Genomic DNA, 115,343 nt, shown 5'->3' with positions numbered 1-115,343 from the left:
TTCCACTCTATGAAAATCTAAAATGAAAACCAGAAAATTCTCTCCAGGAAGCGAATGGATCTATTTGAAAATATATTGTGGAGTAAAAACTTCCGACATTATTTTACAGGAAGCTATAACTCCTTTAATTGGCGACTTAAAAAAACAAAATCTAATTGAAAAATGGTTCTTTATTCGGTATAATGATACCAAACCACATTTAAGATTTCGAGTTCGATTATTTGATAAAGTCAATTATCATATAGTTTTGGATTTAATAAATTCAAAACTAAAAGAATTTATAGATTCCGGAGAAATATCAAATATTGTCATAGATACTTATAGCAGAGAATTAGAACGATATGGTATAGATACAATAGGATTTGCAGAGGAATTATTTTTCAAAAGCAGTGAGTTGGTTCTGAATTTTTTAGATTATGATGATGAAGAGAAGATTATGGTTTCACTGTTTTATATTGAACTGATACTTTCGGAGTTTAAAATATCCGAAGCAGGAAAATTAAAATTGTTTACCAATTCTAATGATGCTTTTAAAAAAGAGTTCAATTCAGATAAAAATCTAAATAACCAGTTGAAGAAAAAATTCTTAGAGTTCAAACCAGAATATGAGGAGTTTATTAGTTCTGACGAATTTGCAGAGATTAGAAATTTAATTCTTGAAAATGCTTCAATGATTAGACTTATCTCAGAAAAAATAATAGGATATGATTTCAACTTTTTGGATTCTTTTTTCGCAAGTATTTTCCACATGCACATTAATAGAATGTTTATTTCTAATCAAAGGTTGTTTGAAATGCTTGTTTATGACTATTTGGTTAGATATAATAATATGAAGATGTTAGAAAACAAAATATTGACATAATTCATTAGTTATTAGCAATTTGTAAAATGAAATCATGCTGTAGATTTATAAATATAAAAAGTAAATGTTATGACTTTTAAAGTCTTCATCATAAGTTTGTTAAGTAAAATAAAAAGCGGAATCCGAAAAGCTAACGAGTAGGAAAAAATAATTGTTTTATTTACTTATGAAAACAACGAATGAAAACAAAAAGAAAGTTATTGAAAGCCTGTTGAAGAAAAAAATCAAAGGTTTAAAAGAAGTTTATGGTGGAACCGCTTGTACTGTTCGCCCAAAGCCAATAGTTCTTTCACAGTGTTATATATGCACGGTAACTCCTCCACAGAATCCTGGTGGTGGCACTACAGGTCAAGCGTAATAATTTCATCAAACTAAAAAGGAATGGTAGTTTTCCATTCCTTTTTTTTAAATAGAAGAATATCAAACTATGAATAAATCCTTATCTGATGTACTCGCTTATAAAAATGTAGATATTGTCGATCGTTTTTTGGTAATGTACAATATGGAACAAGAAGAAGCAGAAAAAATTTTTAACGAAACTTTAAAATGGCTTTGGTTAGGTAACAAAATGGACGGTGTTTTTATTGACGACTCAACATTGATTATTGATGAAATGTGGCATAACTTTATCCTTTTTACCCAAGATTATGAAATTTTTTGTTTACAAAATTTTGGAAGATATATTCATCATCAACCAGAAAAAAGAAAACAACAGAATTGGTATAACAATTCATTTAATATTGAAGAGCATAAAGATAGGTTAGAAAAATTATATGAAGGAGTGTATGATAACCTTGGAGAAGAAACTTTGCTGACTTGGTATGAAGAGTTTCCAAAAAAATATTCGATAGAAAATATTAAAAAAATGAGAAGATGAAAAAAATATTTTATGTTTACTTATTACTATTCTCAGGACTGTTTTGTGCTCAAAATTCATCAGTTAATTTAGAACAAACCTTTCCTGGAAAAATAGAAGGATATACTATAAAAAATAAAAACGGACAATCCGTTTTCAAAGATGAATACAAGTATCTGGATTCCGTAAATATTTACGGCTATAATTATTCCTCCTATGACAATCTTACAATCAGAGGATTTCTAATTGAGCCAAAAAAGAAAGGAACATATCCTGTGATTATTTTTAATCGTGGAGGGAACAAAGAATTGGGAGCAGTTACGATACCTGTGTTGACTAATTTTCTCTCAAAAATTGCAACAAAAGGATTTATTATTATTGGTTCACAATTACGTGGAAGCGGTAGAAGTGAAGGAAAAGATGAATTTGGAGGAAAAGACATCGGAGATGTGATGAAGTTATTTGAAATCATTGATCATCAAAGTAATGCTGACCCAAAAAGAATCGGAATGCTGGGGGTAAGTCGTGGCTCTATGACCAATTTTTTGGTTCTGAAAGACACGGATAGAATAATGGCAAATGCTACCATTGGTGGAATTGCTGACTTAAACCAAAAAGACAGACCGGAAATGTATGAGTTGTATAAAGAACTCATTCCCGATTTTGAAAAAAATCCTAAAAAGGAGTTAGATAAGCGTTCATCATTACTTTCAATTCCATTAATAAAAAATAAAAATTTGAAGAATTTTATCATTCACGGAGCCAATGATGAACGGGTCAATGTAGATAATGCTTTCCTCTTATTTAATGCATTGAAATCTAATAATTTTTCGACAAGATTATTGATTTATGAAGATGCTAATCATGGCATCAACAATAATACAAATGACCTTATTAGCCAAATAATAAGTTATTTCAGAATCTATTTATATGTAAAATAGTATTAATTACAGGTTTTCGAAAATATTCACGTAACCAATTGATTATAAATATTTTAAAATCGTGTTTCGAACCATCAATTTATAAATCTATAAAGTAAATACTATGAATTTTGTATTTCGTTACATAGGTTTGTGAGTGAAAAATCAAAATAAGCGGAATCCGAAAAGCTAATGAGTAGGAATATTTAATACATTATTTTATGAAAAAGTTAGAAAGTTTAAAGTTGAAAAAATTCAAAATGCAAAAAGTAAAAGGAGGAAAGTTAGCATTTGATCCTTATACTTATGGAGCTGACACTACCTTTAACGGGACAGTTTATGTTACTGACACTGTTATAAAAGATGTGAACACAGCTGGTGTGTAAAAATTAAAATAGGCTATTTGTAGCAAAAATACAAATAGTCTAATTTTATGATTTGACATTATGATAATTATTTTTAGTAAAAATTACGGAGAGAATACAACAGATGATGTTTTAAATTGGTTGTATCATCATAAAAAAAACAATGAAGTAATAGTTCGAATAAATGGTGATGATTTACTAAATAAAGACTTTTATATTGACATTTCCAATTCTGAATTTAATTTTAATAATCAAAAAATTGATAACCAAATTGTAAATACTATTTGGTTTAGACGCAGTTTTGATGAAGATTTTATAAACATTGAACCTAAAATTTTTAATGAATTTGATAATAATAAAACTCTACAAAATCATTTATTATCCGAATTAGGAACAATATATAGGTTTTTAGAATCGTTTTTAGACAATTCAGTTTGGATAAACAAATACAGTGAAAGTATAAATAAGTTGAAAACTCTTAAACTCGCTGAGAAACATGGTCTAAATATTCCTCACACATATATAACTAATAAAATAGAGATTATCAACAAATTAATAATAGAAAACAATCTAATTACAAAGCCAATAAGCGATGCTGTAACATTTTATGATAGTGATTCTCATTATATGATGTATACAAGTGAAGTAAGTGAAATCAAAAAAGAGGGCTATATTTTTCCTACCAAAGTTCAAAATAAAATTGAAAAAAAATTTGAGCTTAGAATATTCTACCTAAATGATATTTTTTATTCTATGGCTATATTTTCTCAAAATGATAATAAAACTAGGGTGGATTTTAGAAATTACAATAGACAAAAAGGAAATAGAAATGTACCTTATCAACTACCAATAAATATAGAATCAAGTTTAAGAGAAATTGTTAAAGATTTAAATCTGAAAACTTGCTCGATAGATATGATAGTTTCAAAAGATGAAAAGTATTATTTTCTTGAAGTAAATCCTGTAGGGCAGTTTGGAATGGTTTCCAAACCATGTAACTATTATTTAGAGGAACAAATGTCATTGTTTATATTAAAAAATTATGAAAAAAGTAGAAACGAAATTAAAAAATAAAAAACTACCTCTTTGCTATTGGAACATACAAAAAAAAATGTCAAATAAAAATTTGAGTGATATTGCTATGATGTATTCTAATTCAGATTTTTATCAAACGAGAGGTTATATTGTTGAAAGCTCCAGAATAGTTATATCTAAAATTATCAGTTAATAATGAAAAATAATATTATTTATTTTGTTTTATTTTTATTTTTTACTGCTTGTATAAAGACCAGTAATACACCATTAAATTTAGTAACTGTAATGCAAAAGGCAGATAGTTTGAATTTACTATCTGATAGTGCAACCATTTCAAACTATACCCGTAAAAATTTAATTCCATTATTTCATTTATATAATAATTCTAAAAAAGCTATAATTTTAAAATATCTAACAAAATCAAAAGAAAAAAATAATCTTTTATTAGCTGAAGAACTTATAAAAAAAAATTATAATAAAATAAATAAATGTGATTTAGGAACCATAGAACTAATACAATTTTATAATCAATATAGTAAATGCAATAAAAACAGTGAATTGAGCCAAATTAATTGGAATAAAATTTATGAAGATGATCAAATGTACAGAAGATTGTTTAATAAATACAATAATGATCCTCAAAAACTAGATAGTATAGGTCGTTTGACTATTAAACAAGATTCAATAAACAGGGGATTTGTAAAATTTTTAATAAAAAAACATACTTTAGATACAATACTTGATGATGATTGTGATTGTTTAGCAAGCAAAAGTATTTTTTATATTGCTCAACATAGTGATATGGAAATTAATTTTAGAAAAGAAATATTGGAATATGTTTTAAAATCAAACTCCTATTCTTTAAATAATAAAGCTCTTCTAATAGATAGAGATCTAACGAGTGAAAATAAGAAACAAAAATTTGGCACACAGCTCCAATTTAACTCTGATACAAAAAAATTAGGGTCATCTCCAATAGAGGACATGAAAAACCTGGACTCTTTAAGATACGAATATAATTTGCCAAAGCTAAGTATTTATTTAAAATACGTTAATAAAATAAAATGACTTATTTCAATAGATTTGCTTGTTGCTTGGTAAATTATGGGCATACAAGGAGTATAATTTGCGATACACAAAGAAATAATTATTACTTTATTCCAAATTCTCTCTATATTTTACTTACTGAAGAGTTTCCAAATTTTTCCATTGAAGAAATTTATGACAATTATGGAGAAGAAAATGAAAAACACTTAAAAGATTATTTAAATTTTTTATTAGTAAATGAAATAGGGTTTATAGATACCCAAATCATAAAAGAACTAATTCCTTTAAATTTAAATTATAAGGTTGCTGAACCAATTTCTAGTATAATAATTGATTTAAGTAAAGAATCTTTTTTTCTTGAAGATTCATTTCAAATTGCAAAATTTATTGATACAAATAGAATAAAACAATTACAAATTAGATGTTATGATTTAATTGATTTAAATACGTTTTTTAAATTTTTGAATAACCTATCTAAAACAACTCTAAAAGGTATTGAAATAATCCTACCTTATGAAATGAAATTAGAAAATAGATTAATAAGTAAAAACATTATTAAGTCAAATGATAAAATTAATACATTGATTTATTTTGGATGTGATAAAAATAAACAAGATAAATATTTGAATAGAATTATAATTTATGTTGAGGATAAAATTATAAATAAAAAAAATTGCGGATTGATTTCTTCAAACTATTTTAATTCTAATCTCGAAACATATACTTTATCCAACAACCACAACTCCTGTCTCCACAAAAAAATTTCCATAGACTCTGAAGGTAACATTAGAAACTGCCCTTCCATGCCTCAAAGCTTTGGCAATATAAAAGATACTACGTTAGAAGAAGCTCTCAATCACAAAGATTTCAAAAAATATTGGAATCTTACAAAAGACAACATAGAAGTCTGCAAAGATTGCGAATTTCGTTATATCTGCACAGATTGCAGAGCTTACACAGAAAGAAAACATACCAACAAAGACGGTTTAGACACTTCAAAACCGCTGAAATGTGGCTACAATCCTTACAACGGAGAATGGGAAGAATGGAGTAAAAATCCGTTAAAAGAAAAAGCCATAAACTATTATGGAATACAGGAACTGGTAAAAAAATTGTAATTCAAAAGTCGTACAAAGTAATTTGAAAAAAAAACTTTCCCTTCTATAAACAACCTGATGCCAAAGACCGTGGTCCCACTTGCTTTAGAATAATTTCCTAATTCTAATCGTAAAATCATTTCGTTATTGTAAGCTTAATATTTACTTTATAGGCAACGAAGTTCACTAATAAGTTAATTCAGAACCTATTTATATGTAAGAAAACATTAATTACAGGTTTTTGAAAACATTCATGTAACCAACTGATTATAAGTGTTTTAAAATCGTGTTTTGAGCTATTAATTTATAAATCTATAAAGTAAATACTATGAATTTTGTATTTCGTTACATAGGTTTGTGAGTAGAAAATCAAAATAAGCGGAATCCGAAAAGCTAATGAGTAGGAAAATTAAAAACAAGGTGTTTTATGAAAAAATTGACATTAAATGAACTTAAGAAAGGAAAACTTTCTGAAAAAGTTGTTGGTAATTTAAAAGTAATCAATGGAGGACTTTTACCGGATACAGAAGAGTATTGCCATCCAACCAAATGTACTGTTGATGATCCAAATGGGACAAGAGGATACGGTAAAATTTAATATTTCTTAATTACAAAGAGGCTGTTCAAAAGTACTCTCTCGGATTCTTGTATGACAATCTTTGTTATTTAGGAGATTCTTAGAGTGTTAATTTACCTTTTGAGACAGCCCCTTTTTTATTAATTCAGGTGATTTTTATGAAAATTGACAATTTTATAATAGATGTTGACAAAGCAAGTGATGAGTTAAATCAACTATCGGATACACTGAAGTATTTGTTGTATGAGAATGATGAAAAAGTTTTTGATCAATTTGAATTTGACAAAGAATATTTAGAACCCTCATTGTTTTATTATTTTTTTAAGAATAAAGGACAAGATCAAAAGCTTAATTATCGGCAATATATTGTCAATAATTACATAGGGAATTTACCTTTGAAATTTGATATTGATATAGATTGTTTTAAAAACGCTCGCATTCCGGAAGCTGGTTTTGTAGTGTCTCCTAAACAAACCTCTATTATTTATGATAATGAAAAATATTATTTTCAAAATGGAGAACAATTACATATAAACGAAGATAGATATTTAAAAAATTCAAACATTCGTATCAGTTCAGTTGTTCCGAATATCCTACATCAATACCATCCGTCTGGTTTTGAGCATAGCATTATAGAAATACAAAAAGATGTATTAAAAGATTTAAATAAAGCTTATGATAATCTCTCTAAATGTTCACCTGGATTTACACAATTATTAAATATGACTACAAAGGAGATTTCTGTTTTTAATCTACCTAAAACGCCATCATTTGCTTCTATAAATTATTTTGGAACTTCGTTCATTAACATTCACGAAAGAAAACATAACGATATTCTTTTTATGGATGAAATTGCTCATCAATCAGGACATTCCATATTTACTTTATTAACGAGAGATAGTGATAGCTATTTCCTATTTCCACCTCAAACATTATTAAAAGAGTTTACTGGGTTTTCCGGAGAAGGTAGAACACTTTATGGAGCATTTCATAGCATGTTTACCCTCTGTACAATAATTCATACTTTGAATGCTTTTTTATTAAATGGTAATCCAAATGAATACGAAAAAATTGAATTATATGGCAGAATTGGGTTTTACTTGGATAAATTGATATATGATGTTGAAATTATATCAAAACTTGAAATTTTCACTCCTAAAGGAAAGCAAATATATCAAATGCTTGCAGAAAATATGGCTGATTATCAAAAATTAGAGAACGGAATATTTTTAAAATTTAATTATGACAATCAAGATTACTTGTTCTCCCCAAATCGTTTCCTATTCTCAAATCAATCTATCCTTAATGAAGCCCAAATATCTTAAATTATTTTTTTTAATTATTAGTATAAATTTATTTTCTCAAGAAGAAAATAAAGAAGAAATATATAATAAATATTTGCGAAACGGAGCATATAAATATTCATATTACAGACCCGAATATCAAACATATATAGATTCTGCTTTGGTATTACTTCCTAAGAATGCTTTCTTGTGGCAACAAAAAGCAATGCCATATTTTAAAAGAAAAAAATATGAGTTAGGAATGCAGTACATTGATAAAGCAGTATTGTATGACGATAAATATGATAAATACTTATCATATCGAGCTTTCATCAAATGTATTTTTCAGAAAAATTATAATGATGCATTAACGGATTTCGATGTTTTAATTAGCCATTATAATAAAGGATTAATTATGGATCATTATTTTTATTTCTACAAAGCATTGTGCCTGATACAACTAAATAGGTATGAAGAAGCCCCAAAATACATGAACTTGTCTATGGAATTGAACATTCAAAATGGAGGTACCCCTCATTATCTTGAATTATTCTATATGGGCATTATTTTTTATGAAAAAAGACAGTATACAGAAGCTATTCAATATTTTGACAAAAGTTTAGAACAATATCCCAACTTTTCTGATGCACAATTTTACAAAGCCGAAACTTATTATTTTATGCACCAAAAAAAAGAAGCATTAGAATATTTTATAAAAGCAAAAGAAAATTTAGATAAAGGATATAGTATAAATGAAGATAATGCATTCTATGAAGATTATCCTTATCAAATTAAGAAATGGATGATAAAAAATTATTTTGACATTTTAGATTACCATCAGTAGATTTTTATTTTGAAAAAAAACTTTCCCTTCTACAAACAACCCGATGCCAAAGACTGTGGCCCTACTTGCCTTAGAATAATTTCCAAATTCTATGGTAAAACAATTCCATTACAGCAAATCCGAAATCTTTCTGAGACGACAAGAGAAGGAAGTTCATTGCTTGGCTTAAGCGAAGCAGCAGAAAATTTAGGATTCAGAAGTCTTGGTGTACAAGTTGATTTCAATACTTTACAAGAGGAAGTTCCATTGCCTTGTGTTGTTCATTGGAATAAGCAGCATTTTGTAGTGGTTTACAAAATTGATAAATCAGGAAAGGTTTACATTTCTGACCCTAGTTATGGTTTAATCACTTATACCAAGGTAGAATTCATAAAACACTGGATTGGTGAAAATGCTGATGAAACCACAGAAGAAGGAATTGCCTTATTATTAGAAACTACACCAGCTTTTTATAAAAATGAATTTGATGAAGATGAGAAAAAAATGACCTTTTCTTTTCTTTCAAAATACTTACTAAAATACAAATCATTAGTTATTCAGCTTGCAGTAGGATTATTAGCTGGAAGTTTACTTTCGCTTATTCTTCCCTTTCTTACCCAAAGCATCGTAGATGTTGGAATTCAAAATCAGGATTTGAACTTTATCTATCTTGTTCTAATAGCACAAATAATGCTTTTTCTTGGAAGAATGGGTATTGAAGTAATACGAAGCTGGATCTTGTTACATCTTTCTACGAGAATCAATATTTCTATTATCTCCGATTTCTTCATTAAATTAATGAAACTCCCAATCAGTTTTTTTGATACGAGAATGACGGGAGACATTATGCAGCGTATCAATGACCACACGAGAATAGAACAGTTGCTTACAAGCTCTTCGCTCAATACTTTATTTTCATTAGTCAATCTAATTATTTTCAGTATCGTATTGCTGTTTTATGATTACAGATTATTTTTGGTGTATTTGGTTGGAGCTATTCTTTACATAGTTTGGATTACTTTTTTTCTAAAAAAAAGAAAAGAACTGGATTACAAAAGGTTTTCCCAAATATCCCAAGAGCAAAGCAAAGTCATTGAATTGGTAAACGGAATGCAGGAAATCAAAATGCACAACGCAGAAAAACAAAAACGTTGGGGCTGGGAATTTTTGCAGGTCAAATTGTTTAAACTGAGAATAAAATCTTTGTCATTAGAGCAATGGCAATCTGTTGGTGGAAATTTCATCAATCAGATGAAAGATATTTTAGTAAGTTTTCTTTCTGCTAAGTTGGTTTTGAGTGGAAACCTTACTTTGGGAATGATGCTTTCCGTTCAATATATCATCGGACAATTAAATAGCCCTTTAATGCAATTAGTTGAATTTATAAGACAATCGCAGGATGCAAAAATATCGCTGGAACGTTTGGGAGAAATTCACGATAAGGAAGACGAAGAGAATAAAGATGAACAATATGTTTCAGAAATTCCACAAAATAATATAGAGGTTAGTAATATGTCTTTTAGATACATCGGTTCAGACCAATATGTTTTTGAAAATCTCAATCTTTCAATTCCTTATCAAAAAACTACTGCTTTCGTTGGAGCCAGCGGAAGTGGAAAAACTACACTTCTCAAATTATTAATGAAATTCTATGAACCCACCAATGGAGAAATTAAAATAGGAAATACCAACCTGAAGAACATTTCTCCTAAAATATGGAGAGACCATTGTGGAGTTGTAATGCAAGAAGGTTATGTTTTTAATGATACAATTGCCGGAAATATTGCAATAGGTGAAGATTACATTGATAAACAAAAGCTAAGAAAAGCTGTAGAAATAGCAAATATCAAAGATTTTATTGAAGGACTTCCATTAAGTTATAATACTAAAATCGGAAACGAAGGACTTGGTGTTAGTGGAGGACAAAAACAAAGATTATTCATTGCAAGAGCCGTTTACAAATCTCCGGAATACATTTTTTTTGATGAAGCGACCAGTGCGTTGGATGCCAATAATGAAAAAGTTATCATGGAAAATCTTGAAAATTTCTTCAAAGGAAAAACGGCTATTGTGATTGCGCACCGATTATCAACCGTAAAACATGCCGATAAAATTGTAGTGTTGGATAGAGGAAAAGTTGTGGAAGAAGGAAATCACTCAGAATTAGTGGCAAAAAAAGGAGAATATTATCGACTTGTTAAAAATCAATTGGAACTTGGCTCATAAAACTAATAAAATGATACAGAAAAAATTAATAATATTCGTTTGTCTATTCGCAATTATTATGGGATATGCTCAGAAAAAGATTCCTGTAATAAAATCTAATACATTAAAGGTTTCTATTATTGAAGATGGGTTAGCAAAAACGGTGTGGAACTTAGATTCGACTATAAAACCTGATATTTATAACACTGGAAAAATAACTAAACGAAAGAATGTTAAGCTGATAACAGATATTGATTCTATTGAAATTAAATTAAGACCAGAACAGAAATTTGATTTCATTGTTTTATATAAACATAAAGATTCCTGTTATACAAGGTTTCAAGCACCCAAAAGAAAAAGTATAGTAAATACTAAAAAAGATATTGATACAATTTCTTTCGTTCTTACAGATAAAAACAATATCGTATTGAAAACCATTTTTAATAAGAAAGACACTTTAAATCTGGTATTCGATACTGGTGCTTCGGGTTTTCATTTAACGAAAGAGGTAATAAAAAAAGAGTACAATCCGAATGATTCCAAAGAAAAAATAACAATGAGTGATCTTGCTAAAAATCAATTCCAAATTGGAAATATGATATGGAATGATCAGCAGATTTACCCAATTGGCGAAATTCCTGAAGGAGCTTCTGGACTATTGGGATGGGATATTTTCGATGAAAAAATTGTTGAAATTGATTATGATAAAAATAGATTGATTTTGTACAATAAAAAAAGCAAAATAGATAAAAAATACCAATCCTTTAATCTAAAATTTATTCGGGAACATTTTTTCATTACTACTCAATTACAAATTAAGAAGCAAAAATTTGAAAATATTTTTCTATTTGATAGTGGTTATCAAAGGACTGTTCTAATAGATAAAGATATTGCTAAAAAGCAAAAATATCCAGAAGAAAAACTTCCTATTATCGCAAAAACAACCTTGAAAAATTCTAGAAATGAAGATGTCAAGGTAGTTACCTTATTAAATGAACGAATTAATTTCGGGAAATATAGTCTTACAAATGTCCCCGTACAGTTGCTTTCTACTTCTAATCCTCTCGGATTTAATGCTCATTTTTTGGGAAATGAAGTATTAAAGCGGTTTAATACAATTTTGGATTTTCAGCAGAATGTGGTCTATTTGGTACCTAACAAATATTTTTATCAGGAGTATGCTGAAAAAAAATAACACTATTTAAATATGTTCATTTTAAAATGAGGGCGGTCGCCATGTCCTAACTGATGGCAATAGTATTAACCAAAATTCAACTCTTATGAAAAAGAAAGTAAAATTAGTTTCTGATTTAGAGAATAAAACTCTTGTTAAGAAAGCTATTAAGACTTCCGAAAATGAGAAAATGGATCTGTATAAATCAATTTTTGGCGGAAACACAGCGTCAGATAACTGTAATGTCGCAATTTCCAAAATTGATGGAGCATCTGCTGCTTACAATAAAACAGATCAGTTTTTAAGAGTTTAACTCTTTCTCATTTCATTCTCCGTCAGTTTTTTTTGCTGGCGGAGTATTATTCAATTTTTAATATGAAAAAAATAACATCTTTTGTTCTGAAAGTAGCCAGCCGTTGCAACTTAAATTGTTCTTATTGTTATATGTATAATTTAGGAGATAATACTTATTTATCACAACCTAAATTTATGTCAATTGAAACGATTACAATATTCGCAATGAAACTGAATGAATATTGTATAAGAAACGATGTAAAATATTTACAAATAGTTTTTCACGGTGGAGAACCGTTATTGTGGTCAATGGATAACTATAAGAAGTCTGTCGAAATTTTCACTAAAACAATTAAAAATGTGACATTCGATTTCGCATTGCAGACTAATGGAGTAACTCTTGATGATAAATGGTGTCAACTTTTTAAAAATCTCAATATAAGAGTTGGGATAAGTATGGATGGCCCTAAAAAACATCACGATAAATATCGAGTCTTCCATAATGGAAAGGGGTCTTATGATAAAGTAATGACAGCAATTGAAAGGGGAAAGAAATATGGATTTAATAGTATTTTATCTGTTGTTAATTTAGACATCTCTCCAGAAGAGTTTTATGATGAGCTGAAAAACTTGGATGTCCAGAATTTCAATTTATTATTACCTGATGGTCATTATGATAATTTACCTGATGGTTTTCATAGTGATAAGGTTAATACAATAGATCATACCCCATACGCTGATTGGCTTATTGAAGTGTTTAAAATATGGAAAACTGATACCAATAGACCTATGATCCGTTTCTTCCGAACACTGATAGAGCTTATTATGGGAGAACAAATTGGAGATCAAATGTTAGGAACATTAACAAATGGTGTTGCAGTATTGGAAACAAATGGCGCTTTGGAGGTTTCAGACTCTATCAGGGCTTGTTATGAGGGAATTACTAGAAATAATCTCAATATTTTTAATAATAGCATTGAGGATTTGCATGATGACCCTCTATTCGAAATATATTTTAATAGTCATAGTATGCTGAATGAAAAATGTATAAACTGTTTGCTCTCAAACATATGTGGTGGCGGGTTTTTAGGAAATAGATATTCTAATGAAAATGGATTTGATAACCCTACTATATATTGTTATGATACTATCAAACTTGTTTCATTTATACAAAATGATATTCTGTCTTCTCTACCAAATGATATAAACAATTCATTGGAAATCCATTCTTTGGATTATGCAGAAATGGTACACGAGATTAATATCTCTACTTCTTCTAAAATTGATAAAAGCATTAAAAATAAATTAAATTCTTTTAAATCAAATGTTAAAGAAAGGAATATTACTTGTTAATCGGATTGAAGAAAATTTCAGAAATCAATTACTAATTAATTCTGGAGTCCAACGGAGCTGTGAAGTCAGTGATTTAAATTATCTGAAGAATTCCTTTATTCCCAAAAAAGATTGGAGACCAATTACTGATAGTGAATTCAAAAAACTAGTAACCAATAATTTTAGTAATCCTTTTCACAAAACAATCGCAATTGGAAATATTCCTAAGGATATTGTCTCTACAATTCACAAATTGGAATTATCGAATTGTAAGAGTTTATTTGATATTGACTCTACATTGAGGAGTAAAGAAAAATCGATTACAGAGCTTAATAATAAACTGGAAATTTTTCTCGGGACAAAATCGTCAATTCCAAAATTTCGATTTCACAGGATTACAAAAGGACAACCTAATCACGAAACAACCACATTTCATTTTATTAATAAAGAATTTGTTCGTTATACTGGATTGCATATTGATGAAAGTCGAATTTTCACACCGTATTCGGCATATAAATCTGATAATCGAATTTCTATAAATATCAGTGAGGAATCACGATATCTGTTTTATGTCAATCTATCATTAAGACAAATTTCTAATTTGATAAAAAATACAGAAATCACAGCAAGTAATATTGTTGAAAAATTTTTTGAACAAAATCCTAATTATCCAATAATAAGATTGGAAATTAAACCCTACCAATATTATATCGCACCTACGGATAATTTTATTCACGATGGGAGCACATTGGGGAATGAAAAACACGACATTACAATTGTTTATACGGGAATTTTTGATAAATATTAATATGAAGCTAAAATCAGGAATAAAATTATTACACCACTCGATTGATTTCAGCGATGCTATCGAAATTAATTTGGGGATTATTCATCATAAAGATTTGATTTCTTTGAAAGTCCCTTTAATTGATGAAGAAATTGAATGCCATTACGAAGATGATGCTTATCTCCCTAAACGTGAATGGAGATGCCTTTCAAATGAAGAAAATAAAATAATAAGCACAGAAGCATTTAATAAAGATTACAATACAATTTATTTAGGAATACTTCCTCTTCGCTTACAAAATCTATTCAAAGAATTAAACTTGATTAATTGTAAAACTGAGAAAGAAGTATTTGAACAGTTTATTATTAATAAAAATAAAGTACAAGAAACAAATTCGCTTCTTAACGAATTTGTTGGCACTATGTCAAATACCCCCGTAGAGTTCTTGAGCATTGCAACAAATTTTGCTAACTGCGAGAGCGTTTCAGTAGATAAAAGAAAATTACCAGAGAATCACACATTTAGTGATTTAAAATTCATTGGACTTCACAAAGACAGTTCCAACATAGAGATGACAATATATACATCAAACAAATTTGGAAATAGATTAACAATCAATCTTGGAGCAGATCATAGATATTTTCTTTTTGTAAATCTTACAATCCTACAAATATATAATATGCTAAGGCAGAAAAATGTTGGAAAAGAAAATATAAATAACAAAAATATATGTAAATTATTTTTTGAATATTTCCCAGATTATCCAATCTTAAAAATAAAACAAAAACCTTATGAATTCTATATTGCACCTACAGATAATTGTATTCATGACGGAGCAACAATACAAAAACAATCTTTAGATATAGTCTTAACGTATTTAGGTCATTTTAAAATTTAAGTTTTTACAATGGAATCCAAAAAAGATATATTAGATAATATTGAACTACGCAGCGAAAGTGTTCAAGACATTCTTTCACAACCACCCCATTGGATGATTCGGTGGGGAAATACTATTATTTTCATTATTTTACTATTGATTCTCGTAATGAGCTATATCATCAAATATCCGGAATTTGTCCCGGCAAGTGTTATCATCACTTCCCAAAATCCACCGGAAAAGTTAGAAGCCAGAACCAATTCTAAAATTGAAAAAATTTTAATCAAAGACCATCAAAAAGTAAAAACAGGACAGGTAATGATGGTACTTCAATCTACGGCAAATTATCACGACATTTTGGAATTGAAAGATATTACCGACTCATTATCAACCAATCAGTTACAATCTTTCCCACTTCAAAAAGTATCGACTTTTAAATTGGGAGAAATACAGAGCGATTACAATAGTTTTGCAAAAGCTTTTCAAGATGAAAGATTATTTACAAGATTACAACCTTATGCCCCGGAAAACCTTGCCGCAAACCAAAGCCTTTCTGAATATAGAGGAAGAATCGCCAATCTTCAACAGCAAAGGAGCATTGAAGTTGCCAAATATGAATTAACAAAAAAGAATTTTCAGCGTTCGCAAGAGCTATTTAATCAAGGCGTTATTGCAGCACTAGAATTGGAAAATGAAAAAATAAAATTTCTTCAGGCGGAACAAAATCTTAAAAACATTAATATTTCTCTTTCTCAAATGCAAGAAGCCATTTCTGGTCTGAATAAAACAAAAAGCGGAGCTTCTATCAATACAGAAAAAGATAAGATTAATTATTCTTCCCAAACTCTGCAATTATATGAACAATTAAGAAAATCCTTGCGACAATGGGAACAAAGCTATTTATTCATTTCTTCAACGGACGGTACTGTAAGCTTTCAGCAGTTTTGGGGAGAAAATCAATTTGTAAAACAAGGAGATGTGCTAATGTCAATACTTCCTGAAAATACAGAATCTCTAATTGGAAGAATGCAAATTCCTTCTGCGAATTCAGGAAAAGTACAAACGGGACAGAAAGTTTTAATAAAACTTGATAATTACCGCTTTCAAGAATACGGAATTATCGAGGGAAAAGTCCAAAATATTTCACTTACACCCGATGAAAATGGAAATTATTATGTCGATGTAATTCTGCCAAAACGCTTGAAAACGTCTTATAATAAAACATTGCCATTTGATAAAGAATTAAAAGGCAATGGTGAAATCGTAACGGAAGATTTGCGTTTGATAGAGAGATTTTTCTTTCAAATTAGGAAATTATTAGGCTATCAAACTTAACTATAATTAATGTTTGAGCATGAAAAATATATTCGGTAAATATTTCATAATTAATAATACTTGTATAAAAACTACAACCATATACCAACCTGTTACAAATAATACATGGTACATAATATCACTTAAAATTTTGAGGGAAACCTCATTTTTCAGTAATTCTAGCTGCGTAAAAAGTATCCACCCACTTCCATATCTGTGTAAAGTAAACCCACCTTATTTTATAAAAGGTGTAAAATAATCCCACCCTGCTCACAGAACCTGCACAAAAAAGACCCACTGTAAAAATTCAATTTTATTGCTTTTTTTCTTCAAAAGCAATAATTCTCAAAAACATTGGCTATCAATAATATCCAAGTTTTTTCAGACCTCTGAAAAATCAAAACTTTCATTTAGCAAGATGTGTCTTTGTATATACAAACTTTTGCAAATTTTATATCCAAAGACGATCTTGCCTTTTTTGCAAAAAGGGAGAAAAACTTCGGAACTCGTTTTTCTATTTTATTAGAATTTTTCAAATGAAATGCAGAGTACTATTTTTTATTCTTAGTTTGATAAATTTGCTATGGAAAAAGTATAGGAGTAAGTTATTTTCATTAAAAGATATTTATTTTAATAAATTTGTAATAAACCAAAATGTAATGAAATTTATAGATAAATTAATGCTCCAATTATCAGAGCATAAATGGGTGTTGTTTCTGTTATTTTTCTATTCGTCTTTTCAAAGTTTTATCTTACGTTATTATCAAGAGTATATTGTAAATAAATTTCTAGTATTCTTTTCTGAATCTTGGGTTACTGAATGTACCTTCTATCTAGTCATTTCTTTAATCATAGTTTGGGCTATTAACAAATACATAAAGGGGTTTTATTTTAAACCGAGCACTATCGTCTATTTTGTAATTGCAGTATTTTTTTATTCTTATGTGAGATGGGTTTTTCGTAATGATTTAAAATCATTAGAAACAATACCTGTTCTTAAATATTTTGATCTCATTTATTTTATAATTGGAACTGTTATCTTGTTGCAAATTTTTTTGAAATTTAAGAGAAATGAAAGAGATATTAAGGAAGAAATTCCTTTTTATATAGATGCTCCTATTCGTAATTCGTCACAAGATATTCTCAATAGAAAAGAAAAGGCATTACAAGTTGCCCGATTTATAAAAAGTAATCATTCGGATTCATCTATGGCGATAGGAATAGTAGGGAAATGGGGAGATGGAAAAACTTCTTTTATGAGTTTGATAGAGGAATCATTTATTGACAATAATGACTATATAGTAATTAAATTTCGGAGTTGGTTAAATGTTTCGATCATATCAATTTTTAATGATTTTTTTAGTACTGTTGAAAAAGAAATTAAACCCTATAGCATAGATATTGCAAAAGAAATAAAAAGCTATGGAAAATCAGTTTTGCCTATTTATAAAAATTCAGTGACAGAAATTTTATTAAATTCTTTAAATCTCATATCCGATAAGAGTGTTTCAGATGATTTTGAAAATTTAGATAATCTTCTTAGTAAGTTAGGCAAAAAAGTAGTGGTGTTTTTAGATGATTTAGATAGGCTGCAACCTAATGAAGTATTTGAATTGCTAAAGTTAATTAGAAATACGGCTTCTTTTAAAACATTCAATTATATTGTAGGCTATGAAAAAGATTATCTTATAGAGTCACTCAAAACTAATCAAATCCCAAATCCAAAAAAATATTGTGATAAAATCTTTTTAAATGAATTTTATTTGTTGCCAATTAGCAATAATGAGATAAATCAATATTTACAAGAAAGTTTAAAAAGAGCTTTGAGAAATAATATTTCTGATTTCGATAAAATTTTTGAAAGATATTCTCTTTATTCTCAACACAACTTAGGTGAGGTATTTAATTCAATTAAGAACCTGCGGGATGCAAAAAGATTTCTAAATGAATTTTTCATCAGCGTTGAAAGAATAAAAGATGATGTTGACATTGGGGATTTTCTTATAATAAAGTTATTGAAATTCTGTTATAATGACGTGTATTTTTTAATTTATTCGAATAGAAGTAAATTTATCGGGAGTGATGATAATTCAGGTTATCGTTATTCCGGTGGGGTGAGAAGAATTAGCCTTAAAAAAGATGATAAAAATTGTTCTTACGATTTTGATGAATCAATTTTAAAAAAATATCTGAAAGAAAATAATTTGTATAGTACCGGAGAGTTTGATCATTTAAAGATATTATTCCAAATCCTTTTTATGGAACACTCAAAGGAATCTTTATCATTTGGCTTTAATCATAATTTTTATAAATACTTCAATGATGAAATTGATGATTCTGAAATTCCGACTAAGGAATATGAAACGGTAATAAATTCTGACTGGAACTATATTATAAATAGCATTCAGAAATGGAAAAAGGGTGGAAAATTGTTTGGACTGACAGCTCATTTATATCATACTGAAATCAGAGATTTTGATACCAAAGAAAAATTTGAAAACTATCTAATGCTTTTGTTTTATTTGGGGAATTTAGAGCTAACCGAAAAACAGTTAATTTATTTTCATCTTGATTTTGATTATATTGATCGATGTATTAGTAATTACGAAAATAAAATTACTAAAAGATTTTATGGAGGTGATACTACCAAATATAAAGAGTTTTTGCTAAGTCTTCTTTATGGAGCTAGTTTTCCATACATTTTTGAAATGAGGATTTGTAAATATTTATTTAAAAGAATATATGATGAGGATAAAAATCAAATATTGGCAAAAAAGGATCTACAACATTACATAATTTATGGATTTAAGAACTTTGTAGAAAAAATGGAATATTCTAAAGATGATTTCTTTGGTGCATTTAGTAGAGCGAGCTTATTGAATAATTATCAACAAGATATTAATAGTAATGCTTGGTATGAAAAAGAAATAATTCTTCCTGAAATAAAAGAAATGTCAAAAGAAGTAATTAAAAAATTTCCGGATCAATTTCTTACAGATATTTTAGATGATGGAGGCAGTAGAAAATCCAATAACGATGCTGATCAAAAACAAATTATAGGTATAAATAACATTATATTAAATATCTTTCCTTCCTATGATAATTTTATAGAGTTTGTAAGGAAAGATATAAATAATGAATCGAGTATTTTTAAAAATGAATTTTTAGCATTTGCAGATAAGTTACCAACAAAGGATGACTTTATTCCATTTGAATTTGTTTTTCCGCCATTAAAAAATAAATTGCAGAAAATTAGAAATAAGCAATTTGTATAAGATTTTAATTTGGGTAGCGTCCCATTAACTTACACAGTTAATGGGACGCTACTATTTTTGCTTTTCACTTTTGCAACCTTTGAAAAAATCTCCATTTATTACTTTCAAAAATAGCTAAATCATTTCAGTAAAAAGGTGAAAAGAATGGAGTACTTTAAATAGTTCACGTTAATTCCTCAAAAGCAGTCATATTAAAAACTGCTTTGTGATTTTCAATTCCAAATTTCATAACTCCATAATAGAAAGTAAATGTGAGAAAACTTCCGATCAACGTTCCCATTTCTTACCCGATGGTAAAACAAAACCCTAATTATTAAGCATTGGCATTTAATAAATTTTCAAGTGTCTCGAATTTTATAGAAGCATGATCTTTAATTACATAATAAATTTTGTCAGAGTTCGTAAATTCAGCTTCATTTTTTTTTAAATATCTTATTGTTTCACTAAACTCATTAAAGTGATTCCCTATCTGTATAAAGATACCTGTTTCGAATTGTAATTCAGTTATATACTTACCTAATTTTTTTAAATCTTTTTTAACATTAAATTTCCCATTTGAAGAATTAATACTCTTGACTGTCTTTATTTCACAAGCAATCTTTTGCTGGTTTAAATTATTTTGTTGTTCATGCAAAATTAAGTCTGGATAGACGATATCATTAAAATTATTTCGCAGAACTGATCCATCTTTTCTTATTTCTCCATTGATGAGTAAGTTCTCATAATTAAACTGGTTCGCAATTAATCTCCACTGATGATATAGTTCGTAAGCAAATACTCTTTCAGACATTTGTTTATCAATTCCATACGGCCATATTACATACTCATTAGGAACTTTCAGAAGTGCAAGTAAAAAATCAGTGAAATAAAAGTTTTCATTATTTCTGTTTTGTTCAAATTCGAATATTTGATTATTTGCTATTATTTTCATTTTTTATTCTGCTTTTTAACGCGTAATGTTTCGGGATTTCAGCAAGCCAGCTTTCTCAATTGTTGTTTTATTAAATTTGTTTTTATTGAACCAAAAATAAAATCTTTATAATGGCTTCAAAAAAGGATCTCTGGAGAATTTAAGAATGAACAAAATTTTGAATCGCGGTTGCAACGAAGTTAAAGGTTTTTCGAAACCGCTGCAATGATTCGAAAGGAATATTATAATCCAAGGAAAAAGCCCCAGAAACTTTAAAAATTATGCACGACATCTAGCAGCGATAGCACCGCAATTTAAAATTTATTCACCCAGTGTCACAGATATGTTTCGTAAAGTTGATTTATTAGTTCAAAATTTTCCCAAAAAAAACAGTCCTGCTAAAAAACTGTTTTTATATCCTCAATTCCAGATTCGATAAGTCTATAATTTAACCAAAATTGGAGAAGCTCTGTTCAGCTCTTGTCTGATAGACAAATCGAAATATTAGTTATTAGAAGTTTTATATTATTTCAATCTCATCAAATTTATCTAATGCAAATGGTACGAAACCTTGCTCTTCATCTTCTTCGACTTTAACATCGTCTAAATCAATTACAACTATTTGATTTAATTTTAATTTTACCGATTCTTCTATTAAAAAATAATGTTTGTTTATTTCTTCGGAATATTTAGGCAAATTATCATAAGTCCAATAGTCAGCTTTAAACATTGCATAATCTATATCAGCATTACAATCTATTGATATTGGTACAAAGGCTTCGTTACCAATAATTTTTATATCTGAAAAATTAATTTTTAATTTTGGGTCAGTCATATAATGTATCGTTGCTGAATTATCATCTGATTTTAATTTGTCATCATAAAATTCTAAATAGCTAATGTCATCTATAAACTCAACAACTTCTTCTTCTATTTCTGTTTGATATTTATTTAAATATCGATTTATAAAATCTAGTTTTTTCTCATTATCTATTAGTTTGTTATAAGTTTCTAATATTTTTTTAAATATTTGGTCTTCAAATAAATCAGTAAAACATAAATAAACAGTTGTATTTTCTAATAAGGTTTCAATAGACTCTTTAAATTTTTTGTCATTAGTTATAATGTATAATTTTTCTGTTTCACTGATTTTTTTTATTGTCTGATAAATAAATGCATCTGGAATATCATTGCGATTTTTTAAATATGAAAAAGGTTTATTTCCTGAAAAATAATCTTTGAATACAACTTCTGATTCGTCTTTATCAAATTTGTGTAATATAGATTTTGAATATTTAATAAAATCAATCCATTGATTTGCAATTGAATTTTCGATTTTATTTTCTAGAATTGATAATTGGTTAATGATAAATTCTGAATGTTTGATTTCATTTCTACCTAATCCTAATCTCGGCAGGGAATTTAAAGCTGAAAGAGCTTCTTGAACTTTTTGTTTAGACTCATATACAGTTGCAGTAGTGCATTCTTTAAAGACAAACCAAGGAATATGATTGATTATTAAATTTCTACATCCTAAGTCTTTTATTAAAGACAAATCCTTTTTATTTAGATTTCTGTCTTTTTTATATTCCGTACTATCTATAATTATGTTCATAGGTAATTAAGTTATAGGTTTCTTCGGTTTTGTGACAAAATTTCTGATACTTTTAGTCTGTGTAAAAACCTCCTTTTATTATTTTGAAAAATAGCTAAATTATTTCAATAAAATGGCGATAGGACTGTTATTACACCAAAATAGCTTATGTCAGTTTCATAAAAAAGTACTCATACTAAAAAACTGGTTTAATATTCTCATTTACAGATTCGATAATTCCATCAAAGAACCAAAATTAGTGAAAAGTTCACGAAGGTAAAGTTTATCCTGAGCAATGCCGAAGGGTTCAGGGGTTTTCATCTATTTTTTTTTAGACAAAGCGAAAGCTTATTAACTACAATTTTAAATTCTTAATTAAATCCATCAAATCTGTATGAACTTTAAAAGTTTGTTTGAAATCATCTAAATGAACTCCAATATTTTCTAAGACTATTAAATTCATATTTGTTTGAGGATAATAATACGCTGCTGAAGGAAAACCGGGACTGTATCCAAATGCACCGATTTCGATATTTTGCTGTTTATCTTTGAATAATAATCCATAACCATATTCAATTTCATCAAATATCGGATGAACTCTCGTTGCGAATCTAGTTCTCATTAGATCTAAAGTTGTGGACTTTACAAGTTTCCCAGAATATAGAAGTTTATTCCATTTCAATATATCTTCTACGTTAGAAATTAATCCTCCTGCGGCAATATATTTTACAGGATTTCCTTCGGCATAAATCAATTTTCCATTTTTATTTTCCTCATACCCTTTTACAAGATGTTTATAATTTTTATTATCTGGATGAAAGGTGTTTTTTAATCCATATTCATTAAATAAATTAGTTGATATTTCCTCAAAAGATTTATGATATATTTTCTCAAGTATTTGAGAAAGCAATCCAAATCCTATCTGCGAATAATGGAATTTAGTGCCTACTCCAAATTCAAGAGGTTGGTCAATTTCGACAATTCCATGAGTATGAGTGAGTAAATGATGGATAGTGACCTGATCTGCCCAAGGTTGATTAATAGGTAGATATTTATTGATTTTATCGGTGAGCTTTAAATTACCTTTTTCATACTCTCTAAGAATTAAAACTGCAGTAATTTGCTTACTGATTGATCCTATAAAAAAAAGATCGCTTGTTTTTAATTCCGTTTTGTTGCCTAAATCCGAATAACCAAATGCCTTTTTATATTGAATTGTAGAATCTTTTGCTACTAAAATTACACCATTGAAGTTATTATTTAAAGCAATGCTATCTATTGTAGATGATAAAGAAGAGCATTCTTTAGTATTGATTTTATTAGTCTTACAAGACGACGCTAATAGAAGTAATAGAAAGAGTAAAGCATGATATTTCATATTATTTTTTTTGTTTGAACAACCAATTTGGAATTTCATCATTTAACAATAATGGAATTGTAATATTTCCGTGATTAAGTTCATTATAAGTTTTGAATACCAAGTTTTTATTGCCTTTTAATTTTTCAAATAATTTTAGGCTTCCTTCATAAGGATTTTCAGTATCCTTTTCCCCGTGAATTAAAAAGATATTCTTATTTCTTAAAGCCTTTGAATTGGAGAAATCGGGGACAGCAGCAACAGAAACAATTGCCGCAAATTTATTTGTTGATATACTTATTAAATTTTGAGCAGTTGATGCTCCCATAGAATATCCAACTAAATATATTCTAGATTTATCAATTTTATATTCTTTTTGGAATTTTTCCAATAAACCAAAAATCAAATGAATATCATTGAAAGGTTTTGAAACGAGAATTTCATTTTTATCTTTTGTATAATTTGAAGACCGTTCATTGAATTGTGGTACAATAACAAATGCATGATATTTATTATAAATTTCTTCCCTAATCCAAATTTTTGATAAGGGTTCAAGCTGTTTTTCATTATCATTTCCAATTCTTGATGAATTGTGAAAAGCTATTATGACAGGATAATTTTGTTCCCTATTATAATTTTGGGGAAGTAATAATCTATAAGGTATTTCCCCTTCGTCTTCAGTATAAACGTGTTTTTCAAAAAAATCATTTGATAAATTATTGATTGAATTTCTGTTCTTTACAAAAGTCAAACTATCTACTTTTATATTATCGAAAAGCTGAGTTTGAGCATGAGAAAAGAATGATGTTGTGAAGAATAAAAATGTGATAATTGTTCTAATTTTCTTATACATAGGGTTTTTATAAAATTGTAGCTATCGGCAGTCCGTGTAAAATATCCGTTTATTATTTGCGAAAATAACTAAATTATTTCAATAATAAGGCGGTGAATTCGTGAATTTAATAATGCAATAGATTACTGGAATAGTTCGTAATAAAGTGGTTTTACGAGTTTGAAAAATTCCTATTCTGGGGAGATTCGGTTCGTTTTATTGATGCTTTTGTTGTAGATATCGATTTAAAATTGTTTGGTTTTGAACGATAAATGCTTAAAACAGAAGGACGGCCGAGTTTCAGTACGAAAATATTTCTCAAAATCTATTTATATGGTTATCTGAATGAGTTTTATATCTAGAAAGTCAAAAAAATCAATCATTCTAAAAAGCTGCTTTGTAATCCTAAATTCCAAATTCGATAACTCCAAACGAAAACCAAAATTAGAGCTCCGACGGTTTCGTTCTAAGGGTTTTATTTTATTGTTTCGTTGATTGTTAATTCATTTTACAGGCAAAATGAAAGTTTAGTTATTATTCCTCATTTTTAAATTAACCCTAATTGTTTTGCGATATCTTGTATTAATTTTGACATAGGTCGCTTATGAGTGTCGTTTGGACTGTCATAATTACCTAGAATAAAACGATTAAAATTTGATGTATTCGGAAATAGGCTAGTAAAAGAATCTGAAAGGCTGTCCTTATAACTTTTATTGTATATTTTGGATTTCCAGATTATTTCTTCAACTATGTCTTTGTGTTGATTGTATAATTTTGATATATGAAATAAATTTTCATGGTTTGTTTTTAGATCCAAATCAATACTATCAAATATTATAACCAACTCCTCTTCGTTCTGTGTAAGTAAATAACGCAACATTGACCTTTTATCTAGTGAAAAAGAGAATGGCTCGATTAAATTATAATCGATAACATACAGATTAAATAGTGCGGTATTATCATATTTAGTTTTATTGCAATGTGAGCAGCATAGTATGAGGTTAAAAAATGAAGTTGACAAAAAAGGATATTTAGATTTTGGGTAAAAATGATCCAATTCATACTTACCTGAAAGAGTTCCATTAGTCGATTCTGTGGTAATTGAAAATTGAGCATTACAGTATATGCAGGATTTAATTCCAATTTTTTTTGCGTATGGCAGAAATTCTTTGTCACGCACTGCATCATAACGCATGGCATCCAAAATTAAATCATATAATTGCTTTCTTTCAAATCTGATGTTTCCGACTGGTGGAGTAACTGTTGTAGCTAAATCGTCCTGAGTTAAGCTAAAATAATCATCGTTGTAATTTTGAAAATCATTTGGCTGAAGTGTAATTATCTCAGAATAATTATCTATTATTGTTTGAACATAATCCGCATACTGAGTAAGACCACAATCAACCCTAAGATAATCTTCCAAGACAATTAGATTGCCTGAAGTCCTATCGCTGTTAATAGGTTTCTTAAAGTTAGCTTTTCTCTTTTTAAAAAGATTGTTATGATAATCCTCTGCTAATTGTACAATATTAGAACTTATTAAGATTCTTCTCATTTCTCTCTTTTATAATGTTCAAGTTCTTTTTTTAAATTTTATATCTTTTTCATCCTGCAAATTAAATTTCTCATTGTACAAGCTTTGCAATTGTTTTTGAATAAGTGGCTCACCTACAAATGAAATAGTTTCTTTTATATTTTCCTTTTCATCAATTATTGATTGTAGTGGTTTATTCAGTTGTCCGATAACCTTTAATATTTTTTTACGTGCATATTCTCCAATAAATCCGTTTTCTAAAAAGAAACTTTGATAAAGAATATCATTGATGTTTGCTCCAAATGGATTCTTGAATTGTTCTTTACTTTGGAGAATACCATTTTTGAGATGCAATATATTACACATCGGAATATCTGATAATACAAACGGTGAATGAGTTGCAATTATGATATTAAAAGAACAATGTGTGTTTAGTTTGAGACGTTGTATTGTCCTTATTAAACTATCAACAAATAATCTCTGGTATTCGGGGTGAAAACATAATTCAACTTCGTCAAGTATTAAATTTATGCTACGATATCTTACACGGTTACTTTGTTGGATTGATAAGATGTTTTTGATATGGTAAACGAAAGTACTCATTGTATAAATAAATTGCCTTTCGCCAGAACTCATCCTTTGAAATAAAATAGGTTTATTAGGTTTGCCCTCTTCATTTTCTGTTTTTTCTAATTTTATATTGAAACTAAAAAAAGGAGGTGGTAAATGTTCGGTTATATCGTCAAGCCCTTTTGGTTGCTTATTTAAAGCCAATCCCTCAATGTACTCATCATAAGAAAAATCAAAATTTAAATGTGGAGGAGATTCAGAAGTTTTAGAAGACCAGTCAAGATATTTTAATGTTTGCCGGATTTTTAAAGTTATATGAGATTTATGTTTTTTTATTTCTTTTACAAGTGCGATTAAATCAATATTATCTTTCTCTTCTACAATATCTTCAAACTTATTTATATCACCAAATCTTTCAAATTTATCAAAACTAGGATATTTAGAAGCAATACTAAGTGTTTTATAGACCAAATATAGACATGAAATATTATGTGGTTCCAGTTGCGATGGTGAAGTCTCCCATCCGTATTCCTTTAATATTAGTGATGCAAAACTTTGCTTATCTAAATTTATAAACTTTTTGATAAAATCATCAAAATTTGCATCCTTTTTTTTCCAATAAGCGAACTTTTTTGAAAACAGTAGAGGCTCATAAGTATATTCAATGGTGTTTAATTGATATCCTTCTATAAATTGTCGCTTATTCCGCTTGGATTCAATTAGAATTGATGATAAACGGGAGTTAGTAAGTTGGTATTCTTTTCTTAAATCAATAGTACCATTATGCCTATACGGATTTAGCACTATTGGAGTTAAGTAACCATCGTTCTTATGAAATAAACTATTAATCCAGATTGCGCTTGAATCAATTCCGCTTTTCTCATTTGTATTAAATTGAGTTGAACATTCTGTTTTATAATCAAAATCAATAAATGACTGCAAAGAATAATTCGTTACAATGGAATAGAAGAACATTTTAGCAATCTCTATTAGCTCTTCATTTTTAAGCTCTTCATAAAATGTAAAATCCGAAAATTTAGCATTTTCCTTGCTAAATGAAATTTTATAATTTCCAAAACTAAATCCAATGAATTCGCCTCGACATATTAATGAACCTAAAGTGTTTCCTTTTACAAAATATAAATCTGAATGTACACCTTCAATATGGTATATTACCTTTGCGGCACGCCTTTTCTGTTTTTTTACAAGATGTAAAGCGAAATTATTAATCATTCTATACATTAATTCGAGTATAGAACTTTTCCCACTTCCATTTTTACCTACGATAGCTTGAATACTTATGTTACTACCAAAAAAATTATCTTCAGGTTGCCTATGATCTGATATTTGTACTATACCTTCTTTGACTTCACACCATTCATTAAAAAGATAGTATCCATCTTCTAAGTTTTTTCTTATATGGTTATCACATTCTCTGTCAACATATAAACCTACAATTGAAAATTGTTGATTCGTTTCTTTAATTGACTTTTTTGTGTTTTTTTTCATTTCAGATTTTTGCTTTTTTAAAATGAGGAATAACGATTCGGGTATTTCTGAAGGCGGGGATAAATATACCAAAACTTTATACTTGCAAGAAATTTAATTAAGGACAAAAGATCTCACTGAAACTTCATTCTCTATCAATGTTTATTATTTCGAAAGTTGCCACTTAATATTTTTTTTGATTGAAATAAAATTTTTTGGAAAAAAGACATTCCAGATTATTCTTTTTTAGTCTTTTCAAAATCCAGATGAATCCAGATTGTTCTTATTTAGCCTAAGTCCTTTGATTACTATTGTTTTAGACGGTATTAACGCTCAATTTTGTCTCGAAGTTTTTAATAAAAATACAGATGAGAAAATTGATTTATTTTTTATTGTTAATAGCAATATCCATTGAAGGACAAGTTGGTATCAATACTCAAACTCCGGAGACAACTTTAGAAGTGGTAGGAAAACCAAATGATGTGAATCATTTTGATGGAATTATTCCTCCACGAATCACGGGTGATCAGTTAGGGGAAAAATCTTATTCTTCAACAAAAAAGGGTGCTATCATCTTTGTAACAACTTTACCATCTATTCTCTCGGGACAGGTCATTCATGTAACCGAACCGGGCATATATTATTTTGATGGTAGTCTGTGGAAATCTTTTTCAAAAGAAAAGCAGCCGATTGAATACAAAATTGTATTGACATTTGACCATAACAGCGCCGCAGGTCTTACCACAACCTCTACCTGGTCTGAACCCGTTAACTATTCGGGAAATCCGAACGCCTATTTAACTGCTCTAAAATCTTATACGATAGGAACTAAAAATTATGGTGGTTTAAAAGGATCAGTATTATTTAGAAAAGTTCAAGGAATCGTCAATGTATTTTTTCAAATCTACAGATCAAGTGAATCAGAGCCAATATTGGGTGACGCCTTTATTAATATTGGAAATATTTACAGTGATATCGGATATATTCCTAATCAGATTGTTTTACTGCATACCGAAAATTCAACCCAATTTTTTCCCGCACTACTTGAAAATTTTGCGATACAAATTCCGAAAAGTTCTTTAGAAGCAATATCTAATACCTACTATACCTACGGAGAAATTCAAGGGTACTCCAATTGGACCAAACCCTATTTACCTTAACAATTAAAAATATTATTGGTCTTATTACTCAGAAGAACATTCGGGAATATTTAAAAATAAGATGGTGAAAGAAAAACTGATTATTCTACGAATTCAGAATTCTAAAAAAGAAGATTGGCAAAAATACTGTGCGAAAAGAAATATTTCTCTGACGAGCTTAATCATCAATTCTGTAGAAGGTAGAATTCTGGACGACGAAAGAAGAAAAATAATAGTGTTCATTGAAAAGCAGGATAACCTATTTGTAAAAATAGAAACCAACATCAATCAGGTTGCAAAAATCGTGAATGGGCAAAAATTTATAAGTGAAATAGAATTAAAGAAATTTTCAGAGAAGTTATTAGAAATAGCAATTCTTAAAAAACAGCAAAATGAAATGTTTGAAAAAATTTACTCTTTGCTTGCAAAATGATTGTTAAGGTTATGGCTGCTGCGGGTTCGAGTTTTCCAGGAGTCAATTACAACGATAAGAAAATTGATAAAGGAAAAGGGCAATTAATGCTGATGAAAAATTTTCCATCATTTATTAATAAGTCCAGTAAGAAAGAGCAAGTCAGAGATTATTTGAGAGCGATTTCAATTGGGAATAAAAAAGTACTAAAACCTCAGTTTCATGCCATGATCTCGACCAAATTTCAGGAACATTCAAAAGAGGAGTTGGCGAAGATTGCAGAAAATTTCATGGATGAAATGGGTTACGGAAAACAGCCATTTACAGTAGTTTTTCATAATGATACCGATAATAACCATGTGCATATGGTTACTACAAGAGTAGACAAAACAACCGGGAAGAAGATTAATGATAGCTATGAAAAACTAAAATCACAAAAAGCGTTGGCTCAAGTGATGGAAAAAATATACGGACTCAATGAGGATGAAAAATTAAACAAATTATTGAAATATAAGATCAGTTCTCTTAACCAACTGGAAACTTTACTCGAAAGAAGCGGATACAAAATGGTCAAAAATAAGAAAGATGAAAACGCTTTTGATATTCTAAAAAACGGAGTGAAAAAGAAAACTATTAATGGTAACCAAATCGTTTTCGACCACCAAAAGAATGATAACAGGAAAAATCAGATCAAGGCCATTTTGATAAAATACAAAGAGATCCATTCGAATAAGGTTTTTAAAGTGGAAGATAATAGGAGGCAGGAATCAATGCTACCAGATGAAAAATTATTTCCTCGAGAAAATTATTCAAAAATGAAAATTGAGTTTGAAAGTGAACTTCAAAAAAAGCTGAAAGACATTTTTGGGATTGATACTGTGTTTCATCAAAAAGATGATTTTAAACCATTTGGTTACACCTTAATCGACCATAAAACAGGAAAAGTTTATAAAGGAAGTGAGGTAATGAAAATGAATGATTTGTTTGAATTCACTTCCGATAAAATTGATAAAAAGCTTTTTGAAATATTGAAGGATTACAATATTCCCAATCTAGAGTCAAAAATGATTCTACTTGAATTTTTAAAAATAAAAAATCCAGTAGCCGGACTACAAGATTTTATGCTTTTTGAAAACAGAGGGAAAAAGGATTTGGATACCTATAGGAAAGTTCAAAATGAAGTAAGGGATTTTATTAAAAAGCAGCGGAAAGTGAATGATTGTATTTCTATTGCAAAAAGTGCGGATGGAAAAGTGTACGCAGTTCACACCAGATTCCATTATATCGGAGAACTCCGAGCATTATTAGGAGAAAATGAATACCAAAGATATTTTAATGCAGAAGGAATTTTCAATATGGAAATAGAAAACCGAGCTCAAAATAATGAAAAAAATGAGATTATAAAAGCAGTAGATGAAATGTTATTTGAATTGATGAAGAGTACGACAACTGCAAAAGATCCTGCTGAGAATGAACTTAAAAAGAAACGAAAACGTAGAAAATAAAAAACGGAAAAAATGATTATCACTTTTGCAACTCAGAAAGGAGGAACCGGTAAAACTACACTTGCCATTGCCTTTGCTAATTACATTTCGACAATTTCAAAAAGAAAGCTTAATGTCTTTGATTTTGATTTTCAAAAATCATTTTACCACAAATGGAAGGAAGATGAAGCGCTGAATCTTCCAAAGCTTTACGAAGTTGAAATTATAGAGGAGGAAGTGGAGCAGCCATTTTCCGATTTTGAAACCATTATTGGACTTAAAGAAAGTGAAGATATTAACCTGTTTGATTTGGCAGGAACGCTTGATGAAAAATATATCGATTTATTGATTTATAGCGATTTCATCATTATCCCTTTTGAATATTCTGATGTCTCTGCAAAATCAACTTTAGTATTTGTCAATTTAATGGGACAGTTGGAAAGCCAGGCAGAACGCATTTTTATTCGGTCAAAATATGATAAAGGCTATAAATATCTTAATCAAGAAGGAATGGATTCGGAAATAGTAAAATATGGTATTCTATTGAAGAACCCTGTTTTTAAAAGGAATTGTCTACAAACAATTAGTACGAGAGAACTAACGAAACATCAAAAATATGCAGTTAAAAACTCATTGGATGAGCTCATTAATTGTATCAACGGATCGCTGGAAATTTCGCTTTAATAAAAAATGTTACCAGAAAAAACACTTGAAACAAATGACACAATTTATCATTATTCTACTCGCACTTTATGCACTCTATTACGTTGGGAATATCGTCTATGACCTCTTTCTTAAAAAAGAATCTGCTGTGAATTCTGAAGAGAATGAAGACTTTTATCACCTTGATTTTGAGGAGTTAAACAAAACCGAAGTCACAACTGTAGGTATTGAAGATGTCGAAAATTTAAATACTCCAAAATCATTTAGTCAACGTGAATTTCCAATTGAAACAACGCTGTTAGAAGAAAGACAAAATATGGATCATTGGAGAGAACGGTTTGAATCTGAACAAAACATTGATTCGTTTAATGCTAAAAAATTGATAGAACCAACCGAAGAAAAAATTATTGAAGATTCCGAACTAAAGTTTGAAGAGAAACTTGATTCCGTAATAATCGACGATGAACGAATTCAGAACCAACAAAATGACGAAGTGAATTTAGCAATCAAAAAATTAAATAGTGACCGATGGAAGAAAATGTTAAATCTAGCTGAAACCAATGTTCAATTAATTAAGAACATCGATGGATTCAAAGTTTATCAATCATCCGCAATGTAAATCAATAATAATTTTTAACCCTTAATTTTTTAACATGATGAATCAAGAATTCAAAAAACACAAAATGATGAAAAGAGCAATAACTGTTTTTGCGATTGTTCTGTCCTTAACTCCTGCATTTGCACAATCTGGTGGTAGTGCTGCTTTAGGTGCAGCAGCCTCAACTATTTCCGGTTATATCACCGATTTGGGATTGCTGATTTATGCCATTGGTGCCATCGTAGGAACGGTCGGAGGAATTAGGATTTACAACAAATGGACGAATGGAGACCAAGACATCAACAAAGAAATTGTTGGTTGGGGAGGTGCCTGTATTTTCCTTTTGTTGGTTCCAACATTTATTGCGGCAATATTCTAATGGGATATTTCCTTTATAAGGGGTTGAAAAAGCCCCTTATATTTTTCGGACTAAAAGACAAGTATATCTACTTCGCAATGGGTTCCGCCGTTGGTGGACTTATTACAGTTGCGATACTTTCTTCTTTGTTTGGATTATTCGGAATGATCATCGGCGCAGCAATAGGAGGAACTGGAGTATTTCTCATTTACAAAATGCAGGATAGGAAAGGACTATATAACAAAACAAGGAATGAAGAAGAATTGCACATTATTCCGACAAAATTCAGAAATGTAAAACTTTTACCAAAAAAAGTAAATCATGAACTTAAAGAAAAAAACTTTTGATATTCCTTTTATTGGGTATGATTACGGGAAAGATAATAACTGGAATTTTGATGTGCTCATCGGTCAGTTCGGCAATCCTGTTATCGGAATACAAATCAAAAATAATGTAGAACAATATTCTGCTGACCCTGAAGCTTATCTACAATTTCATACGGTTTTGAATCAAGTTGTTGCGATCATTGGGGAAAATCATATTGTTCAGAAGATTGACATTTTCAGTAAACAAAAATATACTGCTGAAAAATCAAATGAATTTTTACAGCAAAAATATTCCGACCATTTTGAAGGGAGGATGTTCAAAACCATCGATACCCTTTTATTGTTTACGGAGATAGTAGATCAAAATTTAAAGAAAACCAAATACAATTTTTCTGAAAAAGCGTACAAAATATTAAGAGATAAATGCCTTAAAATCTTTATGCTTCTGTCTCAAAATGAGTGCGATCCCAAATTTTTAAAGGAAAAGGATTTCGAACATTATATCAGTGGAATTTTATCAATGAATTTTGCTCAAACGCCCTCTTTTGATAATATTAAAGCCACGCATGAACATCTTAACATCGGTAACAAATTTGTTAAAACGATTAGTTTCGTAGACATAGAAAAAATCGAATTACCTTCAGAAATTGAAACCTATTCCTATTTAGGTGGTAACGGTTCCGCTTCAGAAACAGCAGTTGACAATTTTTCTTTTATCAATGAATTAGACGATTACAAAACCATCGTTTACAATCAGATTATTTCGATTCCACACCAAGCTTCAAAACAGCGTGAGTTAGAAAAAAAGAAAAAAAAGCATGAAGGTGTCGCAAATAATTCACCGTCAAATGCCATCGTTGCAGAAGAAATTGATGAACTGCTTCATAATATAGCGATGGACGGTCAACTCATCGTCGATGCCCATTTTTCTATTTCCTATTCTACAGATTCTCTTGAAAAAATGGAAGAAACTCAATCCTTAATTGAAAATAAATTGTTCATGAAAGGAATTATCGTTTCCCAAAATTCTTACAATCAACTGGAGCTTTTTAGATGTTGCATTCCCGGAAATGCAGTGGAACTGAAATCATACGATTTATTTACAACGACAAGCGAAGCTGCGCTTTGTTTTTTTTTTAAAGAAAGTTACCCCGTAAACGAAGAATCAAATTTTTACTTACGCTTCACAGATCGACAAGGCGTTCCCTTAAAAATAGACCCATCAGATTTACCCATGAAAACCGGCAGAATAAATAACAGAAATAAGTTTGTACTTGGTCCGTCCGGTTCGGGTAAATCTTTTTTGATGAACAATATCGTGGAGCAATATCTCACTTATAATTATGATGTAATTATTGTGGATACCGGCGATTCCTATTCCGGTCTTTGCGCTTACAAGGGCGGGAGATACATTCAATATACGGAGGAAAAACCAATTACAATGAATCCTTTTTTAATGGATAAAGAGGAATTTAACATCGAAAAAATTGAGTTTTTAACCAATCTTATTTTTTTGATTTGGCAAGGTGCAGATGCTTCGATGAGTTCAACTCAAAAATCTATTTTAGATAATGTGTTGATGTCTTATTATCATCAGTTTTTTAATGGTGGCAACAATTGGTACGAAGAGAAAAGTTCTGAAGAACTATTTCAATATTTACGAAAATACAACATTCACGAAGAGGATATTCATGCTGATTTTGAAAGCGAAATTAAAGAACATCAAACCTATTACGATATTCTGGAAATTCCTTTTGATGCTACCACTGCTCATGTTAGAGAAAAGGGACGGAAAATGATTCAGATTTATCATCCCGATAAAAATTTGGATAACCCGGATTACGATTCTTCTAAATTTTTTCAAGTCTTTGAAGCTTACGAAACTTTGAATGATGAAGAACGAAGAAAGATTTATGACGAAACGCAACTCATATTGACCAAAGCAAAATCGGTAATAAAAAGACCGCAGAATACGAAAGAATGGAACGATGCACTACGAAAAGCGCTCATCAAAAGAATTGTTGAGTTAGAGAATAAACTTGCGTTTGCAGAATTATCATTTAACAGTTTCTACGACTATTGTGATCAGTTCTTACCGATTTATCTCAATAATAAAAAGCACCGAATTGATGAAAGTGAATTCAAACTAAGAACATTCTTATTCGTATTAAAAGACTTTTACAAAGGTGGGCGATATGGCACAACGCTGAATGAAAATGCAGATAGTACTTTATTTGATGAGCCCTTTATTGTTTTTGAGATTGATAATGTAAAAGACAATCCGAAACTATTTCCGATCGTCACGCTGATTATTATGGACACGTTCATCCAGAAAATGCGATTGAGAAAAGACCGACGAAAAGCACTCATCATTGAAGAAGCATGGAAAGCAATTGCTTCAAAATTAATGGGAGGTTATATTCTTTATTTGTACAAAACAGTAAGGAAATTCTGGGGTGAAGCGGTCGTGGTAACTCAGGAACTCGATGATATTATCGGGAACACCGTTGTGAAAGATTCTATCATTAATAATTCCGACACTTTTATACTACTAGACCAGACTAAATTCAAAGATAATTTTGATAAAATCGCCTCTTTGCTATCACTAAACAAAGTGGAACAAAACAAGATTTTCACCATTAATAATCTGAATAATAAGTTCGGAAGAAGCCGCTTCAAGGAATTCTATTTAAAACGTGGATCGAAAGGAGAAGTCTATGGGAATGAAGTAGCCTTGGAGCAATATTTAACCTATACGACAGAAAAACCTGAGAAAATTGCCATTGAATATTACGCGCATCAAGCTGATAGTTATGATGAAGCACTGCAACTTTTTATCAAAGATTTTACTGAACTGCAGGACAAAATGGAAAATATGGTTGGTTTAGTCAATCTCTATCAACAACCTCTTGATGAAGATATTCTTGGTTATTATCAGGAAATAAGAAACGCAAACAAAGACCAAAATATTTTGAAAATAATTGGACAGGAAATGCAAGATCGTGGATTGAATTTAAAAGAACTCCTTCATTCTAAAAAGCACGATTATGAAAAAGTTTAGACTTATTCTTTTGTTGATCGTAGGAAATTTCGTCTCGGCGCAAAACACTTACATCGATGTGACAACAACACTTGCGTTAAAATTATATTCGGATAATCTTGAAAATCAGCAGGAAAAAACAATTACGGAACAAACAAAACTGCAACAAGCTCAAGCTTGGGTAGGAACACAGATGGTGGTGGCAAATAATATTCAAAACACCGTTCTCAAAGGTTTGAATGAGGTATCTGGAACATTGAAAAATGGAGTACAGGTGATTGGGATTTATAACGAACTGGACCGCTGTTTACAGTATTCAAGTGATATTTTAATTCTAACAAAAGACAAACCGCAATATGCTGTTTTTGGAGTTAAGGCGTCTCAAAAAGCGTATGAACAGGTCATAAAATTGACCACAGATGTCACAGACTTATTAAAGCCAGGAGAATTAAATCTTGCCACTGCAGGAGATCGTTATAAACTACTTTTTTCGGTTTCTCAAAATGTAATAATGCTTAAAATATGGTTGCTTTCTACCAAACTGAATATCGAAAGAGCTATAAGGTTAGGATGGTTTCAGTCTATTAATCCCTTTCAAGGTTATATCAATACTGATATAAGCATTGTGCAAAACATTATGTGGACTTATAAAAACAGATTCTAATATTTAAAAAAGGCACCATGAAAAAAAGACTATTTCTTTCAATAATGCTTCCAACAGTTTATCTGGTAATTACTTCATCCGGAGGACATGTGACTCCTCCTTGGGAAAAAGAGAATGTTTCATTTCCGATGATGAATCAAGAGATTCGGCACACGATGCAGGAAAATGAAAGACAGAAAGAAATGAAAAATTGGCAAGACACCAATTTAGCAACCGAAGTTGTCAATAAAAAACAATGGGAAAAGTTTAAGGAAACCACGACTAAAATTCAAGACCGATTGAGAATTGTTGATTTTGCAATGCAGGCCATTCCCACCGGTTATGCCATTTTTCTAGAAAGTCAGAAAATACAAGATATTCAATCCAAGATAATTACAGAAATCCAAACTGCACCTTATTCACTCATTGTTGTTTTGCCTGCAGAAATAAAATTTGTTGATGATATACAAATGATTGTGCGATTACTAACGGGTATTGTTCTTTCCTATGGTGCCATTAATCAAATGGAAAAAGCGGAAAGGAAAATTTTATTAGAATTTGCTTTGGAGGAAGTCGCAAGACTTCGAAGAGATTCCTATTTCATGTTGATGAAGATCAGAGATATCAAGCGAAAAGTGGAGTGGACAAAGTTTGTTGTCCTCAATTATATCAATAAGGACAAACAGATTGTAGAACAAATTATCAATCACTTTTAATAGTAAGGACATGAAAAAAATAACACTTGCTCTATTGACTGTTATAGCAGGATTAACTTTTGTAGAAGGACAAACTATTGTGATAAACGACCAACTGTTAGCACAATTGACCAAAAATCAAGCGGTTCGATTGGCTAGCAATGAGTCCTTTTTGAACTCTTATGAAAAGCAGAAAAAGTTATACAACGATATCAATCAAAAAATTGCTCAAGTTGTTGCCATTCAAGAATTCGTCTATGATAAATTAACCAATATAAATTCAGCAATCAAGCAAGGAAAGCAACTTTATTATTTATCTAAAACTTTTGTACAAATCGGTCAAAATGCAAATGACGTTCTCATTCTAACTGCTCAACATCCTGAATTTGCTATTCTAATGAACAGATTTTACATAGCGGCTGTACAGGAACTCCTTAAAATGCAAACAGAATTGACGCAGGATATACTTCATGAAGAAAACGATTTTCTGATGGATCCTTATGATCGCCAAGTACTGATTCAAAATCTTTCTTCCAAAGCTCAAATGATAAATGGTTATCTGATCTGTATTAAAATAAGGCTGAAAAACGCTAAGAAAATTCCATATATCTATCAAATTCCGACCATTAATTCTTATGTAAATCTTGACAGAGCTATTGTTAAAAAAATCATGATCTATTACCAAAACATTTTTAATTAATACGATGAAGAAAAATTACACAAAAAAAATCTTGCTTTTTCTTACAATTTTTGTTGGAAGTTCATTAAGCTATGGGCAAGTCAAAAGATTGAATGATCCTTCAATTGTCGCGCACAATAAGAGAATGGTATTTGAATCATGGGGAGATTTTCGTCCCTATCCAAAATACTTTTTAGGAATACAAACCAATTTCGCTTATGCTACGGTTTGGGGTTGGCTCGCTCCATCAAGAAATAGGGAATACAAGGATGGCGCAGACATTCGACCATTGAAACCAACCGGATTAGAAGTTCAAAGATTCGCTGAGTTAGAATTTCAAAGAAAAGAGGCTGAGAAAATCAAACTTCAAGTCGATACTTTATACACAAGAAACGTACAAGATTTTGCTCACTGGACTTCTGTAACTGTTGAAGCCGATCCTCTTTGGTTGCTCTATTATAAAAGAATGCTCAGACCATTGAAAGAATTCCCCGAAAATCCTCAAAATTATATCCAATGGCAAATAAAGGATGATAAAATTTATCAAAATATGTTGGCTAATGGAGGAATTGCACATCTTGAAAAAGAACTTGCACTACTAAAAGATAAGTACAATAACTCCAGAACTTTGGATATGCCTCGTGGAAAACGCTTTCTAATGTATCACGAAACCTTAATTGGTTGGAGAAGATTTGCAAATCAGTTAAGAGCTTTCGATCAAAAAAATAATTTATTTCTTGACTATAAAAAACTTCTGACGAAATCAAGAACAAAATTAGAATCTGATTGGAGATCCAATGACTTGGCGATTGCTCAAAAAATGATGATTGAATATAAAAATAAATTTTAAAGCATGAAAAAATATTTAACGCTAACGCTTTGTCTCTTACTATTCCTTTTGCCAATGATAATTTTTGGTCAAAATAGCGATCCTATTTTAAGTCAAAATGGCGATACTGATAGTTATAACAAACTGCTACAATTTCTAAAAGGTGATGGTGCTTTTGAAAAATGGTTTATGGAGGCATTTACAAGATTAGACACTACAATGGCAGCTCAGTCGGCAGGTGCGGTAATGCTTGGACAGGCAGTTGGTGGTTTTGGAGCCTTATGTTATATGGGTTATTTGGGTTGGCAAATGCAGGAAGGCGCAAGACCTTGGGAAGTAACACCGATGATCCGTCCTACAATCATTGCTTTTATTTTAATGTATTGGGGTGCTTTTACCAATATGATTCAATATCCACTACAATCTTTGGCAGAACCAGGAATCGCTCTTTTTCAAGATATTGAAAAAGATGCTAATGATTTGAGAGTTGAAAGATTCAAAAAACAAAATCAAATCTTAGAGATTCTTATAAAAACGCAAGCAGAAGAGGAAGCCAAGCAAGAAACCTTGGATAAGTTAGAAAAAAAAGCAGACGACAGTTGGTTCGATATCGATGTAGACAAATTACTGGCACCCGCCAAAGAATGGTATATGAAAATGGAATTTAAAATTCAAAAAACATTATCAGAAATTATTGAAGCAGTTTCTCTTACCATTCTTCGGGTCTGTACCTATCTGATTTTTTTTATTCAGAAAATATGGAGTTACATATTAATTGTTTTGGGTCCTTTTGCCGTAGGAATGTCCCTCATACCAGGATTTGAGAACTCCTTTAATAACTGGGTTACCAAATTCATCAATATTAATCTTTACAGCTTCATCACGTACACGATTATCAATATTGGTCAGCAATTGATTATGTCAGGATATCAAATGGAACTCGATCGATATGCGCTCATGATTGATTCCAGCGGTGTTGCAGATATGAACACGCTTCGGGTTTACGTACAAAACAGCGGTATGATGTACACCGCTCTTTTTCCTGCAGTTGCTTATATCATAACTGGAATTGGAATTTTGATGGTTCCTTCGATTTCCGATTCAATTGTCTCCGCTGGCGGTGCTGGAATTATGAGCAAAGGAAAAGCAGCAGGAGGAACGGTAGCAAGCGCCGGGAAAGCAATTGGGAGAACAGCAACAGCAGCGGCTGCAGGAGGAGTTGCAGGAGCCGTAGTTGCGGCTAAAGAAATTGCAAAAGCGGTCGGTAAAATGAATAACAAATAATGATAATCTAATGTCTGAAGTCTAACATCTACAACTTTAAATCATGCTAGTTAAAAATATAGAACAAAAAATAAAAATAAATAAAGCGGTGTCAATAGCATCGATACTCTTTTCGGTTTTCGTTGTTATTGCAGGATTTGTGATGGCTTACAAAATGGTGCAAGATTCACGGAAATCGCTGTACGTGATTGACAATGGTGTTCCAATTTTGGTTAAACAAACAGACGAATTATTAAACAGACCAGTGGAGTATCAATCTCAGATCGAATTATTTCACCGATTGTTTTTCACCCTAGCACCTGATGACAGATACATCAAGGAAAACGTCGAGAAATCTCTTTACCTCATTGATGATAGTGGAAAAAAAGAATATACGAATCTGCGAGAGAAGGGATTTTATAATCAGATTATCTCTGGAAATTCTCTGGTTACGGTAAGGAACGATTCCATAAAAATAGATTTACCAAATAGAAAATTCATCTATTACGGTACGCAGATGATCAACCGGAAAAAGTCCCTAATCATTCGGAAATTGATTACAGAGGGGAGTTTTGAGGACATGATAAGAAGTCCAAATAATCCACACGGTGTTCTTCTGAGAAACTGGAGAATTTTAGATAATAGCGAACTGTCTAACAAAACAAAATCCAACTACTAATGATCAGTGAAAAATACAACCTTGTTAAAGAACAATTTCGTCAGTTTAAGGACTGGATTATGAAACATCCAAAGCAAGTTTACGGTTACGTAATGATTGTTTTGCTCATTTCTTTTGGTTTGATCTTCATTCAATATTTTTATTTCACTCCGAAATTTTCCTTCAAAAATAACATTCCAAACCTTTATTCAAAAAGCGATCAGATAAAATTTGATATGGATAAAACTGAACAGAAAATGAGTGGCGTGGTGAAGGAACTTCAGCAACTTAAAAACAAAAGAGAAAATGGTCCTTTAACTAAAAGTGACAGTCTCAGAATCGAATATTTATTCAATCAATATCAAACTTTGAAAAATGGACATTAAGAAACTCAATTTTAAACAGCCAAAATATATTTTTCCATTGATTCTTCTGCCAGTTATCCTTTTTCTTGGCTATCAGACGACAAAATATTTAGGGAAAGAAAAACAGCCGCCGAAAGTAACTCAAGATTTATCAATTAATCTGGGAGAAACGCAGGATTCTATATTATCGAAAAATGCAGCCTATGATGATTTCTTCAAAAAAGGAGATGGAAGATCAATGCTTGATGGAATTGATAAAGAAGAAGATAGTTTGCAAAATTTTTCGGATAACCTTGATGATCAACAAAAACGGTATATCGATTCTCTTAAAACAGTTCGATCTCTTAATAATGGAAGTTCAACTGATTTGGGAAAGGGTAGTTACTACAAGCAACAGTCAAAAATAAATTCTGATGAAAAAGATTTTCAGCGTTCCGCAGAAATGATACGGATGCTGAATAATGAAAGCAATGGACAAGGAAGCAATGGAGATAATTATTCCAATTCTCCATCAGGTTTAAATGCTGCAAAACAGGAAAAAGAGAATGATCCGGTTCAAATGTTAAGAAAACAAATGTTGATGATGGATTCTTTGGAAAAAGCAAAAGATCCGGAATATCAGTCTGCATTGACTTCTGAAAAGAAGTTGAAAAAAAACAAAGAAAAGATGGCCGCTTTTTTAAACTCCACCCTTCGCGTAAATAAGTCATCATTGAATCCAAGTTTCAATTCAATCTCGAAGAAAAAGGATAACAATTTTATAAAAGCAGTGATTGATGAAAATCTAAAAGGTTATCTCGGAAGTCGAATCCGTTTTCGCCTGTTGGAAGACATCAATGTTGGAAAACATAAAATTAGTAAAGGGTCTATTTTGTACGGTCAAATATCAGGATTTTCTCTACAGAGAGTGAATTTGAATGTGATTTCAATTTTAAATAACGGTGAAATTCTGCCCATAAATCTCTCTGTTTTTGACATGGACGGAATGCAGGGATTATATGTACCACAAAGTGACTTTCGAGAAATGCTCCGAGAAATGGGTGCCAATTCTGTACAGGGAACCCAAATGGATAGCAGTGGAGAAAGTTTTTTCACCAGTCTTTTTAGCAGTTTATTCAGTTCGACTTCTAAAACCATTTCCAATATGATCCGCCAAAACAAAGCAAAACTGAAATACAATTCTTACATCTTCCTTATTAACGACAAAGAACTTAAACAAAATGAAAATGATTAAAAATACATCGAAAAGATTACTTCTTGCATTATCGATTTTTGCAGTAATATCAGTTTCTGGTCAAACAGAAATGCCCGAAAAGCGAGTTACAGATCTAACAAAATTAGATATTTCAAATGGAGTTAGTCTTCATATTATTTCTCCGGAACCGATTCAGTTTGTGGATTTATCAACAAGTAATCTCACTGGTGATTTACCTGCTGAAAATATCGCGCGAATAAAAATCACCGATGTGACTGAAATGGATTCAACTTCAATTCGTAAAGATATTGACGAAAATAATTTAGGAGTTATTACCATCGTTTGCCAATCGTTTATGGCTCAGTACAAAGTCAATTATTTAGATTTTAAAGGCAACGCTGTAACCAATATCCAAATTCAACCCGAAGACATGCAGCCGCTTGAATATCCTAAGATGGCATTCTCCAATTCAGAACTGCATCGATTCTCTTTAGATATTTTACGTAAAAAGAAATTAAATAAACCTATTCGAGAAGTAAAAGGCCTAAAACTCACGATGCAGATTAATGATGTTTATGTGGTAAATGATTACATATTTCTGGACATGACTTTTCTAAATTCTTCCAATTTAGGTTATGATATCGATGCAATTAAATTTTCTGTAGAGGATAAAAAAATCTACAAGGCAACCAATAATCAGAGTATCGCACTTGATCCAGTATTTAAATTATACGATCAAAAACAATTCAAGAAAAGTTACCGCAATATTTACGTCTTCAAAAAATTTACTTATCCCAATAGTAAGGTGATGAAAATTCGACTTTTGGAAGAACAACTCTCTGGGAGAGCCATCGAAATGACCGTGAAGTATTCCGATATTTTAAATGCTGATACTTTTTAATCTCTTCAGTCTTCAGTTTCATAACCTCTAATATTTCACAATGCAAGAACAACAGAATCAAATTAAGATCTATAGCTTTTTCCAAAAGATGGTTTATTTTATCGTCTTGTTGGATTGTGCTTCTTTGTTTTTTCTTTCTGCAAATATTCCATTTGTAACTGATCTTCTGACAAAGTTCGCGAAGATGGGTCTTTTTTACCCACCTTTAAATGCTAAAATTTGTACGATCATTCTTATTACACTGGTTGCAATAGGAACAAGGGCAAAGAAAAAAATAGATTTGAATATTGGTAAACAAATCCTTTTACCAATTATCATAGGATTATCACTGATGTTTTCTTCCCTCGTTTTTATTTCTGAAGCTGGAAACAATACTCTTCCGAAAGTAATTCCACCATTAAATCTGTATCAAATTATTTATACATTTTTATCTTTTCTAGGGGCATTGATAGCGCAAGTTGGTGCCGATAATATTTCAAAATTAATGCAACAGAAAATGGGTAAAGACCGCTGGAATATTGAAGAAGAAAGTTTTGCTCAAAATCAAGAACTGGTGAAAACGGACACATCGATTAATATTCCTTACCTCTTTAGATTTAATAAAAAAACCAACAAAGGTTGGATCAACATCAATCCGTTTCGAGGAACGATGGTTATTGGCACGCCTGGATCCGGAAAATCTTTCGGTGTTATTAATCCGGCAATCCGACAAATGATTGATAAGGGTTTTTGTCTTTGTATTTATGATTTCAAATTTCCTGATTTGGCCAAAATCGCCTACTATCATTATCTCAAAAAGAAAAGAAAGGATTCTAATTATCAACATCAATTTAATGTCATCAATCTGAATGACGTTGAGAAATCCAAAAGAGTTAATCCATTCAAAAAAGAATATATCCGAACCTTAGCGGAAGCACAGGAAATGGCAGAATCTATGGTTTCATCTTTACAAAAAGGGGGTTCTAGTTCTGGTGGTGGTTCGGAAGCATTTTTTACCCAATCTGCGATCAACTTTCTTTCTTCTTGCATCTACTTTTTTGCGACTTTCGAAAATGGGAAGTACTCTGATTTGCCTCATATTCTATCTTTTATGAATAGAAGTTATAAAGATATTTTCGATACTCTTTTTACCAATGAAGAAATTTATTCCTTGCTTTCACCTTTCAAAACAGCTTATGATAATAAAGCATTTGATCAGTTAGAAGGACAAGTTGGGACTTTGAAAATTTTCCTTTCAAGATTGGCTACAAAAGAAAGTTTTTGGGTGTTTTCAGGCGATGAAGTAGAACTGAAAATCACGGATAAAGAAAATCCGTCCATCCTAATTTTGGCTTCCGATCCGGGAACGCAGGATATCAATTCTGCATTGTATTCATCGGTTTTAAATAGAACATTACGATTGATCAATTCGAAAGATAATTTACCAGGAGGAATTATCGCAGACGAATTTCCAACCATTTACATTCATAAAATAGACAATATTGTGGCTACTGCAAGAAGCAATAAGATCGCAGTCTTACTAGGACTTCAAGAAATTCCGCAGCTTCGTCAGTTCTACAAAAAAGAAGTTGCTGATACGATTTCTGCTATTGTTGGAAATATTCTTTCAGGTTCAGCAAGAGATAAAAACACATTGGATTGGATGGAGAAAATGTTTGGGAAAATCAAACAGAAAAGTTTTTCACAATCTATTTCACAACAAGGGACGACTACCAGTATTAATGAAAAAATGGATTTTATGATTCCTGCAGGTAAAATCGCTGCGCTCAAAACAGGGGAAATGGTCGGGATGATTGCACAAGGTGAAGAAAATGATACTGAAGAGTATAAAACATCGGCAATCAATGGGAAAATTAATCTTGATATGAAGGCAATTAAAAACGAGGAAAATAATTATGTCTCACTGCCAAATTACTATTCATTCATCGACAAAAAAGGAAATGACCGGAAGGAAGAAGTTCTAATGACCAATTTCAGAAAAATAAATAAAGAAGTAGAACTCATTGTTAACGAAATAATCACAGCCTAAAATTATGAAACTACAATTTAAATATAAGGTCACTTTTCTAATCTTGTTTTGCTGTTCGCTGGTATTTGCGCAGTTCAATACGCTTACCAGAAATTCAATGAAGAAGGATGAAGTTTTCCCTAAAAAAGAAGAGATGCAGCAAGATGGAAAGGACAAAGATGAAAAAGTCAAAGATGAAAAAGAGAAAAAGAAAAGCAGTCGAATAAAATTCTTTAATACCACTTCAAAATCAGATTTGAAGAGAGAATTGGATTCTTTAAAAACACTTATGCTCAAATATAGTTTGTCCAAAAACAAAGAGCAAAAACTCAATTTCAAAAAGATTGAAGATTCCTTAATACAAATGATGAAAAAAAATATTGAATATTCAACCGAAATTAATTCAAGAACATCTATTAAACAATATGATTTTGTTAATGATGATCAACCAAATACAATTACAAAAATATTTATGCCATTGAAAAATGGAATTATGGTGACCTCACCTTTTGGAACTCGTATTCACCCCCTATTTGGAAAAATGAAAATGCATAATGGTGCTGATTTAAAAGCGAATTACGAAAATGTACATTCTGTAATGGACGGAATCGTAACGGAAGCAGGATGGAATTCTGGCGGTGGTGGAAATTATATTAAAATCAAACATTCCAATTCCTATGTAACCTCCTATCTCCATTTATCGCAAATTTATTACAAAGTGGGAGAATATGTAAAAGCCGGATTTATCATCGCGAAAAGTGGAAATTCTGGAAATTCTACTGGAGCACATTTACACTTTTCTGTTACTGAAAATGGAAATTATATAAATCCTATTCGGTTCCTAAATGATCTTATAAAAGCAAACAATTTAATCGCAACCTATTATGCAAACTAACAATTTACCAATTGACGACTTAAAAAAATACGGAATCGTCGATGCAGATAACTCTTTTTCAAAAAAACTTTCTGCCAACGATATTCAAAAATTTTTGCAAGGATATACCATCGTCGCAGATAAAGACAAAAGCAGAGCAACTTTCCAACTCGTTGAAAATAACAGCAGACTGAATGTGATTTTTCTGGAGAGAGATAAGAGCATTTCTGAAATCCTCACCAACAGTAAAGATAAAATTGAATATTCCAATATTCAAGATTTTTCAAAATCTGATAATGAATTGAATTTTGAGAAAAAAGCATTTGTAATTGATAAAGAAACCAACAAATTGGTGGAGTTTGATTTAATCAAAAATGCAAGAGAATTGACATCAATTATCGTTGATAAAAATGATGCTCGCGAGACAAACCGCTACAAAATTGAACTTTTAAAACTGAAAGGTTTTCTTCAGGATAAAATTGATCAATTCCCTGAGATGGCAAAAGAAATAACCAACGATTTAAATATTGTGTCAAAAGAAATCAATACCGTAAATGGTGTTTCTCAAAATGAGAGTAATTCTCAAAAACAAGAACAATCAGAAGTTCAACTCAATGTGAATGATCCTGATTTGTATCAAGATGCTAATCGAATAAGAGAGGAAGAACTCGAACGAGAAGAAAATTATGAGAAATCGCGAGGTTTCAGAAGATAAACAGTTAAAAATCCCACCATTCTTAAAAACTAAATATGAGTGTAACATTAGAAATAGGCAAGTACAACGAACAAATTGAATCTGCTGGCTTTCAGAAAATGGAATTTTCCGACATCGATGAAGCGATTGCTAATCTCGAATTTATGAAAATGGGATTCAGTTATTTTAAAACTGGAGAATCTTTGATCGTGAGATTAGAAGAAGGAAAAAAGGCACATCTCATCGATTACGATGCAGTTGTTCCGATCCAGGAAATTAGAAAAGAACTCGAAGATAAATACCACCCCAATTTAACTCAAAATGAAAAAGAAGTTCAAACGATTGCAACAGAAGCAAAAACGAAAATATCGGCAAACTCAAATTTTATTTTTGAGGAAGATGAAACAACAAGGTATGCAAAAACCTCGTCGGGCGAAAAATTACCTTTTAAATTGTTTAATCCCAATGAAACTGGTGCCGGATCCAATTTACTACGGGAACCACAAAATTCTTTGCAATCCAACGATTTTGCATTAGTAGAACGGCGTTTTGCTGAAAATAAATCACTTCAACTCTTTGGAAATGAAAAGATAGGAAGTATTGATGATGTCGCGTGGTTATTTAAAGCACTGGAAGATGAAGCCGTAGAACATGCTTTTTTAGTCTATGATTTTGAGGATAAAGGATATTTTGTTCAGCATATTTCTACCGGAACTTTTGATGCAGCATTTGTAGATAATCGGCTTTTGATTGGAAATGTTTTGGAAGTCAAGCCAAAAGCAATAACTCTAGTTCATAACCATCCGAGCGGAAATTTGAAAGTTTCAAAAGCTGATAAGGATTGTATCATCAAATTAAAAAAAGCATTAGAAGATTCAAATATAAAGGTCAATAATGGGGTCATTATCAATTTGCGAAGTGGAAAGTATGTCGTATTTGATGAGAATGAAACTGAAAATATTGATATGAAATCAAACCCACAATCTTTTAAAGAAATACAACCGTATTCTTTCAGTAAACAGGTTTTAGTTGAAAATTATCAACCAGTTAAAATAACCAGTTCAACAGATATTGCAAAATTTATTACGTCTCAAAAATTTGGGATATCCGATAAGACGGAATTGCTGGTGCTCAACAATCAGTTGAATATCGTTGGGAAATTCATCATGCCGCCAGATAATCAACTTGATTTTATCATTGGAAAAGTAGCAAAGTTCGGTGGGTCAAAGTGCATTTTATACGGAAACAATATCACTCCGGAGCAAGTTAACACCTACAATAAAAAACTTCATTTTTCGGGAATTGAAATTTTAGATGCTATTCTATTCAACAGTGAAAATGGAAGAAAATTGTATGAATCATTTGCTGACAGTGGAGTACTTCGAACTCAAAAAGAAATGAACGGTGAAGTACAGGAAAATGAAATCACTAATGATTACAAAAAGTCAGAAAAAATTAGAACGATCCAAGAGAAGCCATCTAGATATGACACCAATATATTAAGTGATAGCGGAAAATGGGCAGATAGATTTAGAGAGGAAAAAAAAGAATCTGAAAATAAATTAAATAATATTAACAATCAAAATCCAAAAATTATGGAAACACAAAAAGAATTTAACCAAGTAGATTATTTAAGAAATCAATTAAAATACCTTGGTTTTGGTGAGGGAGAACAACTTCACAAGGATTTAGAATCGGGAATGAATTCTGCTGAAAAACAGTTTGAAATTAAAACAAATTCAGACAAAGCATTACCTGGAAATAAGGTTGATTTTGCCTTAAAATTCAACAAAACAGAAAGTGGTGGTGTTTTTCTTAATTCCTACCATGCCGTTTTGAATAATGAGAAAGGTGAAGATATCTCCCAAAATTTCCCTGTAAATAGAGAAAATACATTTACCGCTAAAGAAGCAGTCAACCTTTTGGAAGGTCGTTCCGTGAAAATAGAATTCACTAATCCGAAAACGGAACAACTGGAACCCGCTTTCGTTAAACTCAATTTTGCGGAACCTAAGACTGAAAAAGGAAATTATAATTTTCAAAATTTCTACAAAAATTATGGAGTAGATACTGATCAGATTGTAGAGAAATCCAACCTAATTTTCGATAAACCAGAATACAGAGAAAGCACTATAAAATCTTTGGAAAAAGGAAATGTTGTGAAAGTGAAATTTGAGATCGATGATCAAACGGTAGAAGGAAAAGCAGTGCTCAATCCTCAATACAAAAATCTGAGTCTCTATGATCAGGATATGAACAGGATTAATACCAATAAACCTTTGGAGGGTTTGGAGAATGATAATAAGCACGAAAAAAGCAACGTCAAGGAACAGAGTATTAAGAGATAATAATTACTTACTAATTGCTATTAAAGAGCGGTAAGTCTTAATTCATAAGCTTGCCGCTTTTTCTTTAAATCGATTTATTATGAAATCACAGATGTACGAGTTTACCACAAAAACAATTGTTAGAATGCATAAAATCACCATTATATTACCCGCACTGTTTTTCCTTTCTATTACAAATTCTTGTAACAAAGAAATTAAAGCCGAAAAAGGAGGAATTGACCTTATTTCAAATGTCTATTTTGACGCTTCCAAAGGATTGGACAAAATGCAAAATTTTCATTTATCCAGGATTAATTATTCGGGAGATACCCTAATAGAATTAGTTCCTGATCTCACTTTTCCTGAAATCACTAATGAAATTTATTATATAAAAGACTCATTATGCTATTCGCTTGGAAAAGAAAATAGCAACAGCATTGTTTTTTCAGAAATTTCAAAAAAACAAAAACCACTTTTGGTTGACAAAAAGAAAGAGGGCGCTCTTTTTTCAAAAGAATGGATTCCCAATTATCTTCATCGCAAAAATATCAGCGATACGGTTTTGTTCAACAAAAAATACAAACGATTTGAAGTGAACTCTGCCAAAAGTTTTTCAAGATTTTACATTTATCCAACCGACACTATTTTACCTTATTCTATTTATAAGCATGCTGAAATGGATTATGAAGGAAGGCTTGAGCGTATTGATTCCTATAATAAAGAGAAAGATGTTTTTGTCACGCTTCAACTATTACCACGAAAAAACTGGGATGAGGAAGCCAAAGAAATTTTTGAGTTTAATGAGTTTGTGAAAAAGAAAAAGTAATGAATACAAATCCAACTCTTTATACCACTGCAGAGATTGCTGAAATTTCAGAGAGCGTTTCTGTCTTAGATTATTTCCTTCATCTTGAAAAACAGGGTAAAGTGAATTTTGATAGAAAATCAGGGAATGACTATTATTTTAGGACAAATGACAATAAATTTTCAGTTTCAGAAAACCAATATTATGATTTTAAAACAGGTGAAGGTGGACAAATATTAAAAGCAGTAATGGAATTGGAAAAAATTGAGTGGAAAGATGCACTTCAATTTTTAAAGAATTTTAATGGACAAGTTTCGGAACAAAATAGAGTTGCAGAAAAAAAAACACTAGACTTTAGAAAAAAAGATTCGCATTTTTCTGAAGTTATTATTACAAATTCTTTTATTCCTAATAATAAAAAGTTGGTTTCCTATTTTGAAAAGCGAGGAATATCGAAGGATATTTTAATAGAAAATACACGACAAATCCATTATGAGTCTGCAGGAAAGAAATACTTTGGAATTGGAATCGAAAATCTTTCTCAAGGCATCGAAATTCGTAATCCATTAATCAAAAGTAAGATTGGGAGAAATGATATTTCTGAACTAAAAGGTACCAAAAACGAAATGATTGTTTTTGAAGGTATGACTGATATGCTTTCTTTTTTACAACTTTTAAAAGCAAATAATCAAAAGAATAATCGAACACTTATTACGCTTAATTCGATTACCAATATCGATAGATTTTTAGACCGTTATAAAGATTTTTCCGGTAAAATTTTTCTGTGCCTTGATGGAGATAAGGCAGGGAATATCGCTACGCAACAACTTTTAAAAGCCTTCAATGAGATCGAGATCAAAGATATTCGTTCGATGTATAATATTTCTGAAACTGGAAATAATGATTTGAACGATTACTTACAGAATAAAATAAAACTTCAAAATAAAAATACTAATTTAGTAGAACAAAACTCTTCTGAAAATGAAACCAATACCATTAAATCAAACAGAATATCCGAAACTCAGCAAGTGGAACAAAAATCACTTGAACAAGACTCTGGAGAACTTGGCGAAAACTTCCAATCCGAGCAAAATGGACATCAATCAGGCGGACAAAGATTGGGCAGCAACGATGTTAGAAATGGATTTACAAAGTCAGAGTGGAGCGGTTCGTCAGGAAGGGGACATGAGCAATCCACTTACGGAACACAACAAAGTAATGCTCCTAAAAATGAAACAACAAAATATTCCCTGGACGGAAGAATATTAGAAAACTCAACCGGTTTTTCGGAATTAGATATTTTAATTGATCAATATAAAGGTCAAAAACTGACCAATGAACAAGTTGCAGAAGTAGTTTCTGCAACTTGTTTTGTTTCTAATGATGACAAAATTCTTCTGAAAGATAATGTGAAAATTACAGATGACCTGAAGGATATTTGCAACCAATTTAAAAGTGGAGGAATTGAAAAAGCGGGAAGAGGGATTTTAGATGAATATTATACAGACCTTAAAATTGTTGATGCCGTTCGCAACTTGATCAAAAAACACTGTAAAAATCAAGATGAGATTTCTATTTTAGAACCAAGCGTAGGAACTGGAAATTTTATCGATGCTGCAAATGGATTAGCCGTAAAGTCCAAAATAACAGGTTTTGAAATCAACGAGATCACTGCTAAAATTGCTAAAGTTTTGCATCCGGAAGCAGACATCAATCTTCGCTCTTTTGAAACTGAATTTATTGATGAAAAAGGAAATGAAAAAAGTTCAACCGATTTTTCTGAAAAATATGATTTAGTGATTGGAAATCCGCCTTATGGTGAACATCGGGGTTTGTATAAAGGATTGGGCGAAGAAAGCAAAATTTCAAAATACGAAGATTACTTCGTTAAGCGAGGAATCGATTCTTTAAAAGACGGCGGGATTTTGGCGATGGTTCTTCCATCAAGCTGGATTAACCGACAGAAGAAAATGGAAAATGCAGATTTGCTGAATGCTTACCGTTTACCGAGCGGAGTATTTTCTGGGACACAAGTTGGAGTGGATATTATCATTTTAAAAAAATCAGTACGAAATATTAGTCACGACGTTTCTAGCTATTTTGAGGAAAATCCACAAAATGTTTTAGGTGAAATTCGGGAGAGAACCAATCGTTTTGGTAGGGCAGAGCATTACGTTTATGGTAATTTGGATGAAGCTATTTATCTGCTTGAGAGTCTTCAAAATAAAAAGGAAATATTCAGAATCGGAAACCTTTTTGACGATTTGTTGATTGAAGAAGTCTCTTTTAAAAATGCTATTTCTACTGATGAAACTTCTATTTCAAAGAAAGAAAAGGAAAACCAATTAAGTTCTGAAAATCAAAGTGAATTTTCAATTGAAACTGCTCAAAATAAAATAGAAGAAGTTCTTGTAAAATTGAATGAAATCAAGTTTAAATCACCTTCTATATTAAGTGAAATTAGAAAGTATTCAAAATTACAAACCCAAATCGCTGATAAAACAAACTCACTTTTGCTTGAAAAGATTAAAGATATCGTTGTAAAAGCAGACAAAATCCTCCAATCTCAAAAAAATGGAAGGAATTCTGAATATGAAATTCAATCTAAGCCGTTTATAAAAAAAGGAATTCTGAAATACCATTTTACAAAACAAGATGAAATTGTAAATGCGTCATTGCAAAATAGTTCAGATATCACAGAGGAACAAGTTGCAGCATTTAAAGCGACTTCCTATGATGGAACAATAAAAAATCATACAAGACACTTTGATTTTGCCAACTATTATAATGGAGAATATATTCATGATTTTTATTATGCTGAAGGGAATATTTACCAAAAGTTGGAACAATTAGAAAAGGATTACAGTGAAGATTGGGGAATAGGTGGTCTTGAAAATAAGCAATACGAAAAGCAAAAATCATTGCTAGAAAGTGTGCTGCCAAAACTTAAAAATTTAGATGAGATTTCCATTAGTCCGAATCATGAATTTGTATTAAAGTTTGATTTAGGACCAATAGAAAAAGACCGTTGGAATCCAAATACCAGACAAACAGAAGCAGTAACGGAAAATTACAATCTTGCAGATAATTTTAAAGATTTTGTAGGAACATTATCAAGTGAAGCTTTTGCAGGTTCTTCAGCTTGGGAAGTACGAAGTTTTGTAGATAACGAAACGGTTACAGGAAGTGATAAAGAACGAAATGCTTTAATTCGAGAGAGAAGAAAAGCCGCAGCCAATGATCTGTTTCAAAAGTTTATTCGAGAAGAATTAACTGAAGAATTGAGAGATCGTTTCGTTAAAGATTTCAATCGAAATTATAATCATATTCACGTTCCGGATTATTCAAAATTTCCATTATTTTCAAAAATTCATCAAAATTTCAAAGGACAAGAATTGCGATTAACAGAAGTGCAAAAAGCCGGGATTGGAAGACAGACAACAAAAGGAGTCGGGTTATTGGCGCACGAAGTTGGATTCGGAAAAACCTTGTCCGGAATTTTTTCAATGCACGAAGCGATGGAAAGAGGAAATTCAAAGAAACCATTAATCGTAGTTCCCAATGACAGTATATTGAAGCAGTGGGTTGAAACTATTTTTGAAACCATTCCAAATGCTAAAGTCAATGTTTTAGGAAATCTCGGTAAAGATTATGATCTGTCAAAGTTTGATAATAAGGACGGAGAAATTACCATCGTGACTTATGAAGGTTTTAATAATATTGGGTTTTCAGCCGAGATTACCGAAAAATTGTCTTCTAAATTTAATTATATCTCTGCAAATGAGTTGAAAAATATTACGAATACTGAAAGAGATCATCAAATAGAGTTGCAGAAAGAAAAAGAAATCGAAGGGAAAATGAAACGTGGGAAAATATATGATTGGGAGGATTTCGGCTTTGATCATTTGACTTACGATGAAATTCATAATGCCAATCATATTGTAGGAAAAGTAAAAATTGAAGACCGAAGATTTTCCTCAGATTTTAGAAATCAAAATCAGCAAACTTCCAAATTAGGGATTAATACTTGGATGGCAGCTCAATATATTCAGGATAAACAGAATGGTAGAAATGTGACTCTTCTTTCTGCAACTCCTTTCACCAATAAACCTTTGGAATATTATTCAATCTTATCCTTAATTGCTAATAAACGATTGGAAGAATCTGGATATTTTAATGTGAACAATTTCTTTGAAACCTTTATGGAAGCGGATAACGATATGGAAATTGATGCAAAAGGCGATGTGAAGTTTAAAGCAAATGTCCGAAGATTTAAAAATAATTCTCTATTCCAACAACTCCTTTCAGAATTTATTGATGTAAAAGGGGAGGAAGATAATGGTGAATTGATTCGTCCAAAAAAAATCAATAAAGAGTATAAAATTGAACAGAACGATCTGACGAAAGAACAATATAATTTACTCAATGAAAACTTCAATCATACGGAGAAAGGTGCAATTTTAACGCATATTCTTAACGCTCGCTTAATTGCGTTTTCTCCCTATTTATCGCTTTATTATACTGGTGAAGATCCTTCCACGAAAGAGTTTATAGAAAATTCACCAAAATTGCTTGAAACAATGAATCTGATTCGTCAGAACAAAAAAGACATCCCAGAATCTGGACAAATTATTTATTCTGAATTAGCAGTTTCTCAATTTCCGAAATTGAAAGAATATCTTATTAATGAAGTAGATTTTAATCCCGAAGAAATAGGAATCATTACTGGAGCAACAAGTAAGAAGCAACGAATTTCTATACAAGATGATTTTAATTCTGGGAAAATAAAAATTGTTATTGGTAGTGAAGCTATTCAAGAAGGAATGAATCTTCAAGAAAACACGACTGACATCTATTTATTGACGCTACCGTACAACTTTACGTCGCTGCGGCAGATAGAAGGAAGAGCCTGGAGACAAGGTAATAAAAATGAAAACATACGTGTAAACTTCATGCTTACCAATGATAGTATTGATGTTTTTATGCTTCAAAAATTACAGTCAAAACAAGCAAGATATTTAGAAGCGATGAAAAAGGGAGCGAATGTTTTAGATATTTCCGACATCAGTACGCAGGAATTGAAAACTTCAATCATCACCAATCCTGAGACGAGAGCGAATATTGAAATTGAATTAATGAAAAAAAGAATTGAGAGCGAAAAAAATAAATTTCTTGCAGATAGTGCTTTTGTATTGAGAAAGTATGAAGATTTTATTAAAGTAAAAGAGGATGTTACTAAGGCAGAACATTCTTACAACAGGATTTTAGGCTATGCAAAAGATTCAGAGGATGGCAATTCTGACTACTGGAAAAACCAACTTCCTTTTTATCAGAAAACTATAGATCTGGCTAAAGTCGAAGTTCAAAAAACAATTGAAAATCTTGCCGGAAAAGGTGTTAATGTTACAGAAATTGAAAAACAAACGAAAGCTACCGAAGATAATATTGCGAAACTCGATGCGAAATTGGAAGAACTTCCGATAACAAAAGAAGTATTAATTGCTCAGTATCAAAAAGAGAAAGAGCAACAATTGATGATGAATGAGAATAAAGATTATGTTAAGGAGAGGGCTGTTGAGAACAGTGCTTTATTTAATAAAGTCGATTATGATAACCCACAATCATTGATGTCTGTTTCCACTAAACCAGAAATCAACAAAAACGAAAATATAGGGGAGGAGAAGAGAGAATTCAGTGGGCGGAAAAGATAAATAAATATTAACTGTATGTATTTCAGAGACTTATTTTTTGCTTTATTGAAATCGTTTTTTAATTCTCTCATTCTGGTGAACAAAAAGACAGGTTATTTTTTAAAAAATATCAGGGTTATTCTCTTTCAGCAATCGATTATGGTTTCAGCAACTTTGAAAAAGAAATAACTTTGACTGAAGAAAAGCAAATTATTGTAAATAGCTCTAATGTTCTTGGTGCAACAACGAAAGATACTTTACAAGAAATTGCAGGCGAAGGGATAGACGATTTTCTGAAGCCGAATTATGTTTTGCAGCAAGAGGATGAATGGTGGAAAAAGAAACGGAAATCTCGGCGATGATTTAGAATAAAGATTACTTAAAATTTCAGAAAACAGTCAAAAAGTCATATTTACATATGCAGTTATTGATCGAATTCTGTGATTCCCTATCATTAAATAGATTTTCTTTCCTCCAAATATATTCTGAACTCATTGTTTTTTTTGTTGAAATGTCGAGTTTAGGGGAATTAAAGAGGTTGAAAAAGACATTAAATTGGTTTGCCAACCGGGAATTTATAAAAAACAACAAGGGTTTCTTAAAACTGATGAAAATTAAGGTTGCCTTGTTCCATTTTTATGTAGTTAATTCACAGGTGGTTACTGTCTAATTACACTTCTGTTTTCTATTAGTGTTTTCCCAAATAAATAGGAAAAGGTTATGTACCCGTATTTTCATATACTATTAATTTCTACCTTTTTAGCATTGAAAAACTATCCTATGACAAAAATTTACATTGCGATATTATATCTTTTCGGCATATTCTCGGTTTGCGCGCAAGGAACTAAAACTTTGTGGCAGAAAGATATAAAATCCTCTACTCAGGATTTTCTCTCCACCATGTCCATTACTTTGGACAGGCAAATTGTACTTTCTGGAAGTGCTATTCAAAAATCAAAATTGTCGGGTGTTAGCACTGGTGGTGCAACTTCTACAAACGGAGGCTATGATTATCGCTTACTCAAACTTTCACAAGAAGGAAATATTCTTTGGGATAAACACTTTGGGGGCTCAAAACATGATTATTTAGTTTCGACCACAACCACCAGAGAAGGCGGATTTTTATTGACAGGAACTTCTTATTCCAACCAATCGCTTGATAAAAAAGATAACAATATTGGCGGTTCAGATGTTTGGCTGATTCGTCTGAATGAAGATGGTGAAGAACTTTGGCAAAAGACATTGGGAACAAAAAATAATGATGAAGCTGCAGCAGTGACCCAATCTTTAGATGAAGGTTTCTTTGTTGCCGGAAATATTAATTCTAATAAAAATTTGTTCGGTTCAAAAGATGTTTTTATTTCCAAATTAGATAAAACCGGTAAACTTATTAACACCACTATTCTCGGCGGAAATGCTTTAGATGAAGTACAAGAAATGATAGCTACTCCAGATGGAGGAAGCGTTCTTTTGATGTATTCCACCACTGGGAAAACTGAAAATAAAACCTTTATTACTTTAGAAACAGATCAAGCAAATTCTGAAAACAAAGCAGTCGATTTATTGACTTCTTTAAAAGGAGAAATAGAAGCTAAAACTCTTATTGGTAAAACAGAAGAGAATTTTGGCGAGGGAGATTATTGGATTGTAAAATTAGACAAGAATGCCAATGTTGAATGGCAAAAAACGTATGGTGGAAGTGCTGATGATCATCCCAAAACCATAGCATTTACTGACAAAGGATATTTAATTGGCGGGGAAAGCAGAAGCAATTCTTCAGGAAACAAAAGAGAGAATATAGAAGAAGGAACAGATTTGTGGTTGATCTCTTTGGATAAAAACGGAGATGAATTGTGGCAAAAAACATACAGTTTCGGAAATCGAGATGTTTTGATGAGTGCTAATGTCATTAGAAAAACCAATAAAGATAACTTTAGCGAAGACAAAGGATTTTTATTGGGTGGTTACACGCAAGCAGAAGGCAAGATACAAACCGACGATGAGAAATTCTGGATGCTTTATATTAATGCTGAAGGAAAAGAAGAATGGCGTAAACACGTAGAAGGAAAATCTAAAAAGAAAGAAGAACGCTTGGTTTCTGCAAAATTACAAACAGATGGAACTTTTCTTTTAGCCGGAACAAGTGCGGAAGAATTGGGACAAGAAAACTGGAAAATTATAAAACTGGGTGATAAAGATTTGGATAATCTTATTGAAAAGCAAGAAATCCGGATTTACCCGAATCCTGTGGATGATTATTGTTATGTAGAAATTGGTTTTGAGCTTACTGGTGAGGCTGAAATTATACTACACGATATGAGCGGAAGACAAGTGCAAACCACAAAAACTAAAAATAAAGTGACCAAAGTGAATACAAGTAATTTACCACAAGGGATTTATGTGGTTTCTGCTACGACTGGAAATAGAAGTGTGAATGCGAAAATTATTAAAAAATAAATTATGAGAAAAACATTATTAATTATAACAGACACTATCCCGCAAAGTGTGTAAGTTGAAAAGTTTGAGGCTTGAGTTTTTTATAACTTGAGCCTTTCTTCAAATATAAGCATAAATTGATTGAGTACAATTCCCCAATCTCTGATTGGCATTGTCCATTTTTTTGTTGCTTCTCTTAACGCAAGAAAAACCGACTTTAAAACTGCATCATCAGTTGGAAAAGACATTTTGTTTTTGGTGTATTTTCTTATTTTTCCATTCAGATTTTCTATTAAATTGGTGGTGTAAATGATTTTGCGGATTTCCACCGGGAATTCGAAGAATACCGTTAATTCATCCCAATTATCTCTCCAGGATTTGATGGCGTAGGAATATTTACATTCCCATTTTTCTGCAAAATCATTTAAAGCAGCTTCCGCGGCTTGCTTCGTGGGAGCGTTGTAAATGTGTTTCATGTCGGAAGTAAAGGCTTTTCTGTCTTTCCAAACTACGTATTTGCAGGCATTTCTTATCTGATGAACCACGCAGATCTGAGTTTGAGATTGTGGGAAAACACTGCGAATAGTTTGGGTGAATCCATTGAGATTATCCGTTGCAGTGATCAATATATCTTCTACACCCCGTGCTTTTATGTCGGTTAGTACGCTCATCCAAAAACTGGAACTTTCGTTTTTTCCAAGCCACATTCCCAGAACTTCTTTTTTTCCGTCCCGTCTTAAACCAACGGCAAGATAAATGGTTTTGTTAATGACTTTTGAATTTTCACGGACTTTAAAAACAATTCCATCCATCCAAACAATGAGGTATAAATCCTCTAGTGGCCGGTTTTGCCAAGCGACAATCTCACTGGAAACCGCATTGGTAATCCTGGATATTGTGGATGTTGAAACATCAAAATCGTACATTTCCTTGATCTGGTCTTCAATATCACTCACGCTCATTCCTTTGGCATAAAATGAGATGATAATATTTTCTAAACCATCAATAATATTATGCCTTTTGGGAACTAAAGCCGGCTCAAAAGTACTTTCTCTATCTCGCGGAACTTTAATTTCATCTTCGCCGAAAGAGGTTTTTATTTTCTTGGTTTGATGGCCGTTTCGATAGTTTCCGTTTTTGGTTTTTTGATGTTTCTCGGTATCCAGATGGTCATCCAGTTCGGCTTCGAGCATGTGTTCTACGGCTCGTTTGTGCATTGTTTTGAAGAACGAGGTTAAATCTTCGCCGCTCTTGAAGGATTTGTAAAATTCCTTGTTGTTTAATAATTCTTCTTTGTCGATCATAACTGTATAAAGTTTAAAAATAATAAAAAAGTTATTTCCGAAAAAGTTTTGAGCTTTTGAGGGCTCAAAATTTTTCAGAATAACTTTTCAACTTACACAGTTAGTGAAACACTACCTTATAACAATTTTCATATCATTTTGTATTAATGCTCAAATAATAGAAGGTGCAGCATTTGTTCCTAAATATTTGCCGTCTAGTCCTAATATAGCTTCGTTAGGGACTTTCGGTATGTATCCTATGAACCTTTCCACAGGGCAGCCCAATATTAATATTGGCTTATTTTCAAATACGGGTCATGGGAATGATTTAGATATTAATTTAAATTATAATATTTCAGCGGTAAAGCCAGATTTTCAAACCTCTTGGGTAGGTTTAGGATGGAATCTTTCTGTTGGGGGAGCAATTACTAGGCAAGTTAATGGAGGGGTTGATGAGTTTTACGGCACTGGATTTACAGATCCTACCGTACTTTCATATTATGATCATTATTCGCGTCTTAATGCTTCCAATTGGTATAGTGACCAAAAATTAACAGAATATTATTCTTTTTTAACTCCGCTTTTTCCTAGCCATTTTGAGGCGAACCCGGCTCCTGATGAATTTATGTTTAATGTAAATGGGCTAAATGGTAGTTTTTTAAAAAATCATGAAGGAAAGTGGGTTATAAAAGCTAATGAAAATCTTGATCTCAATGTGCAAGAGGAACTAAAATATGATTTTACTTTTTATGAAGACGGAGGAATAACCAATCAAAAAAATTGGTTCTTAAAAAGAATTATCTATGGTTTTGTGATAACTGATCAGAGAGGAATAAAATACACTTTTGGAAAAACTCCAAACGCTTTAGAAATAACAGGAATAGAAACTGTAGATACATCATACAATCCAGGCATGTTTGTGAAAAGCTGGTACTTAACTCAAATCGAATACCCTGATGGAAAGAATATAGATTTTGAATATTCTTTTGATGACAGAGCAACATACATAATTCACAGTTCAGCTTATTATTCAACATATAAGGTTAAGTCTACGATGGCTTCTCAAAGTAACACTTCCGGAAATTTCAATTACTTGTCACTTGATAGGAACTTTTATAAATATTTAAGTAAAATAAAATTTGATAAAAATGAAATAGAGTTCCATAAATCGTATTCTGCAGCCTTGGACTATAACACTGTGAATATTCCATGGCAACAAGTTGATACTAATTATGACATTATTCATTATCGTAACAATTATAATAACAGAAAGCATTGGTATAAACTGGATAGCATTGTAGTAAAAGCGGATAATATAAAAACTGATAAAATAGCGTTTAATTATGAAGAAAACATTAATAACAGACTAAAATTACAAAATGTTCATATCGGAAGAGATGTTCAAAATGAAAAAACATATACTTTTAAATATAATCCTATGAAATTACCGGCTTTCAACAGTAACAAGACCGATCATTGGGGTAATTACAATAATAAGAATTTTCATGCAAGCGTTCAGCAAAATCCTTCAACAAATACCTATTCCAGAGAACAAATGCTTACTTATCCGCAATACCGCGAACCCGATTTCACTTACGGAATTGCTGAATTATTAGAAAAAATTATTTTCCCTACCAAAGGCTATACATTGTTCCAATACGAACCACATGATTATAACAAAACAATAGACAGAACCATCAACGGGTTTAACATCAATATTACCGGAAACAAAATTGCAGGAGGACCCAGAGTAAAAAAAATGATAACCAACGAAAACGGAAATTCCGACAGTAAAGAGTTTTTTTATGTCAATGACTATCTAAACGGTGTATACACTTCATCTGGTGTATCTGGAGGCATGCCCAATTATTTTGATGAAGGAAATATCAACAATGGAAACTTAGAGTATTGGAAATTATCATCATCTTCCTATATCCCTTTAAATTATACAAATGGTAATTATATTACGTATTCTAAAGTTTATGAAAAATCAAATAATGGTGGGGTTATAGAACATACTTTTTCAAATCAAGACAACGGTGCAATAGATTTAAAATCAAATAATTATCAGTTGATTGTTGGGAATATCGGATACATCAATACTTTTGAGCCATCTAATCTCAGTATTGTGAAGAATGCCCTCGACAAGCTGCAATACAACAATCTCGAAATGGAAAGAGGTAAACCTTTGAATGAAAAATATTATGATTCTAATAAAAATTTACTAAAAGAAATTACTTACAATTATAATTCTAATCCTTCTAGACTTACGGATAAGATACGTTCCATAAATTATATTGCAGACGTTTACGGCTCACCCATTGATCAAGCTGCATATCAGCTTATAGCCCAGATGCACATCGTTTCCAAAATGTCAGCATACACAATTTTCTCACATCAAACCTATCTTAATTCCGTAACTACAACCGATTATTTAAATGGCAACTCTATAATCTCTAATACTCAAAATGTTTATCAAAATTTTCCACATCATCAGTTAATCTCACAAAAAACAACTTTCTCAGATTTATCTACTCAAGAAAGCAAATACCAATACGCCCACGAAAAAGGCAAGACCGATATGATTGCAGCAAATATGGTGGGAATACCTTTAGAAACAACTGCAATTAAGAAAAGTAGTGGTTTAGCAATAGGGAAAACCATTTCTAATTCAGGAATTGATTACAAAAAAAGAACCATTGGTGGAAAAGATTTTATATTACCACATATAGCATATTTTTATGATTTACAAAGTCCATCAGATTCGTCAACGCAAGTCAAGTATAAGGAATATGACTTAAAAGGTAATGTTTTGCAATATAATTTAAAGACTGATCACAATGGAAATGGCGGTTTTCCTGTTGCTATTGTTTGGGGTTACAACCAAACCAAACCCATTGCAAAAATTGAAGGAGCAACTTATGCACAAGTATCCACTTACATTACCGATATAATTTCTAAGTCAAATTCTGACAATACATTAGGAACAACAATATCCGAAAAAAATTTAATTGATGCTTTGGACTTATTCCGAAAAACCTCTCAATTATCAAATTATCAAATAACTACCTACTCTTATAACCCGCTTATAGGTGTTACGAGCATTACTCCTGCTTCGGGAATTAGAGAAATTTATAACTACGACACAGCAAATAGATTACAGTCTGTATTAGACATCAATGGAAAAATTTTGAAAGAATATTCATACAATTATGCGATAGTTACATACTACAATGAGGCGCAAAGTAAAACTTTTTATAGAAATAATTGTGGGACTGATTATATTGGTGGCTCATACACGTATGCTGTTCCAGAAAAAAAATATTCTTCACTAATCAGTGAAGAAGACGCTAATGAACAAGCAATCAACGAAATCAATGTAAATGGTCAAAATTCAGCTAATATTTACGGGACATGTACTCATTTGTGTTCTATACAACCCGATCCCAGTGTCATAGAGGGCGGTGCTATATTTCAGGAAGTCACTCCAAATCATTTTTCAGCTACCGTTAATCTTACTTTTCTTGCCGATATGACTAATGCTCCTATACATCTAGGTAATATGGGTTCTTGTGCTCCCAACAGTATAAAAACATTTACAAATAATTCAAATGGAATTGTATATACGCTAACCTTGAATCCTAATGGAGATTTGATGCTAAGAGCTAATGCAAGAATTTATGCAGGTCAATCTATCGGTTTTATATTTGATTTTGACAAATAAAAATGTGATTGCAGTCATTGACAATTAAAACACTCAAAAAATGAAAAAACTATATCTAATAATAACCATAGGGTTGTTTGTAAGTTTATATTCACAAACAATTTTACCAAGTGGAATTTCAAGCGATCAAAATTACGTTTACAACCGAATCTATTTAGATAGCACAAAAACCAGCAATACAAATACAAAACAACAGCAATCCGTCACTTATTTCGACGGATTAGGCAGACCAAAACAAAACATTGCAATTGGAGCAACAATTTCGGGTAAGGATTTGGTAACCACCATTCCGTATGATAGTTTTGGAAGACAAGTAGATTCTTGGCTTCCTGCTTCGATGAGTTCGCTTAATGGAGGGATTCAATCTGATGTTGAAGCATTAGCGGTTACATCATATAATAATGATCCCAATCCTTTTTCTCACAAAGTCTTAGAAAATTCCCCGTTAGACAGAATAAATGCCCAAATTAATCCCGGTGCAGCGTGGGCGAATAAACCCATCAATTTTACCTATGAAGCTAATGCTACAAACGACGTTATAAAATTTAACACATCTACCAATTGGATAGACGGTAGAACCAACTCTGTTTTAACGGATACTGGTTTCTACACCGAGGCAACTTTATATAAAAATACCGTGGAAGATGAAGATCACAACAAAACTATCGAATTCAAAAATGGGGAAGGACAAACGCTCTTAGTACGAAAAAGCGATGGCAACAATCCTAAAATCGACACCTATTATGTATACAATGAATACAATCAACTGGCTTTTGTGATTTCTCCTTTAGCTGTGGGTATTATAACGTTACCCAATACATTAAATGATCTATGTTACCAATACCGCTACGATGGGAAAGGAAGATTAGTAGAAAAGAAACTTCCCGGCAAAGATTGGGAATACATGGTTTATGACAAAGCAGATCGACTGATATTGACCCAAGATGCGTTGTTGCGAGCTGACAGCAAATGGCTTTTTACCAAGTACGATCAATTTGGAAGGGTTATTTATACAGGAATGCTTGATGATGGTGGAACAAGATTCAGCAGGCAAGACGCAATTAAAGATTTAATTATAATAGAAACACGTGATAACAATACCAATGGTGGCTTTGTTCAAAATGGAATTACAGTCCAATATACCAAAGGATATTATACCAATATTTCCACCCTGCTTTCCGTCAACTATTATGATCTATATCCTACAGGAACACCTTTTCCTTCGGGAGATCAGATCTTTGGGGTTGATATTCTAAAAGATACTTCTCTTCCCGGAGTAAATCAATCCACTCAATCATTACCTACTGCTTCCATGGTAAAGAATATAGAGAACAATGGTTGGACAAAAAACTACACCTTTTACGATATTAAAGCAAGACCAATTGGCACCTACAGTTTCAATTATTTGGGAGGTTATACCAAAACCGAATCAAATCTCGATTTTGCCGGCATTCCACAGAAAACATATACTTATCACAAAAGAAAATCGGCGGATAATGAGTTGCAGATCAAAGAAAGATTTGTTTATAACCAATATAATAATGCTTTAGAAAAACATTTTCATAATGTGAATAATCAAGCTGAAGATGAATTACTTGTTGAAAATACCTACAACGAAATCGGGCAACTTACTAATAAAAAAGTTGGTGGCACCGCAGTTCCATTAACAGGTGTTGGTATTTCTGCTCCCATCCAATCTGTTGATTATTCCTACAATATCCGTGGCTGGATGACGGGAATTAACCTCGATACTGCAGGGAATTTTAAACCTTCAAAGTTATTTAACTACAAAATAAATTACAACGAACCGCTTTCAAATTTTACCAAAAAACCTTATGTAGCTGACCAAAGCTTAGAAGTAAAAGAAAAATTCAATGGCAATATATCCGCAGTTACCTGGAAATCCAGCGTAGATCCGGCGGCTACAGAAAAAAAATATGGCTACGTTTATGATCCACTGAATAGATTATTAGCAGGTTTTTATTACGAAAAATCAGGCGCAGATTTTATCTTTACTGAAGAATACAATGAGTTGTTAGATTACGATCCCAATGGAAATATTAGCCACCTGAAAAGATTCTCTTTCAAACAATCAACTGCCGCAAACATGATTGATGATCTGAATTACACCTACGAAAATAACAACCAAAGCAACCGTTTGCAAAAAATTGATGATCCCAGCACCAATACCAACGGTTACGAGGGTGGTGGTTTGTCAAACTCCTATGATCTGAACGGTAATATGACCCAAATGCCAGATAAAGGAATAATCACGCCAATTGCCTATAATTTTTTGAACCTTCCAAGTACCATTAAACAAGGAAGAAACACCACTAATTATCTCTACCGAGCAGATGGAACAAAACTGAAAAAAACCTTTAATTTTGTCAACAAAATGGGTTCTTCTCTAGTCTATACCGAATATTTAGACGGTTTTCAATATTCTACTCCCAATACCGATCCTTTAAGAATGGCCTTAGAAGAGCAAGACGATGAAACAGTAAGCGTTGCCAAAGCCGCCAACATTGAAACCTTCTCCCCGTTAGAAGACCGTGCTAAGATCGTGGCTCCGCCAGAAAATGCGGAACCACCGATGATTCTGTCGTTTTTCCCCACCGCAGAAGGTTTTTACGATTACGAAAACTTTCGTTACATTTACCAGTATAAAGATCACCTTGGAAATGTTCGGGTGAGCTATGTAAAAGACGGGAGTTCTTTGAAGGTGATGGACACCAATGATTATTATCCTTTCGGAATGAGTTTTATTAAGTCGACCGAGATTGCTGTTTACGATCCTTTAAGTGTACCGTACAATTACAAGTACAACGGTAAGGAGCTTCAAGAGACCGGTATGTATGATTATGGGGCAAGGTTTTATATGCCGGATATTGGACGATGGGGAGTCGTAGATCCGTTGGCGGAAAAATATTTTAACATTTCACCTTTTAACTATACTGCAAACAATCCTATTCTTTATATAGATCCTGATGGAATGCAATTAGATTTAAGTGATATAATGAAGAAAGGTAATGAAGAACAGTATAAAGCTTTTGTCTTTTTCGCTAAAACAAAAGAGGGACAAACTTTTTTATCCAAATATATGGAGAAAGGGCAAAAAGTTGAATATGGAGGGAAAACTATTTTTGAAGCTAAAGCTAATGGTGAATTCCATGATAAAGGTATAGATTTATCTTATGGAGTAAGGACTGATGATAATGTAGGAAGTGAAACGGGAGGAAAAATGAAAGGTGATAGAGCAAATGTGGACATTTTAATTTCAAGAAAAGCATTCGGTGATTCAGGGAGCCAATTTTTTAATACATTAGAGCATATTGTGCACGAATCCTTTTTGCATGCTGATCTTAATGCATTAGATTTAGATGATGACGGCTATAAAAATTCAAGTAGTATTCCCAAAGCATATAGACAATATGATACATGGTCTTCACAAAATGGTCAACACTATTATATGCAGGCAGAATATCTAAAAGACCCAACTAATAATAAAGTAAATACTTATACAAAAGAAGGATTCAATATTTTGAAACAAGCAAATCAAGCTTTAAAACTTAAGTTGGGAGACTCTCAGATTAAACAAAATATGTGGAATTTTAATGGATCATATATTAATGTTGCAAAAGATGGAAAGCTTATTCATCGTGATACAGAAAAAAAATAAAGTATGAAAATCATAAATATTTTATTTATTTGTATTGTAACCATGATCATTTCATGTCAGTCAAATACAAATGAATATATAGAAATAACAACTGGTATTCCAATGAATCCAAATCAGCCAAGAATTGGAATAATTGTAAATGGCAATGATTCTGTTTATATGTGTAAAGAAATTATTAATGGAAGTGGTTCCTCGAAATTTACTTCCTATAAATATTATGCAGGAAAAGAGAAAATTAATTTTAACAAATATAAAAAAGAAGTAAAACTGTTATTTGGTGACACTATTATTTTCAATTTTCCACAAGATGGTGAAATGGAAAAATTAAAATTTTTCATCGATAATAAAAATCACGAAAGATTTTTTACAACATCTATATTAAATGATAAACAAAACAAAATTGTTTACAGTATGAAAGAATTAATGAAAAATAATAATTTTGTAGAAATTCCCTATCATAAATTTTCTAGAGATTTGCTTGATTCTAAAATTCCTGACCCACCTCCTCCGCCTAAATAGTCTTACAATTATAAATACAACGGTAAAGAATTACAAGAAACCGGGATGTACGACTACGGCGCTAGGATGTATATGCCGGATATCGGGAGATGGGGAACAATAGACCCGAGAAGTGCATACACTCACGAAGCTTACAGTTACGTTTGGAATAATCCAATTTCTTTTAGCGATCCTACGGGCATGGAGGGTGTTGATATGGTAGCTTTCCCAATTCGTGATGGTATCAAAAAAGATGAAATTTGGACAGATAGTGATGGGTCATTCATGTGGAATGGCAAAACGTGGACAGATATAAAAGATGGAAGTTCTGTAATAACTCAGGTTTCTTTAGTTGGGAAATCTAAAAATAATAGTGATAATAGCAGTAGTTATGCGGCAGCTATTTCTGCAGGTATAGGAACTTCAGAATCAGGTGTGGGCTTATTCATATTACTAGGAACTGCTGTTTGGTGGACTTTAGATCAAGCAACTAAACCTACTCTTAATTGGGATACCCGTATAGACCCAATGATGCATTCTCCTCAAGCTTTAAATTCGGAAGCGGACGATACTGATGTAAATGGAATAACTGTTCCTGACGAAAATAAAGTTCCTAGAGATTCATTAAATCCACCTAGTAAGCCTGGAAATGCACCAACATTTAAGAAAGATGGAAAGTCAGTTGAAATTCATCATGAGGGACAAAATGCAGATGGTCCTTTTAGTGAAATGCACCCAAATGACCACAGAGGAAAAGGTAATTATAGTAAGAATCATCCAAAAGGTCAAAAACCACTTACTAAAGGTGAAAGAATAAAATTTAATAATGCTAGACAGAAATATTGGAAGAAAGAATATCCTAATGTAAAATAGTCTTATGGAAATAATAGAAAAATGCAACAAAACCCTTGAAGAACTATATAAATTTTCTACGGACATTTTATATTTAGGAGAAGATATTCGGGATTCCCGTATTGAAAATTTAGAAGAAGAAATAGGATTTAAACTTCCTAAGGATTTTATATATATTATTAAAAAACATAATGGAATTACCCTTGCAGGAACGGAAGTTTATGGTTTGTCTGTTGATTTGAAAGGAAACTCATTAGATGCGATTTATAAATTTGAGCATTTTGAAGTGGAAAATATAATGCCCAAGAATTTTTTTCCATTCTCACCAGATGGACAAGGAAATCATTATTGTTTAGATTTATCAAAATTGGAAAATAATACTTGTCCTGTTTTATTTTGGCAATGGGATTTTGAATATGAGAATTTAGAAGATGTAGAAGTTTGTAATGATAATTTTATAGATTGGGTTCAAGAAGTTATGATAAAATGGACTCTTCAAACTTATAATTATAATGGCACAGAAAAATAACAAACCCTGCTCATTCCGCAAAATTTATAACTTAAAAGCCAACTCATTGAGTTGGCTTTGTTATTTTATAAAATACTTTGTATTTTTCTTTTCGCGGCCCTGCTCCGCAAAGTGTCCTCACTTTGAGGCATAAATAAACAAAGCTAACTTTTAGAAGTTGGTTTTTTTGTGTTATAAAAGGTTTTCATTTTTAAGAATTTCGGTAATGTCTTTTGCAGAAATACTCTCTTTTTCAGATTTGTCGAAGATGGAGAAAAGATATATTTTTTGGTTAATGATTCTTACGAGATATAAGATTCTCATCCCGCCAGATTTGCCTTTGTTTTTAGAAGCTACCGCAAGACGAATTTTAAAAACCCCGTTTCCAAGGGAAATTCCAAGCGTTGGATTTTCTTGTAAAAGCTCGCCCAATTCTGCGAGTTCTAATTTTAGCGAGGCGTATTTTTTTAATAATTTTTTGGCTTCCTTTTTAAAATTATCGGTAAGAATAAGATCATAACTCATTGAGGAAATCTTTTAGTGAAGTTCCTTTTTTCTCGCCTTTTTCTATTTGGTTTACTTCTATTAAACCTTTTGTAATATTATCAATAATAGCTTTTTTATCAGCATTTATATTACTTTCGGAGATTTTAAACTTTAATTTAAGCGCTTTTCCAAAAGCTTTCAATGCATTAATTTCTTCGGAAGTATTGGGCTCAAAAATCACGATATTTTGTGTTTGCATAATATTTAAATTTTATAGTGCTGCAACGTTTTTATTAAAGAAGTCTTTGAATTTAGATTTGGTAAGCATTCCATCAATAATGCGGTAGATTGCGTTTTTATCTTCGTCCTCTAATTGTTCTATCAACAAAAGTCTTTCATTGATATTTTTATTTTCAATGGTGACTTCAGTAGGAATGTTTCCCTCATAATTAATAATCTGATCGATGGTCATTCCGAAAAGTTGAGCAATTTTATTTAATGCTTCAATAGAAAGTTCACGTTCGCCTTTTTCTGTTTTATTGTAATTGGCAGGATGTAAACCTGCTGCCAAAGCAATTTCCTTTTGGAGCAATCCTTTTTGTTCTCTAATTTTTTTTATGTTCAATCCTATTTGCATAACTCAAAGTTTGGTAGTACAAATATAGTCAATTAGTATATTTAAAAACAATATATAAACTTTTTGACCTTTTATAATTGTCAAATAATTAATTATTTTATAACTTTGCAATAGTCAAAAAGACTAAAAATAATTTTAATCCTTTGTTTATGGAGATTACCGCAATCAAATCCCAATTATCCATCTCTACAGTTTTGCAGTACTACGGATTAAAACCCGATAAGAATGCAAAAATGTGTTGTCCGTTCCACGAGGATAAAACACCAAGTATGCAGATCTATTACAAAACGCAAACGGCTTATTGTTTTAGCACTAATTGCAAGACACACGGCAAAAGTATGGATGTGATCGATTTTATAATGCACAAAGAAAACTTAACGAAACACGAAGCGATAAGGAAAGCACAGGAAATTATAAATCCAAATTCTGAAAATCCAACAATCAGCAAGGAACGGTTTTAAATAATATGTTCCAATATTTTAGAAATGCAATTAATAACTCAAAACCTGCAAAGGAATATTTAGAAAAAAGAGGATTAGATTTTACGAGAATCGAGGTTGGTTACAACTCTGCCCAATTCCACCACGGAGAAAGGAAAACGGAAGAATTATTAAAACAAGCTTTAGAAGTTGGATTATTGCAAGATAAAGGATTAATTAACAGCAGAACAGGAGAAAAAGGTTACAGTCCTTTTGCGAAATGGTGCATTTGTTTTGCGCTCAGAAATCAGAAGAATGAAGTTACAGGATTGTACTTCCGCTCAATCCTAAACGATGATAAAGCAAAACATTATTATCTAAAAAATCGTTCCGGACTTTATCCAAATTATCCCAGGAAAGAAACCAAGAAACTGATTTTAACGGAAGCAATAATCGATTGCGCAAGTTTACTTCAGATAAAAGAAATCCGAGATAACTACAGCTTGATAAGTTGTTTTGGAACGAATGGATTGAATGAAGAAATCTTACACTCAATCAAAAATTTATCCGAACTGGAAGAAATTATTTTCTGTTTTGATCAAGACGATGCAGGAAAAAAAGCGGTTGAAAAGTATGCAAATGAATTTAAAATCTATAATCCAAAATTTAAAATCTCTACTGTAGAATTACCGAATAATGATGTAAATGAAACGTTGCAGTTACACGATGAAGAAATATTTACCAAGCTTTTAGAGGAAAGAATTGCTTTGCAATCGCCGAACCTTATTGAAAAAAATAGTAAAAATGAGGCAAAATTTATTTTTTCAAATGAAATTGAAGAAGTTAAAGAGAGGGTTACGGGTTTGAATCCAGTCGAGATTACGGAAGAAAAGCCTGTGAAATCTGTGAGCAACCCAACCGACTTTTTACAGCAAAAAGAATTACTAAAATCATTAAATAAACTCATAGAAAAATCGGGAATTATTGGCGAAGAAAACAGCAGATTGTTATTATTTTTAATAACAATAAGTTACCTCAATAAAAGTCCGTTACACGGAATAGTACAAGGTTCAAGCGGAAGCGGAAAAACCCATATTATCAGTAGAATAGCGGATTTAATGCCACAAGAAGACGTGCTTCGATTTACAAGAATTACAGAAAGCAGTTTGTATAATTGGGGAGAGTTTGATTTATTCCAAAAGATAATAATCATTGAAGATTTAGACGGATTAAAAGAAGATGCATTGTATGCATTGAGAGAATTTATTTCCAACCAAGTGTTGAGAAGTTCGGTAACCATAAAAGATAAAAAAGGAAACAACAAATCTTCCCATAAAATCGTAAAAGGACAGTTCTCTTCACTTTCTGCAACTACAAAAGGCGAATTGTACGAGGATAATATGAATAGAAGTTTTATTGTGGCAATCAACGAAAGCGAGGAACAAACAGAGAAAATAATATCCTATCAGAACCGCAGAAATGCAGGAGAGATTGATAAAAGCACTCAAGAAAAAGCAATAGGTTTTATACAGAAAATCATCAGAAACTTAAAGCATTACGATGTGATTAATCCCTATGCAACCCAAATACAGTTGCCCAATAATGTAAAAAATAAAAGGCGTTTAAATGAAATGTTCCAAGCCATTATTAAGCAAATTACTATTATCCATCAATATCAGAGAGAAACAAAAGAGGGTTTTTTAATAACAGAAATTGAAGATATTGAGAATGCAGTAGAAATATTATTCGAGAGTATTATTTTAAAGATTGATGAATTAGACGGCAGTTTAAGACAGTTTTTTGAGCAGTTAAAGAAAGCCTTTAAAGAAGAAAGTTTTACCCGTTTTGATGCCATGGAAGTCACAGGATTTAAGAAAACCCAATTGCAGTTTTATCTCAATGATTTAGTAAGGTTAGAATATTTAAAGCAAATTGGTTTTGCGAACAAGGGATTTAGGTATAAAATCTCTTATAGTGATAATATTCAGAAAGTTAGAAAGGAACTAAAAGAAGCCTTTGCCAAGCAAGTTGATGAATTAAAACTGAACGCTACCGAGCGCAAGCGAACACTAAACGGAAGCCAAGCGAACGCTAAAGCACAACCTACGATGGTTTAAATTATTAATTATCAATTAATTAACTACTTTAAATATCTGGCGTTCGGAAAAACTGAATATATTGAGTAAGCAAAAGCATCATAGAATATGGAAGATCTTTATATATTTAGAAAAGAATTACAGAATTTAGGTTATTGTGAAACCGTTGTAAATACCTATCCAAAAGAGATTAAAAGGTTTTTGAATTATTCTAAAAAGGAAAAAATCAGTATTACTTCAGAAGATGTTTTAAACTATTTTGAGGTCTTAAAAACTACCAAAAGCCGGGTTACAAAGATGGATTTAAGTCAAAGTGCCATTGCAGGAAAAATGCGGTCTATTAGAATGTATTTTGATTATCTGCAAAGAACTGGGGCAATAAAAACGAGTCCCTATCAACTGAAAATAAAATCCCCAAAATATGAGGAAAGGAAAATATTTAGTCCGGAGGAAATCAAAAAACTATATGAAAAAAGCAGTCCCTTACAACTCATTATCCTACACTTATGTTATGGTTGTGGACTGCGCCGGAATGAAGCATCAGAACTGAATATAAAAGATATTGATTTGGAAAATTGTTTAATGTATATCAAAAAAGGAAAAGGTAAAAAACGAAGGGTAATCCCATTTACAAAGCAAGTTAAAGAAGACCTAAAATTTTTTACTTCAATTGAAAAAAAGAAAGGAAATAAAACTGAAAAACTAATAAATATCACATCGGAAAGAATTTATATAGAGTTCAAATATTTACTTAAAAAAACAGGATTAAATAATCAAGGTTTTACGCTTCATTGTCTTCGCCATACCATTGCGACCCAACTTCTGAACCAGGGAATGGAACTTGAAAAAGTAAGAGATTTTCTTGGCCATGAATGCCTTGGAACAACCCAAATTTATACCAGAATTTATGGAGAATCTACAAACCTATCTACAAAATGAACTCACAGAAAAAACTTTAAAAAGTTATCTTTATGAGATAGAGAAGTTTAGGAAACATTACAAAAATCCTGAAAAACTGAACTATCAGAATTTAATGGAATATGTAGAATTACTGCGGAAAAACTACAATCCCCAAAGCATCAACAGAACGATTTACGCTCTTAAAAAATACTATGATTATTTAGTGGAAACAGGACAGATCACCTACAATCCTGCAAAGAACATTAAGATCAGGGACGGAAAGGAAAACCCGGTACAGTTGCAGGAACTGCTCACGGAAAAAGAATTGCAACAACTGTTAGAACCCCGAAAAGAGCGTTATCCAATGCTTAAAAAAAGAAACTTTATAATTATGAGTTTAATCGTCAACCAAGCACTTTTGGTGGGTGATATTGAACGATTAAAGATAGAAGATTTAGACCTAAAAAATGCTAAAATAAAAATCCAAAAAACAGGAATTACCAACGAAAGAATCCTGAATTTAAAAGCCGAACAAATCTTATTATTTTATCAATATCTAAAGGAAGAAAGAGAACTTTTATCTAAAAACCAAATACTAAAAACTTCTATTTTTCTATTGAATAAACTCGGTTCAAAAATTACAAATGATGACATTAATTATCTTATATCAACTTATCAGAAGTCGTTTACAAAGAAAATCACGAGCGTAAAAATCCGCCAAAGTGTTATAAAACTGAAATTAGACCAGGGCGAGAACTTAAGGAAAGTCCAATATTTTGCCGGACACAAACACGCCGACACGACTGAAAAGTATCGGGAAACAGGAATTGAAGCCCTGCAATCAGCGATCAACCAGTTCCATCCAATCAAATAGGAGTCAAGAAAGAACCAAGAGCCAAGAAAGTCCAACGCTTGCATTTTGAATTAAATATCCCGCCCGCCAAATAAAAAAAGACATTTTTCCAGCCACTTTCCAAAACCTTGTCCAACGCTTGAAGAGCCACAGCAAATAACATAATAGAAATTATACGCAAGTGCCAACGCTACACCGTTGCCTTCCACTCCGCTGAAGCTTCGTTACAGGCAAACCAGCACCATCTTTGCCTATAATTTGAGATTATGCTAAATGCTTTCCTGCAACGGGCAAAGCCCTTTGCGCCACCGCTTTTGCCACTTCTTTCCCTTACTTATCCAACGTAAAAAGACTTTTTGCCCACGCTACAACCACCCGGAATAAGGACAAAATGCGCCAACGCTTTAATGCAGTAATCAAAAGAAAAGCAGTTGCAGAAAGAAAAGAAATGTGGATTTGTGGAAAAAGCCACCGCCGGATCCTACACCTATTTTTGCCACAATCCCACATTTACAACAGCGACAACAACGATTTTTAATAGAATCACTTTTTTTCTTTTCCAATGTTATTGCTGACAATAAGCAAAACGATCATCACAACTACAAAACAAATTACTAAATCCATAATATTAAATATTTATTTTTTAAACTTATCTGACAAATATAACCTTGTACCGAAGCGAAATCGGGTTTGCTTAACTAGATCCTAAAACACTGTAAATCAGCACGGGTTATTATGACGCGAAGTTATTTTATAGCCTTGGAAAAAGTTGTGACGCAAAAAATCGTTCTAAAATCCCGAATATTTATTTTCAATTGAAAAAGAAAAAATATTTATCTTTACAAAAGCGAGCAAGAGGAGAAGTTCATAGTGTAAAGCCTCGCACGAAAAAACCTTGAGTAGGCAAATCTGAAAAAGTAGAGCGGGGATATACAATTATAAGTTTCAGGAACAAGAACTTCAAGAGACTGGATTCTATGCATTTAAGTGGAGACAATATATGCCTGATGTGGGAAGGTTCTTCAACATAGATCCGCTTGCAGAAAAATATCCTTTTAATAGCACTTATGCTTTTTCTGAAAATAAAGTGGTTGCTCATAGGGAAATAGAAGGTCTCGAGGCAGAATATATTATGAGTTCTTTTTTACAGCCAAGAAAACTTGACTTAAAGACGCCTAGTTCAGACGCTCAATTTCAAAAGTATCAAGTTGTAGTTCAAAATTCTCAACAATCTTTTAGTAAACTTAAATCTGATTTTTCACAAAATCCTGAGGATTTTCTATCAAACTCTAAAGCAACATTTAATCACCCTGTTGATGGAAATGGTACATCATCTGACTTCAAGACAGGAAATTTCATTAAAATAGATATAAACGGACCTTTAAATAATTCTTTTGTTAAAATAATGGATATTAACGAAAGTAAAAATAATTTACAAGCAACGTTTCAGACAATGGAGGGTCATATTGAAAAAGGAATAATTCAATTTAATATTACGCAATATGATGATGGTAAAATAGGATTTACTATTACAAGTAAATCAGATGTAGATATGGGCGTACTCAAATCAACTAGTAAAGGGGAAAATTATGCACGAGAACAACAAAAACAGTCGTGGCAGGAAGTACTAGGAAATATAAGTAAATTCTTAGGAGGACAAGAGGTTTTAAATAAAACTACCGTTACTGAACCTAAAAAAGAAGAAAAAAAATAATGTTCTATATTTTTACAATATTGATTCCGTTAATATTTGCTGTAGTATTATGGTTGATTATTAGGCCCCAAAAGTATATTAATTTTTTACTATTATTAGTTGGATTACTTTTTATTTATTCAGTAGTAGTATATTTCTTTGAGATGAATCACACAATTACAGCAGGATGGGTTTCTTACACGCTGCTCTTCTTTTTAGTTCCAACATTGATAATTTTATTAATAATAAAACTAATTAAATTTTTTAAGAAATAAACTAACACGACCCCTTTCGTTTAACTATAAATACAACGGTAAAGAATTACAAGAAACCGGGATGTACGACTACGGCGCTAGGATGTATATGCCGGATATCGGGAGATGGGGAACAATAGACCCGAGAAGTGCATACACTCACGAAGCTTACAGTTACGTTTGGAATAATCCAATTTCTTTTAGCGATCCTACGGGCATGGAGGGTGTTGATATGGTAGCTTTCCCAATTCGTGATGGTATCAAAAAAGATGAAATTTGGACAGATAGTGATGGGTCATTCATGTGGAATGGCAAAACGTGGACAGATATAAAAGATGGAAGTTCTGTAATAACTCAGGTTTCTTTAGTTGGGAAATCTAAAAATAATAGTGATAATAGCAGTAGTTATGCGGCAGCTATTTCTGCAGGTATAGGAACTTCAGAATCAGGTGTGGGCTTATTCATATTACTAGGAACTGCTGTTTGGTGGACTTTAGATCAAGCAACTAAACCTACTCTTAATTGGGATACCCGTATAGACCCAATGATGCATTCTCCTCAAGCTTTAAATTCGGAAGCGGACGATACTGATGTAAATGGAATAACTGTTCCTGACGAAAATAAAGTTCCTAGAGATTCATTAAATCCACCTAGTAAGCCTGGAAATGCACCAACATTTAAGAAAGATGGAAAGTCAGTTGAAATTCATCATGAGGGACAAAATGCAGATGGTCCTTTTAGTGAAATGCACCCAAATGACCACAGAGGAAAAGGTAATTATAGTAAGAATCATCCAAAAGGTCAAAAACCACTTACTAAAGGTGAAAGAATAAAATTTAATAATGCTAGACAGAAATATTGGAAGAAAGAATATCCTAATGTAAAATAGTCTTATGGAAATAATAGAAAAATGCAACAAAACCCTTGAAGAACTATATAAATTTTCTACGGACATTTTATATTTAGGAGAAGATATTCGGGATTCCCGTATTGAAAATTTAGAAGAAGAAATAGGATTTAAACTTCCTAAGGATTTTATATATATTATTAAAAAACATAATGGAATTACCCTTGCAGGAACGGAAGTTTATGGTTTGTCTGTTGATTTGAAAGGAAACTCATTAGATGCGATTTATAAATTTGAGCATTTTGAAGTGGAAAATATAATGCCCAAGAATTTTTTTCCATTCTCACCAGATGGACAAGGAAATCATTATTGTTTAGATTTATCAAAATTGGAAAATAATACTTGTCCTGTTTTATTTTGGCAATGGGATTTTGAATATGAGAATTTAGAAGATGTAGAAGTTTGTAATGATAATTTTATAGATTGGGTTCAAGAAGTTATGATAAAATGGACTCTTCAAACTTATAATTATAATGGCACAGAAAAATAACAAACCCTGCTCATTCCGCAAAATTTATAACTTAAAAGCCAACTCATTGAGTTGGCTTTGTTATTTTATAAAATACTTTGTATTTTTCTTTTCGCGGCCCTGCTCCGCAAAGTGTCCTCACTTTGAGGCATAAATAAACAAAGCTAACTTTTAGAAGTTGGTTTTGTGTTATAAAAGGTTTTCATTTTAAGAATTTCGGTAATGTCTTTTGCAGAAATACTCTCTTTTTCAGATTTGTCGAAGATGGAGAAAAGATATATTTTTTGGTTAATGATTCTTACGAGATATAAGATTCTCATCCCGCCAGATTTGCCTTTGTTTTTAGAAGCTACCGCAAGACGAATTTTAAAAACCCCGTTTCCAAGGGAAATTCCAAGCGTTGGATTTTCTTGTAAAAGCTCGCCCAATTCTGCGAGTTCTAATTTTAGCGAGGCGTATTTTTTTAATAATTTTTTGGCTTCCTTTTTAAAATTATCGGTAAGAATAAGATCATAACTCATTGAGGAAATCTTTTAGTGAAGTTCCTTTTTTCTCGCCTTTTTCTATTTGGTTTACTTCTATTAAACCTTTTGTAATATTATCAATAATAGCTTTTTTATCAGCATTTATATTACTTTCGGAGATTTTAAACTTTAATTTAAGCGCTTTTCCAAAAGCTTTCAATGCATTAATTTCTTCGGAAGTATTGGGCTCAAAAATCACGATATTTTGTGTTTGCATAATATTTAAATTTTATAGTGCTGCAACGTTTTTATTAAAGAAGTCTTTGAATTTAGATTTGGTAAGCATTCCATCAATAATGCGGTAGATTGCGTTTTTATCTTCGTCCTCTAATTGTTCTATCAACAAAAGTCTTTCATTGATATTTTTATTTTCAATGGTGACTTCAGTAGGAATGTTTCCCTCATAATTAATAATCTGATCGATGGTCATTCCGAAAAGTTGAGCAATTTTATTTAATGCTTCAATAGAAAGTTCACGTTCGCCTTTTTCTGTTTTATTGTAATTGGCAGGATGTAAACCTGCTGCCAAAGCAATTTCCTTTTGGAGCAATCCTTTTTGTTCTCTAATTTTTTTTATGTTCAATCCTATTTGCATAACTCAAAGTTTGGTAGTACAAATATAGTCAATTAGTATATTTAAAAACAATATATAAACTTTTTGACCTTTTATAATTGTCAAATAATTAATTATTTTATAACTTTGCAATAGTCAAAAAGACTAAAAATAATTTTAATCCTTTGTTTATGGAGATTACCGCAATCAAATCCCAATTATCCATCTCTACAGTTTTGCAGTACTACGGATTAAAACCCGATAAGAATGCAAAAATGTGTTGTCCGTTCCACGAGGATAAAACACCAAGTATGCAGATCTATTACAAAACGCAAACGGCTTATTGTTTTAGCACTAATTGCAAGACACACGGCAAAAGTATGGATGTGATCGATTTTATAATGCACAAAGAAAACTTAACGAAACACGAAGCGATAAGGAAAGCACAGGAAATTATAAATCCAAATTCTGAAAATCCAACAATCAGCAAGGAACGGTTTTTAAATAATATGTTCCAATATTTTAGAAATGCAATTAATAACTCAAAACCTGCAAAGGAATATTTAGAAAAAAGAGGATTAGATTTTACGAGAATCGAGGTTGGTTACAACTCTGCCCAATTCCACCACGGAGAAAGGAAAACGGAAGAATTATTAAAACAAGCTTTAGAAGTTGGATTATTGCAAGATAAAGGATTAATTAACAGCAGAACAGGAGAAAAAGGTTACAGTCCTTTTGCGAAATGGTGCATTTGTTTTGCGCTCAGAAATCAGAAGAATGAAGTTACAGGATTGTACTTCCGCTCAATCCTAAACGATGATAAAGCAAAACATTATTATCTAAAAAATCGTTCCGGACTTTATCCAAATTATCCCAGGAAAGAAACCAAGAAACTGATTTTAACGGAAGCAATAATCGATTGCGCAAGTTTACTTCAGATAAAAGAAATCCGAGATAACTACAGCTTGATAAGTTGTTTTGGAACGAATGGATTGAATGAAGAAATCTTACACTCAATCAAAAATTTATCCGAACTGGAAGAAATTATTTTCTGTTTTGATCAAGACGATGCAGGAAAAAAAGCGGTTGAAAAGTATGCAAATGAATTTAAAATCTATAATCCAAAATTTAAAATCTCTACTGTAGAATTACCGAATAATGATGTAAATGAAACGTTGCAGTTACACGATGAAGAAATATTTACCAAGCTTTTAGAGGAAAGAATTGCTTTGCAATCGCCGAACCTTATTGAAAAAAATAGTAAAAATGAGGCAAAATTTATTTTTTCAAATGAAATTGAAGAAGTTAAAGAGAGGGTTACGGGTTTGAATCCAGTCGAGATTACGGAAGAAAAGCCTGTGAAATCTGTGAGCAACCCAACCGACTTTTTACAGCAAAAAGAATTACTAAAATCATTAAATAAACTCATAGAAAAATCGGAATTATTGGCGAAGAAAACAGCAGATTGTTATTATTTTTAATAACAATAAGTTACCTCAATAAAAGTCCGTTACACGGAATAGTACAAGGTTCAAGCGGAAGCGGAAAAACCCATATTATCAGTAGAATAGCGGATTTAATGCCACAAGAAGACGTGCTTCGATTTACAAGAATTACAGAAAGCAGTTTGTATAATTGGGGAGAGTTTGATTTATTCCAAAAGATAATAATCATTGAAGATTTAGACGGATTAAAAGAAGATGCATTGTATGCATTGAGAGAATTTATTTCCAACCAAGTGTTGAGAAGTTCGGTAACCATAAAAGATAAAAAAGGAAACAACAAATCTTCCCATAAAATCGTAAAAGGACAGTTCTCTTCACTTTCTGCAACTACAAAAGGCGAATTGTACGAGGATAATATGAATAGAAGTTTTATTGTGGCAATCAACGAAAGCGAGGAACAAACAGAGAAAATAATATCCTATCAGAACCGCAGAAATGCAGGAGAGATTGATAAAAGCACTCAAGAAAAAGCAATAGGTTTTATACAGAAAATCATCAGAAACTTAAAGCATTACGATGTGATTAATCCCTATGCAACCCAAATACAGTTGCCCAATAATGTAAAAAATAAAAGGCGTTTAAATGAAATGTTCCAAGCCATTATTAAGCAAATTACTATTATCCATCAATATCAGAGAGAAACAAAAGAGGGTTTTTTAATAACAGAAATTGAAGATATTGAGAATGCAGTAGAAATATTATTCGAGAGTATTATTTTAAAGATTGATGAATTAGACGGCAGTTTAAGACAGTTTTTTGAGCAGTTAAAGAAAGCCTTTAAAGAAGAAAGTTTTACCCGTTTTGATGCCATGGAAGTCACAGGATTTAAGAAAACCCAATTGCAGTTTTATCTCAATGATTTAGTAAGGTTAGAATATTTAAAGCAAATTGGTTTTGCGAACAAGGGATTTAGGTATAAAATCTCTTATAGTGATAATATTCAGAAAGTTAGAAAGGAACTAAAAGAAGCCTTTGCCAAGCAAGTTGATGAATTAAAACTGAACGCTACCGAGCGCAAGCGAACACTAAACGGAAGCCAAGCGAACGCTAAAGCACAACCTACGATGGTTTAAATTATTAATTATCAATTAATTAACTACTTTAAATATCTGGCGTTCGGAAAAACTGAATATATTGAGTAAGCAAAAGCATCATAGAATATGGAAGATCTTTATATATTTAGAAAAGAATTACAGAATTTAGGTTATTGTGAAACCGTTGTAAATACCTATCCAAAAGAGATTAAAAGGTTTTTGAATTATTCTAAAAAGGAAAAAATCAGTATTACTTCAGAAGATGTTTTAAACTATTTTGAGGTCTTAAAAACTACCAAAAGCCGGGTTACAAAGATGGATTTAAGTCAAAGTGCCATTGCAGGAAAAATGCGGTCTATTAGAATGTATTTTGATTATCTGCAAAGAACTGGGGCAATAAAACGAGTCCCTATCAACTGAAAATAAAATCCCCAAAATATGAGGAAAGGAAAATATTTAGTCCGGAGGAAATCAAAAAACTATATGAAAAAAGCAGTCCCTTACAACTCATTATCCTACACTTATGTTATGGTTGTGGACTGCGCCGGAATGAAGCATCAGAACTGAATATAAAAGATATTGATTTGGAAAATTGTTTAATGTATATCAAAAAAGGAAAAGGTAAAAACGAAGGGTAATCCCATTTACAAAGCAAGTTAAAGAAGACCTAAAATTTTTACTTCAATTGAAAAAGAAAGGAAATAAAACTGAAAAACTAATAAATATCACATCGGAAAGAATTTATATAGAGTTCAAATATTTACTTAAAAAAACAGGATTAAATAATCAAGGTTTTACGCTTCATTGTCTTCGCCATACCATTGCGACCCAACTTCTGAACCAGGGAATGGAACTTGAAAAAGTAAGAGATTTTCTTGGCCATGAATGCCTTGGAACAACCCAAATTTATACCAGAATTTATGGAGAATCTACAAACCTATCTACAAAATGAACTCACAGAAAAAACTTTAAAAAGTTATCTTTATGAGATAGAGAAGTTTAGGAAACATTACAAAAATCCTGAAAAACTGAACTATCAGAATTTAATGGAATATGTAGAATTACTGCGGAAAAACTACAATCCCCAAAGCATCAACAGAACGATTTACGCTCTTAAAAAATACTATGATTATTTAGTGGAAACAGGACAGATCACCTACAATCCTGCAAAGAACATTAAGATCAGGGACGGAAAGGAAAACCCGGTACAGTTGCAGGAACTGCTCACGGAAAAAGAATTGCAACAACTGTTAGAACCCCGAAAAGAGCGTTATCCAATGCTTAAAAAAAGAAACTTTATAATTATGAGTTTAATCGTCAACCAAGCACTTTTGGTGGGTGATATTGAACGATTAAAGATAGAAGATTTAGACCTAAAAAATGCTAAAATAAAAATCCAAAAAACAGGAATTACCAACGAAAGAATCCTGAATTTAAAAGCCGAACAAATCTTATTATTTTATCAATATCTAAAGGAAGAAAGAGAACTTTTATCTAAAAACCAAATACTAAAAACTTCTATTTTTCTATTGAATAAACTCGGTTCAAAAATTACAAATGATGACATTAATTATCTTATATCAACTTATCAGAAGTCGTTTACAAAGAAAATCACGAGCGTAAAAATCCGCCAAAGTGTTATAAAACTGAAATTAGACCAGGGCGAGAACTTAAGGAAAGTCCAATATTTTGCCGGACACAAACACGCCGACACGACTGAAAAGTATCGGGAAACAGGAATTGAAGCCCTGCAATCAGCGATCAACCAGTTCCATCCAATCAAATAGGAGTCAAGAAAAAGAACCAAGAGCCAAGAAAGTCCAACGCTTGCATTTTGAATTAAATATCCCGCCCGCCAAATAAAAAAAGACATTTTTCCAGCCACTTTCCAAAACCTTGTCCAACGCTTGAAGAGCCACAGCAAATAACATAATAGAAATTATACGCAAGTGCCAACGCTACACCGTTGCCTTCCACTCCGCTGAAGCTTCGTTACAGGCAAACCAGCACCATCTTTGCCTATAATTTGAGATTATGCTAAATGCTTTCCCTGCAACGGGCAAAGCCCTTTTGCGCCACCGCTTTTTGCCACTTCTTTCCCCTTACTTATCCAACGTAAAAAAAGACTTTTTTGCCCACGCTACAACCACCCGGAATAAGGACAAAATGCGCCAACGCTTTAATGCAGTAATCAAAAGAAAAGCAGTTGCAGAAAGAAAAGAAATGTGGATTTGTGGAAAAAGCCACCGCCGGATCCTACACCTATTTTTGCCACAATCCCACATTTACAACAGCGACAACAACGATTTTTAATAGAATCACTTTTTTTCTTTTCCAATGTTATTGCTGACAATAAGCAAAACGATCATCACAACTACAAAACAAATTACTAAATCCATAATATTAAATATTTATTTTTTAAACTTATCTGACAAATATAACCTTGTACCGAAGCGAAATCGGGTTTGCTTAACTAGATCCTAAAACACTGTAAATCAGCACGGGTTATTATGACGCGAAGTTATTTTATAGCCTTGGAAAAAGTTGTGACGCAAAAAATCGTTCTAAAATCCCGAATATTTATTTTCAATTGAAAAAGAAAAAATATTTATCTTTACAAAAGCGAGCAAGAGGAGAAGTTCATAGTGTAAAGCCTCGCACGAAAAAACCTTGAGTAGGCAAATCTGAAAAAGTAGAGCGGGGATATACAATTATAAGTTTCAGGAACAAGAACTTCAAGAGACTGGATTCTATGCATTTAAGTGGAGACAATATATGCCTGATGTGGGAAGGTTCTTCAACATAGATCCGCTTGCAGAAAAATATCCTTTTAATAGCACTTATGCTTTTTCTGAAAATAAAGTGGTTGCTCATAGGGAAAATAGAAGGTCTCGAGGCAGAATATATTATGAGTTCTTTTTTACAGCCAAGAAAACTTGACTTAAAGACGCCTAGTTCAGACGCTCAATTTCAAAAGTATCAAGTTGTAGTTCAAAATTCTCAACAATCTTTTAGTAAACTTAAATCTGATTTTTCACAAAATCCTGAGGATTTTCTATCAAACTCTAAAGCAACATTTAATCACCCTGTTGATGGAAATGGTACATCATCTGACTTCAAGACAGGAAATTTCATTAAAATAGATATAAACGGACCTTTAAATAATTCTTTTGTTAAAATAATGGATATTAACGAAAGTAAAAATAATTTACAAGCAACGTTTCAGACAATGGAGGGTCATATTGAAAAAGGAATAATTCAATTTAATATTACGCAATATGATGATGGTAAAATAGGATTTACTATTACAAGTAAATCAGATGTAGATATGGGCGTACTCAAATCAACTAGTAAAGGGGAAAATTATGCACGAGAACAACAAAAACAGTCGTGGCAGGAAGTACTAGGAAATATAAGTAAATTCTTAGGAGGACAAGAGGTTTTAAATAAAACTACCGTTACTGAACCTAAAAAAGAAGAAAAAAAATAATGTTCTATATTTTTACAATATTGATTCCGTTAATATTTGCTGTAGTATTATGGTTGATTATTAGGCCCCAAAAGTATATTAATTTTTTACTATTATTAGTTGGATTACTTTTTATTTATTCAGTAGTAGTATATTTCTTTGAGATGAATCACACAATTACAGCAGGATGGGTTTCTTACACGCTGCTCTTCTTTTTAGTTCCAACATTGATAATTTTATTAATAATAAAACTAATTAAATTTTTTAAGAAATAAACTAACACGACCCCTTTCGTTTAACTATAAATACAACGGTAAGGAATTACAAGAAACCGGAATGTATGATTATGGAGCAAGAATGTACATGCCGGATATTGGAAGATGGGGGCAAATTGACCCTTTTGCTCTTTTGTATCATACAAATACACCTTATAATTATACTCTTAACAATCCAATTTATTACAAAGATCCAGATGGAAGAAGGGTTGTATCCACTGACGAAGAAACACAAAAAACAATTTTAGCATATATTACCAATCAGTTAGGTGAAAATAATGGATTCTATTTCAACAAAAAAGGTGAATTAGGATACAAAAATTCATCATTTAAAAAACTTTCAAAAGGTTTTAATGATGAACAAAAATCTTTGGCAAATGGATTAACAAGTGTAGTTGATGATAAAGATAAAACCATAGAAGTCCTTTCTAATAAGGATTCAAATGAATTTACAGTCAATATTTATGAACCAGGCTTTGTTATGGAGAAAACCGAAGATGGAAAAGAGAGGTTTGCTATGGATGAAAATGGAGTTCCTAAAAGAGAAGGATGGCAAAAAATGGATGCTACAGCTGATTTAAATGTATCTAATACTGGTGGAGCATTATTTTGGGCACCTGGAAAGTATGATAAAACTAAGCAGGGGTATGGTTATGTAGTTATGAATAGGTCTAAAATTAGTTCTTTACAAATACAGGGTGAAAAAGGACAATTAACAGTTCCGAGTGCAAGTTCGGCATTTTTTCACGAAATGTTGGATCACGGATTGGATTATATCAAGAATGGAAACCTAAATAAGTCTAGCGGATCTGGAGTCGAAAATGTTTATTTTCATAATCAGGCTTTAAAAAACATTAGTAATGGAGAAAGTCCTTTAAGAATATCACATTATGATACTAAATAATAAAAATCTATTTTTTCTGTTTTGTTTGTCATTTTTCCCTCTAAAAGGGCAGGAAATAAAAATAATTTTAAAAAATTTCAATTCTGAAAGTATAAGAAAAGGGAATTCTATTTTAAAGAAAAATGCAGATAATTTATTTTCATTTGAAAGAAAAAAATGCGAAAAAAATTTATCATTAGTTATTGCAGATCAAGAATATTTAATTCCGAATATGTTAAAGGAAGTACGATTTATAGTTGTTGATTTTATCCCAAATGCAAAAAATGGATGTTATATAATAAATCAAACGATAAATGATGTATCCCAATCTTTTAATATTGAAGATGTAAAAAACTGTTCATCTGTTACAAATATAGGATTGTATGATAAATACGAGAAAGATAATCCGCCAACAGTCAAAATTAAGATTAATAAATAAAGAATCCGTCTCAAGAAATAATTTGAGGCGGTTTTTTTTATTTTCATTAATTGAAGAATATTTTTGTGTTCTGAATATTAAACATGGAACTTGAAAGAGCAATGCCCTTTTAGGCGCTTTTCTTTCTAATATTGTGCAACTTTAAACCTGATGAGGAATTTCTACAATTAACTACAATTTCCTAAACCTTCCCACAACAATTGAACAAAAAGGTAATACCAGCAGTTTTGTTTACCGCGCAGATGGTGTAAAATTAAAAAAAGCGTACACCTTGGTGAAACCAAAGCGGAACAAACCTGATCAATACCGAATATTTAGACGGCTTCCAGTATTCCACGCCGAATGTTGAACCTTTAAGACTGGCTTTGGAAGAACAGGATGACAGCACGGTATGTATGTCCAGAGCGGGTAATGAAGAAACTTTTTCTGCTTTGGAGGAAAGGAGCATTGCAGTTCCCGGGTATCCGCAGCAGGAAAATATGATCTTATCTTTTTTCCCAACAGCGGAAGGATTTTACGATTATGAAAATTTTCGGTACATTTATCAGTACAAAGATCATTTGGGAAATATGCGCGTGAGTTATGTGAAAGAAGGAAGTTCTTTGAGAATAATGGACAGCAATGATTATTATCCTTTTGGGATGAGTTTTATTAAAAATAATACTAATTCCTATTATGATCCTTTAAGTGTACCGTACAATTATAAATACAACGGCAAGGAACTTCAGGAGACTGGAATGTACGACTACGGCGCAAGAATGTACATGCCGGATATCGGTAGATGGGGAGTTGTTGACCCACTGGCGGAGAAAATGACGCGTCATAGTGTTTACAACTATGCTTTTGATAACCCTGTTAGGTTCATAGATCCAGATGGTCGTGAAGGGACAGATTGGTTTCATAATACAAAAACAAACGAATTGTTTTTTGTTAAAGATGTACATGGCGAAATGACCACAAAAGGTTTAAGTCAATCCGGGGTCACTGGCAATGCAGGTGATTATGAAAATTTAGGAGCAAATGATGCATTTGGAAGTAGAGTTGAAGCCCCAGGTGGTTCGAATATTTTAGACATGAATGTCGTTAAGATTACCAATGCGCAAGAATTTATGGATGGCAATGGATACCTTAACGTAAAACAGGAAACAGGAATTGAAAAAACACATACTCCCAATGGGTTTTCATTTGACAAGGGTATAAAAATTTCAACTTCGTGGGAAAAAATTACTGATAGTAAATTTAGATTTGTTAAAAGTGGAGATTTTAGTTCAGAAAAGGTTTTAAGTAATGATACTAAATCGTATCATTCTTTAGCTGGTAATATGACCTCTAAAGTCTTTGTGAGACAAGAAATTATTGGTCTTCACAATGATAAAAGTAGTACAGCAGATAAAGAAAATTCTAATTCTGTATTTAAAGAGTTTTTTAAACAAGTTGGTGATTGGGCGAGTCAAGAAGCTGGTGAGGCATTTAAAGAAATCTTAAAATCTAAAAAATGATAGAAAAATTATTATATATAAATTTTATAACTCGAAAAAGAATTAATATCTGTGTATAATTATTTTACCAAAATGATTGTAATTATACCAATGCTTTTCCATTTAAATTTAATTAACAATGAAACTAATACTTATATTATCAGCATCTTACTTTGTACTTATTTCATGCAACAGTAATAGCCAAACAGATGAAAAATTTAAAATTGAAAATGACAAATTAATTCAAGAATATAAGGATGAAAATCAGAATTTTATAAAAAAAAATGCTTATAAACTTTCTGATGAAGTAATGGGAAAAGCATTAGATAGTATAGCGAAAGTATACATGGTAGACAAAAATAAAAAATTAGCTGAAGAATTTATTAATACTCAAAGTGGTTTAAAAAGACTTAATTTTCTTAAAAATTTTTATACTAAAGCTGAAATAAAAGAGCTTATAAAAAAAGTCCCAGAAAAGTTGAAAACAGATATTCATTTTATTGAATTAAAAAAATATATTAAAGAGTAGATTACGAGAAACTCGATAGCGCGGATTTGCAATCCGTGCCCCCGCTACCGCACGATTGAATCGTGTGGTCATAATAAATAACCCATCAAATTTTAGTTTAGAATTTTAACTCTATCTTAGTAATTATTCTAAATGGACTTTTTATATTGATAATCAGGATAGAATATGGTTTTATAACTCTGATAGAAACGAAACTTCGGTAATGTATTACAATGGAACAGAAATTATTTTTGAGAATCATAAAAATCAACTTCCTCCTATTCCTAAAAAATTAGAAAAATTTATTGAATCATAATATGTAAAAATGCTCCGCTGCTCCCGCTGGAGATTGCAACATTACAGTCTCGCTACCGACTATGTCAATTACCTGGTAAATTTCATATTAAAATTTTTCAAATTTTAGTTAGGGCTTTCATAAAATAAATGGATAAAACATATAGGTTTCAAAATATATTAACTTACATTTGGTTACATAAAACAACAAATTATACCTATGAGAAGAATTCTACTATTTTCCCTTTTAGTTTTTATTATTTCCTGTAATCGTAATGATGAAGATTTACTTATTACACAAAAACAAGGAAATCATCTGATATCTAAGACTCAAATTGAAAAAATTCTGCTTAGCAAAAATTTTAACGAGAAATTCTCGAAATCCCGTAGAACCGGGAAAGTATTTGATAAAACTATTAGCACGATACAAACTATTATTAGCAAGGGAATACCCATTTTTTATGCTGTAAATTACCAAGAAGGTGGATACATTATTATTTCTGCGGATAACCGTTTAAATCCTATTCTCGCTTTATCGGAAGAAAACACTTTTGATTACAATTCGGCAAAGTCACAAAACGGCATAGGAATGTGGCTAAGTTTACAGACTGAAGCAATAGAATACATTAGGAATGAAAATCCAGCCCAGAGTGAAGAGGTGGAAAATGCATGGGATGATATAGCTTCTAGCGCACCACCGGATGATACATCTGGTTCCATCACAACATACGTAGATGCATTAACCACCACAAAATGGGGACAAGGTCAAACTTATAACGATTATACTCCGATTGGTAGCTGTGGTTTACATACACTTACGGGATGTGTGGCTACAGCCATGGCGCAAATAATAAAGTATAATGAATACTCTGGTATTAATAATTACAATTGGTCCTGGATGCCTGATGATTTTGGGACGAGTGAAACTTCCAGACTGATGCATGATGCAGGATTATCTGTTAATATGAATTATGGCTGTGAAGAATCGGGAGCCCTAACAAGTAACATTCAAAGTGGTTTTGCACACTTTGGTTATGTAAACGCGAAAAAAACGTCAAATTTGATTGCCAATTGGATAACGAACGATTTAGCCTTAAATAAGCCTGTAATTCTGACTGGAGGAGGACATGCATGGGTTTGTGATGGTAGCTATACCCACAGTGAGTGGGACGCTGATGGTGGCTGGACAATTCAACTATTTCATATGAATTGGGGTTGGAACGGCAATCAAAACGATTATTATTCTTTATCATCGCTAAACCCTTATGGCCTTGACTTAAGGGATAAATTAACGGTTTTTTATAATTTATATCATCTTCCAAATTAACTACAATATATTTTTTAAAATGAGAAACTTAATCTATACTGGTGTATTATTTAGTATGCTTTTAAGCTGTGACAGAGATAGTGTTAAGACTGTTGACCCAAATTTTGCAATTGAATCAGTAATGTACATCTATGTAAATGACGATGCCGGAAAAAATTTAATTGGAACCGCAAACTATAATGAGGAAACTATTAAGGTTACTTATGAAGAGCCCTCTTCTCCGTCGCAGGATAAAAAGTATGTGTTATTAACTGATTTAAATGGCAACAAGTTTATAAAACTCTTTTTAAATTTAGGATCACATGATTCCTTATCCTCGACTACGTTAGTAAAATGGAATGAAAACAATCAGGATTTACTGAGGGCAGAAATATCAAAAAATAATAATTCTGCTATAGTTGAAAAAGTATATTTGGGCGATGATTTAATTTGTCCAGATAGAGATCATATGACTGTGACCTTAATAAAATAAGAGTTAAAAATACTGCTAAATGAAATCCGTTCAAATTGATATTGAAACGGATTTTATGTATGTTTTTCCTACAAGACTTTTTGTTTGCAATATATTTCTACAATGTAAATTTGTCAATAATTAGAATACTGAGGACTTCTTATTCAACAATTCGGAGATAGCACCGTAATTTTGAAAGCGTTGTACAAACCTTCGTTTGTGCAACGCTTTCAAAATATCAAATAATATCTGATTCTTTCGGTTGCAAAAACCTATCGCATAGTAAATTTAAAATGCGATACGTTTTTGCAATTATTTGTAGATTTACTTCTGAATTTTATTTTATCATTTTATGCTTATAGGATATGCGCGGGTTTCTACCCAACTTCAAGATAACGCCACTCAAATTGATGCCCTTAAAAAATCCGGATGCGAAACTATATTTGAAGAAAAAATGTCTGGCGGAAGATGGGAACGTCCAAAACTGCAGGATCTTTTAAAACATATTCGGAGAGGAGATACCGTTGTTGTTTGGAAGCTGGATCGTCTCTCCAGATCCCTGAAAGATTTGCTTTTCATTATGGATCAAATTGAAGCTAAAGGCGCCGGCTTTAAAAGTCTTACAGAGTCTATTGATACTACAACATCAGCAGGAAAAATGATGATGCAAATGGTAGGCGTTTTTGCAGAGTTTGAACGGAATATGCTCAAAGAACGCACCATGAAAGGTTTGGAATATGCCAGGGAACAGGGTAGAGTTGGGGGTCGCAAACCGAAATTTAAACCCATACAAACAGATGAAATTATTAAACTTTACAAGAAGGGAAAAGCGGCTGCTGAATTAGCGGAACTTTTCAGTGTACATAAGGCGACGGTTTATAGGTTATTAAATCGCAAATAAAAGCTTCTACAAATTCTTATATATGTTTAGTCTATAATATGTAGACAAAGTAATAAAGCTCTCGACGCGTCCTTTCATAATTGTACTTTAATACCTAAAATGAAATGTTTTTGGGGAATATTTTTATAAATTGTAAATATTTTTGAAAAATAATCCCATATTTAACAAATTTTAATATATTAGTCTCAAACTAAATTTAAAATTATGATAAAGAAACAACTCTTGGGAATTGCTATTATTAGCACCTTCGCAACCTTCAATTCTTGTAGGGAAGAATTAATTATGAATGATGTTACTCAGCCACAAGCTCAAATCGAAGGTGCGGTAACGAAAAATGGGAGATTATATTTTCCAAATAAAGAATCTTTACAAGATTCTTACGATAAATTGAAAGATGCAAAAGACGACGTAATTGCAAAATATATAGATAGTAAGAACATAATATCTTTAAGACCTATTTTAACTAAGGATAATGAAAATCTTATTGCAAAAAAAATGGCTACACGAATAGAACTGCTAAAATCAAACAAGAGGTTTATGGCTTCAAAAGGAGCGTCATATAGAATCGAAAATAATGAAGAGATTGAGGATGATATCGATGATCTTGAAGAAATCATAGGCGATGACGCATATGCTGCGTTTTTAGACAGTAGAGCGGAAATTCAAGTAGGAGCTGAAATTTTTAAATATACCGACGCGGGATTATTTGTAGTCAAAGCTGAAAAGTATAATGATTTGTTAGAGTATCTGGCTGTAAATAATATTTCTGACGATTTACTGTATCCAACAGATCCCGAAGTTATTGGAGAATTTATAAATAATAAAATTCCAGAACAACTAACCCCTGTAACAGAAGATATTGACTATTTCAATGCCAATCGTATTGCTGCCAATGGAGGCAATACCAACACTGGAGGTGGGTCTACTGGCGGAGGCAATAATCCACCTGTTAATGACCCAAATCAGCAGATGGCTAATTTCATTAATAATCTTCCAAATTGTAGTCCTACAAACGGTCTTTTTGATGGTATCTTCGGAGATAGTGACATTTGTACAGATAGGTATGAATCAAAATATAGGGTTAAAACTAAAGCGTACAACTATAATTATTATTTGGTTTATAATTTAGGGGTTAAAATTAAACATCAATATAAAGGATGGACTGGGTTTTGGAGACAAGATGATTGCCAAGAAGTAAGATTGGGAGTTATTTCTGGACAATTTGCATATGATTATTCTTCTTATTTTCAATACCCTACTACTCAATACAATATAACAACAATTTACAACAACAATAATCGTCTGATGTTTGATTCAGCAGTAAATTGGTCGCAAAACGGATTAAATATTTTAGGCTACTCAACACAGGGTTTTCCGAAAATTTTGCAAGATGATATCGTAATTGAACAATATGGAAATAACCAGTATATCAATCAAGCTATACAGGCAGGAAATAAAAATTTAACAGCAGATAAACTCAATCAACAATTCTGGGCTAATCTAATTCCAGCATTAGGTGGCTGGTGGCAAAATTTAGGACATACGACGCCTGTAGCAAATAATATTACATATATGTATAAAGCCCCCACTTACGGCAAAATATTAATCCAGAAGACAATGTTTCGAAATGCAATAAATTCTAGCAAGATCGAAAAATCATTTGATTGGGGGTTTCAGGTTGGCTTTACGTTAAACCCTGATAATGGAAATATCAAACCAGAAACAAGTGGTAATGCACTGAAAAAACCTCAAGAATTTAGAGTATTAATGTACGGTATTGCTAAACGAAATGGACAATGGCACGGTAGTAAGATTAATACTATAAATAACTAAGTGATGAAATATTTAATTCTATTGTCAATATTCTTTGTGACAGTTTCCTGTCAAAGAATTATCGATCAGAAAATATTTGATGAGGAATTAAGCAATTATACATCTCCATACCAAGGTAGTTGGTATGGAGATTATACGGGTACTTCTTCGGGTAGTTTAAAAATAACAGTTTACAAAGCAGGAAATATAGAAGTAGTTAGGACACAGCACAATTATAGTGAAACCTTTTTTGGGCAGGTTTATGATAATGGTGTCATTAATAACGCAGTATCAAATTCCGGATTTTCTTTAACTGGAAATCTAAATACAGTTTCTGGCATATGGAAAATATCTTCAGAATCAGGGACATGGACAATTAAAAAACAATAAAATTCAATATGAAAAAACTTTTTCTTCCAATTTTTGGAAGTATAACTATATTTGCTAATGCACAAAACAACGAAGTAAGTGTTGAAAAATCAATTTTCAATATACAAACAGGATTTGTTGGCATATGGGTAAATAATGAATTCAAACTATCAAATTCAATAGTTTTACATTCGGAGGTAGGTATAGAACCAACTTGGTTTGTAGGACAAGGTTCACAGTGGCATCCGAATTTTAGATTAGAACCACGTAATTATTACAATTTGACAAGAAGGACTGAAAAAGGACTAGATATCTCAAACAATTCAGGAAATTTTTGGGGTATTGCATTCAATTATAGACCAGATACTATTATTTTTTCCAATGAAAAGGGATTAAAAGGTATCGAAAGTTATTCCATTGTTCCAAAATGGGGAATAAGGAGAAACTTGGGTAAAAATTTTAATTATGAAACAGGCATTGGTTTTGGTTTTCGCCACGAAACTAATTATGGGAATTATGGTGAAATAGATTTACATTTTAGAATAGGATATTCTTTTTAAATAAATGAAAATCGCTTACAGATGATCTTATTCTTTAATTTTATAATGCTCTTTATGAAAACATCTATGTGATTAAGATAGGTTCAAAACCTCTAATAGAGCTAGGGCAATTGGAAGAAAAAGAATAGTTACCACTCGCTGGAAAGCCTAAAAATCGCTATAAAAAATCAGTGAGTAGATTATAAGATTTTCAAAATTGAAAGCATAACGATTCTTTATTTTTGCTTATGAAATTAAAACGCATGAAAATTATCCTTATTAGGGGAACAATGAATTCCGGTAAAACAACGACTGCAGGACTAGTGTATTCTGAATTAGTTAAGATTTCAGAAAAGGAGCATACATTTAACGGAAAGAAAGTTACTGAAAACAGTCTGCAGTTCAATAAGAAAAATGAGGTAATAGATTTTACTTCAATTTTGATAATCGGAAAATTGAGAGTTGGGATAGTAAGTGCGGGAGATATTGCTATAGATCTGAGATCTAATATTGAAATAATGATTAGTTTAGATGTTGACATATTAATTTGTTGTGCTCGAAGTCGAAATCAAAAAGGTTCATCTTATAGAATGATTTCAGATGATTTTTCGAAAGAACACGAAATCATCGCAGAGTTTTGGATAGAATTTAGTAATGATTACGAAAAAAAGGACAGCGTAAAACAAACAACTGTAAAAAAAATAATTGACTTAATAAAATCAATATAAGAGCTTGTGTACACAGGTTGATTTAGTTTATGATATAATTACGAGCATAGAATTCTGGGTAAGCTTCATTGTAGAGCGATTTATTAATGAATGTCTAAAACTTAAAACTATGAATATCTTTAAAAGCGTAATTGTCGGAGTGGGTGCTATTGTGTGGAGCCATACACAAATTCGACTCGTAGGATGGATTAAACGAAATTAATTTACAAGATGATAGTAAGGGGGTTCGAATCCCCCTCTCACTCTCTCTCTTAATCTTGTGATGCTATAAAGTAGAAATATAAAAAAATTACCATTATAACTTTGAAACATTAAATTGTTCAATTTTCTAAAGAGATAATATCATTAATATATTTCAAATTATATCAACTTACCTAACCTCCAATTTATCATATTTATCAGAGAAATGAACTATCAAAATTTCTATAAACCTTCCCATGAGATAGCCAAAGGATGGCTCAAAATCTATTTTTTTACCATCTGATTTCGTAATGTAGAATATAAGTTGATTTTCATCGCTGTTTTTGAATGGTTTTACAAATAAATTATCTTCCCACTGACCTGATTTAGTGCTGTGGAAGTACATTGTGAATTTTTTATCATCTAATTTTATTTCCCATGTTGGAAGATCTTTTGATATTTTGTTCTTAATGCTTTGGCTTAATTTATCTACGGAATCAGTATGTAAAATAATTTTCATGGTTTTGATAGTTTTTAAGATTTATTATATTTTAAATTTTGTGCATATTTAGTATGTGGCGAAATTTCCAGAATAAATTCTTTAGATGCCGCATCATAACCTAGACTTTGAATAATTTCGTCAGTAACCCAAATAATATCTTTCCCATCATTACCTTGGTCTTTTAATTTTTCTAAAATAGGTTTTTGCTCATCATTGATTAAAAGATCAAATACATCATATATAAACATTCCTTTTCCACCCATGTCTAAATCTAGTATAGGTGTTTTCACAGTTTTTTTAAATTTATAATCTATATATCTAAACTCTGGTAATGGTAAAATTTTTGGAGTAAGTAGTTCCTCGCAGAACTCTCGCCAAGGAGATGTTTCCCTATCTTCTTTAGATTCATACCATTTAAAAAAATCCAAAACGTTTTTGCCTTTAACGCGAACTCTTAAATCATTTTTAGCAATTCCTTTATCTGTTTCGAAATTTCTGTCACGTTTAACATCTAATTTTTCAAAAATTTTTTCAGACCCTGGTAATGTTTTATAACATCCACCAACTGGTTGGTAGTAATCTCTCTTTCCACTTTTAATTAAGAGATATTTATTTTCTACTTGGATTCGAAATACATAGGAGATAGAAAGTCGAATTTCTTTATTTCTATTCACAATTTTAGTATTAAAATACAATCCAAGTTTTCCCCAATTATTATATAAGAAATTTACAAATAGAGTTAATATTATAGTTATCCCTCCTCTAAAATAAGCTGAATCAAAAATATTCTCTTTATCAAAAAAACCTATTATTATCAGTAAAAGTGGAAGAGTTATTTTCGCAAATGTATCTTTCATATAATTTTGGGGCTTGGTTTAAGTTTTTTAATCGTTTCAGATATCGTTTCATAATCCATAGCCTTTGTAGGAAAACATTTTGCTACAGCTTCAGGCAATATTCTTAATCGTATGTCTGAAAAAGAAAAGGCAAGTCCATCATTTTGCTCCTCTCCGGATAAGTTCGCCAATTCTTTAAACTCCTTATCTGTAATTTCAACACCATCAAGCGAAGTTTTAAAAAGAAGTACCCTTTCTTCAAAAGTTGGACGTTCGAACTCTAAAATAATTGCAGCCCTTCTCACAATAGCCTCATCCAGAAAGTGCAATCTGTTCGTGGACATGAATAATATTGCCCGACCATTTAATTCACGGATTTCATCAATTTTTTGAATCAATGTATTTACAGCTGCTTTCTCTTCCTGATGCATCTGCATAGTCGATCTCGTTGAAGCAATTGCATCAGCCTCATCAATCAAAAGAAATGCTATTCTTTTTTTTCCTGCTTGGTTTTTAAGTTCTTCAAAGGCATCATTCACTAAATTTCCCATTTGACCATGAAGACCTTCGCCTCTAACTCTTGTACTTAACTTTAGAAAAAAACCGTCCTTTTTTAAATCTCTTAACATTTTATCTGCAATGGCTTCAGCAGAAACAGTTTTACCTGTTCCCGCATCACCTGTTAATATAATTAAAGGATATTTGTCCTTTAATTGCGAAATAACCGGAAGTTCGATTTTATGAAATTTTTTACTCCACTCAATAAGACCTTCTTGATCCAACAATAATTTCAGATTTGAAAATATTCTGTTATATTTATCTTCAAAACCAATTAAGTGTTTAGTTCTTTCGGCAATTTCTCTGTTCGGAAGTTCTGTTATATTATCGAAAATTGTGCTCATGATTATTTAAAATTCTTTTTTTGTAATTCATATCCATTGCTTGCGTATAACTGCGCATCCGTCTGTTGTAGATGTGGAAAATTATTATTTATATTTGAACTGCTCCAACTACATTTTAATTCTTCCTTAAAATTATCTTTTTCATTAGAATTCAGATTATGCCATTTCTGTGTATAATGTAATATTGCTGATAATGAAGTATTGTCGGTATCTGGCCAATCATTATTCTTTCCAGCACGGTCGCTATCTGTAGCCTTTCCCAAATCATTTATTATGAATTTTGTGGCTTTTACTGGCAAATTGGTACTATTATTTATTAAAGTAATACTTACTGATTCTAAATAATCATTTTCAGCAAGTTTAAGAATGTCATGAAAGACTATATTAACCTGATCCATTGTCCACTTATTAGTGCGTCTGGCAATAGTTCTGATATCTGCTTCACAATTTTCAAATGCCTTTCTTACATCAAGAACTGTGTAAGTATTTGTTTTTGTATTTGTTCCGTACATAGTTTAATTTATTTAATGTTAAAGGTTGGACCGAAAACTCTTTTCCACTCTTGGATCGTATCTCCCTCATTATTTCTTGCTTGAGCAAAGTTTAAAGTATCAAAAGCATCTTCAGCTGCTTCTATAATTTCATTCCATTTAGACTTCGTCATTCTTTTAGCAACATTATTCTCCTTGTTTGTATTATCCGCAATGTAGATATGTGATTCATAACTTGCGGGAACCTGACGAATAGAATCTTTAAATACTATTTCGGGAAATTCTGTAGTGCTTACAAATTGAAAAAATCTAATAATGCCTTCTTCTATATTTGTTTGAATACCCATATTAATGTCTAAATATGCAACAATCAACTCTATTGTGAAAGATGATAATCCCGGCTCATTATCTGAAGGTTTTAACTCACTATAATTTCTCCACCATTTGATTGATCGTACTATTGCAGTATAAGAAGGATTTTCCTGTCTTCTTTCAAGGGAAAATCCTAACTGTTTTGATATACTTGTTATGTATTTCTTTCCATTACCATGTCTACTCGGCTGCCAAACGTAATTTTCAGGAGTGCTTAAATGCACCACTGGAACTATGTCCAAACTTAAACCGGAACCAGAAAAATATATGGTAACAGATTTTGTATTTCCTGCAGCATCCACATCTTTTGAAATATCTTTTTGTGGGTATATTTCTTCTAAATAGCCAATAATAAAATCAAAAAGACCTCCAATATCATTATGAATATTTTCATCGCCCTTTACAAAAAGTACGAGATCAATGTCTATTGGGTGATCTCCAGAAGGCTTTAAGATGGTTCGCTTTTTCCAAGAACCGGAAATAATATATTTTTCCACTTTTAAGCCGTGTCGGTCATCTTCAGATATCTTTTTATCTAATTTGTCTTTTAGGTTATTAACTTGATCTCTATACTTTCCCATATTTTCGGGCTGGAGCTTAATTTTGTTTACAAAAAACTGTAATTCTTTATCGGATAATTTCATAAATTTTAATTATAATATTTCTAAATTGATAATGACGTACTTTTTGATTAGTACAACTCAAGATGCAAATATAACATTTTTATAAAATATATTACGATTTTTGATTAAAAGATCACAAATATTAATATATTTGTACAATAAAATAAAATAATGTACACTGAAATATTAAGAATAATCGAAGGAGGATTGAATAAAGACCTTAAGAAGGTTAATAACTACTCGAAAATTTTAGCACAGAAACTTGACAAGGATGGCGACAGCAAACTAGCCAAGTTAATACTTAACACTTTAGACAGTAAACCTTCATCTATCGTATCAATGGATTCACTTATGGCAGCACCAGTGGATCAGGAGAGCAGAATGAACATTGTGGATATTAGTATGCCTTCTAAAAGTGATAGTGAGATAATTTTACCAAAAGTAATAACAGACAAAGTAGAAGATTATATTAATCTTTACAGCCATCAGGACGAATTGATTAAAAATGGACTTGAGATTTCAAACTCATTGTTATTACACGGAATTCCAGGAGGGGGGAAAACTAGTATTGCTAAATACATTTCTGCCAAAACAGGATTGCCTCTAATTACAGCGCGTTTTGACGCAATTGTTTCTTCCTTATTAGGAAATACTTCAAAGAATATCCGCAAAATATTTGAATATGCAGATGAAAAACCCTGCATCTTATTTTTAGATGAATTCGATGCGATTGCTAAAGCACGGGATGATCAGTATGAATTAGGAGAACTTAAAAGAGTTATAAATAGTTTACTTCAAAATATTGACACATTTTCTAAATCAAACCTGTTAATAGCAGCTACAAATCATGCAGAACTCCTTGACAAAGCAATATGGAGAAGGTTTAATACAGTAATTGAAGTTGGTTTACCAACAAATAGTGAGACAGGAAAACTCATTATGAAATTTATTCAAGATTTAGATAACGATTTTCTACAGGACGAAAAAAAACTAGATAGAATAATCAAAAATTTAGAGGGAAAAACACCATCTTTCATTAAAACTCTTTTTAATAATATAGTTGCACAAAAAATTATTAAAAATAAGAATATATTGTCTTATGAAGATGTTCTAATAGAAATATTTGAGGTAAATCATTCAACTTCTAACCCTGCTGATTTAACAGTTTTCTTAAATGAAAATGGCATCACTCAGGAAAGGATTGCACACCTAATGAACGTATCTTTAAGACAAGTTAGAAATAATCTAAACACAAAATAAAATGGAAAGGAATTTACCCATAAAGTTTTTTCAGAAAAGGACAAACGATGAAAGAAATACAGAAGGTGGAGGAAGTTCATCTATACCAAAATGGTTTAATGAAGATATTGTACCTCAAAAAGCAGAGCTTTTTATGCAAACTTTAAATGCTATTTCGGGCGACATTTTAGAAAAAAGAAAAAATGGAAACTATTTGCCTACAGTAGTAAAATTAAAACTTAATAATGATGCTTTAGCAAAAACATATAGAAAAGAAATTGCCAAAGTTTTCAATACTCAAAAAATCAATATCATTGGCTTAAATTATATTGATGAAGTATTAGTGAAAATTGAAGACGGAAAAGAAGTTGAAAAAATTAATAAAAAAATATCTGTTGCACAAAAAGCTTCAGGAAGCCAATCTTTGAAGATTGGAATTGATGCAATAGAAGAAATAGAGGAGTTTGTTCCTGAAATTGAAATTAATTTTGAAGATATAGAGGATGAAGCATTAAAGGTAAAATTGTTTAATTATGGTGATTCCGAACTGAATTTAATGGCAATTAGATCTTTTGAGAAATTTTGTAAGGAAAGAAATATTAGTTTCAAAAGAACATTATATTCCGCTGATCTCAACATATTTAAAGTACAAAATATTACAGCCGACAACTTTGATGAATTGACAGAATTTTCTGCTGTACAACTTATTACAGAAATGCCAAAATATTACGTAACACTTGATGAATTACAGGGTGATAATACCATTGAAATCAAAACACCAGAAGAAGACAAGGATTATCCTATTATAGGTGTATTAGATAGTGGAATTGCAAATATTCCTCATTTAAAACCGTGGATATTAGAAGAAACCTTTAGTAAATACCATGAAGATGATATTGATAAAGCTCATGGAACTGCAGTTTCTGGAATAATTATATATGGGGATGAACTTGAAGAAGAAAACTACACGGGATTTCGAGGAGCCAAACTATTTGAAGCAATTGTTTTTCCCAATAACACTACACAAGGGTTATCTGAAGACGAACTAATTGAAAACATTAGAGAGGCTATCAGTGAGAATAACCATATAAAAATATGGAATTTGTCCCTTGGCACAAATAAAGAGGCAGATACCGCAGAATTTTCAGATTTTGGAAAAGCTTTAGATGAAATTCAGGATGAATCTAATGTACTGATATGTAAGTCTGCTGGAAATTGCTCTAATTTTAAAGAGAATAAACCACGCAGTAGAATTTCACAGTCTGCTGATACAGTTAGAGGATTAGTTGTTGGTTCAATTGCCAAAAATAAGAATGCAACGGATCTATCGGAAAAAAATCACTCTTCGCCATTTTCCAGAATTGGTTCTGGTCCCGCGTTTCTAATTAAGCCTGATTTATCACATATTGGTGGAAACGCAGGATTAGACGAAAATAATGTACTTATACTAAATCCTGTTTATACTTTTTCCAAAACAGGTGAAAGAAAAGGTGTGGTCGGAACCAGTTTTTCTACGCCTAGAATTTCATCTATTTTGTCTGGCATAGACAACTTATTAAGTGGTGATTTCAATCCATTATTACTTAAAGCGCTAACAATTCATTCCTCGAAATATCCAGAAGAAATGAAAATGACAATTGATGAAAAACTAAAACACGTAGGTTTTGGTATCCCTTCTAATATACAAGATATTTTATTTAATCAACCAAATGAAATAACGCTAATTCTTCAGGACAATCTTGAAAAAGGAAGTTTTATTGAAATTTTAGATTTTCCATATCCACAATCTATGATTGATGATGACGGATATTTTTATGGAGAAATTTCTTTAACATTAGTAACTTCTCCAATATTGGACTCTTCTAATGCGGCAGAATATTGTCAGTCTAATATTGATGTTATGTTTGGATCATATGATGTAAAAAAAGACAGAGATACGTCTAAAGCAACCGTCATCAATCCAATTGGAAAAGAAGGTGCTCAAAATTTACTTTCACAAAATTTATATAGCAAAACAGCAATTAAAAATTTTGAAAGCGCTTACAATAAGGAAAGAGTCTTAGTTGCGTATGGAAAAAAATTTCAGCCAGTGAAAAAATGGTCTATTAATTTAGATGAATTCACACCAACAAATAAAGAAAAGTTTTTACAAAACCCCAAAAATTGGTTTCTAAAAGTAGAGGGTTTATTTAGAGAATTTATTGAGACAAAATCTGATGCGCAAAGAATCTCACCAAGTCAGGAATTTTGTCTGATAATAACTATTAAAGACACTAAAAAAGAAGGCCATATTTATAATGAAGTAACGCAGTTATTGGATGCTAATAATTTCGTTCATCAAAACATAAAATTAAGACAAGACGTAAGAGTACAGTTAAAAAATTAATCACTCAATATCACTAAAACTATTTATCGGTATTTTTCAAATAACAAACTAAAACATTAATTATGAGCACAATCCAAGCAATCAAACCAGGTCCAAAACCTAAAAAATCTAATGGTACACCAGACAGGAGACCACGAGTTACACCTGCGAATAAGCCAAAACATCCTACCTTAAAGCCGCACAAACATAAGCCAAATGATTAAATAATTTACATTGCTCAAATATGCGATATATTTGATTAAAACTTGAATTCGACTCAAATCTTGAATAAAACATAATGGGGTACTGCCGAGATAAACCGCATTAAAAACTATGATGCGACCCAATCTTCAACAACTTTTCTCAAAGAAGTAAGATAGTTTTTTTTAATTCTGGGGCTGAAATTGTTAATAATTTTTTGGCCCATCAAAGGCCAAAAAATGGTATTAATGATTTTATGCCGCTTCTTTTTGTTGATACATTTCGCTCGGCGTTTTGTAATTTAAAGACTGGTGAAAACGGTCATTATTATAAAATTCAAAATACCTTTTCATCCCTTTATATAATGATATTCCATCTTCGTAGGCTTGCAAATATACATTTTCATACTTTACACTACGCCATAATCGCTCAATAAAAATATTATCAATCGCTCTTCCTTTTCCATCCATTGATATTTTTATATTGTTGTCTTTCAGTGTTTTAATGTGAATATCACTCGTGTATTGACTTCCTTGATCAGTGTTAAAAACCTCTGGTTTTCCATGTTTTCGATCGTTTCAGCAAGTATTTTCGCACACCAATCTGCATTCATCGAGTTGCTCACATCCCAGTTCAAAACCATTCTAGTATGCAAATCTATAATAGCAGTTAAATACATAAACCCTTTGTTCATGGGAATATAAGTAATGTCTGTCGCCCAAACTTGGTTCTTTTTTGTGATTGCTAAACCTTTCAATAAATACGGATATTTCTTGTGTTCCACATTCGAAATTGTTGTTTTAGGAGCACGATAAATCGTTTGCCAGTTCATTTTCTTCATTAGTCTTCGAACTCGTTTTTCATTCACTAAAAGCCCTTTGTTCTGAAGCCAAACCGTCATTTTTCGATATTCATAAAATGGAGTTAAAGCATATTGACTTCTCAACAACTTTATGATTTCTTCACTTTCTTCAGCTTCCAATCTTGGACTGTAATAAAAATAATTCCTATTAATACTCAACAATTTACACTGTTTCAGAATACTTATTTTTTCTTCTGCATTCAGCATTTTTTTTCTTTTCTCAAGCGGAATCAACTCAACTTTTTTTTTAGAAAATCATTTTCTAATGTTAGTTGCCCAATTCTGGCAAAGAGTTTCTCTACAGGAATTTCTTCCTTTTTTGAAACCGTTTTTTCTTGATTATAAACTGATGAAATATTCTTAACCGCTTCAGCTTTCCAGGCGGAAATCTGAGTTGGAAGCAACTCGTATTTTTTGGCTAAAACCTCCAATGTTTCTTTTTCTTTTAGAGCTTCCAAAACAAGTTTTGCTTTAAAATCTTTCCCAAATACCCTTCTTGTTCTTGACATAATTTTGCTAATTTAAGATTAATAATTATATCTTAAATTCTCTAATAAAATTGTACGGTTTTCGGGGAGCAGCATAGTTGGAAAAAGGATTAAGTGCTATTGGAAAAGGTTTAAATTATATCGTTCAAAGTTCGGTGTAAGTGAACACCTAGATTCGGTTTAAATTGACCATGTAAATTCGGTTTAAATTGACCACTGGATATTGAATTAAACTTTCCAGTTAATGTTAAGCAACATTTTTGTGAATTCTTAGCAACTTTATTAAATTCATCTATGGTTTAAAAGATGTTTTTAACTTTCCCCGGTTTTTTCTAGATATTCTGCAAATGTTATTTCATCTGCAAAATATTAATAGAAAGATTATTTGCTTACAAGATCATACAGAATTTATATTTACATCACTGAAGTAAAGAAGTGAATGAAAATAAAATAGTTTGATTATCTGGTAGTTGATTATTTTGTTAAAAAAAAGTGAGATGAATATTTGGAAAGAGTTAAAAATGAGCTATATTTGCACCAGTAAAAACGAAGCTCTTTATTATGTTTATAAAAGTGACCTATTCGGTGACCTACTAAACAAAAGAACAGCATAAAGCTTATGGATAGGGTTTTTTCTGAAAAAGTACAAATCCCGTCCGGATCGCAAATCTCTCAAATTTATTTGGGAGATTTTTTTTTGATGAAATTTTACGTTTACATATTTTATTTCCGAATTATTACGGACGAGTGTATATTTATAACAGGATTTATTGAATAATCTGTATAGTTATTTCGGAATGTATCAATCTATTAATCTGTATAGTTATTTCAGGACGGATCAGCAAAAATTCATTTTGTCTTGTCCTAAAATAGCTATACACAAAAACAAGTGTATATGTCAGATCAAGATCAAGAAATTTATGTTTCACGCGAACACAAAACCGGTCATTATGATAAGCGGCTGATTTCAAAAATTGTCAAAGAGGTAGAGAATGGATTGCCTCGAAAAGAAGCCATTCGAATTTATGGTTTAGGAAAAAGCTCATTAGACAGTTGGATGCGGACCTATGGTTCACTCGAGTATCAAGAAAAGAGCAAACGGAAAACCTACACCAACCTTCAGAAACGTACTATTGTAAGCGCGATAGAACAAGGCCGGTTGACAATCAAGGACGCTAAAATTGCTTACCATATTAAATCAGAGAAGTCGATTCGGGATTGGATTAAACAATATAAATCAGAAAAAGTCGAGATTTGTATTGAAAACACCCTTCCAATGGCCAAAGTAAAACCATCTGTCCAAGATTTAGAAAAAGAAGCACTGCACAAGGCGTTACAGGAAGCAGAGCTTAGAATCAAAGCTTTAAATACGCTTATTGATGTAGCAGAAGATCAACTTAAGATTGATATCAGAAAAAAGTCTGGTGCCAAGCAGTCTCAAAAATGAAACAGGATTTTCCACAATATGGAATAGCTGCTTTATGTGGATTGTTTGGCAAAACCCGGCATGCTTACTATGATGCTTTATGGAGGAAGGAGGGTAATTTAGTTAAGGAAGATGTTATACTCCAGGAGATTATCGAAATTAGAAAAGATTTGCCTAGGCTTGGAACCAGAAAGCTACATCATGTGCTCCAAAAAAAATTGGAGACCCATGAAATAAGCTTCGGAAGAGATTATTTGTTTGATTTATTATCAGAACATCGGCTACTAATCCGCCAAAGAAAAAGAAAAGCCATTACGACCGATTCCAGACATTGGATGAGAAAGTACAGTAATTTAGTGAAAGACATTGATGTAATACGACCTGAACAAGTGTGGGTCAGTGATATTACTTATATCCGATTAATCAATCAGTGGGGCTATCTGAGTTTAATAACAGATGCGTATTCAAGAAAAATAATGGGGTACTGCTTTCGTCAGGATTTAGCGGCAGAAGGATGTATCGATGCGTTGAAAATGGCTCTTAATAATAGATTGTATAAAGATGTGATAATTCATCATTCTGATAGGGGATCGCAATATTGCTCCCACAACTATGTCGATTTGTTGCTTAAAAACGGTATAGGAATTAGTATGACGGAAAATGGTGATCCTTATGAAAATGCATTGGCAGAGAGAGTTAATGGTATTATCAAAACAGAATTTAACCTTTATAGTAGTTCATTAGGGTTCGAGCAAACCGGAAAGCAAATAAGTCAAAGTATTAAATCTTACAACGAATTAAGACCACATGCGAGTTGTGATTATTTAACCCCAATGCAAGCACATCTGAGATCAGGAAAATTAAACAAGAGATGGAAGAACTATCATAAAAGTTTTACCTTTGAAAATACAAGTGTATAGTTCATTTAGGATTATCATTTATAAGTGTATAGTTATATCAGGATTTATCTATTAATCTGTATAGCTATTTCAGGACGGGTCATTTAAAATGATGACTCATAGATACCCCATAGATACTTCATGGATAAAGCATGGATAGTTCATGAGGAGTTCATGAAAACCAAATCGTCAAAAATCAATATTTTAACTAAAAAGCTAACTCGCAAAATTCCTTGCAAAGTATAAATTAGTCTTTAAATTATTAATTCCTTCATTAAATCTTAATGTTGCGAAAAATTAAGATTTGAGATTTAATTCCCATCTTTTACTCTTGATCCTTATTACTTTGTATCGGAATGATTTACTTTTAGAAAGTCATCAACGCTAACGATGGCAAAAGATGACGGAGTGTTGTCGAATACTAATTGTGATGTTGTTTTAAGCTACAACAACCATTCTTAAACTCATTATAGTTTTAACTAAGATTTCTTTGGTCTAAAATTTGAAACTACTGTCATTTTATACTACGGCTCATCAAGCCAAATTTTATTTTCCTTAACTTTATTATTTTCGAGTTTATTATTTAAAATAAATAAGGATAGTGGTATTAATCATCCTGTTTTATTTTGATTAGTACGGGAAAAATAGTAATATTGTTAAGCAACATTATTTAGTAATCTATTAAAAAATACATCTATGAAGCCCAGTGTTATTTCTATTGTTCTTGGTGGAGGGAGAGGATCCAGGTTGTCTCCTTTAACTCATTCGCGCTCCAAACCGGCGGTTCCTATTGCAGGTAAGTACAGGTTAGTAGATATTCCTATTTCTAATTGTCTTAACTCTGGCTTTAACAGGATTTTAGTATTGACGCAGTTTAATTCTGCTTCCTTGAATTCTCATATTAAGAATTCATTTCACTTTGATATTTTCAGTAGAGGTTTTGTAGATATTTTAGCGGCAGAACAAAACATCGAAAGTGATGAATGGTATCAAGGTACCGCAGATGCAGTGCGCCAGTCGATGAAGCATTTGGATAAATACGATTATGATTATATCCTTATTCTTTCGGGTGACCAATTGTATCAAATGGATTTCCGTGAAATGATCGACTTCCATTGCCGTAACAAAGGCGATATTACCATTGCAACTATTCCTGTAAATGCTCAGGATGCTCCAGGATTTGGTATTTTAAAATCTGATGAAGAAGGAAATATTACTTCTTTTATAGAAAAACCATCCAGTGATGTTCTTAATGACTGGAAATCTGAAGTATCAGAAAAAAATAAGGCAGAAGGTAAAGAATATTTGGCCTCGATGGGAATTTATGTCTTCAATAAAAATGGATTGAAGAAAATGTTTGACGAAGATACCGGTGATGATTTCGGTGGCGAGTTAATTCCTAATGGTATTGGTAAATATAAAACATTGAGTTTTCAATATGATGGATATTGGACAGATATAGGAACCATTCAATCATTTTTCGATGCTAATTTAGATTTAACCAAAGATTTCCCGAAGTTCAATTTATTCAGTAAATCACCGATTTATACCAGAGCGAGAATGTTGCCACCTTCGAAAATTTTGGGATCTTATGTGAGTAAGGCAATATTCGGAGATGGATGTATTGTGATGGCAGATAAAATAGAAAATTCTATTGTTGGAAACCGAAGCCGTATTGATAAGGGAAGTACATTAATGAACACTTATATGATGGGTGCAGATTTTTATCAGGAAACTCAAGATATTGTTTCAAATGATAATAGTGGTATTCCTAATTTAGGCGTCGGTAAATATTGTTATATCGAGCAGGCTATTCTTGATAAGAACTGTAGAATTGGTGATAATGTAAGAATCATTGGCGGGAAGCACTTGCCTGATGGAGATTTTGATAACCATTCAATTAAGGATGGAATTGTCATCGTAAAAAAGAATGCAGTGATTTCACCTGGAACTCAAATTCCTTAAGAACATTCATTTTTTAAATATAGCAACACGGTACTATTTTTAGTACCGTGTTTTTTTTCGCGTCTTTTTCCCTATTTTTGCCACATGCGTTGGTTAAAATTCGGAATTATTATCGTTTTATTTTTAGGAGGAGTTTATGCTGTTTCTATGACTTTTGTGGATGAAAATAAAAATTTCACCATCGAGAAAGAAATCAATTATCCTATTGATAAAGTATATCCCCAGTTTAATAATCTGCAGAACTTCGCCAGATGGAATTCTTTCTTCACAGACAATAAAAACCTGACTTTACAATTCTATACGCCTTATGAAGGGAAAGGAAGTGCGATGACTTATCGGGATAAAAAAGATGATAGCACCTTCGGAGATATTTTCATTCGTTATGAAAATCCCGAAAAGACATTGAAACTTCAATTGTTCGAAGGGAAGAGAAATACACTTTATACGATTGATCTTAAATTTATTCCACAAAATGATAAAACCAAGATCGTTTGGTATGTTCATACGCCGAAAAGACCATTTTTAGAAAGATCTTTGAATTTGATTTCTGAAGATTTCTGGATAAGCAATATTGATAAGAGTATGAAAACCCTTTATCATCTTCTAGGAAATAAAGTAGATAAAGAAACGCAGCGTGAAAGTTTAAAATTCGACAGCCTCATGGTAGAGCAGCAAGACAGTCAATTGCTTTTGGGAATTAATGTAACGACCAAAAATGTTAAAGACGCTCTTTTCAAAAATATTGTCATGAATCATAACAAAGTATTGAACTATGTGAAAATGGACTTAGCCAAGAAAGATGATGAATACGGCGAACCGGTTATGATTAACGATGCAGATAATTTTAAAGATAAAGAAGTTTCTTATTTCTACGGAATTCCTCTCTCTAAAAAAGAAGCAGTTTCCGATAATAATTTCAGTTTTAGAACCATAGAAAGTGGTAAATATTATGTGATTTTCTACCAGGGGAGTTACGAAGGTAGAGTGAAAGCGATTCAGCAGCTTTTAACAAAAGCAAAACATGATACCATGCGAATTGGTGATTTACAACAAACTTTTTTAGAAGAGCCAACTACTGATAATAAAACGGTTATGAAATTATCTTTACCCGTTTACAAATAATTTGTAGTTATCAGCTTTTTAACCATTCTAAGGCTTTAGTACCTCACTTATTTTTGTTAAATTTGTTCTTTAAATAAAAATAAACAGATAATTTGTAAATGATGGATAAATTTTCATTTCTCAATGCTGCTCATTCTCAGTTAATAGAAGACTTATACCAACAATACTTAAAGTTCCCTGATTCATTAGAACCATCCTGGAAAGCATTTTTCCAAGGATTCGATTTTGCTTTAGAGGGGTATGGTGATGATTTTGGGAGAAATTCTGACTCACCGAAAGTTTCTACACCGGTGCAGTTAGCAAATCAAGCTTCTGCTAATGGTCAGATTCCTGAAGATATTCAAAAAGAATTTCAGGTTCTCAATTTAATTGAGGCTTACAGACATCGTGGTCATCTCTTTACCAATACCAATCCGGTAAGAGAGAGAAGACATTACGAACCAACTTTAGCGATTGAAAATTTTGGTCTAACGCAGGCAGATTTATCTCGAAAGTTTAATTCTGCGACCACTACAGGTCTTCCACATGCTACAACTCTTCAGGAGCTTATCAACCACCTGAACAAGATTTATTGCGAATCTATTGGGGTGGAATATATGCACATTAATAATATTACCGAGCGTAAATTTATTAGAGAATGGTTGCAAGTCAATGAAAACCATCCACAGTTAACTGCTGATGAGAAAATAGAAATTCTGGAAAAACTCAATCAGGCGGTTGCTTTTGAAAATTATCTTCATACCAAATTTGTAGGACAAAAAAGATTCTCTCTGGAAGGAGGTGAATCATTAATTCCTGCATTGGATCAACTAATTACGCGTTCGTCGCAATTAGGGGTTGATGAAGTTGTTTTAGGAATGGCGCACAGAGGAAGATTAAATGTTCTTACCAATATTTTCGGTAAATCTTACAAACAGATTTTCTCAGAATTTGAAGGAAAAGAATTTGAAGGCGTATTCTCTGGTGATGTAAAATACCATTTAGGTTCATCTAAAACAATTAAAACTGAAAATGGGGAAGAAGTTACGATCAATTTAACACCAAACCCATCTCACTTAGAAACTGTTGCTGCTTTGGTAGAAGGAATTTGCCGAGCTAAAGTAGATAACAAATATAAAGATTTCAAAAAGGTTTTACCAATCATTATTCATGGTGACGGTGCAATTGCTGGACAAGGAATTGTATATGAAGTTGCCCAGATGATGACTTTGGAAGGGTACAGAACTGGCGGAACAGTACATATTGTAGTGAACAATCAAGTTTCATTTACAACGAATTATTTAGATGCACGTTCTTCTAACTATTGTACAGATGTTGCGAAAGTAACTGAATCTCCGGTAATGCATGTGAATGCAGATGACGTAGAAGCGGTTGTACATGCAATTCGTTTCGCGGCAGATTTCCGTGCAGAGTTTGGTAAAGACGTTTATATCGATCTTTTAGGATATAGAAAATACGGTCATAACGAAGGTGATGAACCAAGATTTACACAGCCTAATTTGTATAAATCAATTTCAAAACACGCGAATCCAAGAGAGATTTATAAAGAACAACTCATCAAAGAAGGAATGCTTTCTGATGAGGTTTTAAAGAATATGGAAACTTCTTTCAAGAAACTTTTAGATGCAGATTATGATGCATCGAAAGAAATTGAAAAAAACACCATGGATCCTTTTATGGCAGATGATTGGAAAGAGTTACCAATGTCACCAAAAGGAGCAGTTTACAATGCGGTCGATACGACATTCGATGCTAAAGAATTAAAGGATTTAGCGATTAAAATGTCAACTTTGCCGTTCGATAAGAAATTCATTAATAAAGTAACCCGTCTTTTTGAGAATAGAATCAAATCGATTGAAGGAAATACGATTGATTGGGCAATTGGTGAGTGGTTGGCTTATGCAACCTTGCTTACTGAAGGACACAATGTTAGGATTTCTGGGGAAGATGTTGAAAGAGGAACGTTCTCTCACCGTCATGCTTTAGTGAAAACTGAAGATACCGAAGAAGAATACATTCCGTTAAGGCATGTTAGCGAAAACCGTTTCGATATTTATAACTCGCACCTTTCTGAATATGGAGTGCTTGGTTTCGATTACGGATATGCAATGGCTTCACCGAATACTTTAACAATTTGGGAAGCGCAATTTGGAGATTTCGTTAACGGAGCTCAAATTATCATCGACCAATATTTGGTTGCTGCAGAAGAAAAATGGAAAATCCAAAATGGTTTGGTAATGCTTCTTCCACATGGTTTTGAAGGCCAGGGAGCAGAACACTCTTCAGCAAGATTAGAAAGATTCTTAGGGCTTTGTGCCAATGAAAATATGGTGGTTGCCAACGCAACGACGCCAGCGAATTACTTCCATTTGTTAAGAAGACAAATGAAATGGAACTTTAGAAAACCTTTAGTAGTAATGACTCCAAAATCATTATTGCGTCATCCAAAAGTAATTTCAACCATCGAAGATTTAGCAAACGGAGAATTCCAGCCAATCATTGATGATGAAACTGCAAACGCAGAAAAAGTTGAAAAATTAGTTCTTTGTTCAGGTAAAATTTATTATGAACTTTTAGCTAAAAAAGAAGAGTTGAATTGCGAAAATATTGCTTTGGTAAGAATGGAGCAATTGTATCCACTTCAGCAAGATAAAATCGATGAGGTTTTTGCAAAATACGGCAACAGAAAACAATTACTTTGGGTTCAGGAGGAGCCAGAGAATATGGGAGCTTGGGGTTATATTTTAAGAAACTTCAGAGATACAGGAATTCAGGTTATTGCTGCAGTACCAAGTGGTTCACCAGCGCCGGGAAGTCATAAGATGTTTGAGAAAAATCAAAATAGTGTAATCAATAGAGTATTTGATAGAAATGATGAGCCTGCAAAAAGACCGGTAACTGCTTAATAAGGAAAATGAAAAAAGTACTTTTATTATGGTGTATTACTTTTTCTGTCTTTGGTTTTTCTCAGAATATTCAATCTGAAATCGAGAACCAGTTCAGAGAGTACAATACTTTAATGATAGACCGGGATTTTGAAAAAGCGATAGATACTTACGCTAATGAGGATTTTTTAAAAATATTCTCCAAAGAACAAATGATTGCATTAATGAATCAAATGTTCAACTCTAAGGATTCTGAATTTAAGATTCACATGCCGAAAGAGATTGTTGTAAGTGATACGGTTATTGAAGACCAGGGAAAAAAGTATGTGAAAATAAACTACGAGCAATATTTGGATGCTAAATTTGATGCTCCTGGAATAAAACCTCAGGATTTACTCAAAGCACTTCAGTCAGAATTTGGACTTAACAACGTAGTTTATAATCAAAATTCAGGATTTTATGAAATCAAAGCTTCGAAAGTAGCGGTAGCGAATTCATCAGATTCAAAAAATTGGAAGTTTACCTTACTCGAGAAAAAACAGATTCCGATTCTGATGAAATTTATTCCAGAATCATTTTTAAGATCATTAAATTAATAAACAAAAAATAAAAAAATATATCCGATGTCAATATTAGAAATGAAAGTCCCTTCTCCGGGAGAATCGATCACCGAAGTTGAAATCGCGACGTGGTTAGTAAAAGACGGCGATTATGTAGAAAAGGATCAACCCATCGCAGAAGTAGATTCTGATAAAGCAACTCTTGAATTACCGGCTGAAGAAAGCGGAATCATCACTCTGAAAGCAGAAGAAGGTGAAGTAGTACAAGTTGGTCAGGTGGTTTGTTTAATCGATACCGCTGCTTCAAAACCGGAAGGTTCAGCTCCTGCAGCTGCAGAAGTTAAAGCAGCAGAACCTGCGAAAGTGGAAGCTCCAAAAGTAGAAGCAAAACCTGCAGCAACTTATGCAACAGGAACACCTTCTCCAGCGGCTAAGAAAATCTTAGACGAAAAAGGAGTTGATGCTTCACAAGTGAGCGGTTCTGGAAAAGACGGTCGTATTACTAAACAAGACGCTGATTTTGCATCGGTTCCAGCAATGGGATCAACATCTGCTACTACCGGTTCTAGAGGTTCTAGCACAACTAAGCTTTCTGTACTAAGAAGAAAAGTTGCAGCAAGATTGGTGATGGTGAAAAATGAAACTGCGATGTTGACTACTTTTAACGAAGTGGATATGTCTGAAATTTTCAGAATCAGAAAACTATACAAAGAAGAATTTGCACAGAAACACGGCGTAGGTCTAGGATTCATGTCTTTCTTTACCAAAGCAGTAACCAGAGCATTGAAACTATATCCGGATGTTAATGCTTCTATCGACGGTGATTATAAAATTAATTATGATTTCTGCGATATTTCAGTAGCGGTTTCAGGTCCAAAAGGATTGATGGTTCCAGTATTGAGAAATGCAGAAGACATGTCTTTCAGAGGGGTTGAAAGCAATATCAAATCTTTGGCAGAAAAAGTAAGAGACGGTAAAATTACAGTTGATGAAATGACTGGTGGTACATTTACATTGACGAATGGTGGTACTTTCGGATCAATGATGTCTACGCCAATTATCAACCCGCCACAATCTGCGATTTTAGGAATGCACAACATCCTTCAAAGACCGATGGCGATTGATGGACAGGTAGTAATTCGTCCAATGATGTATGTGGCTTTATCGTATGACCACAGAATTATTGACGGTAAAGAATCAGTAGGGTTCTTAGTTGCTGTAAAAGAGGCCATCGACAATCCGGTTGAATTCTTATTAGGAGGAGACGAAAGAAGAGGATTGGAACTTTAATTAATTTAAAGATTTTCACTAATTATATAAATCCCGTCTAAATAGGCGGGATTTTTGCATTGTTTTACTTAAAATTTCACTCATGTTTTCAACTACTACTTTCGATATTAAAGTTTCTGTTGTTCCCCAGTACGACATCAAAAACAGTTTTCCAGCCGAGAACCGTTTCGTCTTTCGGTATAATATCAGCATCGAAAATTTGGGTCGGGATTCAATAAAATTATTGAGCAGAAAATGGCTGATTTTTGATTTAGGATTTGGTTTTACCGAAGTTGCAGGTGAAGGGGTGATTGGCTTAACTCCGATTATTGAGCCTGGCGAAAACTTTACCTATTTTTCAAATGTTTTACTCCGTTCGGGAGTGGGAAGTATGTCAGGAATTTTTTTCTGTAAAAATCTGATTACCCATGAAACTTTAGAAATAGAAGTTCCTAAATTCAATTTGGTTTCCGAAGTGTTAAGTAATTAGATTTTTAATTAGAAGCAGCAAAATTTTCGCTTCTTACACATCCCGTCCCGCTGTCCGCTGTATCCCGCCAAGGCGGGGATGTCGCTACCATCGGGGCTATAAGATCAGGTGTTTCTTCTTTTGACAGGAAAACTAATTCTTTTTCCATTAGCACAAAAATCACTTTATCTAACGATATTTTAGAAAACAGATTCGGGTAATAAAGAATCTCGTTTTTTATTTACCGATTAACCCAAATTCGATTGTTAATTATTTGTTTTTTAGCTTACCATTAAGAAATTAAGCCTAATTAAGAATTTAAAAGCAGATTTTATATTTTACTTAATTCATCTTAATACCTTAATGGTTAAAGTATTTTATTATAATCGAACTGAGGTTATTATCTAGTTTTTTAATTATATTAATCAAATACAATCCTATCTTTTTACAGAATTTTCAGATTTTTTTTCATCACTTCAGTGACATCTTCATTTCTAGTTAACATCAATTGGTTAAAAGCCAACAAAGAAATCTTCGCACAAACTTCAGCATCAGCGCCTGCTCGGTGGTGATTGAATTGAATATTATGCTGTTCCGCCAAACTTTTTAGTCCGTATTTTGGCAAACCTTTCCAGGATTTTTTAGCAATAGAAATACTGCATAAATAATTCAGTTTTGGTTTAAAGAAACCATAATGATCCAAGCAACTTCTTAAAACTCCTGCATCAAAACCAGCATTGTGAGCAATCATTAAATTCCCGTACATCAATGCTTCTGCCTCATGCCAAATCTCATCAAAGGTCGGCGCATCCTGAACTTCCTTTGGAGTAATCCCGTGAACTGCAATGTT

At 31.8% G+C, this 115,343-nt stretch carries 108 protein-coding genes and 2 pseudogenes (2 of these 110 only partly in view); 88 read left to right on the top strand and 22 right to left on the bottom strand.

Annotated features, from left to right (window positions below):
• From Q73A0000_RS07120 to Q73A0000_RS07020, 21 genes are all read left to right on the top strand, one after another.
• Positions 1 to 26, top strand: the end of a protein-coding gene (locus Q73A0000_RS07120) for a lantibiotic dehydratase family protein (protein ID WP_193813363.1). It extends 2,164 nt beyond the left edge of the window; 26 of the gene's 2,190 nt are visible here — the last part of the coding sequence; its start codon lies off the left edge, out of view; it ends in the stop codon at positions 24 to 26.
• Positions 23 to 862 (top strand): thiopeptide-type bacteriocin biosynthesis protein, encoded by an 840-nt coding sequence (locus tag Q73A0000_RS07115; RefSeq protein ID WP_193813362.1) that lies wholly within the window; start codon positions 23 to 25, stop codon positions 860 to 862. Before Q73A0000_RS07120 ends, Q73A0000_RS07115 begins: the two co-directional genes overlap by 4 nt.
• 166 nt (positions 863 to 1,028) lie before the next feature.
• Positions 1,029 to 1,220, top strand: coding sequence for a hypothetical protein (locus Q73A0000_RS07110; RefSeq protein WP_193813361.1), 192 nt, complete (start codon positions 1,029 to 1,031; stop codon positions 1,218 to 1,220).
• 69 nt (positions 1,221 to 1,289) lie between these two features.
• Positions 1,290 to 1,739, top strand: a complete 450-nt coding sequence (locus Q73A0000_RS07105) for a hypothetical protein (RefSeq protein WP_193813360.1) — start codon at positions 1,290 to 1,292, stop codon at positions 1,737 to 1,739.
• Entirely contained in the window at positions 1,736 to 2,659 is a 924-nt protein-coding gene (locus Q73A0000_RS07100; RefSeq protein WP_193813359.1) for an alpha/beta hydrolase family protein, read from the top strand. The genes Q73A0000_RS07105 and Q73A0000_RS07100 overlap by 4 nt, the downstream gene beginning before the upstream one ends.
• A gap of 200 nt (positions 2,660 to 2,859) precedes the next feature.
• The gene (locus Q73A0000_RS07095; RefSeq protein ID WP_193813358.1) at positions 2,860 to 3,024 is read left to right on the top strand and encodes a hypothetical protein; all 165 of its coding nucleotides are present in this window, start codon (positions 2,860 to 2,862) and stop codon (positions 3,022 to 3,024) included.
• 60 nt (positions 3,025 to 3,084) lie between these two features.
• On the top strand, positions 3,085 to 4,077 hold the full coding sequence (gene gwsG, locus Q73A0000_RS07090; RefSeq protein ID WP_193813357.1) for a grasp-with-spasm system ATP-grasp peptide maturase: 993 nt from the start codon (positions 3,085 to 3,087) through the stop codon (positions 4,075 to 4,077).
• Complete coding sequence (locus Q73A0000_RS07085; protein ID WP_193813767.1) at positions 4,046 to 4,231, top strand: hypothetical protein; 186 nt, start codon at positions 4,046 to 4,048, stop codon at positions 4,229 to 4,231. The genes gwsG and Q73A0000_RS07085 overlap by 32 nt, the downstream gene beginning before the upstream one ends.
• Before the next feature lie 2 nt (positions 4,232 to 4,233).
• The gene (locus Q73A0000_RS07080; RefSeq protein ID WP_193813356.1) at positions 4,234 to 5,106 is read left to right on the top strand and encodes a hypothetical protein; all 873 of its coding nucleotides are present in this window, start codon (positions 4,234 to 4,236) and stop codon (positions 5,104 to 5,106) included.
• Positions 5,103 to 6,203, top strand: a complete 1,101-nt coding sequence (gene gwsS, locus Q73A0000_RS07075; protein WP_193813355.1) for a grasp-with-spasm system SPASM domain peptide maturase — start codon at positions 5,103 to 5,105, stop codon at positions 6,201 to 6,203. Before Q73A0000_RS07080 ends, gwsS begins: the two co-directional genes overlap by 4 nt.
• A gap of 406 nt (positions 6,204 to 6,609) precedes the next feature.
• Positions 6,610 to 6,780, top strand: a complete 171-nt coding sequence (locus tag Q73A0000_RS07070; protein ID WP_193813354.1) for a hypothetical protein — start codon at positions 6,610 to 6,612, stop codon at positions 6,778 to 6,780.
• Positions 6,781 to 6,917: 137 nt separating this feature from the next.
• Positions 6,918 to 8,084, top strand: a complete 1,167-nt coding sequence (locus Q73A0000_RS07065; RefSeq protein ID WP_193813353.1) for a hypothetical protein — start codon at positions 6,918 to 6,920, stop codon at positions 8,082 to 8,084.
• The gene (locus tag Q73A0000_RS07060) at positions 8,065 to 8,886 is read left to right on the top strand and encodes a tetratricopeptide repeat protein (RefSeq protein WP_193813352.1); all 822 of its coding nucleotides are present in this window, start codon (positions 8,065 to 8,067) and stop codon (positions 8,884 to 8,886) included. Before Q73A0000_RS07065 ends, Q73A0000_RS07060 begins: the two co-directional genes overlap by 20 nt.
• 9 nt (positions 8,887 to 8,895) lie before the next feature.
• Entirely contained in the window at positions 8,896 to 11,091 is a 2,196-nt protein-coding gene (locus Q73A0000_RS07055; protein ID WP_193813351.1) for a peptidase domain-containing ABC transporter, read from the top strand.
• A gap of 10 nt (positions 11,092 to 11,101) precedes the next feature.
• A complete protein-coding gene (locus Q73A0000_RS07050; RefSeq protein ID WP_193813350.1) occupies positions 11,102 to 12,265 on the top strand; it encodes a hypothetical protein in 1,164 nt (387 codons plus the stop codon).
• Positions 12,266 to 12,350: 85 nt separating this feature from the next.
• Positions 12,351 to 12,557: a hypothetical protein gene (locus Q73A0000_RS07045; protein ID WP_193813349.1), complete on the top strand. Its 207-nt coding sequence runs from the start codon at positions 12,351 to 12,353 to the stop codon at positions 12,555 to 12,557.
• 62 nt (positions 12,558 to 12,619) lie between these two features.
• On the top strand, positions 12,620 to 13,891 hold the full coding sequence (locus tag Q73A0000_RS07040) for a radical SAM protein (protein WP_193813348.1): 1,272 nt from the start codon (positions 12,620 to 12,622) through the stop codon (positions 13,889 to 13,891).
• Complete coding sequence (locus Q73A0000_RS07035; RefSeq protein ID WP_193813347.1) at positions 13,863 to 14,678, top strand: hypothetical protein; 816 nt, start codon at positions 13,863 to 13,865, stop codon at positions 14,676 to 14,678. The genes Q73A0000_RS07040 and Q73A0000_RS07035 overlap by 29 nt, the downstream gene beginning before the upstream one ends.
• A 1-nt stretch (position 14,679) precedes the next feature.
• Positions 14,680 to 15,555 carry a hypothetical protein gene (locus tag Q73A0000_RS07030; RefSeq protein ID WP_193813346.1) on the top strand — a complete coding sequence of 292 codons (876 nt, stop codon included), beginning with the start codon at positions 14,680 to 14,682 and terminating at the stop codon, positions 15,553 to 15,555.
• A 9-nt stretch (positions 15,556 to 15,564) separates the two neighbouring features.
• A complete protein-coding gene (locus tag Q73A0000_RS07025; RefSeq protein ID WP_193813345.1) occupies positions 15,565 to 16,869 on the top strand; it encodes an HlyD family secretion protein in 1,305 nt (434 codons plus the stop codon).
• A 638-nt stretch (positions 16,870 to 17,507) separates the two neighbouring features.
• On the top strand, positions 17,508 to 20,123 hold the full coding sequence (locus Q73A0000_RS07020; RefSeq protein ID WP_193813344.1) for a P-loop NTPase fold protein: 2,616 nt from the start codon (positions 17,508 to 17,510) through the stop codon (positions 20,121 to 20,123).
• A gap of 313 nt (positions 20,124 to 20,436) precedes the next feature.
• Here the strand turns inward: Q73A0000_RS07020 and Q73A0000_RS07015 are convergent, their stop codons facing one another.
• The 6 genes from Q73A0000_RS07015 to Q73A0000_RS06990 all read right to left on the bottom strand — a co-directional run bounded on the left by Q73A0000_RS07015 (position 20,437) and on the right by Q73A0000_RS06990 (position 28,429).
• Positions 20,437 to 21,054, bottom strand: coding sequence for a hypothetical protein (locus Q73A0000_RS07015; RefSeq protein WP_193813343.1), 618 nt, complete (start codon positions 21,052 to 21,054; stop codon positions 20,437 to 20,439).
• 499 nt (positions 21,055 to 21,553) lie between these two features.
• Entirely contained in the window at positions 21,554 to 22,648 is a 1,095-nt protein-coding gene (locus tag Q73A0000_RS07010; RefSeq protein ID WP_193813342.1) for a hypothetical protein, read from the bottom strand.
• 334 nt (positions 22,649 to 22,982) lie between these two features.
• A complete protein-coding gene (locus tag Q73A0000_RS07005; RefSeq protein ID WP_193813341.1) occupies positions 22,983 to 24,005 on the bottom strand; it encodes a serine hydrolase domain-containing protein in 1,023 nt (340 codons plus the stop codon).
• A gap of 1 nt (position 24,006) precedes the next feature.
• A complete protein-coding gene (locus Q73A0000_RS07000) occupies positions 24,007 to 24,837 on the bottom strand; it encodes an alpha/beta hydrolase-fold protein (protein WP_193813340.1) in 831 nt (276 codons plus the stop codon).
• A 526-nt stretch (positions 24,838 to 25,363) separates the two neighbouring features.
• Positions 25,364 to 26,371: an HNH endonuclease gene (locus Q73A0000_RS06995; protein WP_193813339.1), complete on the bottom strand. Its 1,008-nt coding sequence runs from the start codon at positions 26,369 to 26,371 to the stop codon at positions 25,364 to 25,366.
• Between the two features lie 18 nt (positions 26,372 to 26,389).
• Positions 26,390 to 28,429, bottom strand: a complete 2,040-nt coding sequence (locus tag Q73A0000_RS06990) for an AAA family ATPase (RefSeq protein WP_193813338.1) — start codon at positions 28,427 to 28,429, stop codon at positions 26,390 to 26,392.
• A gap of 347 nt (positions 28,430 to 28,776) precedes the next feature.
• On the opposite strand from Q73A0000_RS06990, the gene Q73A0000_RS06985 reads away from it, so the two are divergent.
• The 25 genes from Q73A0000_RS06985 (at position 28,777) to Q73A0000_RS06865 (ending at position 58,511) form a co-directional block, all read left to right on the top strand.
• A complete protein-coding gene (locus Q73A0000_RS06985) occupies positions 28,777 to 29,568 on the top strand; it encodes a hypothetical protein (protein ID WP_193813337.1) in 792 nt (263 codons plus the stop codon).
• Between the two features lie 61 nt (positions 29,569 to 29,629).
• Entirely contained in the window at positions 29,630 to 29,980 is a 351-nt protein-coding gene (locus Q73A0000_RS06980) for a hypothetical protein (RefSeq protein ID WP_193813336.1), read from the top strand.
• A complete protein-coding gene (locus tag Q73A0000_RS06975; protein WP_193813335.1) occupies positions 29,977 to 31,464 on the top strand; it encodes a relaxase/mobilization nuclease domain-containing protein in 1,488 nt (495 codons plus the stop codon). The genes Q73A0000_RS06980 and Q73A0000_RS06975 overlap by 4 nt, the downstream gene beginning before the upstream one ends.
• 12 nt (positions 31,465 to 31,476) lie before the next feature.
• A complete protein-coding gene (locus Q73A0000_RS06970; RefSeq protein ID WP_193813334.1) occupies positions 31,477 to 32,127 on the top strand; it encodes a ParA family protein in 651 nt (216 codons plus the stop codon).
• Positions 32,128 to 32,161: 34 nt separating this feature from the next.
• Positions 32,162 to 32,725, top strand: a complete 564-nt coding sequence (locus Q73A0000_RS06965; RefSeq protein WP_193813049.1) for a hypothetical protein — start codon at positions 32,162 to 32,164, stop codon at positions 32,723 to 32,725.
• Positions 32,726 to 32,759: 34 nt separating this feature from the next.
• Entirely contained in the window at positions 32,760 to 33,083 is a 324-nt protein-coding gene (locus tag Q73A0000_RS06960; RefSeq protein WP_410504124.1) for a DUF4134 domain-containing protein, read from the top strand.
• Between the two features lie 23 nt (positions 33,084 to 33,106).
• Positions 33,107 to 33,409, top strand: coding sequence for a DUF4133 domain-containing protein (locus tag Q73A0000_RS06955; protein WP_317174285.1), 303 nt, complete (start codon positions 33,107 to 33,109; stop codon positions 33,407 to 33,409).
• Entirely contained in the window at positions 33,384 to 36,449 is a 3,066-nt protein-coding gene (locus Q73A0000_RS06950) for a TraG family conjugative transposon ATPase (RefSeq protein ID WP_193813332.1), read from the top strand. Before Q73A0000_RS06955 ends, Q73A0000_RS06950 begins: the two co-directional genes overlap by 26 nt.
• On the top strand, positions 36,436 to 37,092 hold the full coding sequence (locus tag Q73A0000_RS06945; protein WP_193813331.1) for a hypothetical protein: 657 nt from the start codon (positions 36,436 to 36,438) through the stop codon (positions 37,090 to 37,092). The genes Q73A0000_RS06950 and Q73A0000_RS06945 overlap by 14 nt, the downstream gene beginning before the upstream one ends.
• A 17-nt stretch (positions 37,093 to 37,109) precedes the next feature.
• A complete protein-coding gene (locus tag Q73A0000_RS06940) occupies positions 37,110 to 37,787 on the top strand; it encodes a hypothetical protein (protein WP_193813330.1) in 678 nt (225 codons plus the stop codon).
• A 10-nt stretch (positions 37,788 to 37,797) separates the two neighbouring features.
• Complete coding sequence (locus tag Q73A0000_RS06935; protein WP_193813329.1) at positions 37,798 to 38,466, top strand: hypothetical protein; 669 nt, start codon at positions 37,798 to 37,800, stop codon at positions 38,464 to 38,466.
• 4 nt (positions 38,467 to 38,470) lie between these two features.
• Complete coding sequence (locus Q73A0000_RS06930; protein WP_193813328.1) at positions 38,471 to 39,295, top strand: hypothetical protein; 825 nt, start codon at positions 38,471 to 38,473, stop codon at positions 39,293 to 39,295.
• A gap of 3 nt (positions 39,296 to 39,298) precedes the next feature.
• Positions 39,299 to 40,558 (top strand): hypothetical protein, encoded by a 1,260-nt coding sequence (locus Q73A0000_RS06925; protein ID WP_193813327.1) that lies wholly within the window; start codon positions 39,299 to 39,301, stop codon positions 40,556 to 40,558.
• Positions 40,559 to 40,601: 43 nt separating this feature from the next.
• A complete protein-coding gene (gene traK / locus Q73A0000_RS06920; protein ID WP_193813326.1) occupies positions 40,602 to 41,216 on the top strand; it encodes a conjugative transposon protein TraK in 615 nt (204 codons plus the stop codon).
• Positions 41,216 to 41,581 (top strand): hypothetical protein, encoded by a 366-nt coding sequence (locus Q73A0000_RS06915; protein WP_193813325.1) that lies wholly within the window; start codon positions 41,216 to 41,218, stop codon positions 41,579 to 41,581. The genes traK and Q73A0000_RS06915 overlap by 1 nt, the downstream gene beginning before the upstream one ends.
• Positions 41,571 to 42,794, top strand: coding sequence for a conjugative transposon protein TraM (gene traM, locus Q73A0000_RS06910; RefSeq protein ID WP_317174284.1), 1,224 nt, complete (start codon positions 41,571 to 41,573; stop codon positions 42,792 to 42,794). Before Q73A0000_RS06915 ends, traM begins: the two co-directional genes overlap by 11 nt.
• Complete coding sequence (gene traN / locus Q73A0000_RS06905) at positions 42,787 to 43,656, top strand: conjugative transposon protein TraN (protein WP_193813324.1); 870 nt, start codon at positions 42,787 to 42,789, stop codon at positions 43,654 to 43,656. Before traM ends, traN begins: the two co-directional genes overlap by 8 nt.
• Positions 43,657 to 43,696: 40 nt before the next feature.
• Positions 43,697 to 45,685: a type IV secretion system DNA-binding domain-containing protein gene (locus tag Q73A0000_RS06900; RefSeq protein ID WP_193813323.1), complete on the top strand. Its 1,989-nt coding sequence runs from the start codon at positions 43,697 to 43,699 to the stop codon at positions 45,683 to 45,685.
• Between the two features lie 4 nt (positions 45,686 to 45,689).
• Positions 45,690 to 46,559 carry a M23 family metallopeptidase gene (locus Q73A0000_RS06895; RefSeq protein ID WP_193813322.1) on the top strand — a complete coding sequence of 290 codons (870 nt, stop codon included), beginning with the start codon at positions 45,690 to 45,692 and terminating at the stop codon, positions 46,557 to 46,559.
• Positions 46,549 to 47,253: a hypothetical protein gene (locus Q73A0000_RS06890; protein ID WP_193813321.1), complete on the top strand. Its 705-nt coding sequence runs from the start codon at positions 46,549 to 46,551 to the stop codon at positions 47,251 to 47,253. The genes Q73A0000_RS06895 and Q73A0000_RS06890 overlap by 11 nt, the downstream gene beginning before the upstream one ends.
• A 35-nt stretch (positions 47,254 to 47,288) precedes the next feature.
• On the top strand, positions 47,289 to 49,580 hold the full coding sequence (locus tag Q73A0000_RS06885) for a JAB domain-containing protein (RefSeq protein ID WP_193813320.1): 2,292 nt from the start codon (positions 47,289 to 47,291) through the stop codon (positions 49,578 to 49,580).
• A gap of 124 nt (positions 49,581 to 49,704) precedes the next feature.
• Positions 49,705 to 50,385 carry a hypothetical protein gene (locus Q73A0000_RS06880; RefSeq protein WP_193813675.1) on the top strand — a complete coding sequence of 227 codons (681 nt, stop codon included), beginning with the start codon at positions 49,705 to 49,707 and terminating at the stop codon, positions 50,383 to 50,385.
• Entirely contained in the window at positions 50,385 to 56,075 is a 5,691-nt protein-coding gene (locus Q73A0000_RS06875) for an Eco57I restriction-modification methylase domain-containing protein (RefSeq protein ID WP_244140837.1), read from the top strand. The genes Q73A0000_RS06880 and Q73A0000_RS06875 overlap by 1 nt, the downstream gene beginning before the upstream one ends.
• 170 nt (positions 56,076 to 56,245) lie before the next feature.
• Positions 56,246 to 56,416 (top strand): hypothetical protein, encoded by a 171-nt coding sequence (locus Q73A0000_RS06870; RefSeq protein WP_193813319.1) that lies wholly within the window; start codon positions 56,246 to 56,248, stop codon positions 56,414 to 56,416.
• A gap of 418 nt (positions 56,417 to 56,834) precedes the next feature.
• Positions 56,835 to 58,511: a T9SS type A sorting domain-containing protein gene (locus Q73A0000_RS06865; protein ID WP_193813318.1), complete on the top strand. Its 1,677-nt coding sequence runs from the start codon at positions 56,835 to 56,837 to the stop codon at positions 58,509 to 58,511.
• Between the two features lie 80 nt (positions 58,512 to 58,591).
• Here Q73A0000_RS06865 and Q73A0000_RS06860 read toward each other — a convergent pair whose 3' ends face one another.
• Positions 58,592 to 59,794, bottom strand: a complete 1,203-nt coding sequence (locus Q73A0000_RS06860) for an IS256 family transposase (protein WP_193810623.1) — start codon at positions 59,792 to 59,794, stop codon at positions 58,592 to 58,594.
• A 103-nt stretch (positions 59,795 to 59,897) separates the two neighbouring features.
• On the opposite strand from Q73A0000_RS06860, the gene Q73A0000_RS06855 reads away from it, so the two are divergent.
• The 5 genes from Q73A0000_RS06855 to Q73A0000_RS06835 are packed head-to-tail and all read left to right on the top strand — an operon-like array spanning position 59,898 to position 69,055.
• Positions 59,898 to 63,497 carry a DUF5977 domain-containing protein gene (locus Q73A0000_RS06855; protein WP_193813317.1) on the top strand — a complete coding sequence of 1,200 codons (3,600 nt, stop codon included), beginning with the start codon at positions 59,898 to 59,900 and terminating at the stop codon, positions 63,495 to 63,497.
• A 40-nt stretch (positions 63,498 to 63,537) separates the two neighbouring features.
• Complete coding sequence (locus Q73A0000_RS16845; RefSeq protein WP_244140836.1) at positions 63,538 to 67,176, top strand: DUF6443 domain-containing protein; 3,639 nt, start codon at positions 63,538 to 63,540, stop codon at positions 67,174 to 67,176.
• A 3-nt stretch (positions 67,177 to 67,179) separates the two neighbouring features.
• Entirely contained in the window at positions 67,180 to 67,695 is a 516-nt protein-coding gene (locus Q73A0000_RS06845; RefSeq protein ID WP_193813316.1) for a hypothetical protein, read from the top strand.
• A 45-nt stretch (positions 67,696 to 67,740) separates the two neighbouring features.
• Positions 67,741 to 68,547 carry an RHS repeat-associated core domain-containing protein gene (locus Q73A0000_RS06840; protein WP_193813312.1) on the top strand — a complete coding sequence of 269 codons (807 nt, stop codon included), beginning with the start codon at positions 67,741 to 67,743 and terminating at the stop codon, positions 68,545 to 68,547.
• Positions 68,548 to 68,551: 4 nt separating this feature from the next.
• Positions 68,552 to 69,055 carry an SMI1/KNR4 family protein gene (locus Q73A0000_RS06835; protein WP_193813311.1) on the top strand — a complete coding sequence of 168 codons (504 nt, stop codon included), beginning with the start codon at positions 68,552 to 68,554 and terminating at the stop codon, positions 69,053 to 69,055.
• 171 nt (positions 69,056 to 69,226) lie between these two features.
• Here Q73A0000_RS06835 and Q73A0000_RS06830 read toward each other — a convergent pair whose 3' ends face one another.
• Genes Q73A0000_RS06830 through Q73A0000_RS06820 form a run of 3 tightly spaced genes read right to left on the bottom strand, consistent with a single transcriptional unit; the run spans position 69,227 to position 70,157 of the window.
• Positions 69,227 to 69,559 carry a type II toxin-antitoxin system RelE/ParE family toxin gene (locus Q73A0000_RS06830; RefSeq protein ID WP_193813315.1) on the bottom strand — a complete coding sequence of 111 codons (333 nt, stop codon included), beginning with the start codon at positions 69,557 to 69,559 and terminating at the stop codon, positions 69,227 to 69,229.
• On the bottom strand, positions 69,549 to 69,779 hold the full coding sequence (locus Q73A0000_RS06825; protein ID WP_193813309.1) for a hypothetical protein: 231 nt from the start codon (positions 69,777 to 69,779) through the stop codon (positions 69,549 to 69,551). The genes Q73A0000_RS06830 and Q73A0000_RS06825 overlap by 11 nt, the downstream gene beginning before the upstream one ends.
• A gap of 12 nt (positions 69,780 to 69,791) precedes the next feature.
• Positions 69,792 to 70,157 carry a helix-turn-helix domain-containing protein gene (locus tag Q73A0000_RS06820; RefSeq protein ID WP_193813308.1) on the bottom strand — a complete coding sequence of 122 codons (366 nt, stop codon included), beginning with the start codon at positions 70,155 to 70,157 and terminating at the stop codon, positions 69,792 to 69,794.
• Between the two features lie 149 nt (positions 70,158 to 70,306).
• On the opposite strand from Q73A0000_RS06820, the gene Q73A0000_RS06815 reads away from it, so the two are divergent.
• The 7 genes from Q73A0000_RS06815 to Q73A0000_RS06785 all read left to right on the top strand — a co-directional run bounded on the left by Q73A0000_RS06815 (position 70,307) and on the right by Q73A0000_RS06785 (position 77,769).
• Complete coding sequence (locus tag Q73A0000_RS06815; protein WP_193813314.1) at positions 70,307 to 70,618, top strand: CHC2 zinc finger domain-containing protein; 312 nt, start codon at positions 70,307 to 70,309, stop codon at positions 70,616 to 70,618.
• A gap of 5 nt (positions 70,619 to 70,623) precedes the next feature.
• On the top strand, positions 70,624 to 72,693 hold the full coding sequence (locus tag Q73A0000_RS17015) for a toprim domain-containing protein (RefSeq protein ID WP_244140835.1): 2,070 nt from the start codon (positions 70,624 to 70,626) through the stop codon (positions 72,691 to 72,693).
• Between the two features lie 87 nt (positions 72,694 to 72,780).
• Positions 72,781 to 73,611 (top strand): tyrosine-type recombinase/integrase, encoded by an 831-nt coding sequence (locus Q73A0000_RS06805; RefSeq protein WP_193813313.1) that lies wholly within the window; start codon positions 72,781 to 72,783, stop codon positions 73,609 to 73,611.
• Entirely contained in the window at positions 73,580 to 74,446 is an 867-nt protein-coding gene (locus tag Q73A0000_RS06800) for a tyrosine-type recombinase/integrase (protein WP_193813303.1), read from the top strand. Before Q73A0000_RS06805 ends, Q73A0000_RS06800 begins: the two co-directional genes overlap by 32 nt.
• A 907-nt stretch (positions 74,447 to 75,353) precedes the next feature.
• Positions 75,354 to 76,139 carry an RHS repeat-associated core domain-containing protein gene (locus Q73A0000_RS17010; RefSeq protein WP_244140850.1) on the top strand — a complete coding sequence of 262 codons (786 nt, stop codon included), beginning with the start codon at positions 75,354 to 75,356 and terminating at the stop codon, positions 76,137 to 76,139.
• A gap of 315 nt (positions 76,140 to 76,454) precedes the next feature.
• Positions 76,455 to 77,261 carry an RHS repeat-associated core domain-containing protein gene (locus Q73A0000_RS06790; protein WP_193813312.1) on the top strand — a complete coding sequence of 269 codons (807 nt, stop codon included), beginning with the start codon at positions 76,455 to 76,457 and terminating at the stop codon, positions 77,259 to 77,261.
• A gap of 4 nt (positions 77,262 to 77,265) precedes the next feature.
• Positions 77,266 to 77,769, top strand: a complete 504-nt coding sequence (locus Q73A0000_RS06785; RefSeq protein WP_193813311.1) for an SMI1/KNR4 family protein — start codon at positions 77,266 to 77,268, stop codon at positions 77,767 to 77,769.
• Positions 77,770 to 77,912: 143 nt separating this feature from the next.
• On the opposite strand, the gene Q73A0000_RS06780 is transcribed toward Q73A0000_RS06785, so the two are convergent.
• From Q73A0000_RS06780 to Q73A0000_RS06770, 3 genes are read right to left on the bottom strand one after another with little or no spacing between them, the layout of a single operon-like run.
• Positions 77,913 to 78,269 carry a type II toxin-antitoxin system RelE/ParE family toxin gene (locus Q73A0000_RS06780; RefSeq protein WP_193813310.1) on the bottom strand — a complete coding sequence of 119 codons (357 nt, stop codon included), beginning with the start codon at positions 78,267 to 78,269 and terminating at the stop codon, positions 77,913 to 77,915.
• Positions 78,259 to 78,489: a hypothetical protein gene (locus Q73A0000_RS06775; RefSeq protein WP_193813309.1), complete on the bottom strand. Its 231-nt coding sequence runs from the start codon at positions 78,487 to 78,489 to the stop codon at positions 78,259 to 78,261. Before Q73A0000_RS06775 ends, Q73A0000_RS06780 begins: the two co-directional genes overlap by 11 nt.
• Positions 78,490 to 78,501: 12 nt before the next feature.
• Positions 78,502 to 78,867, bottom strand: a complete 366-nt coding sequence (locus tag Q73A0000_RS06770) for a helix-turn-helix domain-containing protein (RefSeq protein WP_193813308.1) — start codon at positions 78,865 to 78,867, stop codon at positions 78,502 to 78,504.
• A 149-nt stretch (positions 78,868 to 79,016) separates the two neighbouring features.
• Between Q73A0000_RS06770 and Q73A0000_RS06765 the strand changes: the two genes are divergently transcribed.
• From Q73A0000_RS06765 to Q73A0000_RS06670, 19 genes and pseudogenes are all read left to right on the top strand, one after another.
• A complete protein-coding gene (locus tag Q73A0000_RS06765) occupies positions 79,017 to 80,306 on the top strand; it encodes a CHC2 zinc finger domain-containing protein (protein ID WP_193813307.1) in 1,290 nt (429 codons plus the stop codon).
• Positions 80,291 to 81,403, top strand: coding sequence for a hypothetical protein (locus tag Q73A0000_RS06760; protein WP_193813306.1), 1,113 nt, complete (start codon positions 80,291 to 80,293; stop codon positions 81,401 to 81,403). The genes Q73A0000_RS06765 and Q73A0000_RS06760 overlap by 16 nt, the downstream gene beginning before the upstream one ends.
• Before the next feature lie 87 nt (positions 81,404 to 81,490).
• Positions 81,491 to 81,784 (top strand): phage integrase N-terminal SAM-like domain-containing protein, encoded by a 294-nt coding sequence (locus tag Q73A0000_RS06755; protein WP_193813305.1) that lies wholly within the window; start codon positions 81,491 to 81,493, stop codon positions 81,782 to 81,784.
• Positions 81,781 to 82,316 (top strand): annotated as a pseudogene (locus tag Q73A0000_RS17185) (tyrosine-type recombinase/integrase). The gene Q73A0000_RS06755 and the pseudogene Q73A0000_RS17185 overlap by 4 nt, the downstream one beginning before the upstream one ends.
• On the top strand, positions 82,285 to 83,151 hold the full coding sequence (locus Q73A0000_RS06740) for a tyrosine-type recombinase/integrase (RefSeq protein WP_193813303.1): 867 nt from the start codon (positions 82,285 to 82,287) through the stop codon (positions 83,149 to 83,151). The pseudogene Q73A0000_RS17185 and the gene Q73A0000_RS06740 overlap by 32 nt, the downstream one beginning before the upstream one ends.
• 247 nt (positions 83,152 to 83,398) lie before the next feature.
• Positions 83,399 to 83,677, top strand: coding sequence for a hypothetical protein (locus Q73A0000_RS06735; RefSeq protein ID WP_193813302.1), 279 nt, complete (start codon positions 83,399 to 83,401; stop codon positions 83,675 to 83,677).
• Between the two features lie 390 nt (positions 83,678 to 84,067).
• Positions 84,068 to 84,175, top strand: a pseudogene (locus Q73A0000_RS17000) (hypothetical protein); the annotation flags it as partial.
• Position 84,176: 1 nt separating this feature from the next.
• Positions 84,177 to 84,854, top strand: coding sequence for a DUF1990 family protein (locus tag Q73A0000_RS06725; RefSeq protein ID WP_244140834.1), 678 nt, complete (start codon positions 84,177 to 84,179; stop codon positions 84,852 to 84,854).
• Between the two features lie 315 nt (positions 84,855 to 85,169).
• Positions 85,170 to 86,012 (top strand): RHS repeat-associated core domain-containing protein, encoded by an 843-nt coding sequence (locus tag Q73A0000_RS06720; protein ID WP_193813301.1) that lies wholly within the window; start codon positions 85,170 to 85,172, stop codon positions 86,010 to 86,012.
• A complete protein-coding gene (locus tag Q73A0000_RS06715) occupies positions 85,999 to 86,430 on the top strand; it encodes a hypothetical protein (RefSeq protein WP_193813300.1) in 432 nt (143 codons plus the stop codon). The genes Q73A0000_RS06720 and Q73A0000_RS06715 overlap by 14 nt, the downstream gene beginning before the upstream one ends.
• 365 nt (positions 86,431 to 86,795) lie before the next feature.
• The gene (locus tag Q73A0000_RS06710) at positions 86,796 to 87,929 is read left to right on the top strand and encodes an RHS repeat domain-containing protein (RefSeq protein WP_244140833.1); all 1,134 of its coding nucleotides are present in this window, start codon (positions 86,796 to 86,798) and stop codon (positions 87,927 to 87,929) included.
• A 118-nt stretch (positions 87,930 to 88,047) separates the two neighbouring features.
• Positions 88,048 to 88,437 (top strand): hypothetical protein, encoded by a 390-nt coding sequence (locus Q73A0000_RS06705; RefSeq protein WP_193813299.1) that lies wholly within the window; start codon positions 88,048 to 88,050, stop codon positions 88,435 to 88,437.
• A gap of 493 nt (positions 88,438 to 88,930) precedes the next feature.
• On the top strand, positions 88,931 to 90,037 hold the full coding sequence (locus tag Q73A0000_RS06700; protein ID WP_193813298.1) for a C10 family peptidase: 1,107 nt from the start codon (positions 88,931 to 88,933) through the stop codon (positions 90,035 to 90,037).
• A gap of 19 nt (positions 90,038 to 90,056) precedes the next feature.
• Positions 90,057 to 90,509, top strand: a complete 453-nt coding sequence (locus tag Q73A0000_RS06695) for a hypothetical protein (RefSeq protein WP_193813297.1) — start codon at positions 90,057 to 90,059, stop codon at positions 90,507 to 90,509.
• A 331-nt stretch (positions 90,510 to 90,840) separates the two neighbouring features.
• Positions 90,841 to 91,389 carry a recombinase family protein gene (locus Q73A0000_RS06690; protein ID WP_193813296.1) on the top strand — a complete coding sequence of 183 codons (549 nt, stop codon included), beginning with the start codon at positions 90,841 to 90,843 and terminating at the stop codon, positions 91,387 to 91,389.
• Between the two features lie 204 nt (positions 91,390 to 91,593).
• Positions 91,594 to 93,222: a hypothetical protein gene (locus Q73A0000_RS06685; protein WP_193813295.1), complete on the top strand. Its 1,629-nt coding sequence runs from the start codon at positions 91,594 to 91,596 to the stop codon at positions 93,220 to 93,222.
• 36 nt (positions 93,223 to 93,258) lie between these two features.
• Positions 93,259 to 93,591 carry a hypothetical protein gene (locus tag Q73A0000_RS06680; protein WP_208458812.1) on the top strand — a complete coding sequence of 111 codons (333 nt, stop codon included), beginning with the start codon at positions 93,259 to 93,261 and terminating at the stop codon, positions 93,589 to 93,591.
• Between the two features lie 8 nt (positions 93,592 to 93,599).
• Positions 93,600 to 94,130, top strand: a complete 531-nt coding sequence (locus Q73A0000_RS06675) for a hypothetical protein (protein ID WP_193813293.1) — start codon at positions 93,600 to 93,602, stop codon at positions 94,128 to 94,130.
• Between the two features lie 242 nt (positions 94,131 to 94,372).
• A complete protein-coding gene (locus tag Q73A0000_RS06670; protein WP_193813292.1) occupies positions 94,373 to 94,837 on the top strand; it encodes a hypothetical protein in 465 nt (154 codons plus the stop codon).
• A gap of 370 nt (positions 94,838 to 95,207) precedes the next feature.
• Here Q73A0000_RS06670 and Q73A0000_RS06665 read toward each other — a convergent pair whose 3' ends face one another.
• From Q73A0000_RS06665 to Q73A0000_RS06645, 5 genes are all read right to left on the bottom strand, one after another.
• On the bottom strand, positions 95,208 to 95,537 hold the full coding sequence (locus Q73A0000_RS06665) for a hypothetical protein (protein ID WP_193813291.1): 330 nt from the start codon (positions 95,535 to 95,537) through the stop codon (positions 95,208 to 95,210).
• 14 nt (positions 95,538 to 95,551) lie between these two features.
• Positions 95,552 to 96,376 carry a hypothetical protein gene (locus Q73A0000_RS06660; protein WP_193813290.1) on the bottom strand — a complete coding sequence of 275 codons (825 nt, stop codon included), beginning with the start codon at positions 96,374 to 96,376 and terminating at the stop codon, positions 95,552 to 95,554.
• The gene (locus tag Q73A0000_RS06655; RefSeq protein WP_244140832.1) at positions 96,373 to 97,140 is read right to left on the bottom strand and encodes an AAA family ATPase; all 768 of its coding nucleotides are present in this window, start codon (positions 97,138 to 97,140) and stop codon (positions 96,373 to 96,375) included. Before Q73A0000_RS06655 ends, Q73A0000_RS06660 begins: the two co-directional genes overlap by 4 nt.
• Positions 97,141 to 97,259: 119 nt before the next feature.
• On the bottom strand, positions 97,260 to 97,769 hold the full coding sequence (locus Q73A0000_RS06650; protein ID WP_193813288.1) for a hypothetical protein: 510 nt from the start codon (positions 97,767 to 97,769) through the stop codon (positions 97,260 to 97,262).
• Positions 97,770 to 97,777: 8 nt separating this feature from the next.
• Positions 97,778 to 98,764: a CBASS oligonucleotide cyclase gene (locus Q73A0000_RS06645; protein WP_193813287.1), complete on the bottom strand. Its 987-nt coding sequence runs from the start codon at positions 98,762 to 98,764 to the stop codon at positions 97,778 to 97,780.
• 150 nt (positions 98,765 to 98,914) lie between these two features.
• On the opposite strand from Q73A0000_RS06645, the gene Q73A0000_RS06640 reads away from it, so the two are divergent.
• The 3 genes from Q73A0000_RS06640 (at position 98,915) to Q73A0000_RS06630 (ending at position 102,571) form a co-directional block, all read left to right on the top strand.
• On the top strand, positions 98,915 to 100,003 hold the full coding sequence (locus tag Q73A0000_RS06640; RefSeq protein ID WP_193813286.1) for an AAA family ATPase: 1,089 nt from the start codon (positions 98,915 to 98,917) through the stop codon (positions 100,001 to 100,003).
• Position 100,004: 1 nt separating this feature from the next.
• Positions 100,005 to 102,368 (top strand): S8 family peptidase, encoded by a 2,364-nt coding sequence (locus tag Q73A0000_RS06635; protein ID WP_193813285.1) that lies wholly within the window; start codon positions 100,005 to 100,007, stop codon positions 102,366 to 102,368.
• Positions 102,369 to 102,430: 62 nt separating this feature from the next.
• Positions 102,431 to 102,571 (top strand): hypothetical protein, encoded by a 141-nt coding sequence (locus tag Q73A0000_RS06630; protein WP_193813284.1) that lies wholly within the window; start codon positions 102,431 to 102,433, stop codon positions 102,569 to 102,571.
• 231 nt (positions 102,572 to 102,802) lie between these two features.
• On the opposite strand, the gene Q73A0000_RS06625 is transcribed toward Q73A0000_RS06630, so the two are convergent.
• From Q73A0000_RS06625 to Q73A0000_RS06615, 3 genes are read right to left on the bottom strand one after another with little or no spacing between them, the layout of a single operon-like run.
• Positions 102,803 to 103,018, bottom strand: coding sequence for an integrase core domain-containing protein (locus Q73A0000_RS06625; RefSeq protein WP_244140831.1), 216 nt, complete (start codon positions 103,016 to 103,018; stop codon positions 102,803 to 102,805).
• A gap of 23 nt (positions 103,019 to 103,041) precedes the next feature.
• Positions 103,042 to 103,617, bottom strand: a complete 576-nt coding sequence (locus Q73A0000_RS06620; RefSeq protein ID WP_193813283.1) for a DDE-type integrase/transposase/recombinase — start codon at positions 103,615 to 103,617, stop codon at positions 103,042 to 103,044.
• A 23-nt stretch (positions 103,618 to 103,640) separates the two neighbouring features.
• Entirely contained in the window at positions 103,641 to 103,919 is a 279-nt protein-coding gene (locus Q73A0000_RS06615) for a transposase (RefSeq protein ID WP_193813282.1), read from the bottom strand.
• An 874-nt stretch (positions 103,920 to 104,793) separates the two neighbouring features.
• Here Q73A0000_RS06615 and Q73A0000_RS06610 point away from each other — a divergent pair.
• The 8 genes from Q73A0000_RS06610 (at position 104,794) to apaG (ending at position 114,514) form a co-directional block, all read left to right on the top strand.
• Complete coding sequence (locus tag Q73A0000_RS06610) at positions 104,794 to 105,345, top strand: transposase (protein ID WP_193813281.1); 552 nt, start codon at positions 104,794 to 104,796, stop codon at positions 105,343 to 105,345.
• Positions 105,342 to 106,244: an IS3 family transposase gene (locus Q73A0000_RS06605; protein WP_193813280.1), complete on the top strand. Its 903-nt coding sequence runs from the start codon at positions 105,342 to 105,344 to the stop codon at positions 106,242 to 106,244. Before Q73A0000_RS06610 ends, Q73A0000_RS06605 begins: the two co-directional genes overlap by 4 nt.
• 675 nt (positions 106,245 to 106,919) lie before the next feature.
• Positions 106,920 to 108,188, top strand: coding sequence for a glucose-1-phosphate adenylyltransferase (locus Q73A0000_RS06600; protein ID WP_193813279.1), 1,269 nt, complete (start codon positions 106,920 to 106,922; stop codon positions 108,186 to 108,188).
• A gap of 84 nt (positions 108,189 to 108,272) precedes the next feature.
• Entirely contained in the window at positions 108,273 to 109,310 is a 1,038-nt protein-coding gene (locus Q73A0000_RS06595; RefSeq protein ID WP_193813278.1) for a polyketide cyclase, read from the top strand.
• Positions 109,311 to 109,411: 101 nt separating this feature from the next.
• The gene (locus tag Q73A0000_RS06590; protein WP_193813669.1) at positions 109,412 to 112,216 is read left to right on the top strand and encodes a 2-oxoglutarate dehydrogenase E1 component; all 2,805 of its coding nucleotides are present in this window, start codon (positions 109,412 to 109,414) and stop codon (positions 112,214 to 112,216) included.
• Between the two features lie 8 nt (positions 112,217 to 112,224).
• Complete coding sequence (locus tag Q73A0000_RS06585; RefSeq protein WP_193813277.1) at positions 112,225 to 112,791, top strand: hypothetical protein; 567 nt, start codon at positions 112,225 to 112,227, stop codon at positions 112,789 to 112,791.
• 27 nt (positions 112,792 to 112,818) lie between these two features.
• Complete coding sequence (gene odhB, locus Q73A0000_RS06580) at positions 112,819 to 114,045, top strand: 2-oxoglutarate dehydrogenase complex dihydrolipoyllysine-residue succinyltransferase (protein WP_193813276.1); 1,227 nt, start codon at positions 112,819 to 112,821, stop codon at positions 114,043 to 114,045.
• A gap of 82 nt (positions 114,046 to 114,127) precedes the next feature.
• Positions 114,128 to 114,514 carry a Co2+/Mg2+ efflux protein ApaG gene (apaG, locus tag Q73A0000_RS06575; protein ID WP_193813275.1) on the top strand — a complete coding sequence of 129 codons (387 nt, stop codon included), beginning with the start codon at positions 114,128 to 114,130 and terminating at the stop codon, positions 114,512 to 114,514.
• 424 nt (positions 114,515 to 114,938) lie between these two features.
• On the opposite strand, the gene Q73A0000_RS06570 is transcribed toward apaG, so the two are convergent.
• Positions 114,939 to 115,343, bottom strand: the 3' portion of a protein-coding gene (locus tag Q73A0000_RS06570) for a 3'-5' exonuclease (RefSeq protein ID WP_244140830.1). Its footprint extends 153 nt past the window's final position; 405 of the gene's 558 nt are visible here — the last part of the coding sequence; the start codon falls outside the window, past its right edge — the gene reads right to left on this strand; the stop codon is at positions 114,939 to 114,941.

The sequence above is a fragment of the Kaistella flava (ex Peng et al. 2021) genome, assembly GCF_015191005.1.
In the GTDB taxonomy this organism is placed as follows: domain Bacteria; phylum Bacteroidota; class Bacteroidia; order Flavobacteriales; family Weeksellaceae; genus Kaistella; species Kaistella flava.
This window is presented reverse-complemented; position numbering and strand designations above follow the sequence as displayed.

Excerpts from the sequence above, each read along its gene's own strand:
- Q73A0000_RS06610 (WP_193813281.1), top strand. The coding sequence starts at position 104,794 with ATGTCAGATCAAGATCAAGAAATTTATGTTTCACGCGAACACAAAACC.
- Q73A0000_RS07060 (WP_193813352.1), top strand. The coding sequence starts at position 8,065 with ATGAAGCCCAAATATCTTAAATTATTTTTTTTAATTATTAGTATAAAT.
- gwsS (WP_193813355.1), top strand. The coding sequence starts at position 5,103 with ATGACTTATTTCAATAGATTTGCTTGTTGCTTGGTAAATTATGGGCAT.
- Q73A0000_RS07030 (WP_193813346.1), top strand. The coding sequence starts at position 14,680 with ATGAAGCTAAAATCAGGAATAAAATTATTACACCACTCGATTGATTTC.
- Q73A0000_RS07040 (WP_193813348.1), top strand. The coding sequence starts at position 12,620 with ATGAAAAAAATAACATCTTTTGTTCTGAAAGTAGCCAGCCGTTGCAAC.
- Q73A0000_RS06695 (WP_193813297.1), top strand. The coding sequence starts at position 90,057 with ATGAGAAACTTAATCTATACTGGTGTATTATTTAGTATGCTTTTAAGC.
- Q73A0000_RS06945 (WP_193813331.1), top strand. The coding sequence starts at position 36,436 with ATGAAAAAGTTTAGACTTATTCTTTTGTTGATCGTAGGAAATTTCGTC.
- Q73A0000_RS16845 (WP_244140836.1), top strand. The coding sequence starts at position 63,538 with ATGAAAAAACTATATCTAATAATAACCATAGGGTTGTTTGTAAGTTTA.
- odhB (WP_193813276.1), top strand. The coding sequence starts at position 112,819 with ATGTCAATATTAGAAATGAAAGTCCCTTCTCCGGGAGAATCGATCACC.
- Q73A0000_RS06705 (WP_193813299.1), top strand. The coding sequence starts at position 88,048 with ATGAAACTAATACTTATATTATCAGCATCTTACTTTGTACTTATTTCA.
- Q73A0000_RS06840 (WP_193813312.1), top strand. The coding sequence starts at position 67,741 with ATGTACGACTACGGCGCTAGGATGTATATGCCGGATATCGGGAGATGG.
- Q73A0000_RS06630 (WP_193813284.1), top strand. The coding sequence starts at position 102,431 with ATGAGCACAATCCAAGCAATCAAACCAGGTCCAAAACCTAAAAAATCT.
- Q73A0000_RS06970 (WP_193813334.1), top strand. The coding sequence starts at position 31,477 with ATGATTATCACTTTTGCAACTCAGAAAGGAGGAACCGGTAAAACTACA.
- Q73A0000_RS06830 (WP_193813315.1), bottom strand. The coding sequence starts at position 69,559 with ATGAGTTATGATCTTATTCTTACCGATAATTTTAAAAAGGAAGCCAAA.
- Q73A0000_RS06690 (WP_193813296.1), top strand. The coding sequence starts at position 90,841 with ATGCTTATAGGATATGCGCGGGTTTCTACCCAACTTCAAGATAACGCC.
- Q73A0000_RS06890 (WP_193813321.1), top strand. The coding sequence starts at position 46,549 with ATGCAAACTAACAATTTACCAATTGACGACTTAAAAAAATACGGAATC.
- Q73A0000_RS07110 (WP_193813361.1), top strand. The coding sequence starts at position 1,029 with ATGAAAACAACGAATGAAAACAAAAAGAAAGTTATTGAAAGCCTGTTG.
- Q73A0000_RS06935 (WP_193813329.1), top strand. The coding sequence starts at position 37,798 with ATGAAAAAAATAACACTTGCTCTATTGACTGTTATAGCAGGATTAACT.
- Q73A0000_RS06645 (WP_193813287.1), bottom strand. The coding sequence starts at position 98,764 with ATGAAATTATCCGATAAAGAATTACAGTTTTTTGTAAACAAAATTAAG.
- Q73A0000_RS06790 (WP_193813312.1), top strand. The coding sequence starts at position 76,455 with ATGTACGACTACGGCGCTAGGATGTATATGCCGGATATCGGGAGATGG.
- Q73A0000_RS06585 (WP_193813277.1), top strand. The coding sequence starts at position 112,225 with ATGAAAAAAGTACTTTTATTATGGTGTATTACTTTTTCTGTCTTTGGT.
- Q73A0000_RS07050 (WP_193813350.1), top strand. The coding sequence starts at position 11,102 with ATGATACAGAAAAAATTAATAATATTCGTTTGTCTATTCGCAATTATT.
- Q73A0000_RS06715 (WP_193813300.1), top strand. The coding sequence starts at position 85,999 with ATGATACTAAATAATAAAAATCTATTTTTTCTGTTTTGTTTGTCATTT.
- Q73A0000_RS06940 (WP_193813330.1), top strand. The coding sequence starts at position 37,110 with ATGAAAAAAAGACTATTTCTTTCAATAATGCTTCCAACAGTTTATCTG.
- Q73A0000_RS06770 (WP_193813308.1), bottom strand. The coding sequence starts at position 78,867 with ATGCAAATAGGATTGAACATAAAAAAAATTAGAGAACAAAAAGGATTG.
- Q73A0000_RS06780 (WP_193813310.1), bottom strand. The coding sequence starts at position 78,269 with ATGAGTTATGATCTTATTCTTACCGATAATTTTAAAAAGGAAGCCAAA.
- Q73A0000_RS06900 (WP_193813323.1), top strand. The coding sequence starts at position 43,697 with ATGCAAGAACAACAGAATCAAATTAAGATCTATAGCTTTTTCCAAAAG.
- Q73A0000_RS06925 (WP_193813327.1), top strand. The coding sequence starts at position 39,299 with ATGAAAAAATATTTAACGCTAACGCTTTGTCTCTTACTATTCCTTTTG.
- Q73A0000_RS06665 (WP_193813291.1), bottom strand. The coding sequence starts at position 95,537 with ATGAAAATTATTTTACATACTGATTCCGTAGATAAATTAAGCCAAAGC.
- Q73A0000_RS06885 (WP_193813320.1), top strand. The coding sequence starts at position 47,289 with ATGAGTGTAACATTAGAAATAGGCAAGTACAACGAACAAATTGAATCT.
- Q73A0000_RS06600 (WP_193813279.1), top strand. The coding sequence starts at position 106,920 with ATGAAGCCCAGTGTTATTTCTATTGTTCTTGGTGGAGGGAGAGGATCC.
- Q73A0000_RS06620 (WP_193813283.1), bottom strand. The coding sequence starts at position 103,617 with ATGCTGAATGCAGAAGAAAAAATAAGTATTCTGAAACAGTGTAAATTG.
- Q73A0000_RS07035 (WP_193813347.1), top strand. The coding sequence starts at position 13,863 with ATGTTAAAGAAAGGAATATTACTTGTTAATCGGATTGAAGAAAATTTC.
- Q73A0000_RS06865 (WP_193813318.1), top strand. The coding sequence starts at position 56,835 with ATGACAAAAATTTACATTGCGATATTATATCTTTTCGGCATATTCTCG.
- Q73A0000_RS06875 (WP_244140837.1), top strand. The coding sequence starts at position 50,385 with ATGAATACAAATCCAACTCTTTATACCACTGCAGAGATTGCTGAAATT.
- Q73A0000_RS06605 (WP_193813280.1), top strand. The coding sequence starts at position 105,342 with ATGAAACAGGATTTTCCACAATATGGAATAGCTGCTTTATGTGGATTG.
- Q73A0000_RS06860 (WP_193810623.1), bottom strand. The coding sequence starts at position 59,794 with ATGATCGACAAAGAAGAATTATTAAACAACAAGGAATTTTACAAATCC.
- Q73A0000_RS07115 (WP_193813362.1), top strand. The coding sequence starts at position 23 with ATGAAAACCAGAAAATTCTCTCCAGGAAGCGAATGGATCTATTTGAAA.
- Q73A0000_RS06590 (WP_193813669.1), top strand. The coding sequence starts at position 109,412 with ATGGATAAATTTTCATTTCTCAATGCTGCTCATTCTCAGTTAATAGAA.
- Q73A0000_RS07070 (WP_193813354.1), top strand. The coding sequence starts at position 6,610 with ATGAAAAAATTGACATTAAATGAACTTAAGAAAGGAAAACTTTCTGAA.
- Q73A0000_RS06800 (WP_193813303.1), top strand. The coding sequence starts at position 73,580 with ATGGAGAATCTACAAACCTATCTACAAAATGAACTCACAGAAAAAACT.
- Q73A0000_RS06640 (WP_193813286.1), top strand. The coding sequence starts at position 98,915 with ATGTACACTGAAATATTAAGAATAATCGAAGGAGGATTGAATAAAGAC.
- Q73A0000_RS17015 (WP_244140835.1), top strand. The coding sequence starts at position 70,624 with ATGTTCCAATATTTTAGAAATGCAATTAATAACTCAAAACCTGCAAAG.
- Q73A0000_RS06965 (WP_193813049.1), top strand. The coding sequence starts at position 32,162 with ATGACACAATTTATCATTATTCTACTCGCACTTTATGCACTCTATTAC.
- Q73A0000_RS07005 (WP_193813341.1), bottom strand. The coding sequence starts at position 24,005 with ATGAAATATCATGCTTTACTCTTTCTATTACTTCTATTAGCGTCGTCT.
- Q73A0000_RS07025 (WP_193813345.1), top strand. The coding sequence starts at position 15,565 with ATGGAATCCAAAAAAGATATATTAGATAATATTGAACTACGCAGCGAA.
- apaG (WP_193813275.1), top strand. The coding sequence starts at position 114,128 with ATGTTTTCAACTACTACTTTCGATATTAAAGTTTCTGTTGTTCCCCAG.
- Q73A0000_RS06960 (WP_410504124.1), top strand. The coding sequence starts at position 32,760 with ATGATGAATCAAGAATTCAAAAAACACAAAATGATGAAAAGAGCAATA.
- Q73A0000_RS06765 (WP_193813307.1), top strand. The coding sequence starts at position 79,017 with ATGGAGATTACCGCAATCAAATCCCAATTATCCATCTCTACAGTTTTG.
- Q73A0000_RS06845 (WP_193813316.1), top strand. The coding sequence starts at position 67,180 with ATGAAAATCATAAATATTTTATTTATTTGTATTGTAACCATGATCATT.
- traM (WP_317174284.1), top strand. The coding sequence starts at position 41,571 with ATGGACATTAAGAAACTCAATTTTAAACAGCCAAAATATATTTTTCCA.
- Q73A0000_RS06685 (WP_193813295.1), top strand. The coding sequence starts at position 91,594 with ATGATAAAGAAACAACTCTTGGGAATTGCTATTATTAGCACCTTCGCA.
- Q73A0000_RS06615 (WP_193813282.1), bottom strand. The coding sequence starts at position 103,919 with ATGTCAAGAACAAGAAGGGTATTTGGGAAAGATTTTAAAGCAAAACTT.
- Q73A0000_RS07080 (WP_193813356.1), top strand. The coding sequence starts at position 4,234 with ATGAAAAATAATATTATTTATTTTGTTTTATTTTTATTTTTTACTGCT.
- Q73A0000_RS06670 (WP_193813292.1), top strand. The coding sequence starts at position 94,373 with ATGAAAATTATCCTTATTAGGGGAACAATGAATTCCGGTAAAACAACG.
- Q73A0000_RS06895 (WP_193813322.1), top strand. The coding sequence starts at position 45,690 with ATGAAACTACAATTTAAATATAAGGTCACTTTTCTAATCTTGTTTTGC.
- Q73A0000_RS07085 (WP_193813767.1), top strand. The coding sequence starts at position 4,046 with ATGAAAAAAGTAGAAACGAAATTAAAAAATAAAAAACTACCTCTTTGC.
- Q73A0000_RS06700 (WP_193813298.1), top strand. The coding sequence starts at position 88,931 with ATGAGAAGAATTCTACTATTTTCCCTTTTAGTTTTTATTATTTCCTGT.
- Q73A0000_RS07100 (WP_193813359.1), top strand. The coding sequence starts at position 1,736 with ATGAAAAAAATATTTTATGTTTACTTATTACTATTCTCAGGACTGTTT.
- Q73A0000_RS06930 (WP_193813328.1), top strand. The coding sequence starts at position 38,471 with ATGAAGAAAAATTACACAAAAAAAATCTTGCTTTTTCTTACAATTTTT.
- Q73A0000_RS07065 (WP_193813353.1), top strand. The coding sequence starts at position 6,918 with ATGAAAATTGACAATTTTATAATAGATGTTGACAAAGCAAGTGATGAG.
- traK (WP_193813326.1), top strand. The coding sequence starts at position 40,602 with ATGCTAGTTAAAAATATAGAACAAAAAATAAAAATAAATAAAGCGGTG.
- traN (WP_193813324.1), top strand. The coding sequence starts at position 42,787 with ATGATTAAAAATACATCGAAAAGATTACTTCTTGCATTATCGATTTTT.
- Q73A0000_RS06990 (WP_193813338.1), bottom strand. The coding sequence starts at position 28,429 with ATGAAAAAAAACACAAAAAAGTCAATTAAAGAAACGAATCAACAATTT.
- Q73A0000_RS06835 (WP_193813311.1), top strand. The coding sequence starts at position 68,552 with ATGGAAATAATAGAAAAATGCAACAAAACCCTTGAAGAACTATATAAA.
- Q73A0000_RS06880 (WP_193813675.1), top strand. The coding sequence starts at position 49,705 with ATGCATAAAATCACCATTATATTACCCGCACTGTTTTTCCTTTCTATT.
- Q73A0000_RS06915 (WP_193813325.1), top strand. The coding sequence starts at position 41,216 with ATGATCAGTGAAAAATACAACCTTGTTAAAGAACAATTTCGTCAGTTT.
- Q73A0000_RS06820 (WP_193813308.1), bottom strand. The coding sequence starts at position 70,157 with ATGCAAATAGGATTGAACATAAAAAAAATTAGAGAACAAAAAGGATTG.
- gwsG (WP_193813357.1), top strand. The coding sequence starts at position 3,085 with ATGATAATTATTTTTAGTAAAAATTACGGAGAGAATACAACAGATGAT.
- Q73A0000_RS06825 (WP_193813309.1), bottom strand. The coding sequence starts at position 69,779 with ATGCAAACACAAAATATCGTGATTTTTGAGCCCAATACTTCCGAAGAA.
- Q73A0000_RS06805 (WP_193813313.1), top strand. The coding sequence starts at position 72,781 with ATGGAAGATCTTTATATATTTAGAAAAGAATTACAGAATTTAGGTTAT.
- Q73A0000_RS06740 (WP_193813303.1), top strand. The coding sequence starts at position 82,285 with ATGGAGAATCTACAAACCTATCTACAAAATGAACTCACAGAAAAAACT.
- Q73A0000_RS07045 (WP_193813349.1), top strand. The coding sequence starts at position 12,351 with ATGAAAAAGAAAGTAAAATTAGTTTCTGATTTAGAGAATAAAACTCTT.
- Q73A0000_RS07095 (WP_193813358.1), top strand. The coding sequence starts at position 2,860 with ATGAAAAAGTTAGAAAGTTTAAAGTTGAAAAAATTCAAAATGCAAAAA.
- Q73A0000_RS06975 (WP_193813335.1), top strand. The coding sequence starts at position 29,977 with ATGATTGTTAAGGTTATGGCTGCTGCGGGTTCGAGTTTTCCAGGAGTC.
- Q73A0000_RS07020 (WP_193813344.1), top strand. The coding sequence starts at position 17,508 with ATGAAATTTATAGATAAATTAATGCTCCAATTATCAGAGCATAAATGG.
- Q73A0000_RS07010 (WP_193813342.1), bottom strand. The coding sequence starts at position 22,648 with ATGAACATAATTATAGATAGTACGGAATATAAAAAAGACAGAAATCTA.
- Q73A0000_RS06785 (WP_193813311.1), top strand. The coding sequence starts at position 77,266 with ATGGAAATAATAGAAAAATGCAACAAAACCCTTGAAGAACTATATAAA.
- Q73A0000_RS06735 (WP_193813302.1), top strand. The coding sequence starts at position 83,399 with ATGCTAAATGCTTTCCCTGCAACGGGCAAAGCCCTTTTGCGCCACCGC.
- Q73A0000_RS06950 (WP_193813332.1), top strand. The coding sequence starts at position 33,384 with ATGAACTTAAAGAAAAAAACTTTTGATATTCCTTTTATTGGGTATGAT.
- Q73A0000_RS06660 (WP_193813290.1), bottom strand. The coding sequence starts at position 96,376 with ATGAAAGATACATTTGCGAAAATAACTCTTCCACTTTTACTGATAATA.
- Q73A0000_RS06755 (WP_193813305.1), top strand. The coding sequence starts at position 81,491 with ATGGAAGATCTTTATATATTTAGAAAAGAATTACAGAATTTAGGTTAT.
- Q73A0000_RS06635 (WP_193813285.1), top strand. The coding sequence starts at position 100,005 with ATGGAAAGGAATTTACCCATAAAGTTTTTTCAGAAAAGGACAAACGAT.
- Q73A0000_RS06995 (WP_193813339.1), bottom strand. The coding sequence starts at position 26,371 with ATGAGAAGAATCTTAATAAGTTCTAATATTGTACAATTAGCAGAGGAT.
- Q73A0000_RS06595 (WP_193813278.1), top strand. The coding sequence starts at position 108,273 with ATGCGTTGGTTAAAATTCGGAATTATTATCGTTTTATTTTTAGGAGGA.
- Q73A0000_RS06720 (WP_193813301.1), top strand. The coding sequence starts at position 85,170 with ATGTATGATTATGGAGCAAGAATGTACATGCCGGATATTGGAAGATGG.
- Q73A0000_RS07000 (WP_193813340.1), bottom strand. The coding sequence starts at position 24,837 with ATGTATAAGAAAATTAGAACAATTATCACATTTTTATTCTTCACAACA.
- Q73A0000_RS06985 (WP_193813337.1), top strand. The coding sequence starts at position 28,777 with ATGAGAAAATTGATTTATTTTTTATTGTTAATAGCAATATCCATTGAA.
- Q73A0000_RS06775 (WP_193813309.1), bottom strand. The coding sequence starts at position 78,489 with ATGCAAACACAAAATATCGTGATTTTTGAGCCCAATACTTCCGAAGAA.
- Q73A0000_RS06650 (WP_193813288.1), bottom strand. The coding sequence starts at position 97,769 with ATGTACGGAACAAATACAAAAACAAATACTTACACAGTTCTTGATGTA.
- Q73A0000_RS06675 (WP_193813293.1), top strand. The coding sequence starts at position 93,600 with ATGAAAAAACTTTTTCTTCCAATTTTTGGAAGTATAACTATATTTGCT.
- Q73A0000_RS06980 (WP_193813336.1), top strand. The coding sequence starts at position 29,630 with ATGGTGAAAGAAAAACTGATTATTCTACGAATTCAGAATTCTAAAAAA.
- Q73A0000_RS06625 (WP_244140831.1), bottom strand. The coding sequence starts at position 103,018 with ATGGATGGAAAAGGAAGAGCGATTGATAATATTTTTATTGAGCGATTA.
- Q73A0000_RS07105 (WP_193813360.1), top strand. The coding sequence starts at position 1,290 with ATGAATAAATCCTTATCTGATGTACTCGCTTATAAAAATGTAGATATT.
- Q73A0000_RS06815 (WP_193813314.1), top strand. The coding sequence starts at position 70,307 with ATGGAGATTACCGCAATCAAATCCCAATTATCCATCTCTACAGTTTTG.
- Q73A0000_RS07015 (WP_193813343.1), bottom strand. The coding sequence starts at position 21,054 with ATGAAAATAATAGCAAATAATCAAATATTCGAATTTGAACAAAACAGA.